We start from the raw sequence: 87,055 nt of genomic DNA on the forward strand, positions 1-87,055 counted from the left end.
TTGCGGTCATCGCCCTCAACGAATCGCTTCATGAGTCACCCGGTATCAGCGTGTTGATTCAGTTTAGGCGATCAACGCGTTTTCACACGGTCTCGACCAAAAACCGCTACAGCGGTACGCAAGATTGGGTAGCGCTTTCACTAAAAATTTATGCGTAGTACGCGTACTGGTTCGGTAAAATTCTGTATAAGCGCGTTTGTGTTTACCTGCCTCGCAACCAATCTGCGATTGCCCTCGATATCGGAAGGTCTACCTGATTTTCAAGCCAGAGCCATTGGCCAAAGGGATTCACCTCAAGAAACACAATGCGGCCATCGGGTTGAACGATAAAATCATAAGCACCGTACTCGATTCCGAGTTCGTGAGACATTTTGAATATCTTCTCGCAAGTAATTTCAGGAATTCTTGCTTTCTCGTATCTATTATCGAACAGGCCGGCTCGCCAGTCTTGTCTGGCTGCTTTAGTGTCAGCCGCACATATTTTGGCTCCGTAAACATCCCCTCCTACTACCGTAACGCGGAGTTCATACGCTTTTTCGATGTACTCTTGATAAAGCGAAGGACAACTCGAAATTGAGTCCCTCATACTGGACAATTCATCAGAAGTGAGAATTTGCGCGTAAGCAAGCTTTCCATCAGGGTTGGCGTACGGAGTAAATGTCTTAAACAATAGATCAGATGGACTAAGTGACTTTTTAAATTCCAACAACTCTTCTAAATCGGATGTAACCAGCGTACGAGGAATAGAAAATCCAATTGATTCGGCAATTTTTAATTGGAGTAGCTTATTTGATGCTTTTCTAGCTGCTGTTCGATTATTAAGCCAGCGAGCGCCTACGTAGTGATCCTCCAAATATTCCAACGCTTGGCCCCATTCGCGCTGCCGAAAATAATAATCATATAGATCAACCGCGCTACTGTTTGGAAAGCCGGTATGTGGTTTAAGTCTCCACCATACGGACGTGACATCCCCATCAACTGGCACGGAAGTCCCTATAGACAATGTCATTTCTGCATTCAAAGAAAATTTTGCTTTAGCCGCAGATGATCCGAAAGGGTCCAGAACCACAAAATCAACTGATTCGCTCGATAGGTGCGTCAAAACACTCGATACGTGAGGGTCATTTTTTGATCCGATTATTAAAATCATTTAATATCGCTCACATTTATAACTTGGGCGAGCTGGTCAACCAAGCGTCTTTTAATGATTCGGATCAACGTCGTTGTCACCATCCAGCCCAGTAACGGGAAATTGCGTGACAGTGTGTGTAATACTCAATAGATGCTGATTGCTTCCCTCGGGAAGTGAAGGAGGAGATACCGCAACGCGACCAGCTAGCGGTTTGACCGTAACCTCTGCGTCTTCATCCATAACTAGCGTCACAACGACTTTCTTTCCCATACATTCCTCCGATGAAATGAAGCAAGTATGCCGCGCTTAATGAACAACTGGACAGGCTATGACGCATCTACTCGCGCGTACGCAATATAACCGCGTACGCCGTCGTTGAACATCGTCCCATCGCGACTTAAATTGCGGCCGTCAGCGTGGTTGTCATGAGCCGGAGGTGCTGGCAAATGGACTGCCTTCGGTAAAGGCGCTCAACCTCGCTACCAGATAATGCACAGCAGTGTCACGAACGTCTGTTGACTACCGCACAGTTCTTTGGGAACGTCAGAGTGCGCGATCGAGCAACTGTAGTTGGCCGATCGCGCTCTGATGTTAAAAATAGCCGGTGACATTCGTCGAGCCGGCTGCATCCGGCAGAAGTCGCCAACGGATTCAACCGGTCGATGCAACACACTAGAATCTCCGTGAGCAGTGGAGGTGTTGCAATGAAACAAAGATCGAGTATCTACTATACTGAGAGCCAGAAGGCATTGATGTAGGACCGCCGGCGTAAAGGCGAAACGATTCATCAGATTGTCAAATTGGTCGATCGGAACACTCTTCAATACAGCGGATAGTCGCGGAGGATCGACGAAGGCCGACGTTTGGATACGCTAAGCTCCGCGCTTGCAATGTAGCGAATTGATGCGGTCGCAGCATTGCTGTTTCTACCTGAACGACGATCGAGCAATCCGGGGAGTCCACGGATGACTCATTAACCTAGGATGCAAACAACGTTCCATTTGTCTGCCGGGTATTGACTTGCGTAATACTGTTTGGCGTTTTGGCACTCGTCAGCAGTCTCAAAACGGTATATAGAAATTTGCGGTCCGCCGATTTGCCGCGGCATTGCAGTTAATACATTGCGACCGGTTCCCGGTACAGGCGTAGCAAGCGCATGGTTACCTAGAAAGCCAGGTGCAATACCGGCAGAAAACGCCACCACCGCCACTGCATTACGGAACATTATCGCCTCCAATGTTTATTCAATCTAAACATCCATGCAGCGCTCTCTGTCCTCCAATAAGCGCTTGCATTCGTCGTATCACTGCGGAGGGCTGGGAAGCGGCGTACAGTTGTTTCGGCTAGCCGCTAATGGATTCATGGTAACAAGCTCCTCGCCCAAGCCCAGCGGCCTCGCGCAAAAAAGGGTGAAAACCTTCTGATTCGGTGGAACAAAGCCTGCACAGTCGAGATTTACTGGCTTGCCAGACTTGCCCCTGAACTGACAGTGAGATTCGCACCGATACCATCTGCTTTGATCTCGATTCATCGAGTCCGACTTTATAGTAAGAGCACCAAATGAGCCGTAGAACGTGGCACTTGTCCTGCAATCAATAAACGCATTCTGCGCCACTGCACATGGGGGCCGAAAAACTACATGACAAACGATAAGGCATAGACATACCCATCGCACCGTTGGCCGTGCGGGGAGTAACGTTTTGCCGGAAAAAGTCATCAAGGCACTCTCATAAATGGCGAACGTCTGGCAGAAAAATCGGAATCCAAAAAGGGCGGACTTGCTGACAAGTGTAAGTGCATTATGTTTCTACCGTCTTTCGAATGAAGGGCCTCCACATAAATATGACATCACAAATGGCTTACACAATGTGCGGTAGCGCACACGCTCCTTGTGCATTCGGCAGTTCCCAAAGTGAACCAGCCATTCGAGCAACGGGTTTCGACGCTGGGCCAACGGCGATTATTGGCCGACTACAGTCCGATGCCGATTACATAGTTGCTCGGCAGATAATCGACTCGCGTCAGACCGGAGTCGCCCCCTGATCGCCCCTTCCAATTTATCAACAACGGCCATTCAAACCGCGGCCAACTCAGGAAGCACTTCCCCTCCACAGCAGTTCATCCATGGAGCCCATTAGTGCTTTGCCGGGCAATTGCCTGCGTGTGAGAGCCTTCGATTCGAGGGCCAGCAGTATCACTGCCGATATCGCTTTCATGATCCGCTTCGCGGCGCTTGCAAAAAGCCCATAGCGGCCATGCCAATCCCCATGTAAGCCGCAGCGACGCGCAATCTACACGCCAACCAGCGCTGGCAACTCCAATTCATCCGATGCACGCCCGTACCGGCGGTTCACTTGCGGTAAAGGCATCACGTTGGCTGGATGCGTCGCACTGTCGACGCGCCCCTGAAAGCGAGACGGATAGCGGGCTTTTTTCCTGTCGAGGATCGCCTGACTCAAAAACTCAGCGCTATACGCCTTCAGTAAGTGCGCATGATGCGCCTGGACGTACGCGGCGATCTGCTCATGTTCGTCGTGAATCGTTGCCAGCGACGTCAGCGTGCGCTCATCCCAACGGAAGCGCAGGCCGAGTTCTTCAAAAGCGGCGTTGTAGGCACAAAGTTGCGCCTCGACTTCAGCATCATGAGCGCTGTCGCACGTATGAAATTGAGAGGTGTTCATCGTCGTCTCCTTCCGGCAAATGGCACGATCAAGAATAGAAGGGAGATTAGATAAACAATAATTAAAGTTTTTTGGAAAAATGATAAATCTTTACTTATATATGTAATCTTCCGTCTCGCAATTTCAATGCGAAAAACCCTCGTTTTCGCGGCGCGCTACCCAGCAGTTGAGCATCAGGAGAAGTCCGACTACGTCCAGGGATCATAAAACACGGGCGCAGAGGCTCGCCGTCGGAAGCGGCGGACTCTTGTATTACGGATACCTAATGCAAACCATAAAATATTTTAACTTTCACTTATCGTCGTTCTCGCGCAGCATCCCCTCACACCCGCTGAACGTCCAATAGATTTCAGCCCCACTGTTGTTCGTTCGACGAGTAAGAGCTTTCGTTAGTGCGCTTTTCTCTGGCCGACCATTGGCGCTTCCTTGCTCGCAGACAAACCAGCGACGAAGCGATTCGATCACGTAAGTCCAACGCGCCGTTCGAGCGCGACGGAAAGTACAGGAGACGGAGACATGGGACATTCCAATGTGGCGGAGACTGGCCGGCCAGCGTTCTGGCATCAACGGTGGATACAACTCGCGATCGGCGTGGTGTGCATGGGACTGGTCGCGAACCTGCAATACGCGTGGACGTTATTCGTCGTTCCAATAGACAACGCTCATCACTGGGGACAAGCGGCGATTCAGACCGCATTCACCATCTTCGTCGTCACCGAAACCTGGCTCGTTCCCGTAGAAGGCTGGCTCGTCGACAAGTTCGGACCGCGCCCGGTGGTGATCGGCGGTGCGCTCTGCGCGGCTATCGGCTGGATGATTAACGCTCATGCAGGCAGTCTTACTGAACTCTACATCGCGGCAGTCATTGCCGGTATCGGCGCGGGATGTGTGTACGGCACCTGCGTCGGGATGGCACTCAAATGGTTCCCGGACAAACGCGGTCTCGCAGCGGGGTTGACGGCGGCGGGCTTCGGCGCCGGCGCGGCGGTAACTGTGATTCCCATCGCCAACATGATCCAGCGTTCGGGCTACGAGTACACGTTCATGTTCTTCGGCATTTTCCAAGGCGTCTGCATCCTGCTGCTCGCCACGTTGCTGGTACGGCCTAAACCGCCTGCCTACGCGGTCGCGCCTAAACGTATTGTTGCAAGCAAGGTCGACTACACGTCCCGCGAGATGGTCCGTTCGCCGCTGTTCTGGGTGCTCTATCTGATGTTCGTATTCGTCGCGGCCGGCGGCATCATTGCAACCGCTCAGCTAGGACCGATCGCGAAGGAATACGGCTTCGCCAGAATGCCGGTCAACCTGCTGGGCATCACGCTGCCGCTCCTCACGATGACGCTGTCCATCGACAATCTGTGCAACGGTTTCACTCGCCCTCTGTGCGGCTTTCTATCGGACCGCATTGGCCGTGAAAACACCATGTTCATGATCTTTCTCGGCGAAGGCGTCGCGCTGCTCGGACTGATGCAGTTCGGCCATAACCCGTACGCGTTCATGTTCTTCGCCGCCGCCATCTTCCTTTGTTGGGGCGAAATCTTCTCGATCTTCCCGGCGACCTGTGCGGACACTTTCGGCAGCAAATACGCCGCAGCGAATGCGGGGACGCTCTACACCGCGAAAGGGACTGCCGCGATGCTGGTGCCGGTTGCATCGGTGCTGTCCGCGAACGGTGGCTGGAACACCGTATTTATCTCAGCGGCCGTGATATCGATCGCGGCCGCCGTCTCCGCGAAATTCATTCTCGCCCCTATGAGAAAGCGCTGGATCGAAAACTCAGGCGCGTCAGCCGGCGTAGCTATCGCCGAGGCACGGTTGCAACCGTCGTCCGGCGGCTCGTCTGAATGAATGCCCCCGTGAGCCCGCCGCTCACGATCCAACTCATCACGCCCCGCTACCCAGGAGAGATGTCATGGCAGAAGCCGACCAGCTCACAACAGGCACTACGTCACAACAACAGGCGAGTGAAACGACCGATGGATTCCATCTCGTCATCGACGCGCTGAAACTGAACGACATCAATACCATCTTCGGACTGGTGGGCATTCCCATCACCGACCTCGCGCGGCTTGCACAAGCGGAGGGGATGCGTTTCATCGGCTTCCGTCATGAACAGCACGCAGGCAACGCGGCGGCAATTTCCGGCTACATCACGCAGAAGCCGGGCATCTGTCTGACCGTGTCGGCACCGGGCTTTCTCAACGGCTTGACAGCCCTCGCGAACGCGACCACGAACTGTTTCCCGATGATCCTGATCAGCGGGTCGAGCGAACGCGAAATCGTCGATCTGCAGCAGGGAGATTACGAAGAAATGGATCAATTGAACGCCGCCAGGCCTTACGCCAAGGCAGCGTACCGCGTGCTCCATGCGGAGGACATCGGCATCGGCGTGGCACGTGCGATCCGTGCAGCGGTCTCTGGCCGGCCGGGTGGCGTCTATCTGGACCTGCCGGCCAGGCTGCTCGCGCAAACGCTGGACACCGTCAAGGCGCAGCAGTCGCTGGTGAAAGTGGTCGACGCCGCGCCGCGTCAATTGCCCGCGCCGGAATCGGTCAAGCGTGCGCTTGACGTGCTGAAAAGCGCAAAACGTCCGCTGATTCTGCTAGGCAAGGGGGCCGCGTATGCCCAGGCTGACGCGGAAATCCGCGCCTTCGTCGAGCAAAGCGGCATTCCGTATCTGCCGATGTCGATGGCCAAGGGCTTGTTGCCCGACACGCACGAGCAATCCGCATCGGCAGCGCGTTCGTTTGTGCTGCAGGAAGCCGACGTTGTCGTTCTGATTGGCGCGCGTCTGAACTGGCTGCTGTCGCATGGCAAGGGCAACACGTGGGGCACGGCGCCGAAAAAGTTCGTGCAGGTCGATATCTCTCCGACTGAAATCGACAGCAATGTCGCGATTGCGGCGCCGGTAATCGGTGACATCGGCTCGTGCGTGGCGGCGCTGCGCGCCGGCCTCGATGAGAACTTCCCCAGGCCGGAGGGCGAATGGACCGGTGCGATCGCCGAGCGCAAGAGCCGGAATCTCGCGAAGATGGCCGCGATGCTCGACAAGAACCCATCTCCGATGAATTTCCACAGTGCTTTGCGTGCGATTCGTGACGTGCTGAAGACCCGCCCGGACATCAACGTCGTCAACGAAGGCGCCAATACGCTCGACTACGCGCGCAGCATTATCGACATGGCCGAACCGCGCAAGCGCTTTGATTCCGGCACGTGGGGAATCATGGGTATCGGGATGGGCTTCGCCATCGGCGCGGCGGTAACGACAGGCAAGCCGGTGGTCGCGATCGAAGGCGACAGCGCTTTCGGATTCAGCGGCATGGAACTCGAAACGATCTGTCGTTACGAGTTGCCGGTTTGCACGATCGTATTCAACAACAACGGTGTTTATCGCGGCACCGACGTGAACCCGACGGGCGGTAAGGACGTTGCGCCTACTGTGTTCGTGAAGGGTGCGCGCTACGACAGGATGATCGAGGCATTCGGCGGCATCGGCTACCACGCGAGCACGCCGGAAGAACTGACGAAGGCACTCGTCGAGGCAATCGCATCGGGCAAACCTAGCTTGATCAATGCAGTAATCGACGAAGCGGCCGGCACCGAAAGCGGCCGCCTGACGAATCTGAATCCGCAAAGCGCGGCAATGAAAAAGTAATTGTATTAACCAAGGAGATACCAACATGACCAAACCTCTCGAAGGCATCAAGATCATCGACTTCACTCATGTTCAGGCCGGTCCCGCGTGCACCCAGTTGCTCGCCTGGTTCGGTGCTGACGTGATCAAGGTCGAAAGGCCAGGGTCGGGCGACGTCACGCGCAGCCAATTGCGCGACATCCCGGATGCCGACGCACTGTACTTCACGATGCTCAACAGCAATAAGAAGTCGCTGACACTCGACACGAAGAAGCCAGAAGGCAAGGAAGTGCTCGAAAAACTGATCCGCGAATCCGATGTTCTGGTCGAGAATTTCGGACCGGGCGCGTTGGACCGGATGGGTTTTTCGTGGGAACGTCTAAACGAACTCAACCCCAAGATGATCGTCGCCTCGGTGAAGGGTTTCAGCGACGGTCACCACTACGACGACCTCAAGGTCTACGAAAACGTTGCGCAATGCGCAGGGGGAGCGGCCTCCACCACCGGCTTCTGGGACGGCCCGCCGACCATCAGCGCCGCGGCGCTTGGCGACAGCAACACAGGCATGCATCTCGCGATCGGCATTCTGACTGCACTGCTCGGGCGCGACAAAACAGGCAAGGGCCAGAAGGTCGCTGTATCGATGCAGGACAGCGTGCTGAACCTGTGCCGTGTGAAGCTCCGCGATCAGCAGCGACTGGAGCGAGTGGGATATCTCGAAGAATATCCGCAATATCCGCACGGTGAGTTCGGCGATGTAGTGCCGCGCGGCGGTAATGCGGGCGGCGGTGGGCAGCCGGGCTGGGTGCTCAAATGCAAGGGCTGGGAAACGGATTCGAATGCCTACATCTATTTCACGATCCAGGGCCATGCATGGGAGCCGATCTGCAAAGCGCTCGGTAAGACCGAGTGGATCGATGACCCGGCCTATAAAACCGCTGAGGCGCGTCAACCGCATATCTTTGAGATCTTCAAAACCATCGAAGCGTGGCTCGCCGACAAGACCAAATTCGAAGCGGTCGACATCTTGCGCAAATTCGACATTCCGTGTGCGCCAGTGCTGACGATGAAGGAACTGGCCAACGATCCTTCATTGCGGGCGAGCGGTACGATCGTCGAAGTACCGCACAAGAAACGCGGCTCGTATCTGACCGTCGGCAGCCCGATCAAATTCTCGGACATGAAGCCGGAGGTCACGGCATCTCCTCTGCTCGGGGAGCATACCGACGAAGTGCTGGCGGGCCTTGGTTACAGCAACCAGGAGATCTTCAATCTGCGCGAAGTCAAAGCGGTTTGACGGCGCCACGCAGGCCGGTGAATCTGGCTCTGACGTGAAGATGAAGCGCCTCTGACGGCGCCGCATTTTGTCCAAATCCGCATTTTTCCCTGGAGGAGCGCCGTGCAAACTCCCATCGACTTCCAGCAACTTGCCAACGCAATCGGCGACGCGATCATCATCTCCGATGCCGGCGGCAGCATCACCTTCTGGAACCCCGCAGCCGAACGGATGTTCGGCTTTACGCAAAGCGAGGCGCTCGGCAATTCACTGGACCTGATCATTCCGGAACGCTTGCGCGGCCGACACTGGGACGGCTATCACAAGACCATGGCAACGGGCGAAACCCGTTACGGCAATGATGTTCTGCGTGTCCCCGCCGTGCATAAAGACGGACGGTCAATGTCGATCGCCTTTACAGTTGCATTGCTGCATTCGCCGCAAAACGAACTCAACGGTATCGTCGCAGTGATTCGCGATGAAACCGCCCGTTTCAAAGAGGATCGCTTGTTGCGCCAGCGTCTTGCGGAGCTGGAAGCGTCCGCTGGCGCGTGAGCGGTGGGATGACAGCGCAGTCCCCGTTGCCGTCTACGGCCGGGGCGGCAGCATTGGGCTACGCTGCTGCATTTTTACGGATCGTCGGCGATCGTGGGAAGGTCGTCGAATGACCGGTGATGGCCGCGGGCACGGTCCTATACTGACTCGTTAAGCGTTTCGCCACCCATCAACTTACGTGCGGCTCAGAGTCCGTCGGGATCGCCGCCGTTTGGTCACACGCAACGGCGTTTCATTCCGGTGCAGCCGAATAAGGGTGGGCCGCGATACGCGTCGGCGGCTCAGCCAGAAGTTCCAGAATCTCGTCCCGGAGTTCGTCAGCTAGCGGGCTATTCTCATAGTGATCCTTTGCCTCTTCAGACGTGAATACCTCGATGTTCCAAAGCACATCAGGGTCGTCATCCTCACGCAGGATGATAAAGCGATTAGATGCACCTGACTTCGCCATGCCGGCGGTAGCAAGTTCGAACAGCTTGTCCCCGCTTCCGGGCTTGGCGCGCATTCTGATGATGTAGGCTGGCTGGTTCTGCTGGCGCATTGTCGCTCTCACTCTTTGCAACGTTCTGAAGGGTGTCGATGTTACGTCATCTTGGGGCTTTGAGGCCGGTGCCAAACGGCTTCCGCGAAATGATCGGCTGACCGCGCCGACGACCCTCCGCGGCGCAGCACGGACATCCCGCCATACATCAACCAGGCTTACCACCAAGACCAAGGAAAGGAAACGGAGGCGCAGGTTGAAAATATCGGGAGACTTCACCGTTGAAAGTGTTTCTCTGATCCTTACCGAGGTCGAGACGTTTGACCGGCGCGCCGGGAGCGAAGTCGACCTTCTTGAGGTCCACCCAGAATGTGTTGGGCGTCAGCGCCGATTCGAAGAAGTAGAGCATGCGCTTATGATCAACAACGGTACGCCAACGGGTAGACGAAATGTTAGGCTCGTCCGGCGTGGTAATGCCGTACGGCACGGACACGTTGCGGATTACGCTGAAAACACTGGCAAGTGCAACAACGGGGTCTTCGCTCTTCGGAATTGCGTTGATATAGAACGAAGCACGCGCGAAGCGGTCGGCCGATCGATTCGTGCCGGGCAACCATACGGTGCCGCCAATCTGTTTCCAGTACGCGTTCAGCGCGAGTTGCTCGTCGAAGGTCGGTGAGTTAGTCATGACCTGGTACTGCCGCCCGTGGTGAATGACCTGCCTGCCACCCACGTACTCGACGATTGCGCTGTCGCCCGTCGCATCCGACATCGACAGATGCAGCGTGGCGAGGCGTTCTTCACCGGGGACGTTGTCCGTGACGATGGTGAACGGCTCCTTCTCCAGCGCGGCCACCGCTTCCGAAACGGTCGCGAAGTTGTCGAGCACGTACTGCGCCCACGCCGCGATGGTGAGTCCGGGTCGGGAGTCTTTGTTGAACGCCGGGTATTGCGATTCGACGAGCCACAGCAGTTCGGCTGCGAGGCCCTTTTCATTCACGCCGTCGGTGGTAGAGACGTCGTAGCCGGTGGCGACGACGCTTCCATATTTTGCGGTCCATTTCAGGGAGTTCGGACCGGCCTCTCCGTTGCGAGCAATACCGCGGGGGAGGATGTAAAGGTTGGTGGCAATGTCGAGCTTCCAGTCCATCGATCGGGCGGTGATGACGTCGTTGTCGGCGCCAAGATAGACAACCCTCGTGCAGGCAAGCGATGCAACCGGAGTAACAACCTGCGTCGCTGCGGCGACAAGAACGGTTAGAACAGAACAAAAAGAGTGGCGCACGCAAACTCCTAACTCTGGTCAGGGATTCGGGGTCTCGCAAACGCTGCGCGCGCACATCGCGCGGCCCGTGGGCATTGGCTAGCAGGCGGGCACATCAGCAATCCATTTTACGGGTTTTACGGCGACGCTAGGGGGCTGGAAGGGTCTCGCAGACATTCGAAGCAACGACCTCGACCGTCCTTTCATTGGGGCCTTGTCTGGCGAGCAAGGGTCACCTCCCGCGCCGTCTCGACTCGCTGCGATCATCTTGATCTCCACCTGAATTACTTCTATTCCGTTTAGCACTCTCGAACGACCGCTTACATTGCTTTATCGAGCTGCAGCTCCTGGCTGATCAGAGGCCTCTCCTCCCATCCGTCTTCACCTGAACTTCAGCAGAGTCCGCCGTCCGAACGTCACTAAGAAGCCGTTCACGACCACCGATCCTTCAGACCGTTGCCTCCCTACCCCCTCGCTTATAATCCCCGCATTGATAGTGAATTCACCAGCGGAGAACCCCAATTTATGAGCCAGCCACGCGGGCGATATCCGGGATCTCGGGACAAGGGCCTGCACCAATCGCGGCCGGCCCCAAAACAGACCTCCCATCGACAGAACAAGCCGTACGCAAAATCGCCACCCGCACGAGATGCGGGCCAGACCGCATCCATTTTCAAAACACGTTCATTCAAATGGCTGGTTGATGCAGTAGGCGCCGAGAACATCGCATTAGGACTCGATTCCAACCTCTCGCGCGTGGCGGAATTGATCAACGGCGAGAGATTCACACCTGAGACGGCCTTCCACATTGAAACGACGCTCGGACTGCCCGAAGGGTTTTTCGATCAGCCCAACCCTGCCCTCCCGTCGGCGACCATCACTCGTCTGAAGGCGCCGCTTGACTTTATCCACGCCAATATCGAACCCGAATTGACGGACGAGCAGGTACCTTCAACGCTGGCGAACAACCGTACGTCCACTGACCGTTTGCTCCGGGAATCAGAAATGCCAAAGAAAATTGACAGCGGCTCGCCAAAGTCCGTCGTGAAGAACAGTCCTGCACAGGCAAAGTCAGCCGCTGCGCCTTCCGAGAAAGCAGCATCAGCGAAAGCCAAAGCACCCATCAAACGCGGGGCTCAACAATCCCTGCCGTTGAACGACGAGGCGGCCGTGCAGAACATCCGTCGCGCCAACCTGCACGTACTTACATCGCGTAAGGGATCGAAGGTGCGCCTGGCTGCGGTAGTGGATATCAGCGCCTCCAACCTCGACAACCGTCTGTATGGTCAGAAGCGTATGGACGACGCCGAAGCGCACCGTTTCACAGAACGCCTCGGACTGCCATCGGTCTGGCTGGATATCCCGCGCGAGGTAACGGACATTCCCGAATCGGTGTCGGCTTTGCTCGATCCGCAATCGGGTCGACCGGCACCCGATCAGCAGCCGCGATCAGTCGCGACCACGCCGGAAACAGGAGTGGCGAGAAAGTCCGCGAGTAAGAAAGTGAAAGCCGCGAGCAGTCGACATGTTCAACCGTCCGCGGTAGAGCAAAGCACCAGCGCCGCTGTGACGAAGGACGCAGTAGAGGCACTGGATACAGCATCGACGTCTGCGCCCACTCTTGCGGTCAAGCAAGCTGCCGACAAAGATGTCTCGCTACCCGTTTCTCACCTGCAGCCTGCGCCGGTTCCCTTTACCGCGGCCGTCGCGGAGCCCAGTCGCTCTGCTACTGTCACGAGCCTCTACGATCTCGTCGGCATCGAGCCAATCGCAGAGGCGCTGATCAAAACCCTCGCAGGCAAAGCACGAACCGGCCGGCTGGACGAAATGAAGGCGTTGGAACTGTTACGTCAGATCGTGTCGCTTTGATCTGACTGGCCAGCCCGTGAGGCACGGGTGGCTCAGATCCGCGATCCGGCAAATCCGCATGCTCAGCGACATACGCGAGGCTCGCGCACAGCCGGATCGCAAGCCACTCCGCTCATCCTCTGCAACGAGACGTTTATACATGCTTCCCGCGCGCCGCAAGATTCCTGAACAACGCGCGCGTGCCGAACACCCAGGGCGGCACTTCCGTGCACAACCCGACGCGATTGACCAACGCGCCTAACGTACCGGTCGAGATGGTCACCGTATCGCCGAGTTCGTGAGTGAACCCGGCACCCGCGCCATGCCTGTCCTTAACTGGGGAGAACATCGTGCCGAGAAACAGCATGAACCCATCCGGGTACTGATGATGCGCGCCGTGCGTCTGGCTGACGAGATCGAGTGGGTCGCGGCTGATCGCCTTCATATGGCTGACACCTTGCAGTTCGAAGCCGTCTGTCCCTTCGATATGCAGACTCACCGACGCCGAGCGCACCGTGTCGATTGTGAAGCTCTCGTCGAACAGTCGAACGAACGGACCGATCGCACATGACGCGTTGTTATCCTTGCATTTGCCGAGCAGCAGCGCGGAGCGGCCCTCGATGTCGCGCAGATTCACGTCGTTGCCGAGCGTTGCGCCCACTGTTTCGCCACGCGCATTCACCGCGAGAACCACTTCGGGCTCCGGATTATTCCAGCTGGACGCGGGCAGCAAACCCACTTCGTCGCCCGATGCAACGGAGGACATGGGCTGCGCCTTGGTAAACACTTCGGCATCGGGGCCAATGCCGACCTCCAGATATTGCGACCAGAGACCGCGTTCAGTCAGTTCGGCTTTCAGACGCATTGCAGCGTCGGAGCCGGGCACGATCTGCGAAAGGTCCGAGCCGATGGTCTGCTGGATCGTCGCGCGTACTTCGTTTGCACGGCTCGCATCGCCGCCTGCCTGCTCCTCGATCACCCGTTCGATCAGGCTGACCGCAAAGGTGACACCGCACGCCTTGATGGCCTGAACGTCGCACGGTGCGAGTAGTTTCACCTGAGGCGTCTGCGGCGCAAACTGCTGCGCCATGATTTCCACTACATCGCCAACGTCCTCGCCCTCGCTTGCGCGCACGACGTTCAGCAGATCGGCGCGATCAAAAAGATCCGCCGTAGTAGGTGCAATGCCTGTGATATCGATCATCTTCCCGTTGCGCACCACGACGACGCACGGCCCCTCGAACGAAGTCGTTTTACGCCACACACGCCCGACCAGCAGCGCGCTCTCCAGGTCTGCAGGAAGATAAGACCGCGCAGTTGCGATATCCATTACTCGACTCTCCAAAACAGGTGTCGGAGCGCTGCGAACGCGCCCGAATCTAAAAATCAGACGATCAGTTTCCGTTTCTGGGCATGACGGTCTTGTTGATCACGCTCATCTGACTGTCGACATTCGCGGGCGTGACGAGAAGAACCGGGATCGACAGGTTCTTCTGACTCAACGACGAGTCGTATAACGCATTCGCCGCCTCCTGTCCCATCAGAAACGGCTGCTGCATGCCGGAAGCAAGCAGTTGGCCTTTCTTCAGCATGTCGATAAATTCAGGAATGCCATCGAATGCGACGAGCGCAACGTCCTTGTCGCGATGACCAATACGGATCGCGCGCGCAGCGCCGAGTGTAGGCGTGTCGGTCTCGACGAAAACCGCATGCATATCCGGATGCGCGGTCATCATGTCCTGCACAAAGCTGAACGTCTCGTCAGGCGTGTACTTCTGCATCTGATTCAGAGCCATCTCGTGAATGCCCGCCTCGCTCATCGCGCGGCGAAAGCCAGCGGTGCGCAGCTTGCCGTTTTCCCGTCCGAGCGAAATGGTGACGATGCCGTAGCCGCCCTTCTGCCAGCCACGTTGCACCATCACGCGCGCGAGTTCCTTGCCGACTGCGTAGGCGCCCTTCTCGTCGTCGGAGCCTACGTAGGTCCGGTAGTCGCCCGAGGTCGTGCCGATGCCGGCGATGCTGACCGGAATGCCATGCTGCTTCGCGAGCGCCAGCACGCTCGGCGCGGTGCTCGAGTCGGTCGGCGACAGCACGATGCCCGCCACGCCCTGCGCAATCGCGTCCTGAGCGTTCTTCAGTTGCGTCGCGGCGTCGTTGTGCGAGTCCATGTAATTGACGGTGCCGCCGTGCGCCTTCACGCCCGCCGCAACGCCATCGCCGACGACATGCCAGAACGGCAGATCTAGCGCCGGCGCGATATAGACGTATTGTTTACCCGCTGCCTGGGCGCTCGCGTTTTGCGCGGGAAACCAAGCGATCATTGCGCCAAAGGCAATTCCTTGCAGCAGATGCCTGACGGTTTTCAGTTTCGTGTTCATGCGCTCCTCCAGATCTTTTTGTTCACGTGGTGATGCTTAACGTTTGGTACCGCTCGTCAGCCGCTCGATCAGTACTGCAACGAGAATGATGGTTCCGATCGCCGTCCCTTGCCAGTACGGGCCGACGCCCAGGAGGTTCAGACCGTTACGGATCAGAACCATGATGAAAACGCCGAACAGACTTCCCAGCATCGAACCGCGTCCGCCAAACAGACTCGCACCGCCAATCACCACGGCGGCAATCGCGTCGAGTTCAAGGCCATTTCCCGCGAGCGGATCGATCGACATGAGCCGCGAACTGAGAAACACCGACGCGAGCCCTGCCGATGCACCGGACACCGCGTAAGCGAGGTTGGAGTAGCGAGTGGTCCGCAGACCGGCGGCCACGGCCGCGTCGCGATTCGATCCGATCGCGTAGATCGTGCGGCCGCCTTTAGTGCGCTGGAGATACCACCACGCAATCGCAAACAGCGTCAGCAGGAACAGAAAATTGACCGGTATGCCGAAGGCTTCCGCGACGCTCAATTCGGAGAGCGCATCGGGCAAGCCTGAGATCGAGTTGCCATTGCTGATCAGATAGGCGACCGACCGGCAGATCGACATCGTGCCAAGCGTCACGATGAAGGGCGCAATCCGGCCGAAGTTCACCAGAAAACCATTGAGCAGACCCAGACACGCGCCTGCGCCAATCGCGACCGGCACGCCGAGATATAACGGAAGCCCGGCTCGGGTGGCGAGAATCCCGAAGATGATCCCGGCAACGCCCGTCACCGCGCCCACTGAAAGATCAATGCCGGCAACGAGGATCACAAAGGTTTGTCCGATCGCGACGATCCCCACCACGACCGACTGATCGAGCAGGTTATAAATGTTGCCCGAGGTCAGAAAACGCGGGCTGGCGACCGACATGATGATGAAAATGACCAGCGCCACGCCGATAATCCGCACGTCGGACGGCAGACGTAGCGGCGCTCGCGTCGATGAAACCTTCGCGGAACTCTGGTCGAGTGCCGCCGTGGCGGTCTTTGCGTCACGCATGTCGACTTCCCCTGCTCAATTTCAGATGATGGATATCCGCTGCCTGCATCGCCGACATCAGGTGTTGTTCCAGCATGGCTTCCGAATGCGTGCTGTCGACCGGAAACGTCATGCCGAGCCAGCCGAACGAATGGCCGGATTCGTTGGCCAGTTCGAACAGGATCGACCGGCGCGCTTCGTCGTTTCTGAACTCCGCGCTGCGCAAGCCGGTCAGCGCACAGGGAATGGCGGTCTCCCCGATGTGCGGAAACTCGTTCCGTGATATCCCGACGGGAAGATCGCTGCGCTCCGAGAGGTCGAAGCAGAACACGCGGCCCGCCACCACGTCGATCCAGTAGGTCGTGCAGCCCAGTTGACCAGGCAGATCGGCAATCACCTTGCGCAACGCGCCGGAAGATGAACGCGGTGCGGCGAACATCGTGAGTGTCTGAGGATCGAACACATCGCTGCCGGCACTGGCGATCGAACGTCCATCGCTGAGAACGAGTACTTCGTCCGACATGCCGAGCAATTCCTCGAAGTCCGACGACACGATGACGATGCCCATGCCTGCTTCGGCGCACTGCCTGATCACCGAATAGATATGGCTGCGCGTGCCGATGTCGATGCCTCGGGTCGGCTCGTCCAGCAGTAGAATCTTCGGCTCGGTCAGAAGCCATCGGGCCAGCAACATCTTCTGCTGTTGTCCGCCGCTCAAACTGGTCACGGCGGTCCTGACCACATGCGCGGGCATGTCGAAATCCTGAATAAACCGCTTCACTGCACTGGCCGCAGCCGATCGCCACGTTCTGCCACCCGCCTGGCCCAGCATCGGCAGCATGAGATTCTCCTGGAGCGAGAGGTCAGGCACGATGCCCTGACTGCGTCGATCTTCGGTCAGCAACGCCATGCCCTTTGCTACAGCATCCCTCGGGTGACGCGGTACGAACTTCGTACCATCGACACGGATTTCCCCGCCCCTGATCTTTCTCAATCCAAATAGTGTTTCCAAAGTCTCGGTTCGGCCCGCGCCGACCAGGCCACCGAGCCCGAGAATCTTGCCCCGCTCCAAGGTAAACGAAACATCTTTCACACCAGCTTCCGCCGAGAGGTTCTGCGCTTCGAGCAACGCTGTTCCGTGACCACGCGTAGTGATCGCGGTGCCCTCCGCGCGAACACGCGGCTTCGCATACAAAGACGAAACGCGCCGTCCGACCATCCGCTCAACCAGATCGTTCGGGTTGGTCTGATGCACCGGCAGATCGCTCTCCACGGTCGACCCTTCACGCATGATGGTGAAGCAATCCGATATCTCGAACAGTTCTTCGAGACGGTGCGAGACGAACATCAACGCGCTGCCGTCATCGCGCAGCTTTCGCATGATGCGGAAAAGATGCTGCACTTCTCCAGGCGACAGCGATGCGGTCGGTTCATCGAAGATAAAGATTTTCGAGCGCTGCAGCGTGGCGCGAGCGATCTCCACCATCTGGCGATTGGCCATCGACAACGAACCCGCACGCTCGTCGAGCGCCAGATGCGTGACCTCCAGCGCCGCTAATGCTTTGGCGGCGTCCGCGCGCAACGACCGCCAGTTGATGCGCGCCGGCGATGCAAAGCGCGGCAACACCAGGTTTTCGAGCACGCTCAGATCGGGCGCAATACTGGTTTCCTGCAGCACGATGGACACGCCGCTTTCCATTGCATGCCGGGGCGAGGTGAATTCGGTCGCCTTGCCTTCGTAGACGAACTCGCCGCTCGTCTTCTGATAATGTCCGCTGATGATTTTCGACAGAGTCGACTTGCCCGCCCCGTTCACGCCGACCAGCGAGTGAATTTCACGAGCCCGCAGGCGCAGTCGCGCATTCGCCAGCGCCTGAACAGGCCCGAAGCGTTTTTCGACCTTCTCTGCAATCAGAATGTCCATGGGTGCATCGCCGGTCGGAATCAAATGCGGTACCAGGTTTCCGCCGAGCGCTGGAACAAGGCCTTCTTTTCGTCGGCGGTGAAGTCGGCCACGATCGTGCGATAGGCGTTCACCAGCGTGGCGTAGTCGGCGTACAGGCCGTCGAGCGGCCAGTTCGTGCCGAACATGCAGCGCTCGACACCGAAGAACTCGATACATTTTTCGATCCACGGCGTAATCGATCCAATCGACCAGTCGTGGTCCACCATCAATAGCCCTGAGAGCTTGCAGGCAATGTTCGGCGCCTGTGAGATCGCCTTCATGCCCTTGCACCACGCGTGGAAGTACTCCACGCTGCGCTGTTTCGGAAAGCCGCAATGGCCGAGGATAATCCGCACATCCGGGAATTGCTTTGCGAGCTTGAGTACTTTGTCGGTGTGCGCAATGTCCGCGTCCATGTCGAATACGAGATCGCGTTTGCGCAGCCCCTCGAACCCACGCAGAAATGCAGAGTCGTTCAGAATGTCCGGCCCATAAAACGTCAGCATCCGGACGCCGCGAAAATTCGTGTACTCGAGGTGGCGATCCAGTTGCTGTTCATTGTTCGCATCCATCAGTTCGCCGCGCGCGATGATCGCATTGGGGAACCCGTCCTTGTCGGCCACGCTTTGCAGCCACGCGGTTTCGCGAACCGGGTCGCCCTCGCCGTCGGCGGTTTCGATATGGACTGACTTGATCAGATTGACCGGTGCACCGGCGGCCTTGAGATCGGACACCACGTAATTGCGCTTGATCGCCGAATAGTCGCCCGAAGGATGGCCTTCGAACGGTTTGTCGGTCAGCCATGCGTAGTGAAGCTGGCTGAGATCCCAAAGATGGTGGTGAGCGTCGACAAAAGCGAAGTCGTCTGAAGCCATCACTGCCTCTACAAGTTGGATTGGAAAATCACACGGGTCCGGCGGTCGCCTAGCCGACGCTCAGGCGGCCAGCATCAGCTGGTTTTTGCCTTCCTGAACGATCTCGCCGTGCTGGTTGCGAACCTTGATGTCGAGCGTCACGATGCCCCGCGTGCCCGACTTCGTGAGCCGTTTGCCCGCGATGGTGATCTCGGCGTCGATCCGGTCGCCCACATACACCGGGCCGACAAAACGCCACGAGTCCCAGTTCAGCGCGGCAATCACGTCGAACTGGATCAACGACCGGTTCTTCAGACCGTCCACCAGTCCGAGCACCAGCAGGCCGTGCGCGAGCCGCCCGCGAAAGCCGAGATCCGTGGCGAATTTCTCGTCGGTGTGATGCGGCATGAAATCGCCCGTCAGTCCCGCGAAGCCCAGAATCTGTGCCTCTGACACTGTGATACCCGGTGTGATGAACGCGTCGCCCTCGTTCAGGTCCCCGAACTTGTTCAAGCTTGTCGTATGCATGGTTTTTCCAGAATGATCGGCCCGGTGGTTAGTCCGCGAGATTCCGGCCTCGCGTTTCCGGCCCGATAATGAGACCCACGGAAGTAATCACCGCCATGGCGATGGCGTAAATCGCCACCGGAATATAGGAACCGCCGCCCGCTTGCAGTAACGCCGTACAGATAAACGGCGCAATGCCCCCGGCGAATACCGCCGATACTTCCCGCACCGTAGAAATCGCCGTGAAGCGGGTACGTGCGCCGAATAGTTCGTTGAAGTAGGCGCCTTGAACAGACAGCATCGCGTAGTTCGAGAAGCCGATTGCAATCGCAATGGTCGCGATGATCAGCAGGCTGTTGCCCGAGTTCAACAACCAGAAATACGGAAACGTGCCGATACCGAACAGCAACGAGCCAAACAGATAAATCGGCTTACGTCCAACGCGATCCGACAGCCAGCCGAAAAAGGGAATCGTCACGATGCCGAGACTCGCGCCGATCAGCACGCCTGCCAAACCTATGTTGCGCGACACGGCGAGTTGTTTCGTGATGTACGCGAGCGTCCAGATCTGGAAGAAATAGCCTGACATGTTCTCCGCGAATCGCGCTGCGAAAGCAATCCAGAAACGCGGGCCGGCTTCGCGGAACATCTCCTTCAACGGTTCCTTCGTGACGTTCTTCTCTTTCTTGAGTTGCTCGAACACCGGCGATTCGTTGACCTGTCTGCGGATATAGGCACCGGCGGCAATGGCGAATACGCTCAGCAGAAACGGAATGCGCCATCCGTAGCCGAGAAAGTCGGCCTCACTCATCAGGTTGTTGACGATGAAGAACACGCCCGCCGAGAGCAAGGTGCCCAGACATACACCGAGCGTGGGGAGACTGGCGTAGAAGCCTCGCTTGCTCGCGGGCGCGCACTCGGCCGCCAGCGTGACCGCACCGCCGTACTCTGCACCAGCGGCAAGCCCCTGAAGAATACGCAATACGATCAGCCCGATCGGCGCAGCCATGCCGATGGACGCATAAGTCGGCATGAAGCCGATGGCCATCGTCGCAGTTCCCATCAGCACCAGCGTGATGACCAGCACTTTCTTGCGACCGTAAAGATCGCCGGCGCGGCCGAATACGACGCCCCCTATGGGCCGCGCGAGAAACCCGACGGCGTAGGTGCCGAAAGCCGCCAGCGTGCCCGCCGAAGACGACAGCGAGGGGAAAAACAGCTTGTTGAAAATCAGCGCAGCAGCGGTCGCATAGATGTAAAAGTCGTACCATTCGAGCGCCGTGCCGATCACCGCCGACACGGTCGCATTGCGCAAACTGCGCGCATCGACCTTCGGTACGGCCTGCGAATGAGCTTTTCCCGCAACGGGCGGCTCGACATCGAGCCGTGCATTGCCGGGCAGCGAAGTATTCCCCTGCGTCATAGTCTCCTCCTGACCCAAAGGTCGGACGTGCGCGGCTCTTGATGGCCGGCGTGTTATCGGGTGCTCGATTTCATCACTTCGCAACGCGAAGTGGGAATGGTTGTTTCACCTGACCGACTGCTGTTTAAAACCCGCATTCAACGCCGCTATGAGTTGACGATGCGACGTACCGTCCACCAGTGCCGCACGGATCGCAGACGACGCACGCGTCTGGAACGCGATATAGCCCGCATAGCGCGGCCGCACATACGCCTGTTCGATGGTCGCCAGCGTATCGCGGTAGAAGTTACCGGAGGCATCGTTCACGCCCGCGTGCGTCCATGCCGCGCGATGACTCGGCTGACCGTCATGCGCAGGAATGAAGTCGACCTGCGTGCTTTCCGACATCAGGAACCGCAGATGATCGAGCAATTCGCGCGATGGCTTCGAGCGTCGGCTCAGCGCAATGCCCGTGCCGCCGAGCGTCGAACCGTGACGGCCCGCGGGCCTCGCAACGGGCACGTCGACGAACCTCACCGGCGCGCGCTCGTCAGTTCGCGTCGCGTAATTGACGTAGCCATAAATCAGCGGACAGAAACGCACTTCGTCGTTACGGCTCATGAATTCGAGCATCTGGATCGGATTGAGCGCGTGAGTCGCCGGATTCATGCGGCCGACCAGCGTCGCCATGACGTCGAGCACCTCGAGCGCGGTCGCTTCATCGACGAAATGCGCGGCGCTGCGCTCCACTTCAGGCGGGCTGCCGAAAGCCGTCATCATCGAACAGAAACTCAGCATGGCGTGCGGACCGGCGATAGACAAACATACGCCGCCGTCGCTCGACAGATCCACCACATCGGTCCAACTTGCCGGTAATGCTCCGTCGATCAGATCGGCTCGTGCCGCGGCCACCTGAGTGGCGGCATCGAGCGGCAATGCCCACTGCCTGCCCTGCCACGCGTACGACTCATAACTCGCGCCAACCGATTGCGCGGCCCAGCTCTGCAACTCCTGCGCAGAAAACAGTTCCTCCAGCGGCCAGAGGCACCCGGCCTCGACCGCCTCGCCGACATGCGGATGATCCAGCACGACCAGATCGTATTGTTCGCACAACTCGCCAATGGGATGCGATTCGAAACCCTCCAGCGATTGCGTTTGCCACTGCAGGTTGAGATCCGCCGCCTCGGGCAATGCGGAAGCGGCATCGAGCGCGGCAAAGCCTCGCGGATGGTCCCATGTCAGACCGCGGATGCTGGACCGAGCCATTCAGGCCGCCGTCTCGTTGATGACCCGATCGCGCAGCAGCGCGTCGATCGCCGTCTCGTCGTAGCCCAGTTCCTGCAACACCGAGCGCGTATGCTCGCCCACCTGAGGCGCACCGATGCGCACGGAAGCCGGAGTTTTCGAGAACTTGTACGGGAAGCCCGGCGCCTTCACGCGCCCTTCGCTCGAATGATCGTATTCGACGAAAGTACCGTTGTGCTGGATCTGCGGGTCGTTGAGCAACTGCTCGTAGCCGTATACCGGACCGGCCCAGATACCGTTGGCGTCGAAGGCCGCAAGCCACTCGGCGGTGGTGCGGGTGGCCAGGCGCTCACGCGTGCGCGCATAGATCTCGTCGCGATGCGTCCACGGATCGGTCGTATCGTTCATACCAACAAAACTCGGCTCGCCGATCACTTCACCAAAGGTCTTCAACGAAGGCATCGCGACGATCACGAAGCCATCGACGGTGGCAAACGCACCGTACGGCGCGCGGATGTAGACGTGGGCGTGCGGCTCGGCCGACCGCTTCTGCGGCAGCCCGCCTTGCATGTACACGGACAGTTCCTGCATCTGCAAGGTCGTGATCGCATCCAGCATATTGACGGTCACGAGTTGGCCTTCGCCGGTTCGCTCGCGATGCAACAGCGCCGCGATCACCGCTTCGAATGCCGTCGACGCGGCGACCGCATCGACCAGATACTGACCGGCCGGAGACGGCGCATCACCTGCACGGCCGGTCGACAACATCGCCCCGGACATGCCCTGCAGCAGCAAGTCCTGCCCAGGACGGTGCGCATAAGGGCCGTCTTCGCCATAACCCGACATCGACACGTAGACGAGCGACGGGTTCAGCTTCGACAGCGACTCGTAGTCCACGCCCAGGCGCTTTGCCACGCCGGGCCGATAGTTCTGCACGAATACATCCGCCGACTTCACGAGATCGAACAATACGGCGCGCCCCGCGTCGTTCTTCAGATCGACGGCAAGCGAGCGCTTGTTGCGGTTCAGCGAAAGAAACGACGCGTTGATCCTGTTGCCCGTCGCGCCGCCCGCCGGCGTATGACGTTGCCACTCGCCGTCGAGCGGCTCGACCTTGATGACGTCTGCGCCGAGGTCTCCAAGACGTTGGGTAGCGAACGGACCGGCCATGGCAATCGTACAGTCGACCACCTTGTAACCGGAGAGGATTGATTTGGCAGCTTGTTGAGGCATGAGAGACAGGACCCTGAGTGATTGTTTGCGATAACATGTTAGCGCAAACAATCACTCAGGGTCAAAGGCTGGTTGCCAGGGGTTTTTACGGAGTTTGGCTAAACAGATCAGTCCGCCGGGATCGCGGAAATGCAGGGAAAACAGGCGCTTATTGCGTGGAATGGCACGCGCCGGGTGGCGCAGCCGCACAGAGAGGGATGCAAGTGCCCGGTTTCTGACCGGGCTCCCGTTTCATCAGAGTGTTCGTCAGGCGCTGCCGCGTCGCACGAGTTGATGCGTCAACACAATCTTGGTGGCGGCATCTTCGACTTCGTTGATGCGTGCGAGCAGCATCTGCGCGGCCGTCGCGCCCATTTCGTCGGGTTTGGTTCTGACCGTGGTCAGAGACGGCGTGATCATGGCCGCGAGTTCGTAATCGCCGAACCCGCAGATGGCAAGCTGCTCAGGCACCTTGATGCCGCGCCGGTTGCATTCGAGGATCGCGGCCAGCGCCATCGTGTCGGCGGAGAAAAAGATCGCGTCGGTCATGGGCGCGTCGCGCAGCACTTCATCGAGACCGCGCACGCCGTCGCTGGCGTTCATCGGCAATTGCAACTCCACGCGCAGAACAGCGGGCAGTTTCGCTTCTTTCACGGCTTTGCACAGACCGAGATAACGGCTCTGCGCACGCGAGTCCTGCGCGCTCGCGCCGCCGACGAAAGCAATCTGTTTCGCACCGCGTCCGCACAACAGTTTGCCCACGTCGTAACCGGCCGTGAAGTTCGAGAAACCGACGGCCATGTCGATGGGCTCGCCATCCGTGTCCCAGGTTTCGATCACTGCCACGCCGCTTTCCTGCAGCAGCGAACGGACCTTCGCGCTATGTTGAAGACCCGTGAGTATCACGCCCATCGGGCGGCGTTCGAGCAGGCTTTGAACAATCGCCTCTTCGCGTTCCTGCGAGTACTCGGTATTGCCGATGATCACCGAAATCTTATGCGGTTCGAGCGTATCGATCACACTCTTCACCTCGGCCGCGAACGCGGTGCTCGACAGCGTCGGAATAATGACGGCCACCACCCGGCTCGAAGCAGAAGCGAGACTGCGCGCCGCCTCGTTCGGGATATAGCGCAGCGCCTGAATCGCCTCTTCGACGCGGCGCCGCGTCTTGTCGGTAACCAGCGACGAATTGGAAACGACACGCGAAACAGTTTGCGCCGACACACCGGCGTACTCGGCCACGTCGAGCATCGTGACCGTGCCAGTGGAGCGGCTTTCTTTCTGGGGATTTTTTGTTTTCATAACGAGAGCTTGTTACGTGCTGCCCGTTAGTCTAACAAGACGGGACGCCTCGACTCAGCGGACTTCAACATGGCCTCGACGACCTGCACCGAGCGCATGCCGACCAGACCCGAACCGCAATTCTCGACCGGCTTGCCGAGACACAGATCGACGAATGCGTTGACCGGCTCCGCGCAGGTGTAAGCGCCCGATCCGGCTGCGATGTCCATCTCTTCATCGTCGCCGTCGACGCGGCGCAGCCATAAACGCTCACGCTCCACGTCGAGCAGCAGGCAACCCTCCGTCCCGAACAGGCGGATATCCACCTGGAACGGCGAGCCGGGCGGCAACGAGGCCGAGCCGGAGATCGAACCGGTCGCGCCCGACGCGAACTGCACCGCGAGCGCGTTGTACAGGTCGGTGCCGATATCGGACAGCCCGAGCGTCGCGAACACCTCGCGCGGCGCGAGGCCGGTCACGTAGAACATCCCGCCCAGCAGATGCACCAGTTGACCCCAGCCGTATCCGCCGCTGCCCTTCGTCGTCCATGTGGCCGATTCGGGACGGAACATTTCGTTTTCGGTGCCCTGAAGCTGTCCGCCGGACATCAGGTCTTCGATCGGTGTGGCCATTTGCGCGACCACGTGCCGGATCGTGCCGATGCGTCCGTCGCTCACCAGTTGATGCGCCCGTCGGAAATACGGCTGAAAATTCCAGCCATACGGCACGAGAATCTGCCTGTCGGCCTGCTTCGCCACGTCGATCAGTTCGTTCGCCTCCTGCGCCGACGTCGCCATCGGCTTCTCGACCATCACATGACAACCCCGGCGCAACGCCGCCTTCGCATGCTCCGCATGCATCCGGTGCGGCGACGCGACAATCACCGCGTCCAGTTCCGGCAAATCGAGCAACGCACGGTAGTCTTCGAAAGCATGCTCGAAGCCGAAGGCTTCTTTCACTTGCCGAAGCTCTGCCTCGCCGGGCCGCACCACCGCCGCCAGCTCGACATCCGGCCGCCCCTTGAGCACCGGCAGGTGATTGGCGACAGCCCACGAACCCGCGCCGATCAGCCCCACGCGAAGCTTCCTGCCAAGCGGTGCCGGATTATTCATGGCCGGCTCCCGGCGTGAACGGCGCACGGTCGATCAACGCACGGAACTTGTCCGGCACCGAGATCGCGGGGTCCTTGAAGTAGGCCTTGTAATCGACGCCCGCGACCAGCGCGATATTGCCCCACGGATCGAGTGCGCCCGAACGCACGATCACCTTCGCGCGCTGTGCGAGAGAACCCACGGTCTCTTCGTAAGTGACGGACGCGAAATCGCGCTCGTCGAACCACTTTCTGAGCGACGCGAACAGCGGCTTGTTGTGCTCCGCGACCTCGGCGGCGAACATCACCTTCTCGACGATCAGTTCGGGCGCGATCAACGCGTAAAGCTGTTCGAGTGTCGGCAGATTGGGACCGATCGCGAGATCGATGCGCCACGCGTCGCGCGGAATCGGGAAGCCGGCGTCGACGATCATCATGATCTGGCCGTGCCCCATCGACGCAATCGCTTCGGAAAGCTGCTGGTTGAGAATGCCGCTTCGTTTCATGTTCTGGCTCCTTCAGGGGTGAATGCAATCGCGCGATCCAGCTCGGCGTGCGACACGGGGTCCACGTATTCCTGAGCCACGCGCCCGTTTCGGAACAGCACGATCCTGTCGGCGAGGTTCGCCAGTTCGAGCGAGTCCGACGACGTGAAAATCACCGCCGACCCCGCATCGGCGATCTGCCGCAGAATGCGATAAATCTCCGCCTTTGCACCGATATCGACACCGCGAGTCGGATCGTCGAGCATCAGGATCTTCGGTCTCATCACGAGCCAGCGAGCCAGCAGCGTCTTCTGCTGATTGCCGCCCGACAGCGACGTGATGGGGTTCAGCAACGACGACGCGCGAACCGCGAGGCGCTTGATGTTCTCCAGAGCCGAGGCTTTGCAGACGGCCAGGCTGGTCGAGCGCATCGCCCGGTTGGTCGCCTCGGCATTGCCGAGCACGCTGGTGAGCGGCAGGATGCCGTCGAGCAGACGGTCGGCCGGCAGATAGCCGACACCGTGCCGGATCGCTCTGCGCGCCGACAAGCGCCCCAGGCGCCGGCCATTGATATCGATCGCGCCGCTCTTAGGCTGCTGCAAACCAAAAATATGCTGGAGCAGATCGGACGGACCAGCATCCGGCAAGCCGGCCAGCGCGACAATTTCCCCTTTACGCACCGTCAGCGACGCGCCTTGCAGCCGTTTGCCGACGAGGTCGGTCACTGCCAGCAGCGACTCGGCCTGCGCTGCCTGCGCAGTCTTCGCGGGGCGAACCGGAAAGAGTTCGGCCGGATTGCGTCCCAGCATCGCTTCCACCACGGTCTCGTGGCTGAAGTTGGCCGCCGGACCGCTCGCCACCAGCCGGCCATCGCGTATCACCGAAATGCGGTCGGCAATCGAGAAGATCTCGGCGAGTTTGTGCGACACGTAGATCACCGCCACGCCCGTCGCCTTGAGATGCTGGACGGTCTGCAGCAGGCGGGCCGCTTCGACCGCGTTCAGCGCGGAAGTGGGTTCGTCGAAAATGATGATGCGGGCTTTCCACGTCAGCACTTTCGCGATCGCGACGAGTTGCTTGTCCGACGTCGAGAGTTGCCCGACCCTCGCCTCCGGCGAAATCGTCGCCACCCGCAACTCGCCCAGCGCCCGGCTGGCCCGTTCAGCCATCTCTTTCTTCGAGGGCTTCGCGAGGCCGCTGTCTTCGATGCCGAGCGCGATGTTTTCGGCCACCGTCAGATTGTCGAACAGGTCGAGTTCCTGGTGGACCACGCCGATCCCTGCCCGAAGCGCATCGCGCGGGGTGGTCAGGTTGAGCGGCACGTCTGCTTCGCCCAGCATGCCGCCCTCGCTCGGCCGATGCACGCCGGCAATCAGCTTGATCAGAGTCGACTTGCCCGCGCCGTTCTCGCCGAGCAACGCATGGACTTCGCCCGCTGCAAAATCGATGCTGACATCGCGCAGCGCCCAGAAGCTGCCGAACGATTTGCCGAGCGCCTTAAGGCGAAGCGCGGGGGGTGTCATCGTGTTGTCCGCGCTCGCCGACGAGGGGCCGTTCACGTCACTCGGCTGCATGTTGATCCACGCTCGCCCGGTCGATCACCTGGACGCCCGTATCGGTGTGCGAGTCAGGCATCTTCGCGCCGGTGAAGATCTGGTTCAGCACGACCACGGCGTCATGACCCTGACGCTGCGGATTCTGTGAGATCGTCGCCGTCAATGCGCCGCCCTTGATCAGATCTTTGGTTTGCGGCAACAGGTCCGAGCCGACCACCGGAATCTTGCCGGCCAGGCCATTGCGTTGCAGATACTGGCCGATCGCCGGGAAGCTGCAGCAATCCAGCGAAACGATGCCGGTGACATCCTGATGCGCAAGCATCGCGTTTTCGATCGCAGCGTAGATCTGCTGCGGCTCGTTACTCGTATTCACCAGTCCGACGATGGCGATGTTCGGATATTTTGCGAGCGACTGGCGCAGCCCCTTCTCGCGATCCTTCGACCATTCGGCCGCTGCATCGACGGTGAACACCAGCACCTTGCCCTTCTGACCCATGTGCTTGACCAGCGTGTCGCCCATCACCACGCCCGAATAGGCGAGGTCCTGTCCGACGAAACTCAGCCGATGCGAGGCAGGATTGTCCGTATTGAACGTGACGACCGGGATGCCTGCAGCAATCGCCTTGTTGATCACAGGCGCAAGCGCATCGGTCGACGACGACGATACCGCGATGCCGTCCACGCCCTTGGTGATCCAGTTCTCCAGTTCCGCGACCTGCTTCTCGGCGCCGCCGCCGACCGGCCCCGTGAAGACCGCGTTGACGTTGAGTTCCTTCGCCGCCAACCCGACGCCCTTGCGCATCGGAGCCGCGACCGACAGCGCCGGATCGTGATATGAAACCACGAAGGTCGGCTTGGTTTTGGCCGCCGCCTGCGCCTTGATGGCGGGCGCAAGCTGGAAGTTCGCGTCGGGCGTCGCCGCGCTCGCGCCGGCCGACATCAGGGTCATCGCTGCTGAGAGCAGCACTGCGCACTTCGATACGAATGTCATGGTGTCTCCTCGTTGGATCAGGATTTCATTTCTTGGATGAAGTGACGCCGCCGATCAGAGCAGCGACCAATACGACGACGCCGATCAGCGTCGTTTGCCAGAAAGGTGTGACGCCGAGCAGGATCAGGCCGTCACGCACGACCCCGATCAGCAGCACGCCGAGCAGCGTTCCTACAACCGACCCTTCACCGCCGCCGAGCCGGGTTCCGCCGATGATCACGGCGGCGATGACGTCGAGTTCGAGGCCGGAGCCCGTGACGGCCTGGACGTTCTCGAGAAAGCCGAGGTTGATCGTGCCCGCGAAGGCCGCGAGCAGCCCGGCCAACGCGAAGGCCAGGATCTTGGTCCGCGCCACCGGCACGCCGACGATCTTCGCGGCGCGCGCATTGCCGCCCACCGCAAAAATGTGGAAACCGAAGGTGGTGCGGTGGAGCAGCGCGTAGCCGATTGCCGCAATGACGATCAGCACCAGCACCTGATTTGACAGATGACCGATCAGGCTGCCTTGCGCGAGCGCCTTGATGATCGGCGAGATCGACTGATCGGTCGGCAGCGACACCGACATGCCGTTGCTCATCACGAGCGTCGCGCCGCGGATCAGATACAGCGTGCCGAGCGTCGTGATGAACGACGGAATGCGTCCGACCACCGTGATGGCCCCGTTGAGCATGCCGAACACCACGCCCAGCAATAAGGTCACGACGATTGCCACCGGCTCGGGCACACCGTGGACGAGCATCATGCCGGCCGCCATGCCGGAGAAGCCGTACAGGGAGCCAACGGAAAGATCGACTTCGGAGATGATCAGCACATAGGTCGCGCCGATTGCCAGCACGCCCAGCAGGGAGATCTGCCTGAGCAGGTTGAGAATGTTAATGCTGGTCAGAAAGACGGGACTGGCGAACGCGAACAGCACGCACAGGCAGATCACTGCTGCCAGTACGCCCGCCTCCCGGGATGCCAGAAAGCTCCTGAACGCGCTCGATATGGGCGAGCGGGCTACTCCATTGCTGGTCGCGTACATCATGTCTCCTGTTTTTTTGGAATCTGTTTCCGGCGGACCGGTATGTCTGTCTATGTGCGCGCAGCACTGCGGCAGCAGGTCGTGCCAATGCCGTCATCTCCTGCCGACCACAAAAATGGCAGCGCAAACATTCAATACAAATGTTATCGCAAACAATTTGCCGTGGTCAACGGTTTGTTGAATTCTGGGCCGCGTGCGAAGGCGCCTGATGGGTTCGTTGGGCATGAACGTTTTTGAGCTGCCGGTAAGAGCCGGCGAAGGCTCCGCCCTCTCTCCCTCACTCATCAAAAAGCCTCCCACCAGGGAAAACCTTGCCTTTTTTCGCATCCCAACTTCGTTGACTAACTTTCGAGTCGAAACTAAACTCCTTCGAAACGAAAGTAACGCAACCGAAGAGCGGAGACATGCTGGCAAGCAAGAGTTCACTGAAAAGACGGCTGCAGATTGTCGAGATGGTGCGCAAGCGCGGCGAAGTGACCGTTGAAGAACTGAGCCAGGCGTTCGACGTGTCCAGCGTGACGATCCGTAGCGATCTGACGTATCTCGAAGAGCAGCGCTATCTGGTGCGCTCGTTCGGCAAGGCGCGTTACCTCGCGCAGCGTGCCGACGAAAGCGTGCTGACGCCGCTCTCCGATTTCGCAACGCGCAAGGCAGGAGAGATGTCGGTCGCGAGGCTCGCTTCGGATTCGGTCGGCGACTATGCGTCGGTGATGCTCGGCGCAGGCGACATCGTCCACAAGCTGCTGCCCCTGCTGTCGGATCGCGCCAACCTCGCGCTGCTGCTCAACGACATCGCGATGGCACAAACGGCTCAACGCTTCATCCATTGCGAGTTGCAATTGACAGGCGGGCATCTCGACCAGAACAACACCGTGCTGACCGGGCCGGACGCCGAACGCTCGGTCAAGACACGTTCGCTCGATCTTTGCATTCTTGAAGCGACCGGTCTCGACGTAGACGGCAACCTGCTCTGCGCGGACCCGGGCCTTGCGCGCGTCTTCCAGGTCGCAGTCGCCACCGCGACCCGCTGCATCGTGGTCGCGTGGCAACCGCGCCTGTCCGAACGCGACGGCCACGTGTTCTGCAATCTCGCGGACCTCGACGGCGTCGTGATCGATGACGGCATCGACCCACCGACCATGGACCTGTTTCCCAACAAGCAACTCGACTTGTATCGACGAGAAAACGGAATTCTCGAATTCCGTCGAGCCACGCATTAATCCAATCAAAGGAAGAGACATGACAAAGCGCACTTCATTCACGGCAATGCTGTCCGCCATCGCAGGCGCCACGTTGATCGCGGCTTCGCCCGCGGCTCATGCGGCCGACGTGAAAATCGGCGTGTCGCTGCTGACCCAGCAGCATCCGTTTTACGTCGCGCTGGCTGACGCGATGAAGCAGGAAGCGGCCAAGGATCACGCACAACTCGATATTTCGATCGCGAACCAGGATCTGAGCAAGCAGATTGCCGACGTCCAGGACTTCGTGACGCGCAAGGTCGATGTGATCGTGCTCTCGCCCGTCGATTCGAAGGGCGTCAAGGCCGCCGTGCTGACTGCCGAACACGCAGGCATCCCGGTGATCACCGTCGATATTCAGGCGCAAGGCGTTGAAGTCGCCTCACACATCGCGACGGACAACTACGCCGGCGGCCAGAGCGCGGGGCAGTTGATGTGCAAGGTGCTGGGCGGCAAGGGCAAGGTCGGCATCATCGACTATCCGACCATCCAGTCGGTGATCGATCGGGTGAACGGCTTCAAGAAGGCGCTCGGCGGCTGTCCGGGGGTGCAGGTCGTGGCGGTGCAGCCGGGCATCACGCGCGCAGACGCGCTGAGCGCCGCGCAGAACATGTTGCAGGCGCATCCCGATCTCGACGGCATTTTCGGTTTCGGAGACGATGCGGCGATGGCCGCGGCGGTAGCCGGCAAGTCGGCAGGCAATCACGTCAAGATCATCGGCTTCGACGGTATGCCCGAAGCACGCGCCGCCGTCGACAAGAATCCGAACTTCGTCGGTGTGATCCGTCAGTATCCGGAAAAGATGGGCGCGCTCGCGGTCGATACCGCAGTCAAGGTCGCCGGTAAGCAGACGGTCGCGAAGACGATTCCGGTGACGCCCGGCGTCTACCTGCATGAAAACGCCAAAGAAGCCGCAAAATGAGCGTTCGCGCTGACGCAAACCGGCCCGGTCCGGGCCGGCCATCATCGCCGAGCGGCGTGGCGGACGCGATCCCTGGCGCCGCTAGCCTGCGTCCCGAAGCGGTCGCACCGCTGCTCGAACTGCGCGGAATCGCGAAGTCGTTCGGGCCGGTCGAGGCGATCAAGGATGTGTCGCTCAAGCTCCGGCGCGGCCGCGTGCACACACTGCTCGGCGAGAACGGCGCGGGCAAGTCCACGCTGATGAAAATCCTCGCGGGTGTCTACCAGCCAACGCGCGGCGAATTGCTGCTCGACGGCCAACCCGTTGTGTTCAGCCGCCCCGCCGACGCACAGCACGCGGGCGTCTCGATCATCTATCAGGAACTCAGCCTCGCCGCGAACCTGAGCGTCGCGGAGAACATCTTCGCGGGGCATGAGCCGCGGCGTTTCGGCGTCGTCGATTTTCGGGAATTGACGCGCCGCACGCATGAACTGCTCGACGAACTCGGCATCCCGATCGACCCGGCTGCGTCCGTGTCGAAGCTGTCGATGGCGCAGCGGCAACTGGTCGAAATCGCCAAGGCGCTCAGCCGCGATGCCGATCTCGTGATCATGGACGAACCGACCTCGTCGCTATCCGATCGCGACGCCGATCTGCTGTTCGACATCGTGATGAAGCTGAAGGCGCGCGGCAAGGCGATCGTCTACATCTCGCACCGGATGGACGAAATCATGCGCATCTCCGACGATATTTCGGTCATGCGCGACGGTCGCTACATCGCCACCGAAAACAAAACCGACACGACCATCGGCGCGCTGATCACGTTGATGGTCGGCCGCGAAATGAGCGACGTCTATCCGCGCCGGGCCACGCCCTACCTGCGCGGCGGGAAAGCGCTGCTCGACGTGCGCGGACTGACGCTCGACACGAAATTCAACGACATCTCGTTCGACGTGCATCCGGGCGAAATAGTCGGCTTCTTCGGCCTGATCGGCGCGGGCCGCTCCGACGTGATGAACGCGCTGTTCGGCATCGGGCGTCCGTCTGGCGAGATCGTGATGGACGGCAAACGTCTGAAGTTGCGCTCGCCGGAAAACGCCATCTCCGCCGGCATCGCCTTCGTTACTGAAGACCGCAAACATCAAGGTCTCGTGTTGATGCACTCGATCGCGCAAAACGTGACGATGGCGAGTTTCGAGCGCAAAGGCTCGCGTTTCGGCATCCTGCGCAGCCGCTTCGAAAGCGACGAAACGGCCAGTGCGATCACGCAGATGAATATCAAGGCGCACGGTCCGTATCAACGCGTCGGAGACCTCAGCGGCGGCAATCAGCAAAAAGTCGTGTTCTCGAAATGGCTCGCGCTGAAGCCGAAACTGCTGATCCTCGACGAGCCGACACGCGGCGTCGATGTCGGCGCCAAATTCGAAATCTATCGTGTGATTCGTGAACTTGCCGCAGCGGGCACCGCCATCGTGCTGGTGTCGTCCGAATTGCCCGAGGCACTCGCGATGAGCGACCGCCTCGTGGTCATGCGCGAAAAGCGGATCGTCAAACAGTTCGACACGGCCGGGCTCACGCCCGAAACCGTCATGTCGTATGCAACGGGAGCCATGCAGTCATGAAATCCACTTCTCTTCAGGCGGACCCGCAAACCGGCAAGGATGGCGACGGCAAGCGAAGCCCGTCGGCGGGCCGCGGCGCGCTGTCGCGACTCCTGCGCCAATACGGCGGCATCGTCTGCGGTCTGATCGCGCTGTGCGTGCTGTTTGCGCTGCTATCGTCGAATTTCCTCGCGCTGAACAATCTGCTGAACATCGTGATGCAGGTGTCGATCATCGCGATTCTCGGCTTCGGCATGACCTACGTGCTGCTGCTCGGCGACATCGACCTGTCGGTCGGCGCGGTGATGGCGCTGGTCGGCGGAATCGCCGCGTTCGCCATGCAGCACGGCTTGCATCCGGCGCTCGCGGTGCTCGCTGCGATGCTTGCAGGTCTCGCGCTCGGCTGGATCAACGGCGCGTTGTCCGCGATGCTGACGATCCCGTCGTTCATCGTGACGGTCGCGACGATGGGCGTGTTCCGCGGCTTCGCATATATCACGTCGAACGGTCTGCCGATTTCCGTCGACGACGACCGCTTCGCCGCGCTCGGCAACGGCACACTGCTCGGCATCGCGTTTCCGATCTGGGTGCTCGCGGCGTTACTGCTGATCAATCACTTCGTTCTGTCGCGCACCGTGTTCGGACGCAAAGCCTATCTGGCAGGCGGCAACCGCGAAGCCGCGCTGTATTCGGGCATTAACGTCAGCCGCCTGCGGATCGGCATTTTCATGATTTCGGGGCTGATGGCGAGCATCGGCGGCGTGCTGATGACGTCCCGCCTCTACTCCGCGCAACCGAACGCCGGGATGGGCTACGAACTCGACGCGATTGCTGCGGCCGTGCTCGGCGGCACCAGCCTGAGCGGCGGCTACGGAACCATCATGGGCACGCTGATCGGTGCGTTGATCATCGGCGTGATCAATAACGGCATGAACCTGCTGAGCGTCCCCTATTTCTACCAACTCATCGTGAAAGGCGTCGTGATTCTCGTCGCCGTCTGCATCGATGTTCAAACGAAGAAGCGCCATGCCTGATCTGAAAAAAACTTCCGCTAGAACGGACGGTGCCATCCTGACAATGGGCGAGATTCTCGTCGAAATCATGGCGACCGAACGTGGCCAGTCGTTTCGCCAGCCAGGCACGCTGATCGGGCCGTATGCGAGCGGCGCGCCGGCCATTTTCATCGACCAGGTCGCGCACATGGGCAGCCGCTGCGCGATGATCGGCTGTGTCGGTGCCGACGATTTCGGCACGCTGAACGTCGAACGCCTGCGCCACGATGGTGTCGACGTGTCCGGCATTGCCGTGATCAAGGACGCGACGACCGGCAGCGCGTTCGTCACCTATCGGGAAGACGGTGAACGCGACTTCATCTTCAACATCACGAACAGCGCGTCGGCACGCTTTTCGGTGGCGAATATCCGCGACGAACAGTTGAAAGACTGCAGCCATTTTCATGTGATGGGCTCGTCGCTGTTCTCGTTCAGGATCATCGAAGCGATGAAAAAGATGATCGAGACGGTCAAGGGACAAGGCGGGACAGTCAGCTTCGACCCGAACATCCGCAAGGAAATGCTAAGGATTCCCGAGATGCGCGAGGCACTCGATTTCATCCTCGACTACACCGACGTGTTCCTGCCGAGCGGCCACGAAGTGACGCTGCTGGCAAGCGCGAGTTCGGAGCGCGCGGCGATCGACGAATTGCTAGAGCGCGGCGTGCGGGAAGTCGTCGTCAAGCGCGGCAAGGACGGTTGCAGCTATTACGACGGCACACGCGAGATTCACCTGCCCGCATTCGTAGTCGACGAAATCGATCCGACCGGCGCGGGCGACTGCTTCGGCGCGACCTATATCGCGTGCTGGTCGCAGGGAATGAGCATCGAACAGTCGTTGCGCTACGCGTGCGCGAGCGGCGCGCGTGCAGTCACCGTGCGCGGCCCGATGGAAGGCACCGCGACGCTGGCGGAACTCGATGAATTCATCGCGAAAACGGAGATTCACCATGTCTGACATCGTCTCCCGTCTGTCGAACGGACATCCGGCCGCTGCATCGTTGAAGGGCATTTATTCGATCTGTTCTGCGCACCCCTGGGTGCTCGCGGCCGCGATGGAACAGGCACGCGAGGACGGCACGCCGCTGCTCGTCGAATCGACGTCGAACCAGGTTGACCAGTTCGGCGGCTATACCGGCATGAAGCCCGCGGACTTCGTTCGCTTTGTCCACAGCATCGCCGACGACACCGGCTTTGCGCGCGAGCACCTGATTCTCGGCGGCGATCACCTCGGCCCTAACGCGTGGCGCCACCTTCCTGCCGACGAAGCGATGACGCGCGCCGATACGTTGATCGACGCGTACGTGTCCGCCGGTTTCACGAAGATTCACCTCGATACCAGCATGGCCTGCGGCGGCGATCCAGAGCGGCTGTCCGACAGCGTGGTCGCCGAACGGGCGTCGCGTTTGTGTGCGGTCGCCGAGGCCGCCGCAGCGCGGTTGGGCAATGGCCGCCCGCCGGTCTACGTGGTCGGCACCGAAGTACCGGTGCCGGGCGGTGCAAGCGAAACGCTCAATACCGTCGATGTGACCAGCCGCCTCGCGGCGCTCGAAACGGTCGCGGTACACCGCGACGCGTGGCGCGCGCGCCAGCTCGACGACGCATGGCAACGCGTGATTGCGCTAGTGGTGCAGCCAGGCGTCGAGTTCGATCATACGAAGGTGATCGACTACCGGCCGGAACTCGCGACCGGTTTGTCGGAGGCGCTGAAGGACCTGCCCGGCATGGTCTTCGAAGCGCATTCGACCGATTACCAGAAACCCGAAGCGCTCGATGCTCTGGTACGCGACGGCTTCGCGATCCTGAAAGTGGGCCCGGGCGTCACCTTCGCGCTGCGCGAGGCGCTGTATGCGCTCGCCGATATCGAAGCCGCGCTGTTGCCCGATCTGCTACCCGACAGCGAGCGCTCGGGGCTGCGTGACGTGGTTGAAGCGGTGATGCTGCGTCGTCCGGGAAACTGGGAAAAGTACTATCACGGCGACGCGCGTACGACGCGCCTGCTGCGCACGTATAGCTATAGCGATCGCGTGCGCTACTACTGGGCCGATCCTGAAATCGATGCAGCCGCGCACAAGCTGCTGAGCAATCTGGCCAGCGTAACGATCCCTGAAAACCTGCTGAGCCAGTTCCTGCCGACCCAGTATTGGGAAGTGCGGCGCGGTGCTATCGACGGCTCGCCCGAGAGCATTGTGCGCAGCAAGGTGCGCGAAGTGATCCGCGCTTATGCGAAGGCTTGCGGCGTAAAGCCGGTGTGACATCGCGGGATAGCGGCACCGTCTTCGATCACCGCGAGAGGGTTTGTTTTGTCCTTTGGACGGTGCAACCACTGCACCGTCCGAACGGTGGCGGACCCTCCCTTACTTCTGCGGAACGGGTGTGTGGCGAAGCGGCGGAAAGCGCGGTCGGCCAATGACAGTTAGTTGCATATCAGCATGCTTCGCCCCGATCGTATGAATCCCTTCGAAGCCGGCGGACTACTGCTCAACTGAAGCCATCGCCAACCCCGGCGCTCCAATCCGCCCGCTCAGGCTCTTCAATCCAAACGTCGCTGCAAGCGTCAATGCGGCGCACGCCACCATGAAGTAGCCCGGCGCAGCGGCATCGCCCGTGCGTGCAATCAGCCATGTACCGACAAGCGGTGCGGTCCCGCTAAAGATCGTGAAGCTCAGATTGAATGCCAGCGCTACACCGCTAAAGCGCACGCGCGTCGGAAACATATCGGCGATGATGCAAGCAAAAGTGCCGTTGATTAAAGCCGCGCCCAGCCCACCGAGAAACATCAACGCAATCAGATCGATCCGGTGGCCGGCAGCCGCGTGATAAAACGGCATGGTCAGCACAATCAGCAACAACGCACCGGCGCGCATCAGATGACGCCGCGCCACGCTGTCCCCGAGCCGTCCAACCAGCAGAATTCCGATTGACGCCGTCGCCAGCGCAACGTTCTGACCCAGCGCGACCTGCCGCGGATCGTAGTGCAACACCTTGTCGAGATAGGCCGGCATGTGGGCGAACAGCAAGCCGTTATAAGCCGCCGTTGCAGCCGTCGTCAAAACGCCGATCAACACCGGACGCCAATAGTCGCGCATCAGTTCGGCAAAGGGATGCTTCGCGGCCATGCCTTTCATCTGCGCGAATTCCGGCGTCTCTTCGAGCTTTCGACGCAACCAGAACCCCAGCAAGCCGATCATCCCGCCGAAGATAAACGCAATCCGCCAACCGTAGGCGGCTACATCGTCGGGGGTGAGAAGCGCGTGGACGCCGAGGTTCACAGCCGCTGCCAGCAGCACGCCAGAGTTCACGCAAAAGAACACGATCCCGCAGACAAAGCCGGCCCGGCGCGGCACGGTTTCGACCACGTAGGTAATCGAGCCCGGCAATTCGCCGCCGAGACAGAAGCCCTGAATCAGCCGCAGCAGCACCATCGCCACGGTCGCCGCAATGCCCCAACTGGCGTAGGTGGGAACGAGGCCCATGCCGATCGTCGACAGCGACACGACGATCACCGAGACGATGAACACGCGCCGCCGTCCGTAGCGATCGCCGAACCAGCTCAGCACGGCGCCGCCAATCGGCCGCGACAGATAACCGATAGCGAACACGGCGAACGACAGCAACAACGCCATGGTCGGATCGAGCATCGAAAAAAACGCGCGCCCGATGAACTGCGCAAACACGCCGTAGACGACAAAGTCGTAAAACTCCAGCGCGCCGCCCAGACTCGCGAGAATGATCAGCCGCCACTGGCTCGCGCTCAGGCGGTCGAAAGGGACGCTGCGCGCCGGGGTGGTTTCGAGGGTTGGCATCATGTCTCCTGACGCATGGCTTATAGGAGCGGCCCGGCGCGCACGCCATGCAGTGCGGCGGCTGGTACAGGTTTAACTAGCCGGTTGCAGCGATACCGTATCGGGTCACTACGCTTCGAGCGGCACGCGCACGATCTGCGAAATATCCTCGTCGCCCAGCCCCTGCTCCACCGCTCGCGCGAGCCACAGCCGCACCAGCGACGCAACCGGCAGACTCACGCGCGAGTCATCCGCGAGCGCTTCGACTGCGTCGAGATCCTTGAGCATCGTGCGGATGGTCCCGGATGCGCGAACGGGCGCCTCAATCATTCTCGGCATCAGCGTTTGCAGCAGCACCGAGTCGGCCCATCCGCCCTGCAATGCGGCAGGTATCCGCGTAACGTCGATGCCCGCGTGTTGCGCAAGGCGTGTCGCCTCGGCGAGAGCCGCGATGGTCGTCATCACGATGGTCTGATTGGCGAGCTTGGTGGCCTGTCCCGCGCCGCTGTCGCCCATCCGGGTCACACGAGCTGCGTACGCGGCGATCACCGGTGTCGCTGCGTCGAACGCGTTTGCCGAGCCGCCCGCCATCACCGCCAGCGTGCCGGCGGCTGCGCCCGCCGTGCCGCCGGAAACCGGCGCGTCGATCCAGTGGCCGCCTGTGCGCGCGTGCCAGCGTTGGGCCAACGCTATCGTCTGCGACGGCGACAGTGTGGAATGGTCGACCAGCGTGGTGCCGTCGCGTGCGCCGGTGGCGAGTCCGTCAGCGCCGAACACGACGGCTTCGACCGCGTCGGCGTTGGCGAGACATAGCATCACCATGTCGGCGGCCCTGGCGACTTCGGCGGGTGTGCGGCAGGCGACGCACCGTGGCGCAGCCCCGACGTCGGCTGACGATTCCTCCGCCAGCGCCGTCGCCTTCTCATGCGAGCGATTCCACACACGCACGCTGTGCCCCGCGTCGATGAGACGGCGTGTCATCGGCAGCCCCATCAGACCGAGACCGCAAAAGCCGATCGGGCGCGCGCTCACGCGGCGGCTCCGTCGTCGCCGTGAGTCGGCGCATCGTAGGGCCAGTCGAGCGCACCGGAATGCGTGACTGCGCCGAGATGCGCGGGCCGCACCAGCGCTTCGTATTTCTCCAGCACGCCCGCGAGTCGACGCTTCGGGCGCGCGGGCAACTCCGCGCGGCGTTGCGCGAGCTGCTCGTCGGAGAGATCGACACGCAAGCTGCCGCTGCGCGCATCGATGTGAACCAGATCGCCGTCGCGCAGCAACGCAATCGGTCCGCCCATCGCGGCTTCCGGTCCCACATATCCGATGCACATGCCGCGCGTCGCGCCGGAAAACCGGCCGTCGGTCAGCAGCGCGACTTTCTCGCCCATGCCCTGCCCATAGATCGCCGCCGTCACGCTGAGCATCTCGCGCATGCCGGGGCCACCTTTCGGCCCTTCGTTGCGAATCACGAGCACTTCGCCCTCGCGATAGTCGCGGGCCGCGACCACCGCCATGCAGTCTTCTTCGCATTCGAAGATCCGCGCCTTGCCCGAGAAGGTCAGCCATTTGAGTCCGGCGATTTTCAGACACGCGCCATCCGGTGCGAGATTGCCGCGCAGGATCACGAGGCCGCCGTTCTCGCCGAGCGGTTCGTCGCACGACCGCACCACGGTCCCGTCCGGGCCGGCGTAGTCACGCAACGCCTGCTCCAGTGTGACGCCTTCGAGAGTGGGAACGTCGCCGTGCAGAAAGCCGCCTGCCAGCAACGCATTGAGCACCGCCGGCACACCGCCCGCGTGATGCAGGTCCTGCGCGAGATAGCGGCCACCAGGCTGCAGATCGCCGATCAATGGAATGCGTGCGAACACGCGCTGCACATCGTCGAGCGTGAAGCGGATGCCGGCTTCATGGGCGATCGCCGGAATGTGCAGCGCGGCGTTGGTCGAACCGCCGGTCGCAGCGACTGCCGCACAGGCGTTTTCCAGGCCTTTGAGCGTCACCAGATCGCGTGGCAGCGGGCCACCCTCCTTCAGCGTGCGCATCACCGTTTCGCCCGCGCGCCGCGCAATCGCGATCCGCTCGCTATAAACGGCCGGCACCATCGCCGAGCCAAGCGGCGCCAGGCCGAGCGTCTCGGCGACCATCGCCATGGTATTCGCGGTGAACTGCCCGGGACACGAACCGGCCGTGGGTGTGCACTGCTTTTCGATTGCATCGAGTTGCGCGCGGGTGATGTCGCCGCGTTGCGCGGTGCCGACCGCTTCGATGGTGGTGAGGATGGTCGCCTGACGTTGCAGCCCCGTGCCCGCGCCGCCCGGAATCTGCCCCGGCGCAACGCCCGGCAGCATCGCGCCGCCGAACAGAAACACGCCGGGCACGTTGACGCGAACCATGCCCATCAGGATGCCGGGCAAGGTCTTGTCGCAACCCGCGACACCGACCAGCGCATCGTACGCATGCGCGCGCACGAACAACTCGACGCTGTCCGCGACGACCTCACGCGACACGAGGCTCATGCGCATCCCCGCATGATTCATCGAGGTGCCGTCGGATACCGAGATGGCGGAGCCGCGAATCGGCACGCCGCCGCCCGCAGCGACGCCGAGCCGCGCATTGTCGGACACCTGGTTCAACGACATCGAACATGGCGTGTTCTCGCCGAACGTATCGACGATCGCCACAAACGGCTTCTGCATCGACTCGTCGTCGAGCCCGGTCGCGCGCAGAAACGCACGGTGCGGCGCGCGCGTCACGCCATCGGTCACCATGCGGGAACGGTGTTTATGGAGATTGGTCATGGATGGGGTTTTCGTTTTCATTTAAGGGGACTCGCTCGCGGCCGAGGTCGCTGTGGCGACGGCTGGCGAGGACTCGCGGCAAGCTCTGCTCGTCATGCGCGCGGGCTGCATTTATCCGCCGTTCAGCAGCAGGCCGTTTTCCGCCGCGATCACCTGGCCGGTGATAGCCGGCGCCTGGGTCGCGAGAAACCATGCAAGCGCAGCGATTTCGGCGGGCTGCGACACACGTTTGAGCGGCGCCTGTTCGGTCATCCGGGACAGCACGCCGTCGTAGACGTCGGCGTCGAGCACGCGCAGCAGCAGGCCGTCGTCGACGAGGCCGGGTGCGATTGCATTGACGCGAATGCGCGGCGCGAGATTGCGCGCGAGCGACAACGTCAGCGTATTCACCGCGCCTTTCGACGCCGCATAGGCAATCGACGACCCGGTTCCGTTCAGCCCCGCCAGCGACGACACATTGACGACGCTGGTGCTGAGCGCGGCGCTCGCCGATTCGCGCAACAGCGGGACGGCCGCGCGCGTCATCTGGTAAAGCCCGATCAGATTCACGCGATAAACACGCTCGAATTCGCTGTCGTCGATCTGGTCGAACGCGTTGTGCGGGATCACGCGCGTGGTGCCGGCGCAATTGATCAACGTATCGATTCTCTGCCAGCGACTCGCGACCGCATCGACCGCGCGGAGGCAGTCGGCGTCGTTGCCCACGTCGGCGTCGAACACCAGGGTCTGCGCGCCCGCGTCGCGACATGCGGCCTCGACGCCCGCCGCCGCATCACGTGTGCTGTCGTCGAAATTGCCGATTGCGACCGACCACCCCGCCTGCGCGAAGCGCAACGCGCAAGCCGCGCCGATGCCGGAAGCCGCCCCCGTGATCACGCAGACAGGCGTGCTCGATTGTGTCATTTGAACGTCCCTTCAGAGCGTTGAGAAGTGCGATGAAACGGAATAACCATCACGATCGCTGCGCCGATCAGCAGCGCGGCGGCGATCGCCAGCATGCCGGGAAGCAGCTTGCCGCCGCTCAGATCCGCCAGCCAGCCGACGATGAACGGACTGACGAAGCCCGCCAGATTGCCGGTGCAATTGATGACCGCAAGACCCGCAGCGGCACCCGCGCCGCCGAGCAGCGCAGTGGGAATGCCCCAGAACACGGGCGCGATCGAGTTGATACCGATGGCCGCGACCACCAGTGCGAGCACCGCGACGGCCACGTTGGCGGCAAACAGCACCGACGCGAGCAGGCCGAGCGCGCCGATCACGCAACAGAGCGCGACATGCACGCGCCGCTCGTTGCGGCGGTCGGCATGGCGCGCGATCCAGATCATCGCGACGACGCTGATCAGCGACGGCACGGCCGACAGCAAGCCGATATTGCCGATGCTCGCCACGCCGCTCGTCTTGATGATGGTGGGCACCCAGAAGGCCAGCCCGTAGTTGCCCATCGCGATGCAGAAATACAGCAGGCCCAGCAACCAGACCTTGGGATTCGCGAATGCGCCGCGCGCGGTGGTTTCGCTGCGGGTCGCCGCGTCGCGCGCGAGGTCGGCGGCAATGCGGGATTTCTCTTCCGCGTTCAGCCAGCGGACGTCGGCTATGTTGTCGGTCAGCACGAAGAAGGCCGCGACCCCGACGACCAGAGAACCAAGCCCTTCGATCAGAAACAGCCAGCGCCAGCCCGCGATCCCGTAGACACCGGCGAAATGCGCCATCAACCAGCCCGACAGCGGTCCGCCAATCGCGCCCGACACGGGGATCGCGGTCATGAACAGCGCAATGATTTGCGAGCGACGCTGCGCCGGAAACCAGTTCGACAGATACAGCACGACGCCGGGAAAGAACCCGGCTTCAGCGACACCCAGCAGAAAGCGCAGCACGTAAAACGACGTGGCGCCGCTGACGAACACCGTGAGACTCGACACGATGGCCCAGCTGACCATGATCCGCGCGATCCAGCGACGCGCGCCGACCCGATGGAGGATCAGATTGCTGGGTACCTCGAAGATGAAATAGCCGAGGAAAAAAATCCCGGCGCCCGCACCGTAGACCGTCTCGCTCAGCGACAGGTCGCTCAGCATTTGCAGCTTCGCGAAACTGACGTTCACGCGGTCGATATACGCGACCACGAACGCCAGAAAAAGGAAAGGCACGATGCGCCGCGTGAGCTTTGTGTAAAGCGCGGCGTGCGCCGGCCCGTCGAGTTCATGACCGAAGGCAACGCCGTTGCCGTATGAATCAGCGTTCATCTCTGTGTCCTGTTCGTGCCGCTGGCACGAAGTCTCCTGAGCATCTCGCGTTGCACCGGAGCCGATGCAGCGGACGCTATCTTGTGGGTATGCAAAGCCTGCGCCGCCTGGTTCCGGCGGCGGCCGGATTGGGCGGCGCTTGAGCGGCTTACCATCCCGGCGATTAAAGATTAACGACGTGGCGGTCATTGCCGCAAATCACGAATTCGGCGAAAGTTATAACTCCACGGTTATGTCATCCGCCGATTTTGGGGAAAACCCTGTGATGTCTAGTAACGATCCGATTGAGCGCTTCTTCCGCAACGGACTGAAATTGCCGCATCTGCGGATACTCGTGAGCCTCGCGGATCTCGGCCAGGTCACGCGGGTAGCGGCGGCCTTTCACGTCACACAGCCGGCCATTTCGAAGCAGATCGCGGAGATCGAAGACGCGCTCGGCGTGACGGTGGTCAGCCGGGTCGGCAACGCGCTCGAGTTGACCGGCATCGGTCAGGTGATCGTGTCGTGCGGAAGAGAAGTGTTGCGCCAGATCGAACTGGCACGGCGCGACGTGAGCGCGCTCGCGTCCGGTACGGCGGGACATGTCCGGGTCGGCGCGGTCGTCACGATTCCCGAGCCGCTGATTGCGCACTCGGTGCAACTGTTTATCCGGCGCGCACCGTCCGCGTCGCTATCGTTTGCCGAAACCACGCTCGACCGTCTGATGCGGATGATGGACGACGGCGACCTCGACATCGCGCTCGGCCGCAACCGGATTACCGCCGGCAACGGGGTTCAGTCGACACTCACGCAGGAGGTCCTGCATCGCGAGCCGTTCGTGTTCGTGGCAGGCACCCATCATCCGTTGGGTGACCCGGATCGCCCGGCCACATGGGCCGATTTGAAGGGATGCCGCTGGATCACGCCGATGCAAAGTTCGCCTGCGTACGCCACGCTGGTCGAGACGCTTGCGTCGCACGATCTCTCGCCCGACCGGGGCGCGGTTGAATCGAGTTCGCTCGCGTTGAACGTCGCGCTGATTCGCAGCGGCGACTTCATTTCGATCCTGCCGATGTCGGTAGCACGGCCCCAGGTGATACGCGGCAACATGCGCGTGTTGCCGCTACCGCCGCTGCAACCGCTCGGCGAGGTTGTCGCCTATTGGCGCGCGGACTCGACCACCCCGGCGGCGGAACTGTTCAGTGCGTGTCTGAGAGAAGTGTCCAGCGACCTGCTCGGGGAGCAGGTGCCCGACGGGTACGGCGACGAGGGATATGCGTGAGCACGGCCACCAGGCCATATCGCAGGGGAGTCGATCCGCGCAGGCGTCAACTACGCGTGGCCTTTTAACGGTCCCGTGTGGAGCCGCCGTTCCGAAAGGCTAAGGTGCCAGGCCCAGCTCGGCATCAATAGCCGCCACCAGGCGAGGATCGTCAGACACGATATCGGGCGAAAAGCGACCGACAACCCGACCATCACGGCTCACCAGAAATTTCTCGAAATTCCACAGCACATCAGGCGCCGTATTGGGTTCGATACCGTAACTTTTCAGTCTTTCGCGGAACGGGCCGTCACCTGTCGCGGCAGGCTGACTGTTCGTCAGCGAGCTGTACAACGGATGCTGGTCACCACCGACCATGGAAATCTTCGAGAACAGAGGGAAGGTCACGTCGTAGCTCGCGCTACAGAACGCCCGGATTTCTTCGTCGCTGCCCGGCTCCTGTTCCTTGAAATTGTTGGCCGGAAAGCCGAGCACCTCAAGACCTTGTGAACGCTTGTCCTGATAGAGCTTCTCCAGCCCTTCGTACCGCGGCGTCAGCCCGCACCTGGAAGCAACGTTCACTACCAGCAGTACCTTTCCCTCAAACTGTTTTAACGTCAGTGCAGTACCTTCGATCGACGTCAAAGGTATGTCGTACAGGTTTTGACTCATAGCTCACATTCTCGGTTGATCAAGGGGAACATCTTCATTGACGCTTCGCGCAAATCGACGGGATGATGAAGTCGGCATGTCACGTCAACACTACTTCGATCGAAACGCCCTCACGATACCTCGCTTTCCAAAAACCGGCAGAACTCGCGATCAGATCGACGTATCGCGTCAATTTCTCTCCGGTACGTACGATCGCCGCCTGTTCAATTGGCAACCCGCTCGAAAAATGTACGACTTCAGGGAAGCCTGTTGTGATTGACCTGCTCGACCGCGATGCGCAATCTCGCCCCCCTAAAGAAAACTTCATTTTTCGGCTAGATAGATCCGCCTGCTACTTCGCTACGCTATGGCTTGCCGTCTCGCAGCGGGCCGGTTGACCGAAACGTCGTGCGTATCGGCACATTGATGAGCCGCGCGTAAAGATGGATACGACGCGTGCCCGATGCCGATCCGCACGAACGAACGACGCGCCTGAAAGATGATGGATCCTGGGCCACAACGCCCGGACCTTCGCATATCTCCTCACATTGCCCTCACGCCCGCGCTCAAGCCGCGTGACGGGCTTCAGCGACCGCCGTCCATCCGTCCTGGTCAAGGACAGGATGCACTCTCGCCACGCGACGGGGCGGCTCAATATCCAGACACATGAAAAGGAATGTCAGACAATGAATATGCGCACGACAATTATTTCGATGTCGATTTTGCTGGGCATCCAGGCGCTCGCGGTATCCGCACCCGCATCGGCTGCGACCAGCGCGCCGGCTGCAGCAGTCACCCAGCAGCACGCTGTGCCGGTCACCATCCGTAACGTCGTGATTGGCGAAGGCGCACCGAAGATCATCGTTCCAACCACGGCTTCGACGGCAGACGAAGTGCTAGCTCAGGCTCGGGCGATTGGCAGCAATCCCGCTGTCGATATCATCGAATATCGCATTGATTACCTGAATTTCGACACCGATGCCGCGCAAGTGGCCGCACTGGGAAAGCAGGTCCTCGCCGCGGCCAACGGCAAGCCGCTTATCCTGACCTTCCGCACCAAATCGGAAGGCGGCTCGAAGGAAATCACCGATAAGGAATACGGAGACCTGTACCTGGCTCTGATCAAGGCGCACTTCATCGATATTCTCGACGTGGAAATGTTCCGCCAACCCTCCGTCGTGCGCGAAGTAGTCGACGCCGCGCACGCGGCTGGAATCAAGGTCGTGATGTCCAGCCACGACTTCAGGAAGACACCTTCGACAGAGGAGATCGTGTCCCGCCTGCGCAAGCAGGACAAGATGGGCGCGGACATCCTGAAGATCGCGGTGATGCCGCATAACGTTGCCGATGTGCTCAAGCTGCTCACCGCAACGGAGCAGATTCGGGACCGCTATTCCCGCAAGCCGTTATTGACGATGTCGATGGGCGGATTGGGTGCGGTATCGCGCTTCTCCGGCCAGGTGTTCGGCTCCGATCTGACCTTCGGCATGATCGGCGAAGCCTCGGCGCCGGGCCAGGTGGATGCCAAAGCGCTGCGTCAGGTACTCGACACCATCAACGGCGCGGTCAGCGGCAAGTAACCACGTGGCGAACCGCTCGGGGTCGGCAGCCGCCGGCTCTGGCCCGATGAGATATCTGCTTCGGCCACGCATATCTACTGCACACTGGATCAGCAGAACCGGCCGCCAGGTTTCAGCGGCGGCCAATCGCTTCTTCCGCGTACTGTCCGTCGATATGCGATCGTCACAGATGGACGCGTCCCACTCTGACCATTTGCGGCAATGCCAATGGATTACTGGTTGTAGTGCTCGTGATGTGCTGCGTGATGTTGAACAATTGTCCGCGCAGCCGGATATCCTGCGACGATGCCCCTACGAGGATTTCAAAGGGCGCTGCGTCTGAGACCCATGCGGTGCGGCTGGTATCGTAGTACGCCAGCGACCGCTGATTCAGATACACGGTGACGCGTTGCGTTTCCCCGGGCTGAAGAAATACTTTTGCAAAACCTTTGAGTTCTTTAATAGGGCGAGGCACCGGAGCACCCTGCTCGCCAACATAAACCTGGGCTGCCTCGGACCCGGCAACCTGGCCTGTATTGGTCACGTTGAACGACACCGCAATACGGTTATCGGCTGATGCGACTTGCGGGGAGATTCTCAGCCCCGAGTAAGAAAACGTCGTGTAGGACAACCCGAAACCGAATGGAAAGAGTGGCGTGCGGTTGTTCTTCTCGAATCCACGATAGCCAACGAAAATGTCCTCGGTGTAGGTCATCGCATCGAAGTCGAGAGAATTTGAGTACTGCGGGTAGTTCGGATAAGTCGGGTTGTCAGTGATACTGCGCTCGATAGTGATAGGCAACTTACCGGAGGGGTTCACGTCGCCAAAGAGAATTTCGGCCAACGCCTGTCCTCCGTTCTCTCCTGGGTACCACGCATGAAGTGCGCCGCCGACCTGCCCTATCCACGAATGCATGTCGAGACCTGTGCCACCGTGCACTACCGCAATAGTCTTCGGATTGACGTTAGAAAGGTTGGATATCAACTCGTCCTGAAACTCTGGAAGCGTGAACGGATGGTCAAAACCCTCACCTTCATATTCGTAGCTGTTTCCGACAGCGACAATAACCGCGTCATAGCTGTTTAGGTTGGGAGGGGGCACGAGAGACGCCCAACTCAATTGCGCTCCGAGGAACCCTCCAAATACGCCAACGTACCCAGACCGTGGAGAGTAATCGAATTGCACCGTGTACTTCTGGCCCGCTTGCAGCAAGACCCGAGCGCTCGACGGAATGGTGGGCGGAATAGAATTGCCAGGCAGTGGATTGCCGTCTCCATTGGAGAGAACTAGCTGCCCATTGACGTAAAGACGAACTGCGCCATCTGCTCTTGCCTTGAAAACGTGCGCTCCCGTGACTGTCGGTGTTACGACACCGATCCAACGCGCAGACGAGGGGGTTGACGTGCTTCCTCCGCTGCCATACGTGGTGGCGGGTCCGGTAGCAGTCCCCGTTGCACTGCCTGTCACGCTGCCCGTACCTGTGCCGCTTCCTGGCCCGGTCGTGGTAGTACTTCCGCTGCCTGTCGATGCACCGGCCGTCACCAGATTGATGTTCGGTTCGATGCGAGTCAGCACGGGACTTCCGCTCCAGGTCGCATTGCTGAAATACTGCGCCTGAACGCCTGCTGTCCCACTGGTGGTAGTCCATACGCTGCGCGACGGGTCCAGCGTCATGGCATCGATCAGGTCGACCCGCGCACCGCCGGCAATCTGTTGCAGACCGCTCAGCTCGCTGATATAGACAGGCGAGATAATGTTTGCACTGCCATATCCAGTAGGCGGTTGACCCGTCGCCAGCTCGCCAATCACGGCAACACTTTTGACGCTGCTGCGGCTGAGAGGCAGCAGGTTTCCGGAGTTCTTGAGTAACACGATTCCTTCTCGCGCCACGTCGAGCGCAGCGCGTTCGGCAAACGGAGGATGCGACACGTTTGTCGCTGCGGGCACGCCATTGTTGAACCCGTAGGCAACCACGCGACCGAGGATGCGGCTTACCTTGTCATCGATAAGGCTTTGCGTTATCTGGCCGCTCGAGATATAGGGACTCAATGCCTCTGGCGCGAAAAGCGATGCTGACGGACGCTCCATGTCCACGCCGGCAAGCGCGGCGGGCAGCGTGTGTTTCAATGCGGCGTAGTCGGACTCGACGAATCCTCTAAAGCCCCATTCGTTTTTGAGCACCTGTTGAATGACGTGGCTATTCTCGCAGACCGGATCGGCACCGTTAAGCCCCTGGAACCCGCACATCACGACGGCTACGTTCGCATTTTTCACGGACGATTCGAATGGGACCAGATAGATTTCGCGCAGCGCGCGCTCACTGACGGTCTCCATCAAGCTGAAGCGGTTGACCTCCTGTTCATTGGCGAGATAGTGCTTAGCGTCTGCCCAGACTCCTTGCGACTGAATGCCGTTGATTTCCGCTGCGGCCAGCACTGCGCCGAGATAAGGATCCTCTCCCGAGACATACTCGAACGAACGGCCCGCATAAGGTGTGCGATACATATCCATGCCAGGACCGGCTATTTGCTGGAAGCCGCTCAAGCGCGTCTCCAGCCCGAGCGCGACGCCCACTTCCTTAGCGCGATCAGAGTTAAACGTCGATGCAAGCGCAGGACCAGCCGGATAGGCAACCCCCGGCGGCGTCGCTAACCGCACGCCAAGTCCCGCGTCACTCGCCTTGATTTGCGGCAGGCCCAAACTCGGTACGGGCTTCACATCCCAGGCGCCAGTACCGCTGATGTAGTCCACTTTCTGCGCCGATGACATCTGGCTGAGTAGCGACTGGACAATGACACTCACTTGAGCTTCGGTCGATGGCGTAAGTGGCGGCGCGGAGTAAGCAACGACAACACCAGCACCAAGAAGGATCGCGACTGCATATCGAATACTCATGGCGCCACCCGCTTCGGTTGCGGTCGCTTCAGATCATCGACGTGTCGAGATCGTGTCGACCAATGTCCAACTGACAATAGTCCCAAACGCAGAAATGGAAAGATTCGTAACACATGGTTACACAGACGAACTATCATTTTCTTGTACGTCTGTAACACTCCGAACTAATGCATTCGACGGAATTAAATTCAGCAGATAAAGAACTCCGAAGGAATGCTATGTTTAGTTAATTGTGTTTGTTTTTTTATAACCATCAAGTGCAGTGAGGTGGCAGATATGATTGCCAATCGTCTCCTGAAAATATTGAGTTGTGGCTCGGCAGGTGTGATGGTTGCAGTGGGCAGCGCAGTGTTTGTCACAGGCTGCGACGGAAGCGGAAGTTCCACGCCACAAGCGGTTGCGAACACGAGTGCTCAGTCCGCGCAGGCGACCTCCGACGACGGCGCCGCGGAGACGCCCTCCCAGGCTCAATTGACGTCACCCGTGAGCCAAGCCCCGGTAGCTCGTCAAACTCAGGTCATCGTTCCCGTGCAGAATCAGATGCCGCCGCGACGGCAGGTGCAAAATTAAAAGGTGCTGCATCGAGCTATCCGAAACTTTATCGGCAATCTTCTCCTCGGCAGAAGGCGGTTCGTCATTCCATGCTCCGAATGGAAGCGGTTCTCGTATTGCATGCAGATCGCCCTTTTCGTTTCATGATGAAATGGATCACGGATACTACTTAGGATGACGTGGCAACGATAAAGTCTGAGAATTAGTCTTCAATTAAATAAGCCACTGAGAATTAATCCTGTTCGCGGCAGCAGACATCTTCCCTACTCCGCTATCGCCGAGATGATCTGGTAAGTCTGGACCGATCAAGTATCTCCGCATGAGACAAAACTCGCGACTCACCCGATTTCCGTAACGAAGCTCTCGCAACTGCGCAGGAAGGCAAGATCGCGCTGGACTTGCATATCAATCTTCCGCCTCCACGCGACGCCGACAGCGCCTCCTTCATTCGCACAAAAGATGGGCTGCTCGCGCATCTTGGCGTGACGCCGAACGGTACGCGGCCGGTACCCAAGACGCCCAAGCGAAGGTCCCCGCATAGCAGCCTGTACGGTGCTCGTAGCGCGTGCCTGCTCTCCAGCGTCGCCGCGGTATCGTCGAAGTCGCAGATTTCCTCGTCGATCAGTTGCCCCGCTGCATCACACAAACCCGCTTGCGGCTTCACTCACGAAAGCGCCCCCTCTACCGCCTGTTGCGCGTCCCGGAAACGGGTCGGCGGCACCTCGTGATATCGCCGCCACACGCGTCGGAAATCGCGCACCGACGCGAAGCCCGACTGTTCCGCCACCTGCTCGATCGTCAGATTCGGGCTGCCCAGCAACTGCTGCGCGCGGGCGACACGCAGGCTCTGCTGATAGGAAAGTATCGAAATGCCCGCATGCTCGCTGAAGAGGCGGCTCAGATGCCGCGAACTGACATAGGCGGCATCGGCGAGTTCGGCCACGCTCCAGGTTCGCGTCAGGTCTCGCGCGATGATGTCCTGCGCGCGATGCACCGCCGGATGCATGTGATTGCGATGCGCGAGCCACGGCGACAACTGCGTCTCGTTGCCTGCGCGCCGCTGATAAACAACCTGACGGCGCGCAACCTCGGCGGCGACTTCCGCGCTGGCGTAATGCTCGATCAGATGCAGCGCCAGATCGATTCCCGCCGTGATACCGGCGCTCGTCAGCACAGCGTCGTCGTCGACGAACAGACAGTCGTCCTGCACGCGCGCCGATGGCTCCTCGCGCCGCAGCGAATCGACCAGCGCGAAGTGCGTCGTGCAGCGGCGCCCGGCAAGATGGCCCGCACGCGCGAGCAGAAACGCCCCCGAGCAGATGCTGGCCATCCGCGTGTCCTCGCGCGGAGCCGTGCGCAGCCAGTGTGTGACCGCATCGAACGGAGCGCTGATGCCCGGCTCCGGCGATTCCGTCGTGCCGACCACCATCACGAGACTGCGCGGGGGCAAAACAGCGGGCAGCGCTTCGAGCCCGTCGATGAACGTGCCGATCGACGTCGCGACCCGCGCGAGCGGACCGCAGTGATGAAGCTCGAACGGCGCGCCGCAATCGACGGCCATCCGCAGCGCTTCAGCCGGCCCAGCGTAGTCGAGCATCAGCACGGGCGGCGTCAGCACAAACCACACGGAGATCGACGCTTTCATGCCGACCGCTGCGCTTGCCACGTGTCCAGAACATTCGCGACGCTGGCGATGCGCGCAAAGCGATCCTGCAGCACCAGTTCCGTATGCGCCTTGATCTCGGCGGGCGAATATTCGCGGCCGGTGCCGGCGTGAATCATCGGGAACGTCAGTGTGGCATCGGTGATGTAGTCGACCGAGTAGCCGATGTCGGAGGCAACACGCGTCGTGGTTTCGCAGCACTGTTCGGTGCGGATGCCCGTGATCACGAGATGATCGATCTGCTGACGGCGAAGCCACAGGTCGAGCCCGGTATCGGTGAATGCGTTGTGCGTATGCTTTTCGAAGACGACGTCGGCACCGTCGGGCAGCCAGTCCAGCGGCCTCACGAAGCCGGAGTCCTTTTTGAACGGGCCGGCCTTACCGACATGAAATACGTGGACGACCGCGACGCCCGCCTCTCGCGCGCCACGTTCGAGCTCCAGCACAGCGGCTTTGAAAGCGGGCAGATCGACATCCGACCAGTTGGGCATCTGGCGAAACGATTCCTGCACGTCGATAACGATGAGAGCGGACCGGCGCGGTGTAGCTTCGGACATTTTTGACCTCCTCCATGTAAGAAGCTTTGATCTTATCGGCCCTACAGTATCAGTACCAGAGCATTTACGGTCACGTTGAGGACAAAATCGGCCAGGCGGTGTGGCGTGGTTTAGAGCAGCGTGTGTGAATGCCGATGACGGGCGTCGGCTGCACATCGCGCCTGGCTCGATGCTGGCCGCGTCCCGCCATTCACACGGTCGGACATTCAGGACCGCGCCGCCGCATCGAACCGCGCAGGGCGAAACGGATCCAGCTGCGCAGCGCGGCCTTCGCCAAGAATCTCGGGCGCCAGCGCTTCGGCAATCGCCGGTGCCAGCGTCGCGGCGTTATGCGAGAAGGCGACGAACGCGCCCGGCACGGCGTCGATCGCACCCGCGACCGCGTAATGATCGCTTGGAACCGGACGTAAGCCGACTCCCGTATCGATCAGACTCAGCGCGGGCTGCCGGGCCAATATCGCGGACGCACGGCCTAGCACGTCGGCGACGACCCCCTCGTCGATCGACCAGTGGTTCGGACCGTCTTCGCGCACGGCCTCGTCGGCCCACTCGGCATCCAGGACGAGCGCGCCGTCCGCGCGCGTGCGGATGGCCACATCGGGGCCGCGCAGAACCGACTTCGGCCCGGCACTCGTGCTTCGCGCGTGCACGAGCAGCGCGCGGTTCGTCGCGGCTGGAATCGTTACGCCGACTTCAGCGAGCACGTCGGGTGTCGCTACGGCCGCCGCGATCACAACGGCATCGGCTTCCAGCAACGAGCCGTCCGGCAAACGCAAACCGTTCGCGCGGCCGCCGAGGAGCGAAACACGCGCATCGCCGTCGATCTCGACGAGCTTCGCCCCCGTCGCCGACAACGATGCTTCCAGCGCGGCGAGCCATGCTGGAAGATCGATCCAGCCTTCGGCCGCCGCATGCAATACGCGCGCGTCGCCCAATGCATCGAGCGACAGCGCAGGTTCGATGGCGACGGCCTCGCTGGCATCGAGCCATTTCGTATCGTAATGAAGCTTCTGCAGATGCTCGTGCACGCCCGGCAGCGACCCCGGCGCACCGCGCACTTTCCAGTTGAGCGACCCGTCAAAGCGCAGCCACGGCACCTGATGTTCGGCGGCAAAGTAGCCGAATTGCCGGACGTAGCGTTGAATCCCGCGCACACGATTCGTGAAGCGATTGGCCGGCCGCTGACGTTTTATTTCGGTTTGCGCGGCGTCGAACGCGAGCGCCGGATCGTCGCGCTTGCCGGGCAGGTTGAATTGAGCGCGGACCTTCTGGACCGCTATCCGCATCAGCTGTCGGGCGGCCAGAAACAACGAGTCTGCATTGCGCGTGCGTTTGCGGCAGAGCCGAAGGTGCTGGTCTGCGATGAACCGACGTCGGCGCTGGACCCGCTGATTGCGCAAAGCGTGCTGCGCCTCTTTTCGACTTTGCAACGGACGTCGGGCATCGCGATGCTGTTCATCACGCACGATCCGCAAACCGTGCAGGCAATGGCGGATGCGGTGCTGTCGATTGAAGGCGGACGGGCGGTTTATGCGAAATTGCGGAAGGAGAAGTTGGAGAGTGCGGTGTAGCTTTCGACGCTGCGGATGTGAGCAGCTCGCCGCGCATTGCTTGCAATGCAAGCGTCCAAAGCACGGCTCATGGAATCCCTCTGATCAACTGACTCTCCCGCGGCGATTTTCCCCGGATCAATGGGAATAAAAATAGGCAATAGAGTTAGAGCCAACGTATATTCGGCTTAGAACCGGCCGAGTGCCAATATACACAAAAGATGCGCTTCGCTCGGCTGCCTAGAGTGCCTCAGGCTGAAATGCACGCGCGCTACTGACCGCGCCGCCGAAATAACACTATTAAATCCCCATGCAGAGTACTGACGGCATATCACCTGAACGGGAGAATGTCGTACACTCGCTTTAATTAAATACTTCAGGCTAAGTTCTTACCTACTCTTACTGTCTGAGAGAGGCTTGCCTGATTTGCAGATCACGCTGCGGTTCCCGCTCACAGTAAAACAAATGAAAGCGAGGGTATAGCTATGGGGAACGGAATGGACTTGCGTCGAGAGGTGCGTACCCCGATGTTGTTCCCTCCGCTACTTCTGAATAAAGATGGCCGGGGCCTCGCCCGTGTGGCGGATCTGAGTCCACATGGCGCACTTCTTTATGCAAGGAGCGGCGTTTTTTCGCATGGCGAGACGGTATCAGGGTGGTTGCATTCGCCTCCAATCGACGACGATGAGATAGTCCTTGCCGTCGGTGTCAACGTTCGCTGGGTCTCGGTAGATCGGGAAAGAGGATGGACTCGTGTGGGCTGCGAGTTGCATCGCCTGGATCAACGCTCGCTAACCGGACTCTGGCGGCTGATCGAGAAGGCTTCACCCTAGTTGACTGGCAACCTCGTATTCGCCCCGTAACCAGTTGCATTTTTTCTGCTGCGGTTTCGAACCGCACAGATCAGTAACGATCTGGCTAGCGGCGTCGAGCGCCTGAACGCGGCAGATTACGCCCCGATGCCGATTCATTCGGCTCTCGACTCGCGTGCGACCCACGACAGACCTTCAGCGTTCTCATAACCGTACAGTCACGAACTGGTCCGGCGAAACCGCAGTGATCTGCAATGTGGGAGGACGCTAGAATCCGTCGCTACTACCGGCTTATAGCAGGCGGTTCATTTGTTTCTCCAAAATGGCGTTCGTAATAGATTAGATCATGCCAGGCGCCATGGAGGTACATGCTCCTCCTGGCCTTTCCAAAAGCCGCGAACTCGTTTCGCTCCAATACGCGCATCGATGCGAAGTTCTGTGGCCGGACAATTGCCTCTACCCGCGACAACTTTAATTCGCTCGCAGCGATCTCCATCGCCAGCTTCACCGCTTGAGATGCGTAGCCTAGTCCTGCAAAGCGCTTGCCGATGCGGTATCCAAGCGTTGCTTTGTTGAAATAAGGCCTCGTCACGGTAGTGAGGTTCACTCTACCGATAATCGTGCCCTCCAGGCGGATGAAGTATTGGTAAGCTCGATCGCCTTCCGCATCTGCCATAGCTGATCCAATCGCTTCGCGCACAGCGGTGGCGTCGTAGTACTCGTTGGGACGAGCATTTATCCATTCTTCGAAGTAAGAGCGATTCTCCATCTCGAACGCGAGTAGCTCATGCGCATCGCTCAATGCTGGATGGCAGATTTGTATCATTGGCACGTGAGAGTTGTAGTGTCTCGTTGATTGTATCGCCGGTTGAATTCCGAACACGAACGGCAAGCGAAAAAGGACATCGGCCTATAGATTCGGAGCGGCTTTTGAGGCGTAGAAGCCCTTAGAGGCACTCCTCCGCATCGCGCTAACAGATCTTGCAGACAAAGAATCACTTACTGTGAAAACCTGATCATGCTGGAGCGAGTCAACGTAACGTTTTTGCTCACGCCGGCTGGAGCATTGGCGAGAATCCACGCGGTCGAGAGTTCGCCGAACGGGTCTTTGCTCGACATGCCGTCAACTGGGACCACTACCTTGAAGCCGCGCACCGCCGCTTCGCTGGCGGTGTACAACACTGCGCCATGTGCCATCGTGCCGGTAACGATCACGGTTTGAATACCCTTGTTCTTCAGAGCCGTTTCAAGCTCGGTGTTGAAGAACTTGTCCACGCCGGATTGCACGACCGTCTCACCACCATTGGCTGCGATAACTGGCGGCACCGCCGCCAGTGTGCCAGTGCTGGTCAGGCTGTAGACGATCATCAGGTTCGCCTCGCGCGACTTACTCAACAGATTGGCGATATACGGCAGTGAGGCGTCACAGGTGGGACGCTCTTTGCTGTTGCAGGTGCTGGTGTCGAAATCGAGCAGCAATAGCGCGGTATGACCTGGATCGGTAACGGTGACAGTCTTCAACTCTGGAGGCGGGGGCATCGGGACTGACTTCCACGACGCGATGATGTCGGCTTGTGCCACACCGCAAAAGGGTAAAGCAAGCAGCAGTGCACACAGTGCTCTTCGAACGTTATGCATAAACTCTCCGATATAACCTGCGTGATGTGGGCATCCACGGCACGTCGGCTTCAGGGCGCGCGGCCGTCGTGCCGTCGTGCCGTCGTGGCCGAATAATTCTATCGTACGCATTAGTTTGGGGTATTTAGATTACACACGACTAGGTTCAGCTTATTGACCTATTGACATGGACCCGCCGGTCGCTGATGACCAACTGTCTGACGATCTGAACGTTAGGTGTTCAGCATTTTTTTCTCTATGGGGCAAGCGCCGCAGGCGGCTGTCCACACCCTTGCGTTGTGGACAGCTCAGTTGTGCACATGGGGAACTTCAACCGTTAGTCGTCGGGACAACTGTTCGAATTGGTCCTGAACGAGAGAGTTACCGGCCCCCAAATAAACGACAAGATCCGCATCCTGCCGCGCTAGTGATTAGCAGAATAGATGCGAAATTTAACGCGCTCTGTTCAATCGATGCGCGCCACGCACAATGGGTCGACGAAGCGCTGGTGCGGATCGACGAAGAGGTGTTCCACCCTGCGTGGGACGGGTTCATCCAACTGTCGGAGATTCGCAATTGAGCGCCGACCCCAGCAGCCTGAAACTCATGGTGGATTCTTCCTCCAAAATTCCGTGCGATGCTGGACACAAGCGAATCCGTCCGAAAGCGAGAGTAGACCGCGTCGAATTCCGCGATACGCCCATGAATCTGGGCTCGCAGCAGGTGGCCTATTGGATCGGCTGTCTCGATCTCCCACCTTGTCCCCGTCGCTTCGAAACTGAATATAGCCATCTGATTCACGACGTCGAAAAAATCGACGCAACCGAGGAAGTTATTTCAGGAGATACAGCAGCAAGCGCTGGCCACTGATACAGGGCCACAGCGCCACGCATTGGCGCCTGCCTCGTCGCACAGACTGTGCGCCCCCGGAACCAGAAAGTAATCGAGACCACGAGCGTGCCAGCTGCAAGCGTCGCATCGGGCAGGCGGGCGACACCGCGCATAGTATCTGTCATGAGATAGCATGTAACCGCATCTGCATCGCCTGGAGCAGCCTTAGTGAAGTCCTTGTAGATCAGCGAGACATTTGCGAGTTTCCACGTCCTCACGCGCGCCACCAGGTACGGAAGCGGCGACACTTCAATTCCATGAACTTCGGCCGCCGGGAATGCTCGCGCCAAGGCTACGACCAGGGTTCCCCACCCACTCCCGAGGTCGTATATCTTTGCGCGATCCTTTAGCCCGGCTCGTCGCAGCAGGGCGATCACATCCGCGGCTTCACTAGCGCTCGACGGCAATGATGGCACGCCTGTATAGGCTTGAAACACCAACAGCGAAGCCGCTGAAATCACTACAAAAAGGACGGCGAACAGAGAGAGCCATGTCGACATGTTAGATGTTCCAAAACTCGTCACCGACAGCGCATCGTCGGAACAAAAGAATGCAAATCGCGATGTCGGCTAGCCGGATTGGCGTCTATCAACGACAAAATAATCACTGTTTGGCGACACCCGCGCGGGGACGGCCCTTGACCGGGCGTCGTCGGAAATCGCGCCTGCCTTGGCTTCGCCGACCCGCATAGTTGAAGGAACGGTCACGCCGTTCCTGGCAGCAGTGACTTCCGCCAGGATCGACAACGCTATTTCGGGAGGCGTTCGGCTTCCGATATAGAGGCCCGCAGGCCCTCGCCGGCGTGCAAGCTGGGGCTCAGTTACGTCAAACTCCTTCAGCCTTTCACGGCGAGCCGCGTTGTTGCGGCGCGAACCAAGTGCCCCTACGTAAAACGCCGGTGTCTTTAGCGCCTCCATCAACGCGAGATCATCAAGCTTGGGATCGTGCGTGAGTGTCATCACGGCCGAGCGCGTGTCGAGCCTCATACTCTGAACTGTATCGTCGGGCATGGTGTGAACGAGCGTGGTTCCGGGTACATCCCACGTAGACGTATATTCCATACGCGGGTCGCACACGGTAATCTGGTAATCGAGGCCGGTCGCGATCTGGCAAAGATAGCGTGACAGCTGACCGGCCCCGATCACCAGCATCCGGTGCCGTGGCCCATGCACAGTCGACAGATGGTGTCCATCAAAAGAAAGACTATCCTTTGCCGTCGCAGTTCGAAGCTTTACGACGCCCGTAGTCATCGATAAGGTGCGCAGCAGAAGTTGCCCGTTCTGGATCGCAGTCCGCACGTTTTCGATCTTGCTGTTGGAACCCAACGGCTCCAGCACGAGTTCTATGGTCCCACCACACGGCAGGCCAAACCGATGGGCTTCCTCAGCGCTAAGCCCGTAACGGACCAGTTCTGGAGCTTTCCATTGCGACGCGTCAGATGCAGCGAGGCGCACGATGAGGTCGTCCTCGATGCAGCCTCCTGACACAGAACCGACAACGATGCCATCGTCACGCACAGCAAGCATGGCGCCCTCGGGACGAGGCGACGAACCCCACGTTTTCACTACGGTGACGAGCATCACGCGGTGGCCCGTTTTCAGCCACCGGGCGGCGGCCTCAAGCACCTCCAGATCGACTGTCTGCATCATTCACGCCTCTACGGTTCTTGATACGGCTCGTCGATCGCGATGCGACGCGATGCCGACGCCGCGCTCCGATGGCCTATTCACACCGAGACTCAGACGGATGTGGCAGGAATGCCATCCATCAACTTGTCCAGGGTAATCGGCAAGCTGCGGATCCGCTTTCCCGTCGCATGAAAAACGGCATTCGCGACCGCTGCTGCCAGCCCCGTCACGCCAATCTCCCCGATACCGCGTGCACCGAATTCACTCAGGTGATAGTCCGGGTAATCGAGCAGGATTACATCGATTTCAGGCTGGTCCGCATGGCCCGGCACGACGTACTCGGCATAGTTGTTATTGGCCGGCAACCCGCTGCGCGGATCAAATTCCGCAGCCTCGAACATCGCCATGCCGATACCCATCACGATGCCGCCTTCGACCTGATTGCGCGCCGCCAATGGATTCACAACCTTGCCCACATCGATCGCACTCACCACCCGCGCGACCCGCAGGCGGGAGATGCCCGGGTCCCAGCGCACCTCGACGAAATGCACGCCGAAGGAGCGAAACGAATATTTCGACATGTCCGCGCCGTCACTGTGGAAATATCCCTCCGCCCGCGCAAGCCGCTGGCTCGTGAGAATATCGGCGAACGTCACTGATTTTCCGTTCGCGGACAATGTTCCGTTGCTGACCTGCAGCGCATCCGGCTTTGTTCCCGCGAATGCAGCAGAGTCGGCAGTCGCGTACTGCCTGATGCGTTTGAGCGCTTCGCGCGTGGCGCCAGCAATTGCCGACATTGCACTCGCAATCGCCCACGAACCGCCCGACACCGGCCCAGCAGGAAACGAAGAACTGCCAAGCTCCACTTCCACTTTGTCGAGCGGCAATCCCGTCAACTCGCTGACGGTTTGCGCAACGATCGTGTACGTACCTGTGCCGATATCCTGAAGCCCACATTGCGCAAGCGCCGTGCCGTCCGAGCGGAGTGTCACGCGCGCTTCGGTCGCCACCCCACTTCGCCTCCGTACAAGTCTTTGTGCGCAACCGTACAAGTTCCCACAATTTCGACTGCGTACGCTTCGTGACAAGCGGTGCAGCACGGCGTACATGGGGTCGCCGTCCACGCGCGCCGCACTGGACAGGAGTTCCCGGATGCTGACCACGATCATCGCAACAATGCGCCGGTGGCGCGAACTGGCCGCCGCTGCGGCGTGCCTGCTGGCCATCGTCTTGCCGGAACATGCGCATGCAGCCTCAGCTACCGTACCCGCCGAATGCAAAGCGCTGCAGGCGAAATATCCGCAGTTCAAGGGCAAGACGCTGACCAATGCGATCAACCCGCACACGCCCGGCTACGAAGCGCTGGACCCGAACGATCCGAGCAAATACGTCGGTTTCGATATCGACCTCGGTGAAACGATCGGCTCGTGCCTCGGCTTTACGATGGCGTACAAGCCGGTGACTTTCGCCGCGCTGCTCACGACGCTGCAAAGCGGGCAAGCCGACATCGTGATCTCCGATATCTATGCAACCGAAGACCGCGCGAAGGCTGCCGACTTCATCACCTACTCGAAGGTGTTCGACGGCGTGCTCGTCGCAAAGGGCAACCCGAAGAAGATCAGCGGGATCAATGCATCGCTGTGCGGCACAACGGCGGCCGAAAACACCGGCTACGTGGAGGTGCCGCTGATCCAGGCGCTCGCGCCAAGCTGCAAGGCACAGGGTAAGCCGGAAGCTACCGTGCAGCTATACGACAACAACGCGAACTGCATTCAGGCGATTCTCGCGGGCCGCGCCGACACCTACATCAACGACGTGAACACGGTCGATCAGGCGGTGAAGGCGTATCCGGACAAGCTCGAGAAGGCTACCGCGGTGACGCTGCCGTACTTCGTCGGCATCGGAGTGCCGAAGGATAAGCCCGAGTTTCGCGCCGCCGTCATGGCCGCACTGGTCGCGATCCAGAAAGCCGGCACTGAGAAGGAATTGCTGAAGAAGTGGTCGCTTGGCGTCGAGAACGAGGCGACACCGCAGCTGATCGTCTCGAAGTAATCAGTATCGGAACGCGCGCCTGCGATGGAACTCTTCCTGCATTACCTGACCATGCCCTATCTGCTGAAGGGTATTGGTTTCACGATTTCGGTGACGTTATTGGGACTGGCCGGCGGCCTCGTGGTCGGGCTGGTGCTCGCGGCGATGCAGTTGTCGCGCGTCGGCCCGCTCGCCGCCGTCGCGCGCGCCTACACGGTGATCTTTCGCGGCACCCCGCTGATCCTGCAACTCGTATTCGCATACGACGCGCTGCCGCACATCGGGCTGAAGCTGTCGGCGATCGGCGCGGCGGGTCTCGCGCTGGCTGCGAACGAAGGGCCGTTCATCGCCGAAATCCTGCGGGCGGGCGTACTCGGTGTGGAGCGTGGCCAGGTGCTCGCGGGTCAGGCGCTCGGCATGGGGCCGCTCGTGCTGATGCGCCGGATCATCGCCCCGCAGGCGATCCGTTCGATCGTGCCCGCACTCGGCAACGAGTCGGTGAGCGCGCTGAAGAATTCGTCACTGGCGTCAGTGATCGCGGTCGACGAACTGACGCTGCGCAGCACACAACTCGCATCGTCGACTTTCGATTTCTTCTCGATCTTCTTCTCGTCCGGGCTGATGTATCTGGTGCTGACCGGCCTGATCGCGGCACTGCAGCTCGCCGCCGAGCGGGCGCTCGATCTCGATCGCAGTGCTGCGGCCAGTCCGGCTCGCGGTGGTCGCTCGCGCTGGTCGCCGTGGCGGCGCGGTGCAGTCGTGCCGGTGAGCGGCGCACCGGAGCCGGCTGCCACACAGGCTGAGATCGCCGCGACGCTCGACACGCACGAGCCGCCGCCACGGCATCTCGTGCGCAGCGAAGAAGATCGCGCGGCGCGCTACGAGTCGTTCGCGACGCAACGCGCGGCAGTACAGGTGACGGGCCTTGCGAAACGCTACGGCGCGCAAACCGTGCTCGCCGGTTTCGATCTGTCGGTGCGTGCGGGCGAAGTGGTCGTCGTGCTGGGTCCGAGTGGCTCGGGCAAAAGTACGCTGCTGCGCTGTATCAACCATCTCGAGTCATGGGACGAAGGCAGGATTCGCATCGACGACAAGCGCATCGGTTATCGCGTCGACGGCAATCCGATGACTCCAGGCGAGCTTGCCGCCGAACGCGCGAGCGCGGGTGTCGGCATGGTGTTCCAGCATTTCAACCTGTTCGCGCATCTGAGCGCGCTGGAGAACGTCGCGGGACCGCTGCGCTGGGTGCATGGCGTCGCGCCCGCCGAAGCGGAACGCCGCGCACGCGAACTGCTGGCGCGCGTCGGTTTGAGCCATCGCGCGGAGGCATTGCCTCGCCATCTGTCGGGCGGGCAGCAGCAGCGTGTCGCGATTGCGCGCGCGCTCGCACCGAACCCGCGCGTGCTGTTGCTCGACGAACCGACGTCCGCGCTCGATCCCGAACTGGTCGGCGAAGTGCTCGACGTGATACAGCGGCTCGCGGTCGAAGACGGCCTGACGATGATCATCTCCACGCATCAACTGCGCTTCGCCGATCAGGTCGCCGATCGCGTCGTCTTCATGAGCGGCGGCAAGGTGGTCGAAGAAGGCCCCGCGCACGCGATGCTCACAGCACCGAAGCACCCGTTGACGCGGCGATTCCTGTCGGTGATGGGCGCCGACAATCGACTCGAACTCGCGTCATAGCACGAACTCAACACTGAAAAGGTGCACATCACATGAAGCATCACACGCTTGCCGTGTCGCCGGATACGGTGCACTGGGGCTATTTCAGCAAGGCCGTTGTCCCGGCGCTGACGCTGCGCTCGGGCGATCGCGCAACCATCGAAACGCTCACGCATCACGCGAACGACGACCACGAGCGGATGATCGCAGGCGACCCCGGCGCGGAAAGTGTGTTCCATTGGACCCGCGAACATAAGGCGGTGCCCCGCCGTGGCGCGGGACCGGACACCGGTCCGTTCAAGCTCGGCTCGGGCGAAGGCGTGGGCGTGCATCTGCTGACCGGGCCGGTCGCGATCGAAGGCGCCGAACCAGGAGACGTGCTCGAAGTGCGGATTCTCGACGTACGCCCCCGTCCGAGTTGCAACGCGTGCTACCGTGGCCGCTGCTTCGGCTCGAATGTGGCTGCATCGTGGGGCTTCCAGTATCACGATCTGATCGAGGAACCGAAGCCGCGCGAAGTCGTGACTATTTTCGAACTGGACACCAGCGGCGAGCCGTATGCGCGCGCGGTGTACAACTATGTCTGGACGCCGCAGACCGATCCGGATGGCGTCGTGCATCCGACGATCGACTATCCTGGCGTGCGCGTCGACCATACGCTCGTGAAAAAGCGCGAATCGGTCTTGCCCAACGTGAAGGTGCCCGCGCGCCTGCACTTTGGCACGATGGGCGTCGCGCCGGCCGAGTCCGAGTTCGTCAGCTCGATTCCGCCAAGCTACACGGGCGGCAATATCGACGACTGGCGCGTCGGCAAGGGCGCGCGCATGTATTACCCGGTGGCCGTGGCAGGCGCGTATTTCTCAGTCGGCGATCCGCACGCTGCTCAAGGCGACAGCGAACTGGGCGGCACGGCGATCGAAACCTCGCTGACCGGCGATTTCGAGTTCGTTCTGCACAAAGCCGCCGATCTGGGCGGCACGATTCTGGAAGGTCTCACGCATCCAATGCTCGAAACCGACGAGCAATGGTCGATGTACGGCTTCACGTTCCCCAACTACCTCGCCGAGCTGGGACCGAACGCACAACTCGAGGTCGCGCAGCATGCCAGTCTCGACAAGGCAATGCGCGACGCCTTTCGCAAGCTGCGCCGCTTCCTGATGACGGTCCACAAATTGAGCGAAGACGAGGCGATTGCACTCATGTCGGTCGCCGCGGACTTCGGCGTGACGCAGGTCGTGGACGGCAACTGGGGCGTGCATGGATCGATCCGCAAGGCGATGTTCGGCGGATAAGCGCCGTGTACGTTGTGCGGCACGCAACACGCGGCGCAGCCGCAGCGCGCCGCGATGGTGCGCGCGCGCCTCGACAACGTGCAGGGCCGTCACCCACCTTCCGGTGTGCAGTGCGAGATGCGCCGCCACACGAATACGAATGCAATGACGCGATGGTGGCGCAAAGCTTGCTTTGAGCTTACCCCGACGATACAGAACGCATGCGCACAGGCGCGTGCGATATCACGGGGACCGGGTTGGACCAGCCACGCTTTACGACCGAGTCGTATCCAGAAGCCGAACAGCATCGCGCGTGGCGCGAAGCGTTGGCGCGTCTTGGCCTCGCGACAGCGGCGACGACGCGCAACCGGCATGGTCTGCGTGGCACGCTGAAAACGCAGACTTCGATTGGCGGCTACGAGTTCACGCTCGTGACGTCCATTGCGCAAACCATCGAACTGAACGCGCATGCATGCGACAGTCTCTTTGTGATGCTCAATCTCGAAGGCGTAGCTGGGTTGCAGACGGATCGCGGCACGCTGTCGCTTGCGGTTCACGATCTCGTCTATCTGCCGTCGCGCGAACGTGTGTCGGTCAGCTTCGAGACAGATTTTCGCGCGTTCGTCGTGCGGGTGCCGCGTGCGGCGGCCGGCGCTCGCCTGCTCGCGCCCGCATCGGTGCGATTCGGACGCATCGCGGGCGACAGCGGGATCGGGCATGTCTTCGCTGGCTTTCTCACATCGATCGCCGGGAGTTTAGATACGCTTTCCATGAGCGAATTGCGTCCGCTCGAACTCGCGCTCGCGGAGTTTCTGCTGGCGAGTCATTCTTCGCATCAGGGCGATGAAAGTTTGCGTGCGCTGACGCCCGCGCAATCGGCAATCTTCGTACGCGTCTGTCGACAGATCGATTCGCGTCTCGGCGCATCCGATCTCAGCCTGGCGACGATCGCGCGCGAAGAGCGCGTGTCCGTGCGCTACCTGCAGAAACTGTTCGAGACCGTGGGGTAAAACTTTTCTTCCTATATCCGGCTGCGACGACTCGAGCGCTGCCGGGCGGAACTGGTGGATCCGCTGTACGAAAAGATGTCGATCTCCAACATCTGCTTTCGCTGGGGGTTCAACGATCCCGCGCATTTCAGCCGTGCATTCCGCGAGCAGTATCAGATGACACCGCGCGCGTTCCGCCATGAAGCAAGCCTCGAACTCGCGCGCAATCTCGTCCGCAAGGTATCGCGTGGATCGCCGCTCAACGCGCAAAGCTTGCTGACGCCTCATGCGCGTAGCGCGGAGGTCCTGCCCAAAGCGGTGACGTCCGGCGCGCCGTATGCGGACGACGAAACCGGTGCGCCCGACGCTGCGCGACCCCGCACGCGCAGCGAATCGGCGCGTGGACGGCCACGTCATCACCTGCTACGCGTCAACGCGAATACCGTGCACTGGGGCTACTTTTCGCACGATCTGAAACCCGTGCTCGAAGTTGAAAGCGGTGACACGGTGACGATCGAAACGCTCACGCAACATGCAGCGGACGACTGGTCGCGGATGATTGCCGGCGATCCGGGTGCGGAGAGCGTCTTTCACTGGACCGCCGATCGCAAGAATGTCAATCGTCGCGGTGCCGGTCCGATCGACGCATCGATCTACGGACGCGGCGCGGGCGAAGGTTTCGGCGTGCATATCTGCACCGGCCCGATAGCCGTGCGGGGCGCAGAACCGGGCGATGTGCTCGAAGTCCGCATTCTCGACGTGTATCCGCGGCGCTGTGCGAATCCACATTTCGCGGGCAAGGTGTTCGGTAGCAACGCCGCAGCGTGGTGGGGCTTTCACTATCGGGAACTGTTGACGGAACCGAAGCCTCGTGAGGTCGTCACGATCTACGAACTCGACGAGGAGGACCGTTCACGCACTTTCGCACGTGCGGTCTATAACTACCGCTGGGTGCCGCAGCGCGATCCGTTCGGTGTCGTGCACGAGACGATCGACTACCCGGGCGTGCCCGTCGACCACGCGACGGTGAACAAACAGTTCGGCATTCTGAAGGACGTGCGCATCCCAGTGCGCCCGCATTTCGGGCTGATCGCGGTCGCGCCGCAGCAGAATGGACTGATCGATTCGATTCCGCCATCGGCGTTCGGCGGCAACCTGGACAACTGGCGCGTCGCGCGCGGGGCAAGCGTGTTTCTGCCGGTGGGCGTGGCGGGCGCGCTGCTATCGGTCGGCGATCCGCACGCGTCGCAAGGCGATTCGGAGTTGTGTGGAACAGCCATCGAATGTTCGTTGACTGGCGACTTCCAGCTGATTCTCCACAAAAAGGATGCACTCGAAGGTAAGCCGTATGCAGATCTCTCCTTCCCGCTTGTCGAAACGGCCGACGAGTGGGTGCTGCACGGATTCAGCCACGAGAACTACCTCGCGGAGTTCGGGGCGCAGGCCCAAAGCAAGGTCTACGAAAAGTCGACGCTCGATCAGGCGATGCGCGACGCGTTCATCAAGACGCGCCGCTTTCTGATGACCACCAAAGGCCTTACCGAAGACGAAGCGATCTCGCTGATTTCGGTGGCCATCGACTTCGGCGTCACGCAGGTGGTGGACGGCAACTGGGGAGTGCATGCAATCGTGCGCAAGGAGCTTTTCGAATAGCACCCGCGCGACCCGCAATTGCGATATCCAGATTGCCGCTAGCCCTATCCTCGCAATGCGATCAACTCAAGTGGCGTCCACACGACGGCGGGCGATAAAGTCGATTTCGACGAGAGCGTCGTAAGCCAGGCCGGTTACGCCGACGCAGGTACGCGCGGGCAGTCGGCCCGGCGCGAAATAGCGTTGATATGCCGCATTGAAGGCGGCATAGTCTTCGCTGAAACGCGTGAGATAAGCCCGCGCGACCAAGACGTCGCCGAAATCGAGGCCGAGTCCCGCGAGAACGGTCTGCAGGTTGGCCATGACATTGGCCGTCTGGGCTTCGATCCCTTCGGGCAACACGCCCGGCGCGCCGGGACTGTCGGGCATCTGCCCCGTCACGAACACAAAACCGTCGGCTTCCGTCGCGTGGCTGAACGGTGCAACCGGCGTGGGACCACCGGCGATCATGTGAAAAGCAATAGATGAATTGGACATCGACAAGCTCCAGAGGGGAAGAGGTCTACCCTTTGCAAGCTCTATGCCAATTCCGTCGAGAGGATGAACGGTTGTATAAGCTCTCGGCGATTACAGACTACCCGTCATCCAATTTATCACGAGGGCCCACGTGCGCTTCATAGCCGAGCGCCATTTGATCGGATTGGGGAGCAGCCCGTCCCGTCGCATCCAACGCCCGGCTCCTGGCCGAGTCTGGGCCGTTGGCGAATGCTCCATATCGACCCACTAGCGACGGTGGCCTTTGCCGAAAACGGACATCCCACACTGAAACCGCGCGAAAGCTTCAACAATATCCAGTTCGAAGGGCAGTTTCCCAATCAGGCCGCCCGTTCAGTGCGGCTACATTCGCAGCCTCATTCCAGTCATATTCGACGGCACGAAACACGACGTCCCATCCCGGCCCCTTCCTCGTGACGAGGGCATAACGAGCGTGTGGGGACCCCATCTCCATACGATGTGGAAACGGGAGACTGTCCTCGTACGCTTGCAGCCCAACGCTGCCGGGATTTACGATCAGGCGCCCGTCATCGAGTCTCATCGATCTTTGCAGATGCGTGTGCCCACAGAGAATCAGTGTTGCGTTGGTGTCGCCAGCGCGGCTTTCGACCTCATCTACCGTTGCCACCCGGCAACCGTTTTCTGTCACAGTATCGAGGAAGTAGCTCAAATCGCTTTCCGGCGTGCCGTGCACAAGCAACACGTCGTCGCCAAGTTTCAGTGTTGTGGGCAAGTCGCGTATCCAGGCCAGTTGATCGTCCCGCAGAGAGCGGCGGGCAAAGCTGTCCGACAAGCCCATTCGAGACGGATCGCTGGAAAGGAGTTGTCTTTCATGGTTCCCCCTGATCGTGGGCAGCCCAAGAAGCTTCAACCGATCGGCCGTTTGACATGGATAGAGGGCGCCGGAAAAAATATCGCCGAGATTGACGATCACGTCAGCTCCCTCCCGATGGGCGTCATCCAACACAGCATCTAATGCCGCCAGGTTGCCGTGAATGTCGGAAAGGGCTGCGATTTTCATAGGGCTGAACGATTCATTGAGTCCGTGATCAATGCATTGTCGGCGATTCAGGATGACGTGTCGACTGGCTGGAACTGGCCGAACCCGGAAATCCGCTCCGCTTGATGCCGTATGGATCGAGTTGCCTTGCGAACTTCCGCACGCGACCCGTCGTCATAGAGAAGGATAGTCGCCGTTGTCAGCAATGCACGCCGATGCCGTATCGGTGCGCAAGCAGTTCGCCATCCCGAGCGGCTCTCGCATCCAGCGTTTGCTTCAGTCTGATCAAGTTACGTCCGCAGGTCGCCAAGGCATTCCGCTACGCGATAGATCGCCGCTTCAAGCGTATCGGCCTCGACGACCGCGCACCATCTGCCATCACACACCCGAGGATGCGCGGCCAAAGGAGTCAGCAGGTGATCCGACGTGAGCAGAAGCGCGCGCTCCCAAGCTCGTAGACACTCAACAGTTAGCGCCTTTGGGAACGTCCCTTTTTCCCACTGCATTAGCGTGGGACGAGATGCATCACACGCCCGCGCGACTGCCGATACCGAACGACGTAGCTCCTCGCGCAATCGACTCGCATGAAGACCAGGGGAAATGCCACGCCCCCTCCAAACGAAGGACACCGTCGAAATTGAGGCACAGCTTGGGACCAACCCGCCACCGAAGTCGGACCGCAGTCGCTCGCAGAGAATGTTGTGGCTGTATCGAACCGGCTGGTCGCGCAACGTCAGGCGGCACGGTGCCTGTCCGCCGATAAAGTCAGCCAGTTCTCTGGCCGTCTGCTGGGACTTGTAGGCGTACCACTACAAGGTACAGACCGACTTCAGCCGTCCTGGCAAGCCCACCGACAACAGCTTGATCCAACTGTTCAATCTCTCGTTGCGCGACGAATGCCTGAACACTGGCTCGAGTCTCTGACGGAGGCGAAACGCAAGATCGACGCATGACGGCGGAACTGCAATGAAAGCCGGCCTCACATCGCACTCAATGACCTGACACCGGGCGAATTCGCCCGGTAGCACAGCCTTCGGTCTATAACCGAAGGCTCATGAAGGACACGACACTAACATTGCAATAGGCTTGGGAAACTGAAGCGAATCAGCCCCAAACGGCCTAGCCGCCCCCAAGCTGTCCAACTTTGCGGGATCAGTTCATCCCGGCCAAGGAAAACGGGGGCCACTTCTAGCGGAGAACCCCCTTGCGATTAGCGCGACATCATGTTCATCGCGACGTTATGCATCACCCACAGCGTCCCGCCGATCAGAATCACCGCAGTCAATACCGTAAAGCCGAATGCCGTAACGTTCCATCGCTGTGCGGACGAACTATTCATGTGCAGGAAGAACACCAGGTGTACGACGATCTGAACGAGCGCGAGGCCGGCGATCGCGAGCAGCGCATGATTGCCAGTCAGCACGCCGTTCGTCGCGAGGACGAACGCGGCGGCCGTCAGGATCACCGACAGCACGAAACCGACGATATAGCTGCCGACACTGCCGTGGCTCTCGCCTGCATGAGAAGCAAGGTGTTGTGCCATTTAGATCACACTCGCAAGATAGACAAAGGTGAACACGCAGATCCAGATGACGTCCAGAAAATGCCAGAACATGCTCAGGCAGGTTAGACGTCGCAGCTCGCGCTCGCCGAGCGCCGGCGCGCGGATGGCCTGCACGGCCAACACCACCATCCAGATCAGGCCGAAAGTCACGTGCAGCCCGTGTGTCGCGACCAGCGTAAAGAACGACGACAGAAATGCACTGCGGCCAGGGCCCGCGCCTTCTCCGATCAGATGCGCGAACTCGCGCAGTTCCATCACGAGAAACGACGCTCCCAGCAGGAACGTCACGAGCAGCCAACCGAGCAACGCGCCCTTCTTGCCCTTGTGCGCGCCGAGCATCGCAAAGCCATACGTGATGCTGCTCAACAGCAGCGCCGCGGTTTCGAGCGCGACGCCGGGGATATCGAACAGATCCTTCCCGGTGGGACCGCCCGCAAACTGATGGCTCATCACCGCGAACACCGCGAACAGCGACGCGAACACAATGCAATCGGTCATCAGGTAGACCCAGAAACCGAACACCGACTGCGAGGGGACGTGGTCCGCGTCATGATGATGCGGATCGGCAACTAAAGTAGTTTGTAGCATCACGCGTTCTCCAGTTCGGTCTCGGTGCGTGCGGCATGCCGCTCTTCGATCTGCCGGACCTCATCGGCCGAAATGTAGTAGCCGTCGTTCTCGCGGAAGCTATACCCGATCAGCGTCGCGAATACCCCTACAATGCCGACGATCGCGAGCCACCAGATATGCCACACCGCTGCGAACCCGAGCACCAGGCTGAACACTGCAATAAAGAAGCCCGCGCTGGTATTCGACGGCATATGGATGTCGCGGTACACCGACGCCTTCTGCCGATGCGTGCCGCGCTCCTTCATGTCGGCGAACGCGTCGAGTGTATGCACCTGCGGAATGATCGCGAAGTTGTACGGCGGCGGCGGCGAGCTTGTCGCCCATTCGAGGGTGCGGCCGTCCCACGGATCGCCGCTGAAGTCGCGATTTCCCGGCTTGTTGCGATCGCGGATACTAACGATCAGTTGCAGCACCTGGAACGCGACGCCGATTGCGATCAGCGCGGCACCGAGCGCGGCGACGATCATGAAGGGCTGCCATGCGGGATTGTCATAGTGATTCAGACGACGCGTCGCCCCCATGAAGCCCAGCACATACAGCGGCATGAACGCAAAGTAGAAGCCGACGAACCAGAACCAGAACGCACGCTTGCCGAGCTTTTCGTTGAGCTTGAAACCGAATACTTTCGGGAACCAGAAGACGAAACCGGCCAGATAACCGAACACCACGCCGCCGATGATCACGTTATGGAAGTGAGCAACGAGGAACAGCGAGTTGTGCAGTACGAAGTCCGCACCGGGAATCGCCATCATCACGCCGGTCATGCCGCCGATCACGAAGGTGACCATGAAGCCGATCGTCCACAAGACAGGCGCGGTGAATTGCAGACGGCCCTTGTAGATCGTGAACAGCCAGTTGAACACCTTCACACCAGTCGGGATGGCGATCACCATCGTCGCTATACCGAAGAACGCATTGACGTCGGCGCCCGAGCCCATCGTGAAGAAGTGGTGCAGCCAGACCAGCAGCGACAGAACCATGATCGCGCACGACGCATAGACCATCGTCTTGTAGCCGAACAACGGCTTCTTCGCGAACGTCGCTACCACTTCCGAATAGATGCCGAACGCGGGCAGCACGAGGATGTACACCTCGGGGTGGCCCCAGGCCCAGATCAGGTTCAGGTACAGCATCGCGTTGCCGCCAGCGTCATTCGTGAAGAAGTGCATGCCGAGGTAACGGTCGAGACCGAGCAGCGCCAGCGTCAGCGCGAGGATCGGGAACGTGGCCATGATCAGCACGTTCGAGCACAGCGCGGTCCACGTGAACACGGGTAGCTTCATCCACGTCATGCCCGGCGCGCGCAGCTTGACGATGGTGACGAAGAAGTTGATGCCGGTGAGCAGCGTGCCGACCCCCGAGAGCTGCAGACTCCACAGGTAGTAGTCCATGCCGACGCCCGGACTGAACTGCAACTCCGACAGCGGCGGATACGCGAGCCAGCCGACCTGCGCGAATTCGCCGATCACAAGCGAGATGTTGATCAGGACCGCGCTGATCGCCGTCATCCAGAAACTCAAAGAATTGAGGAACGGGAATGCGACGTCGCGCGTGCCGATCTGCAACGGCACTATCAGATTGAACAGACCGACCATGAACGCCATCGCCATGAAGAAGATCATGATGACGCCGTGCGCCGTGAAGATCTGGTCATAGTGATGCGGCGGCAGATAGCCGGGCGAGTCCATCGCCAGCGCGAGCTGCGTGCGCATCATCACCGCGTCGGCGAACCCGCGCACCAGCATGATGAGCGCCACCACGATGTACATGACGCCGATGCGCTTGTGATCGACTGATGTGAGCCATTCGGTCCACAGGTAACGCCATTTGCCGAAATAGGTAATCAGACCCAGTACCGACAAGCCGACCACGGCGATCACTGCCGCCGTGATCATGATGATCGGCTCGTGATACGGAATCGAGTCGAGTGAAAGTTTTCCGAACATACCTTACCCCTTCACTGCGCAAATGGCGTCTTTGGGATCCATGACGTGGCCATTGTTGTAGCGAGCGATGATGTTATGAAACAGCTTCGGGTCGACCGACGAGAAATAGCCGACCGTCGCCTTCTCTTCCGGCTCCGACACGACGCTATAGCGATTCATGTCGAGGTTGTCCTTCGATGCGCGAACCTGCGCTACCCAGGCGGCGAAATCGGCCGGTGACTTCGCCAGCGCGCGGAACTTCATGTCGGAAAAGCCCTTGCCGCTGAAATTCGCCGACATGCCGGCAAAGTCGCCGGGCTCGTTTGCGTCCAGATGCAGACGCGTTTGCATCCCTGCCATCGCGTAGACCTGCGTGCCGAGTTGCGGAATGAAGAACGAATTCATCACAGAGTCCGACGTGATCGTGAAATTGACCGGCGTGTCGACCGGGAACGCGAGCTGGTTGACGGTCGCAATGCCCAGGTCCGGGTAAATGAACAGCCATTTCCAATCGAGCGCCACGACCTCGACGTTGATCGGTTTCACTTCGGATGCGAGCGGCTTGTACGGATCCAGCTCGTGTGTCGTTTTCCACGTCAGAATCGCGAGGAACAGAATGATCAGGCTCGGAATCGTCCAGATCACCACTTCGATGAGGGTCGAGTGCGCCCATTTAGGCCGGTACTCGGCCTCTGTATTGCTCGCCCGGTAACGCCACGCAAACAGCAACGTGAGCAGGATCACCGGAATCACCACGATCAGCATCGCCCACGTGGACGTTGCGATCAACTGCTTCTCGGCCATGCCTATACTGCCCTTCGGATCGAGCAGTTCCAGCTTGCACCCCGATAACATCATCAACGGTGCGAAGCGAATCAGGCTCGATGCCCTATGAAGGATCCGCTTCTTCATTTCCCTGGCCTCCACATCGCTCTCCTTCTTTAGATCAGGTGGTCAAACCCCAACAACGACCGAATCTTAGGGGCTCGGCTAAGGAATCGACTTTGCGGATAATCAAGGAATCAGGGTCAAGCGAATCGGCTGCGACATTGCGCCGCAGCACACTTGATAAATGCTCAGGAAATCAGCAAGGCCCAGAGCGGGCCGAGCCGGACAGCGATATGGAGAAGTGGCGACGCACAGGAACAACAGTTAAATACTGTTTCGCAGTGTCAGGGAAACAATGCGTGCGCTTCGTTTGCGCAGGCGCAAACTCTCGCGAAAATGGCTCTTTCGTTGTAGGGCGTTACGGCAGTATCGTGCGCATTTCATTTACAACGAGAACGCGACCGGGCATCGACCGTCGATCCATCCAGATGTCCGCTCCGATTGCGGCGCCCGTTCGGGCCGCGCTGCCGCTCCGCGCGGCGCTGCGGAGAAACTCCTGCGGGACCACGGCGGCGGCTCGCTGCGTTGGCGATCCATGAACACCACCACGCTCGATGCCCGCAGCGGCACGCCACTGTCCCAATACGTCGCGCTGACCAAGCCGCGTGTCACCTGCCTCGCGGTGTTCTGCGCTGTGATCGGCATGTTCCTCGCGACGCCCGGCTTGGTGCCATGGCCAGTTCTGCTCGGTGGCACCGTAGGCATCTGGCTGCTGTCGGCCGCGGCATTCGCGCTGAACTGCCTGATCGAACAGAAGATCGACGCGAAGATGGCGCGCACCGCACGGCGTCCCTCGGCGCGCGGCGAAATCTCGCGGCTGCGCATCCTGACGTTCGCGTTCGTGCTTGGCGCGCTCGGTGTCTGGACCCTCTGCACGTTCACCAATGCATTGACGATGTGGCTCACGCTTGCCACCTTCATCGGCTATGCGGTGATCTACACGATCTTCCTGAAACCGGCGACGCCGCAGAACATCGTGATAGGCGGCGCCTCGGGCGCGATGCCGCCGGCGCTCGGCTGGGCCGCCGTCACCGGTCACGTGCCCGGCGACGCGTGGATCCTCGTGCTGATCATTTTCGTGTGGACGCCCCCGCATTTCTGGGCGCTGGCGCTGTACCGGCGCAAGGAATACGCGAAATCCGGGCTGCCGATGCTGCCGAATACGCACGGCGAGGCGTACACGCGTCTGCACATTCTGCTGTATTCAATCGTGCTGTTCCCCGTTACGCTGCTGCCGTTCATCTCGGGGATGAGCGACGTGCTGTATCTGGTAGTCGCGGTGTCGCTCGGCGCGGTGTTCGTCGGCTATGCGTGGAAGCTCTACACGCGCTATTCCGATGCGTTCGCGCGCAAGGCGTTCCAGCATTCGATCATCTACCTCGCGCTGCTGTTTGCCGCGCTGCTGGTCGACCACTACGCGCGAATCAGGATCGCAGACTGGCTGGTGTAGGCGGAGTAAGCGCGATCGCACCCGTAGTGCGGACGCAAAAGAGCTTTGCCGTAGTAAGGCTCAAGGGGCACTCGATATTGATATGCGAAGTATTGCTTATGCTGCAAGGTAATAGAATTGATCGGCGGCGGACGAGCGGTTTTTTCGGGGGCGCACTGCATCTGCCCTCTGGCGATCATATGCATCAGTTCGATGCGGACCAGCAAGATCCGCGCACAGCGGAACCTCTTGAAGCCCAACATGGGCCGCGTGCGTCGCTTGATTGCCCGATGGTCCTGTTCGACTACGTTGTTGAGATATCTGACGGGCGGACATTGATGGGCTTCACGATCGGCACTGATTGCTTCGGGAGCCGCGAGATTGGCACCGCTTTTGTCGATGGTTACCGTTTCGGACACTCGATTATGAGTGATCGCCTTCTCAAAGTAACGCCGGGTCGCAGGCCTGTCCCGATGGGCGCGCAGCAGAAAGTCACGGTATTACCGTCCTTGTCGACGACACGGAAAAGATGCGGCCATTCCCCCTTGACGCGGATGTACGTCTCGTCCATGCGCCAGTTCTTGCCAACCAGTCGTTTGCGTAGGCGAAACGCTTTCTCCAGTACCGGCAGCAGCTTGATGGCCAGCGGTGGGCGGTCGAATGATCGACCGAAACCTCGCGCTTCGCCATCATCTCCTTCAGATCATGCAGGCTCAGCAGATAGGTAAACTATCAGCGCACGCAAGTCAGGATCACATCGAGCGGAGATAGAACGCACTGGCAGCGACGATACCTAGCCGGAACCCGATGGCAAACCCTGTCGTCCGCGCGATCGGGTTTGCCGTGAAAACACGACTCACCATACGACTATAAAGATAATCCTGAACCGATCGACACAACTTTGCTTGCCGTTTAGACGCAACTTTACTTGCGTGAGCGCACGAAAATCCATCGCAAGTTCTCAAAATTCCGCGCTATTAGGATAAGTATTCTTGGCAATATAGCTGTTATTTTTGCTCAAACCACATGTGGAAGCGATCATGCAGCGAGATTTTCCGATAATTCGACACCTCTTATCACTTGGTTCAACGGAAATTGAACTTCGACCGAGTCGTACGGGGAAATGAAACTTGTGCGCGATGTTGCTGAAAAAATAGCCCCTACCTTTTTTGTTAGCGTATGCAAAAATTAATCTGCGTCGCACGCATTCACCTGTCAATCGTAAGACGTCACCGGGAAGCTTCCGTGAAGACCTGGCAGCGATTTTCATACGACATCAGCCGGACCCTGTCTGGACCGGCAGCGGTGAGGTCTCTCCTTTTCGCATCGCAAGGAATCCCGGTGAATCCCGGCATTATTGCCGCTCCGCGAGGCGTTCCTGACCAAGTCGAACGCACTACACCTCCAGCGTAAGGCTCCGTGGAATGACGCCGCCCATTTTGAAAACGTGGCTTGCAGAGCCCGGTCACCCTGAATTGCTGACCGCCGAGCAGATAAATGAGAAACGGAAACACTCATCTTCCGACACTTCGCAGCAAGTAAGCGACTAGAAGCATGACGGCTGCATCTACAGTGCAAAAATAAACAACCACGAGTACTTCCCGGCTTATCAATTCGATTCGTGTTGTGAGCCGGCTACTCGTCGTTCGCGAGATTCTTGCTGAGCTCGCTCCGCTCGCCGATTCCGGAAAGATTGTCGCATGGTTTCACTTCCCAAATGGCTGGATCAGCGATGATGAAGGACTTCCGGTTTCGCCAAAGGATGCGCTGAACCGCCCTGGCGACGTTACTACCGCGGCGAGGCGGAATCGAACCACCTACATAGCGTGAGAAGTAATCGAATCGCCGGTCAATCTCACGCCAGACGAATACAGAGTCACGCGGCCCGACGGCTTGGAGAGAAAAATGTGATGTCCCACGGCCGCGCGCTGAAATCCGATATCAGCGATGCCTGTTGAGAAAATCGAAACAGTCGCGCGCAATACCGGGGCAGCGATAATGGCCGATTATCACCGCTCCTCTCTCACATCTGTCATAAGCCGAGTGGTCGACCTCTTCCGATCGCCTTCGTGGTAACGGATGGCCGCTTATGCACGTGGCGAATGAGTCATATCGACCCGTTACCGCCAGTTGTTCGACCACGGTCGTAGGGGCCGATGACGGACTGAGCGAGTCATTCGAACACCGTCACGAGCAAGTGCTATCGCCGAGCGTAATTGCAGGTCCGCATCCATCTTAAAAATTCTGGAAACTGCCTATTGGCGCCATCGGCGCCAGAGTCTCGAAGCCGCCTGACGACCCGCACAGAGAAAACCTCGGGATGGGGAAAAAGGTCTCGCCGTTCACCCGCACCTCCATCGGAATGGCGTCGAGATCCGCGAACTCTCTTTTGCGAAGATCGTCGTTCTGACGCCCGATGAGGGAGCGCGTGACAACCTCAAGGTGCGCTTGCGCGGATCCGTTGCGAACGGGCTTGTTCCGGAGGCACGAGTCCGGGCGACTCAACTGGTGTTCGGTCCTTATTCGCCTTTCCCCGTTGCGTTCCGGGTAATGGGACCCGACGTCGACCAGGTGGGTGTCATCGCCAAACAGGTGGCCGGGATCATGCGCGCCAATCCGCACATGCGCCAGGTCAACGAGGACTGGAGTGAACGCGCACCGACCATTCATTTCGTACTCGATCAAGACCGCCTCCGTGCCATCGGCCTTACCTCCGCCGATGCCGCGCAGCAACTGCAGTTTCTGCTGACGGGGATTCCCGTGACCCAGTTCCGCGAGGACATTCGCACCGTCGACGTCGTTGCGCGCAGCGCCGGTCCTGAACGCCTCGATCCATCTCGCGTGGGCGATCTGAACCTGACCGGCAATGACAGACACCTTATCCCGCTCTCCCAGATCGGTCATATGGAAACGCGCTACGAGGATCCCATTCTGAAGCGCAGAGATCGAACGCCCACGATCACCGTAAGAGGCGATATCGACGAATCGCTTCAGCCGCCAGATGTCTCCCATGAAATAGAACGGTCGATTGCGCCGCTCATTGCGTCCTTGCCGCCTGGCTACCGTATCGAGACGGCGGGTTCCATTGAAGAAGCTGGCAAGGCGAATGCCGCACTCGCGCCCATCTTTCCGGTGATGATCTTGCTGACGCTCGCGGTCATCATCATCCAGGTGCGTTCGTTCTCCGCGATGGCAATGGTGTTTCTCACCGCTCCATTGGGAATCATCGGCACTGTGCCGACCTTGCTGCTGTTTCATCAGCCGTTTGGCTTCAACGCGATTCTGGGACTCATCGGATTGTCGGGCATCCTGATGCGCAACACGCTGATCCTGATCGGGCAGATCCATACCAACGAAGAAGCCGGTCTCGATCCTTTTCATGCGGTAGTCGAAGCAACCGTTCAGCGAGCGCGGCCCGTCGTGCTAACCGCGATGGCGGCAGTGCTGGCGTTCATTCCGTTGACCTTTTCGGTGTTCTGGGGATCGATGGCTTTCACATTGATCGGAGGGACTGCTGTTGGCACGGTGATTACGCTGCTGTTCCTGCCTGCTCTGTACGCCATCTGGTATCGGATAAAGCCAACTCCGCGCGAGGCGTCGCCCTCGCTCGCACAAGCGCATCGTCTCACCACCATCTCCGGATGAGGATATTTGAAATGAAACACAGTCATGCGGCAGGCTTTCTGAAGGCGCTTTTCACTCTGGTCATATCCGTCGCTTGTGCGGCATGCGCCGGCGTTCACTCGCCAGCGTCATTGAGCGGTGATTCGGCGAGCTTTAGCAATCGCCTTCCCGCGGATAGCGGTGAGGCACTTGAACAGCGCAATCGCGACATCGTGCAATCGGTGACGGGTCGAGCTATGTAAGGCTCGAAACATGAAGGCCCTCTGTCCGGGCCGTAGTACAGCAGATGATCGTCTTTTTCCCGGTGGAATCTCCTCCCCCTGTCACCGGGTCTATCTGGGTCTGCCCCCAAGACCCAAGATCTTTTTGCTTCACCCAACGAATCCGAGTGATCATCCGCGATTGTTGTCCGTCTTCAGGGCGTTTAATGATCCAGAAGCCTTGCTGCTCAAACGCGATTTCGATGTCAGCGGTGTCAGGGCAGGCGAGGAATTGCGGTCGTATCGATAGTAGAAGCTTTGGTCGACGATGGTCATTTTGTGCAAACCACGCGAACGTGCGGATCGAAGGTGTCGGCTAGATGAGCCAAGGAATTCCGAGAGATGGATAACGTCCGTTTCGATATGTCGCCGGGCCGGGCAATGGAACAATCCTGCACGCGAGGCATTCTACGAACGACCGCTCCTGGAGGTTCTCAGTGCCGCTCGCGGTAACTGTTCGCTGAGACGCCGTTTCCGGCGATGGGCCGAATCGTTCGAACCCAGGACGGTATTACCGCGCTTCCGACAACCCGCGGCGCATTTCCACTGAAAACAGGAATGCTAATTATATTTCCTGAACCAATACTCGCAGGTGCAAAAATCGACATCGACGCGCGGTACAGCGCGACCAAGCTTGCCTGGGCCACCGAAGGCAGCGAAATCCGCACAGCGAGCAATGCCTTACATCTATTCGCTGACCGGATCGGGCCGTGAAGGCCCAATGCGTCAACTTTCTGCAGTCGCCTCCTTGGAACTTGGCTTCAAACCTTTAACCGCCGCGATCAAGGCTTTTGCAGTGCTCGCGGCCCTATAGCCCAAAATGCCCCATGTGTTGTTGGCGATATCCATGGACCAAGTATAGCTGCGGTTGCCACGTGTCCAGTAGTTCTTATATTTTTCCGACCCCGGGCAGAAGTCGACGTCGTACCCGTGTTCAAACGCCCATTTGATGGCGGCTTCCCATGCAATTGAACCGGGCTTGTATTGACTATACTTCGCGTCGAATCCGGATATAACACCGGTAGCAAGTGGATTGCCGTGGCTCATCATGCAAGCGGAGATCACGACATCATTAAACTTCACCACGTGAATGCGTGCGGGCGCACTATCCCCCCCAAATGTGAGAGTGGCTACTAGGAAATTCTCATAATTCTCTGAGAAAAGCCAAGCGCCTTTCTTATTAACTTTCTCGGCCCATTCACGTTTGACTGCAAGCATCCAGTGAATAACTTCAGCAATTCCTTTACGATCCTTTGGGTCGATCATTAAAACTTCAAGTTTGCCCTCTTTAGCGAGGCGTCGCTCTAATTGACCGGGCCTTTTGTTGAACAACGGGCCCAACGACTTGGTATAGGAAGCCCAATCGCTGTATTCATGTAAATTCGCGATCCAGCAAACATCCTTTTGTGCACCAAGAATATGTTTCTCCCGTTGCACAAGACGATGAATTGCAGATTCTTCGTTCATGTACGGTAGGCGTATTAAATCTGCTTGACACCCCGCGCGTGCAGCTTTCCAAGCGCGTTCTACTAGCATTGAAGCATCGCGGCGGTCTTCCATCAACGGGCCAGTGTATTCAGCAGAATCTGAACCTAGCGGGACGAGGTATCTCCAAAGTGCGCGACGATGCGTAACTAGAGGCCACACAAGGCACAGTTCACCGTTCTCATGCATCACTATGCAGTGTAGAGCGCGTTCGCGAGGCTTAGCCACATGAAGCCAAGCTAGCAGAGAAACATCGTAGCGCTGAAAATACCGCCCATTCGCTTTCAGCCACAATGATTCCCACTCAGCCCTGAGTGCAGTGAAGGCCGCTTCATCTCGGATGATATCCAGCCGAATATCACTGTCGCTCATAGTGCCCTCTCTTTGCCCGCCTGCATCTTTAATGCGGCTGGTTTCTCTGCGCCCTCAACCGTCTTGACCGTCTTGTTACCTAGATCGACAAGGAGGTCAAAGTTGGACTGCCGAGTTTCAGCAACCTGTTCTGGGGCGGCATGATGAGACTCCTCTATCGGCTCCCGCGAAAGCTTGATGGTGGCGGCCTTCCGCTCTTGGCCAGAGTCCGTTCCATTCCGGCCACAGAGCACGAAATTCGACAAGGTCACTGATTATGTCAAGACGTGAACTCGGTTCATCCATACGTTCCTCCGGTACGCCGCAGGTAGGTAAGCTGCATCAAAATCGTCATCGGTAGCAAGCGCGCGGCTTCGGGTAGTAAAGAGCGGCCCATTTGGTCAAAAACATTTGAATTCTGAGTGGGTGGAATGTTAAGGCAGGTGAAAGGCTTCATTCCAGTGCGGACTTTCGTGCTTTGTGCGAAAACGCACACAGCAATTAAAACCAGATAACAGGCTATTGATGCATGTGGACAAGAGCCACGAATTGGGTCCACCGGTGGCCAAAAGGCCGAAACCGCAACGAGCATAATTGAGGGACAGACGTCTGCTATCTGAGCGGATCTGACGTTTGAGCGTCCGCTTGAGTAATTGGGCGAACGGCTGGAACTGGCCGATTGATCTATCCCCCTCGTGCGCATCGAGCTGGAGTTGAGCAATCGCGATGTCGGCCCCGACCGACGAAGGCTTCGACCTGGCAATCCGAATAGGGGATCTGGGCGATGCCGATCTGATTGCGAAACCGTCGACCGTGCATCGGCATCGAGCGAATGACTGCAGAGCCTACAAACCCGCATTGGTGTCCACGTGTTCCACGAGAAAATCCAGAAACGCACGCACGCGCAACGGCATATAGCCACCCTGGCCGACATAGACCGCATGAATATCCTCAACGTCGCCAGGATTGCAGTCTTCAAGAACCGGCAGCAGCGAGCCGTCAGTAATATCGCGCTGTACCTGAAACGCCGCCACACGAGCCAGGCCCAGACCAGCCAGAGCCAGCCGACGTAAAGCTTCGCCATCACTGGCGTGCGCGTTACCGGACACGGGCACCTGGATGTCCTTTCCCTCATGCCTCAGCGGCCATCCCGAACTGGCTCGCACATAGTTTGCGCCAAGGCGATTGTGCGCGAGCAATTGTTCCGGTGTAACAGGCATACCGTGACGCTCGAAGTAGCCCGGTGCACCGACGATCAGCATGCGAGTGCCGCCCAGCTTGCGCGCGACGAGGTTCGAACTCTTGAGCGGACCGGCGCGAACGGCGACATCGGTACGCTGCTCGATGATGTCGATCACTTCGTCGGTCAGCACGATGTCGAGCGTCACGTCGGGATGCAACTCCAGGAATTTTGGCGTCAGCGGCAACAGGAAGTGATGGCCGAAAGGCACATTGGCATTCACGCGCAGGCGGCCGTGAGGGGCAGTGTGATCGCTCGCACAGCGCTCGGCTTCTTCCAGATCGGACAGGATACGCACGCCGCGTTCATAGAATGCGCAGCCCTCGGGCGTCAGTTGCAACTGGCGGGTGGAGCGGTTCACGAGGCGCGTGCCCAGGCGTTGCTCCAGACGCGCGATTAGTTTGCTGACCGCGGAAGGCGTCATCCCGCAAGCCCGTGCGGCGGCGGAGAAGCCTCCCGATTCGATGACCCGTACGAACACTTCCAGTTCGCCAGATCGGTTGATTTCCAGACGAGCCATTGCATTCCCTCAGTGAATTGAATTCACAGATCCTTGTCCTCTCGCTAGTCTATGCCAGTCTGTTCTTTGAATTCATCATTAACCGACACATGGCTATTGAATTCACTGACATGACGATACTCATAAAATCGCCCGCCAAGGCTTCGGCTGCGCTGGTCGTCGCACTGGCAACGGGCTGTGCCACGATCACCGCCCCTGCGGTGGCGCAACCATCGACTTGGGTTGCGACCTGGCAAGCCAGCCCGCAGCCTGTCTGGGGATCGGACTTCCTGTTTCCTACCAATATCCCGGAGGTATTGCGGGATCAGACTTTGCGCCAGGTGGCTCGCATCAGCGTGGGCGGTCAACGCTTGCGCATCGTGCTCAGCAACGCCTATGGCAGTCAGCCGGTGGCCGTCGGTCGGGCCACGGTTGCGTGGGCCGGGAAGCAGGATGCAGTAACGGACGGCAGCGTGCGGACGGTGACGTTCGGCGGCCGGGAGACGGCGAGCATTGCGCCAGGCGCGTCGTTAGTCAGCGATCCGGTGGCGCTGCCAGTGTCAGCGTTGGCGCAGGTGATGGTGAGCCTCTATTTCCCGGATACAACCCCGATGACTACGTTCCACTGGGACGGCCGGCAGACCGCCTTGATCGTGCCGGGAGATCAGAGTTCAGCCTTGGCGCTGACGAAGACAGGCGGAGTTATGCAGAGCACCACGGCTCGGCCACTACTGACGGGAATCGACGTCGAGACGGAAAGTGCTGCGCGGGCCGTGATTGTGATCGGCGATTCGATTACGGACGGCGCAGCGGCTAGCCTGAACCAGGATAGTCGCTGGCCAGATTTCCTTGCCGCTCGTCTGGCGCCCTACGGTGTCGCTGTTGTCAACGCCGGCATCTCCGGTGCTCGCCTGCTTTCCGACGGTATGGGCGTCAACGCTCTGGCGCGGCTGAACCGGGACGTCCTGACGCAACCTGGGGCCAGCAGTGTCATCGTCATGTTGGGAATCAACGATATTGCGTGGCCTGGCACCGCGTTCGCGCGCACGGCCCGCCGGCCTGCGCTGGATGATCTGACCGCGGGGTATCGCCAGTTGATTGAGCAGGCGCATCGACGTGGCCTTCGTGTGATCGGCGCAACGCTCACACCGTTCGAAGGAGCACTGCCTGGCACCCCGCTGGACAACTACTACGACACCGATAAGGACGCACTACGCCAGCGCGTAAACGACTGGATTCGCCATAGCGGAGTATTCGATGCGGTGATCGATTTTGATGCGGCGTTGCGCGATCCCGTTCATCCGGCGCGACTGGCCGAGCGTTACGATTCCGGCGACCACCTGCATCCCGGCGATGCAGGCAACCGGAAGATGGCTGAGTTTGTCGATTTGGGCGCTTTGGTGCCACGATGAGTCGCCCGCTGCGGACTTAAGCCGTGCTAAAGCGTTCCGCAAGTTCGTCAGCGGCGTGCGCAAATCGCTCAACCAGGAAGTCGATCAACAGCCGCACTCGGGGCACCGTGTACCGCGTACGATGTAGAACCGCATAGACGCCCTGTTCGGGAAGAATAAAGTTGGGCAGTAGAACCTTGAGCGATCCGTCGCGCAAGTCGGCAGCAGCGTCCCAAATCGTCTTGCGCGTAATCCCGTGCCCGGCCAGCGCCCAGCGACGTACAAGCGCGCCATCGTTGGTTTCCCAGGCGCGGTCCATTGCGACCGAATATGTCCACCGCTGCTCGCCGCGCGCGAAATGAAACTCGTTGAGTGGCCCATTGTTGGTGACGAGCACGATGATTCGTGCCCCGCAAGATCGTCGGGTGTGCCCGGCTCACCGTTGCGCGCAAGGTAGTCTGGCGATGCGCACAGGACGCGCCAATTCGGCGCAAGCTGGCGTGCGATCAGGCCGGACGACGTGTCCGGGACGCCGAAGCGGATCGCCAGGTCAATATCGTCTTGAACCAGGTTGGACAGGGAGTCGGTCAAGGTCAGTGCTATCCGGACCTGTGGATGTGTACGCGTGAACTCATCCAGCCAGTCGCCAAGCAGGTTGCGCCCGAAGTCAGTAGACGCCGAAATCCGCAGTTTCCCCTGCACGGACGTTCGACCGATCTCGAGTGCAACTTCGGCATCGGCAAGTGCCTGCAATGCGATCTGGCAATGCTGGAGGTAGACGCGGCCCTCGTCGGTTAGACGCAATTGCCGCGTTGTGCGGTCAAATAGTCTGGTCCGCAGCACGGCTTCCAGTTTGCCCAGTCGCGCACTTGCCGCAGCGGGCGACAGGCCGAGCTTGCGCCCCGCGGCAGAAAGGCTGCCGAGCGTCGAGGCTTCCACAAAGAGCTGCAAGTCACCGAGTCGATCCGTTGCCATATTTAATCTGGATTTGAATATATTTCAAAAATAAGGCCAATTATCAAATCTAGCAGATTCCCGCATCCTACGAGCCTCTGAGATCGTTCTTTGAGGTCATAGTGAATCCTGTCGATACCCGTCCTGCTGTAGCCCGCGCGCCTCTCGAACCCACCGATGCCTTACCTCTGGCTGGCTTGCTCGCATTAACGGCAGCAAGTGCTATTGCCACGGCCAACGAAAGCGTGCCTGCCGGCTTACTTCCGCAACTTGCTGAGGGTTTTGGCGTAACTGAGGCGTGGGCTGGGCAGCTCGTGACGGCGTGTGCGCTCGGCTCCGGCCTCGCCGCGATCCCGCTCAGTGCAGCTTTGCGCGGCTGGCCACGGAGGCGCGTGCTGATGCTCGTGCTTGCTGGATTTTCCGTTTGCAATGCAGTCACTGCTGTATCGACTTCGTTCGCGCTGACATTGGTAGTGCGCTTTGCCGTCGGGCTTGCGACCGGTCTTGCATGGAGTCTGCTCGCGACCTACGCGCGCCGCATGGTCGCGCCGAAACAACAAGGGCGAGCGCTGGCGATTGCCATGATGGGAATACCTGTCGCGCTCTCGTTGGGTGTGCCACTGAGTGCGTTTCTCGGGCCGCTGCTTGGCTGGCGCTTCATCTTCGCTGGCATGACCGCAGGGAGTGTCGTGCTGATGGCGTGGTCGCGCCGGATTCTGCCTGATTTTAGCGGGCAGAACTATCGGCAACCTCTACAGCTTCGCCGGACGCTGGGCATCCCAGGCGTGCGTCCTGTCCTGTTCGTGCTCATGACGTGGATAGTGCCGCATTACATCCTCTTCACGTACATCGCGCCGTTTCTCGCGTCCCGCTTACCGGGCGCCCGACTCGACACGATGCTGCTGCTTTTCGGCGTTGCCTCCTTGATCGGTATCGGAGTTGTCGGTGCGCTTGTCGACCGGTGGTTGCGCGCGCTGGTGCTCCTCGGGCTCGGCACTTTTGCCGCAGTTGCATTTACGTTCGGCCTTTGTGGAAATTCCGCCGTCGCGATCAGCCTCGGTGTCGCCGCATGGGGATTTTGCTTCGGCGGCCAGCCGACTCTGCTGCAGACCGCACTCGCCGACGCAGCCGGGGATTCGGCCGATGTCGCGCAAGCGATGCTCGTTACCGTATTCAATCTGAGCTACGCGGGTAGCGGTGCCCTCGGCGGGGTATTACTCGCCACTGCTGGCATAAGCGTGATTCCATGGGTTACGTTCGGCGTGTTGCTGCTCGGCCTCGCGATTGCATGGAGCGCAAAGACACACGGGTTTGTGGCGAGACCCAAGCGACTCAAACCCTGACACCTCCTGATTGGCGTACCAACTGGGCCACTTCTCCGATATGTTCCTTTACGCAATGCTCGCCTCGCGCGGACCACTGTTCACCTGACATCGGGCCGCTTAATACGCCGATAAAACTCACTCCAGCGGCCCGCGCTGCATCGGCATCGACGCAATGGTCACCAACATACATAGCCGATGCTGCTGGCACGCGCAGATGGGTCAATGCCAGGGCAATCGCGTCGGGGTGTGGTTTGTGGCGCTGCACGTCCTCGCCCCCGACGATCACATCGACAAGCGGCCGCAACCGCGCGGCATCCAGGATCGACTCGATGCGATAGCGGAATTTATTCGACACGATCGCTACTTTTATGCCGTGGCCCCGCAATTGCTCGAACAGTCCAGGAACTTCACGATAGATCTTTGTCGATGGCACCATGACTTCATCGGCACGCTTGACAAATAGACGTGCAAATTCTTCAGCACGCTCTATTTCTGCGTTTGCTGTCAACGTCTGAAACATCCCCTGCAAGGATAGGCCAATGACCGAGTGGATACTCGAACGCTCGACTTCCGTGACGCCCATCATTCGAAACGCGTAGTGAGTACATTCCACGATTCCCACAGATGAGTCGGCCAACGTCATATCGAAGTCAAACATGACGGCTTTGAATTGTTGGCTCTCCATTCAGAGGCTCCTGTTTTTTTAGGTTGAACAGCTACCCATCAGACAGAATTTCGTGCGTAACGTTATCGACCACGACGGGGCTTTCAAAATAAGAGACCGAAGGATCGGCACCATACGTTTCCCGCGCCCGTGCCTTCCAGCTTTCCGTATACATCGCATCGGCTTCCGCTCGGGAGTTCCATAGGTAGACGCCACCACCTGCGGTTCCGTCCTCCGAAATAACATAGTACTTACGCAAAAGACCTGTTACATCCTGATACTTCGGGGCTGCCTTGAGGAAGAGGCTTCGTGCTTCATCCCGGGTAATGGGCGTAGGGAACTGAAACGAAGTAATAACCGTGATCATCGGAACACTCCTTTCGAGGTGAAGGCGCAGAAAATCCTGCTGCGCATGTCTACAATCCAGGATGTACGCCGGTGAATACTCCCGCGATGCTCAAACGAATTTGCGTTTCCATGACGATCTCCTTCCAGTTGGAGGGAGATCCAGTGCGCCGTCAGACAGAGGGCGCCGCACGACCCAGCCTGTGTGAAAACACATCAATCGCCTAAACTCAATCAACGCACTGAGACCGGGTAACTCATGAAGCGATTCGTTGAAGGCGATGACCGCAA

Annotated in this window: 67 protein-coding genes and 6 pseudogenes; 24 read left to right on the plus strand and 49 right to left on the minus strand. The window is 59.9% G+C overall.

Annotation, left to right across the window (positions count from 1 at the left end):
- Positions 1-202 precede the first annotated feature (202 nt).
- The 4 genes from ABH945_RS34725 to ABH945_RS34740 all read right to left on the minus strand — a co-directional run bounded on the left by ABH945_RS34725 (position 203) and on the right by ABH945_RS34740 (position 3,813).
- Positions 203-1,150: a hypothetical protein gene (locus tag ABH945_RS34725; protein ID WP_429253666.1), complete on the minus strand. Its 948-nt coding sequence runs from the start codon at positions 1,148-1,150 to the stop codon at positions 203-205.
- Between the two features lie 51 nt (positions 1,151-1,201).
- The gene (locus ABH945_RS34730) at positions 1,202-1,402 is read right to left on the minus strand and encodes a hypothetical protein (RefSeq protein WP_429253667.1); all 201 of its coding nucleotides are present in this window, start codon (positions 1,400-1,402) and stop codon (positions 1,202-1,204) included.
- A gap of 703 nt (positions 1,403-2,105) precedes the next feature.
- Positions 2,106-2,357, minus strand: a complete 252-nt coding sequence (locus ABH945_RS34735; RefSeq protein ID WP_429253668.1) for a hypothetical protein — start codon at positions 2,355-2,357, stop codon at positions 2,106-2,108.
- Between the two features lie 1,066 nt (positions 2,358-3,423).
- Entirely contained in the window at positions 3,424-3,813 is a 390-nt protein-coding gene (locus ABH945_RS34740; RefSeq protein ID WP_429253669.1) for a hypothetical protein, read from the minus strand.
- A gap of 516 nt (positions 3,814-4,329) precedes the next feature.
- Between ABH945_RS34740 and oxlT the strand changes: the two genes are divergently transcribed.
- The 4 genes from oxlT to ABH945_RS34760 all read left to right on the plus strand — a co-directional run bounded on the left by oxlT (position 4,330) and on the right by ABH945_RS34760 (position 9,278).
- Positions 4,330-5,661, plus strand: coding sequence for an oxalate/formate MFS antiporter (gene oxlT / locus ABH945_RS34745; protein ID WP_429253670.1), 1,332 nt, complete (start codon positions 4,330-4,332; stop codon positions 5,659-5,661).
- A gap of 64 nt (positions 5,662-5,725) precedes the next feature.
- Entirely contained in the window at positions 5,726-7,468 is a 1,743-nt protein-coding gene (gene oxc, locus ABH945_RS34750; protein ID WP_429253671.1) for an oxalyl-CoA decarboxylase, read from the plus strand.
- 25 nt (positions 7,469-7,493) lie between these two features.
- Positions 7,494-8,744 carry a formyl-CoA transferase gene (gene frc / locus ABH945_RS34755; protein WP_074772141.1) on the plus strand — a complete coding sequence of 417 codons (1,251 nt, stop codon included), beginning with the start codon at positions 7,494-7,496 and terminating at the stop codon, positions 8,742-8,744.
- Positions 8,745-8,846: 102 nt separating this feature from the next.
- Positions 8,847-9,278, plus strand: a complete 432-nt coding sequence (locus ABH945_RS34760; protein ID WP_429253672.1) for a PAS domain-containing protein — start codon at positions 8,847-8,849, stop codon at positions 9,276-9,278.
- A gap of 232 nt (positions 9,279-9,510) precedes the next feature.
- Here ABH945_RS34760 and ABH945_RS34765 read toward each other — a convergent pair whose 3' ends face one another.
- Both ABH945_RS34765 and ABH945_RS34770 read right to left on the minus strand, forming a co-directional pair.
- Entirely contained in the window at positions 9,511-9,816 is a 306-nt protein-coding gene (locus ABH945_RS34765; protein WP_429253673.1) for a putative quinol monooxygenase, read from the minus strand.
- Between the two features lie 148 nt (positions 9,817-9,964).
- Positions 9,965-11,041 carry a linear amide C-N hydrolase gene (locus tag ABH945_RS34770; RefSeq protein WP_429253674.1) on the minus strand — a complete coding sequence of 359 codons (1,077 nt, stop codon included), beginning with the start codon at positions 11,039-11,041 and terminating at the stop codon, positions 9,965-9,967.
- Positions 11,042-11,545: 504 nt separating this feature from the next.
- Between ABH945_RS34770 and ABH945_RS34775 the strand changes: the two genes are divergently transcribed.
- A complete protein-coding gene (locus ABH945_RS34775) occupies positions 11,546-12,889 on the plus strand; it encodes a hypothetical protein (protein WP_429253675.1) in 1,344 nt (447 codons plus the stop codon).
- A gap of 133 nt (positions 12,890-13,022) precedes the next feature.
- Here the strand turns inward: ABH945_RS34775 and ABH945_RS34780 are convergent, their stop codons facing one another.
- From ABH945_RS34780 to ABH945_RS34850, 15 genes are all read right to left on the minus strand, one after another.
- Positions 13,023-14,198, minus strand: a complete 1,176-nt coding sequence (locus tag ABH945_RS34780) for a fumarylacetoacetate hydrolase family protein (RefSeq protein WP_429253676.1) — start codon at positions 14,196-14,198, stop codon at positions 13,023-13,025.
- A gap of 64 nt (positions 14,199-14,262) precedes the next feature.
- A complete protein-coding gene (locus ABH945_RS34785; RefSeq protein ID WP_429253677.1) occupies positions 14,263-15,246 on the minus strand; it encodes a substrate-binding domain-containing protein in 984 nt (327 codons plus the stop codon).
- 36 nt (positions 15,247-15,282) lie between these two features.
- Positions 15,283-16,284: an ABC transporter permease gene (locus tag ABH945_RS34790; RefSeq protein WP_429253678.1), complete on the minus strand. Its 1,002-nt coding sequence runs from the start codon at positions 16,282-16,284 to the stop codon at positions 15,283-15,285.
- Positions 16,277-18,187 carry a sugar ABC transporter ATP-binding protein gene (locus ABH945_RS34795; RefSeq protein ID WP_429253679.1) on the minus strand — a complete coding sequence of 637 codons (1,911 nt, stop codon included), beginning with the start codon at positions 18,185-18,187 and terminating at the stop codon, positions 16,277-16,279. The genes ABH945_RS34790 and ABH945_RS34795 overlap by 8 nt, the downstream gene beginning before the upstream one ends.
- Positions 18,188-18,207: 20 nt before the next feature.
- Positions 18,208-19,083: an amidohydrolase family protein gene (locus ABH945_RS34800; protein ID WP_429253680.1), complete on the minus strand. Its 876-nt coding sequence runs from the start codon at positions 19,081-19,083 to the stop codon at positions 18,208-18,210.
- 60 nt (positions 19,084-19,143) lie between these two features.
- Positions 19,144-19,590 carry a MaoC family dehydratase gene (locus ABH945_RS34805; protein ID WP_074771260.1) on the minus strand — a complete coding sequence of 149 codons (447 nt, stop codon included), beginning with the start codon at positions 19,588-19,590 and terminating at the stop codon, positions 19,144-19,146.
- A gap of 28 nt (positions 19,591-19,618) precedes the next feature.
- Positions 19,619-20,992 carry an MFS transporter gene (locus ABH945_RS34810; protein WP_429253681.1) on the minus strand — a complete coding sequence of 458 codons (1,374 nt, stop codon included), beginning with the start codon at positions 20,990-20,992 and terminating at the stop codon, positions 19,619-19,621.
- Between the two features lie 105 nt (positions 20,993-21,097).
- Complete coding sequence (locus ABH945_RS34815; protein WP_429253682.1) at positions 21,098-22,237, minus strand: carbohydrate ABC transporter substrate-binding protein; 1,140 nt, start codon at positions 22,235-22,237, stop codon at positions 21,098-21,100.
- Entirely contained in the window at positions 22,238-23,449 is a 1,212-nt protein-coding gene (locus tag ABH945_RS34820) for a CaiB/BaiF CoA transferase family protein (RefSeq protein ID WP_074771257.1), read from the minus strand.
- Between the two features lie 246 nt (positions 23,450-23,695).
- Positions 23,696-24,730: a LacI family DNA-binding transcriptional regulator gene (locus ABH945_RS34825; protein ID WP_429253683.1), complete on the minus strand. Its 1,035-nt coding sequence runs from the start codon at positions 24,728-24,730 to the stop codon at positions 23,696-23,698.
- Positions 24,731-24,756: 26 nt separating this feature from the next.
- A complete protein-coding gene (locus ABH945_RS34830) occupies positions 24,757-25,821 on the minus strand; it encodes a Gfo/Idh/MocA family protein (RefSeq protein ID WP_074771255.1) in 1,065 nt (354 codons plus the stop codon).
- Positions 25,814-26,305, minus strand: a complete 492-nt coding sequence (gene rbsD, locus ABH945_RS34835; RefSeq protein WP_074771254.1) for a D-ribose pyranase — start codon at positions 26,303-26,305, stop codon at positions 25,814-25,816. Before rbsD ends, ABH945_RS34830 begins: the two co-directional genes overlap by 8 nt.
- On the minus strand, positions 26,302-27,858 hold the full coding sequence (locus ABH945_RS34840) for a sugar ABC transporter ATP-binding protein (protein ID WP_429253684.1): 1,557 nt from the start codon (positions 27,856-27,858) through the stop codon (positions 26,302-26,304). The genes rbsD and ABH945_RS34840 overlap by 4 nt, the downstream gene beginning before the upstream one ends.
- Complete coding sequence (locus tag ABH945_RS34845) at positions 27,845-28,831, minus strand: sugar ABC transporter substrate-binding protein (RefSeq protein WP_074773047.1); 987 nt, start codon at positions 28,829-28,831, stop codon at positions 27,845-27,847. Before ABH945_RS34845 ends, ABH945_RS34840 begins: the two co-directional genes overlap by 14 nt.
- Positions 28,832-28,856: 25 nt before the next feature.
- The gene (locus tag ABH945_RS34850; protein WP_074773044.1) at positions 28,857-29,858 is read right to left on the minus strand and encodes an ABC transporter permease; all 1,002 of its coding nucleotides are present in this window, start codon (positions 29,856-29,858) and stop codon (positions 28,857-28,859) included.
- A 401-nt stretch (positions 29,859-30,259) separates the two neighbouring features.
- Between ABH945_RS34850 and ABH945_RS34855 the strand changes: the two genes are divergently transcribed.
- From ABH945_RS34855 to ABH945_RS34880, 6 genes are read left to right on the plus strand one after another with little or no spacing between them, the layout of a single operon-like run.
- Positions 30,260-31,075, plus strand: coding sequence for a DeoR/GlpR family DNA-binding transcription regulator (locus ABH945_RS34855; RefSeq protein WP_429253685.1), 816 nt, complete (start codon positions 30,260-30,262; stop codon positions 31,073-31,075).
- A gap of 19 nt (positions 31,076-31,094) precedes the next feature.
- On the plus strand, positions 31,095-32,015 hold the full coding sequence (locus ABH945_RS34860; RefSeq protein ID WP_429253686.1) for a substrate-binding domain-containing protein: 921 nt from the start codon (positions 31,095-31,097) through the stop codon (positions 32,013-32,015).
- Positions 32,012-33,616, plus strand: coding sequence for a sugar ABC transporter ATP-binding protein (locus ABH945_RS34865; protein WP_429253687.1), 1,605 nt, complete (start codon positions 32,012-32,014; stop codon positions 33,614-33,616). Before ABH945_RS34860 ends, ABH945_RS34865 begins: the two co-directional genes overlap by 4 nt.
- The gene (locus ABH945_RS34870; protein WP_429253688.1) at positions 33,613-34,629 is read left to right on the plus strand and encodes an ABC transporter permease; all 1,017 of its coding nucleotides are present in this window, start codon (positions 33,613-33,615) and stop codon (positions 34,627-34,629) included. Before ABH945_RS34865 ends, ABH945_RS34870 begins: the two co-directional genes overlap by 4 nt.
- Entirely contained in the window at positions 34,622-35,605 is a 984-nt protein-coding gene (locus ABH945_RS34875) for a tagatose kinase (RefSeq protein ID WP_074773032.1), read from the plus strand. The genes ABH945_RS34870 and ABH945_RS34875 overlap by 8 nt, the downstream gene beginning before the upstream one ends.
- Positions 35,598-36,902 carry a D-tagatose-bisphosphate aldolase, class II, non-catalytic subunit gene (locus tag ABH945_RS34880; RefSeq protein ID WP_074773028.1) on the plus strand — a complete coding sequence of 435 codons (1,305 nt, stop codon included), beginning with the start codon at positions 35,598-35,600 and terminating at the stop codon, positions 36,900-36,902. The genes ABH945_RS34875 and ABH945_RS34880 overlap by 8 nt, the downstream gene beginning before the upstream one ends.
- A gap of 219 nt (positions 36,903-37,121) precedes the next feature.
- Here the strand turns inward: ABH945_RS34880 and ABH945_RS34885 are convergent, their stop codons facing one another.
- The 5 genes from ABH945_RS34885 to ABH945_RS34905 all read right to left on the minus strand — a co-directional run bounded on the left by ABH945_RS34885 (position 37,122) and on the right by ABH945_RS34905 (position 43,470).
- Positions 37,122-38,453 (minus strand): MFS transporter, encoded by a 1,332-nt coding sequence (locus tag ABH945_RS34885; RefSeq protein WP_429253712.1) that lies wholly within the window; start codon positions 38,451-38,453, stop codon positions 37,122-37,124.
- Between the two features lie 108 nt (positions 38,454-38,561).
- On the minus strand, positions 38,562-39,464 hold the full coding sequence (locus ABH945_RS34890; protein WP_429253689.1) for an NAD(P)-dependent oxidoreductase: 903 nt from the start codon (positions 39,462-39,464) through the stop codon (positions 38,562-38,564).
- The gene (gene ilvD, locus ABH945_RS34895; RefSeq protein ID WP_429253690.1) at positions 39,461-41,227 is read right to left on the minus strand and encodes a dihydroxy-acid dehydratase; all 1,767 of its coding nucleotides are present in this window, start codon (positions 41,225-41,227) and stop codon (positions 39,461-39,463) included. The genes ABH945_RS34890 and ilvD overlap by 4 nt, the downstream gene beginning before the upstream one ends.
- Before the next feature lie 111 nt (positions 41,228-41,338).
- Positions 41,339-42,130 carry an SDR family NAD(P)-dependent oxidoreductase gene (locus ABH945_RS34900; protein WP_429253691.1) on the minus strand — a complete coding sequence of 264 codons (792 nt, stop codon included), beginning with the start codon at positions 42,128-42,130 and terminating at the stop codon, positions 41,339-41,341.
- The gene (locus ABH945_RS34905; RefSeq protein ID WP_429253692.1) at positions 42,127-43,470 is read right to left on the minus strand and encodes an MFS transporter; all 1,344 of its coding nucleotides are present in this window, start codon (positions 43,468-43,470) and stop codon (positions 42,127-42,129) included. The genes ABH945_RS34900 and ABH945_RS34905 overlap by 4 nt, the downstream gene beginning before the upstream one ends.
- Before the next feature lie 265 nt (positions 43,471-43,735).
- Here ABH945_RS34905 and ABH945_RS34910 point away from each other — a divergent pair, with 265 nt between their 5' ends.
- Complete coding sequence (locus ABH945_RS34910) at positions 43,736-44,731, plus strand: LysR family transcriptional regulator (RefSeq protein ID WP_429253693.1); 996 nt, start codon at positions 43,736-43,738, stop codon at positions 44,729-44,731.
- A 99-nt stretch (positions 44,732-44,830) separates the two neighbouring features.
- Here the strand turns inward: ABH945_RS34910 and ABH945_RS34915 are convergent, their stop codons facing one another.
- Positions 44,831-45,382 (minus strand): glutathione peroxidase, encoded by a 552-nt coding sequence (locus ABH945_RS34915; RefSeq protein ID WP_429253694.1) that lies wholly within the window; start codon positions 45,380-45,382, stop codon positions 44,831-44,833.
- Between the two features lie 692 nt (positions 45,383-46,074).
- On the opposite strand from ABH945_RS34915, the gene aroD reads away from it, so the two are divergent.
- The gene (aroD, locus tag ABH945_RS34920) at positions 46,075-46,941 is read left to right on the plus strand and encodes a type I 3-dehydroquinate dehydratase (RefSeq protein ID WP_429253695.1); all 867 of its coding nucleotides are present in this window, start codon (positions 46,075-46,077) and stop codon (positions 46,939-46,941) included.
- Between the two features lie 163 nt (positions 46,942-47,104).
- Here aroD and ABH945_RS34925 read toward each other — a convergent pair whose 3' ends face one another.
- The 4 genes from ABH945_RS34925 to ABH945_RS34940 form a co-directional block, all read right to left on the minus strand.
- Positions 47,105-49,816 carry a glycoside hydrolase family 3 protein gene (locus tag ABH945_RS34925; protein ID WP_429253696.1) on the minus strand — a complete coding sequence of 904 codons (2,712 nt, stop codon included), beginning with the start codon at positions 49,814-49,816 and terminating at the stop codon, positions 47,105-47,107.
- A 1,216-nt stretch (positions 49,817-51,032) separates the two neighbouring features.
- Positions 51,033-52,013, minus strand: a complete 981-nt coding sequence (locus ABH945_RS34930) for a GlxA family transcriptional regulator (RefSeq protein ID WP_429253697.1) — start codon at positions 52,011-52,013, stop codon at positions 51,033-51,035.
- Positions 52,010-52,588, minus strand: coding sequence for a cysteine hydrolase family protein (locus ABH945_RS34935; protein WP_429253698.1), 579 nt, complete (start codon positions 52,586-52,588; stop codon positions 52,010-52,012). Before ABH945_RS34935 ends, ABH945_RS34930 begins: the two co-directional genes overlap by 4 nt.
- A gap of 206 nt (positions 52,589-52,794) precedes the next feature.
- Entirely contained in the window at positions 52,795-53,742 is a 948-nt protein-coding gene (locus ABH945_RS34940; protein WP_429253699.1) for an NAD(P)/FAD-dependent oxidoreductase, read from the minus strand.
- Between ABH945_RS34940 and ABH945_RS34945 the strand changes: the two genes are divergently transcribed.
- Both ABH945_RS34945 and ABH945_RS34950 read left to right on the plus strand, forming a co-directional pair.
- Positions 53,728-54,159, plus strand: a complete 432-nt coding sequence (locus tag ABH945_RS34945) for an ATP-binding cassette domain-containing protein (protein WP_429253700.1) — start codon at positions 53,728-53,730, stop codon at positions 54,157-54,159. The two genes, ABH945_RS34940 and ABH945_RS34945, sit on opposite strands and share 15 nt — an antisense overlap.
- A gap of 476 nt (positions 54,160-54,635) precedes the next feature.
- A complete protein-coding gene (locus ABH945_RS34950; protein WP_171910385.1) occupies positions 54,636-54,971 on the plus strand; it encodes a PilZ domain-containing protein in 336 nt (111 codons plus the stop codon).
- A 262-nt stretch (positions 54,972-55,233) separates the two neighbouring features.
- Here ABH945_RS34950 and ABH945_RS34955 read toward each other — a convergent pair whose 3' ends face one another.
- The 5 genes from ABH945_RS34955 to ABH945_RS34975 form a co-directional block, all read right to left on the minus strand.
- Positions 55,234-55,776, minus strand: a complete 543-nt coding sequence (locus tag ABH945_RS34955) for a GNAT family N-acetyltransferase (protein ID WP_429253713.1) — start codon at positions 55,774-55,776, stop codon at positions 55,234-55,236.
- Between the two features lie 173 nt (positions 55,777-55,949).
- Complete coding sequence (locus tag ABH945_RS34960; protein ID WP_216350641.1) at positions 55,950-56,489, minus strand: cysteine hydrolase family protein; 540 nt, start codon at positions 56,487-56,489, stop codon at positions 55,950-55,952.
- An 875-nt stretch (positions 56,490-57,364) separates the two neighbouring features.
- Positions 57,365-57,958, minus strand: coding sequence for an SAM-dependent methyltransferase (locus ABH945_RS34965; protein ID WP_429253701.1), 594 nt, complete (start codon positions 57,956-57,958; stop codon positions 57,365-57,367).
- A 69-nt stretch (positions 57,959-58,027) separates the two neighbouring features.
- Positions 58,028-59,104 carry an XdhC family protein gene (locus tag ABH945_RS34970; protein WP_429253714.1) on the minus strand — a complete coding sequence of 359 codons (1,077 nt, stop codon included), beginning with the start codon at positions 59,102-59,104 and terminating at the stop codon, positions 58,028-58,030.
- Between the two features lie 92 nt (positions 59,105-59,196).
- A complete protein-coding gene (locus ABH945_RS34975; protein ID WP_429253702.1) occupies positions 59,197-60,096 on the minus strand; it encodes a xanthine dehydrogenase family protein molybdopterin-binding subunit in 900 nt (299 codons plus the stop codon).
- Between the two features lie 142 nt (positions 60,097-60,238).
- Between ABH945_RS34975 and ABH945_RS34980 the strand changes: the two genes are divergently transcribed.
- The 4 genes and pseudogenes from ABH945_RS34980 to ABH945_RS34995 all read left to right on the plus strand — a co-directional run bounded on the left by ABH945_RS34980 (position 60,239) and on the right by ABH945_RS34995 (position 66,695).
- The gene (locus ABH945_RS34980; protein ID WP_429253703.1) at positions 60,239-61,138 is read left to right on the plus strand and encodes an ABC transporter substrate-binding protein; all 900 of its coding nucleotides are present in this window, start codon (positions 60,239-60,241) and stop codon (positions 61,136-61,138) included.
- A 24-nt stretch (positions 61,139-61,162) separates the two neighbouring features.
- A complete protein-coding gene (locus ABH945_RS34985; protein WP_429253704.1) occupies positions 61,163-62,803 on the plus strand; it encodes an amino acid ABC transporter permease/ATP-binding protein in 1,641 nt (546 codons plus the stop codon).
- A 35-nt stretch (positions 62,804-62,838) separates the two neighbouring features.
- A pseudogene (locus ABH945_RS34990) lies at positions 62,839-64,074 on the plus strand (acetamidase/formamidase family protein); the annotation flags it as partial.
- Between the two features lie 236 nt (positions 64,075-64,310).
- Positions 64,311-66,695 (plus strand): annotated as a pseudogene (locus ABH945_RS34995) (acetamidase/formamidase family protein).
- A gap of 66 nt (positions 66,696-66,761) precedes the next feature.
- On the opposite strand, the gene ABH945_RS35000 reads toward ABH945_RS34995, so the two are convergent.
- The gene (locus ABH945_RS35000) at positions 66,762-67,172 is read right to left on the minus strand and encodes a RidA family protein (protein ID WP_143026469.1); all 411 of its coding nucleotides are present in this window, start codon (positions 67,170-67,172) and stop codon (positions 66,762-66,764) included.
- Positions 67,173-67,476: 304 nt separating this feature from the next.
- Entirely contained in the window at positions 67,477-68,211 is a 735-nt protein-coding gene (locus tag ABH945_RS35005; protein WP_429253705.1) for a metallophosphoesterase family protein, read from the minus strand.
- A gap of 641 nt (positions 68,212-68,852) precedes the next feature.
- On the opposite strand from ABH945_RS35005, the pseudogene ABH945_RS35010 reads away from it, so the two are divergent.
- A pseudogene (locus ABH945_RS35010) lies at positions 68,853-69,215 on the plus strand (integrase core domain-containing protein); the annotation flags it as partial.
- A gap of 185 nt (positions 69,216-69,400) precedes the next feature.
- Here ABH945_RS35010 and cyoD read toward each other — a convergent pair.
- Genes cyoD through cyoA form a run of 4 tightly spaced genes read right to left on the minus strand, consistent with a single transcriptional unit; the run spans position 69,401 to position 73,221 of the window.
- Positions 69,401-69,733, minus strand: coding sequence for a cytochrome o ubiquinol oxidase subunit IV (gene cyoD, locus ABH945_RS35015; protein WP_074772949.1), 333 nt, complete (start codon positions 69,731-69,733; stop codon positions 69,401-69,403).
- On the minus strand, positions 69,734-70,342 hold the full coding sequence (cyoC, locus tag ABH945_RS35020; protein ID WP_074772946.1) for a cytochrome o ubiquinol oxidase subunit III: 609 nt from the start codon (positions 70,340-70,342) through the stop codon (positions 69,734-69,736). It lies immediately after the preceding gene.
- A complete protein-coding gene (gene cyoB, locus ABH945_RS35025; RefSeq protein WP_429253706.1) occupies positions 70,342-72,330 on the minus strand; it encodes a cytochrome o ubiquinol oxidase subunit I in 1,989 nt (662 codons plus the stop codon). The genes cyoC and cyoB overlap by 1 nt, the downstream gene beginning before the upstream one ends.
- Before the next feature lie 3 nt (positions 72,331-72,333).
- Positions 72,334-73,221, minus strand: coding sequence for a ubiquinol oxidase subunit II (gene cyoA, locus ABH945_RS35030; RefSeq protein WP_429253707.1), 888 nt, complete (start codon positions 73,219-73,221; stop codon positions 72,334-72,336).
- Between the two features lie 511 nt (positions 73,222-73,732).
- Between cyoA and cyoE the strand changes: the two genes are divergently transcribed.
- Positions 73,733-74,647: a heme o synthase gene (gene cyoE / locus ABH945_RS35035; protein ID WP_074772937.1), complete on the plus strand. Its 915-nt coding sequence runs from the start codon at positions 73,733-73,735 to the stop codon at positions 74,645-74,647.
- 96 nt (positions 74,648-74,743) lie between these two features.
- On the opposite strand, the pseudogene ABH945_RS35040 reads toward cyoE, so the two are convergent.
- A pseudogene (locus ABH945_RS35040) lies at positions 74,744-75,382 on the minus strand (IS6 family transposase).
- A 1,608-nt stretch (positions 75,383-76,990) separates the two neighbouring features.
- Between ABH945_RS35040 and ABH945_RS35045 the strand changes: the two are divergent.
- Positions 76,991-78,271, plus strand: a pseudogene (locus ABH945_RS35045) (efflux RND transporter permease subunit); the annotation flags it as partial.
- A 965-nt stretch (positions 78,272-79,236) separates the two neighbouring features.
- On the opposite strand, the gene ABH945_RS35050 reads toward ABH945_RS35045, so the two are convergent.
- Both ABH945_RS35050 and ABH945_RS35055 read right to left on the minus strand, forming a co-directional pair.
- Positions 79,237-80,367, minus strand: coding sequence for a GNAT family N-acetyltransferase (locus tag ABH945_RS35050; protein WP_429253708.1), 1,131 nt, complete (start codon positions 80,365-80,367; stop codon positions 79,237-79,239).
- An 824-nt stretch (positions 80,368-81,191) separates the two neighbouring features.
- Entirely contained in the window at positions 81,192-82,106 is a 915-nt protein-coding gene (locus tag ABH945_RS35055; RefSeq protein ID WP_429253709.1) for a LysR family transcriptional regulator, read from the minus strand.
- An 89-nt stretch (positions 82,107-82,195) separates the two neighbouring features.
- Here ABH945_RS35055 and ABH945_RS35060 point away from each other — a divergent pair, with 89 nt between their 5' ends.
- A complete protein-coding gene (locus ABH945_RS35060) occupies positions 82,196-83,497 on the plus strand; it encodes an SGNH/GDSL hydrolase family protein (protein ID WP_429253715.1) in 1,302 nt (433 codons plus the stop codon).
- 16 nt (positions 83,498-83,513) lie between these two features.
- On the opposite strand, the gene ABH945_RS35065 is transcribed toward ABH945_RS35060, so the two are convergent.
- Both ABH945_RS35065 and ABH945_RS35070 read right to left on the minus strand, forming a co-directional pair.
- A complete protein-coding gene (locus tag ABH945_RS35065) occupies positions 83,514-83,795 on the minus strand; it encodes a LysR substrate-binding domain-containing protein (RefSeq protein WP_429253710.1) in 282 nt (93 codons plus the stop codon).
- 11 nt (positions 83,796-83,806) lie between these two features.
- Positions 83,807-84,451 (minus strand): annotated as a pseudogene (locus ABH945_RS35070) (LysR family transcriptional regulator); the annotation flags it as partial.
- A gap of 176 nt (positions 84,452-84,627) precedes the next feature.
- On the opposite strand from ABH945_RS35070, the gene ABH945_RS35075 reads away from it, so the two are divergent.
- Entirely contained in the window at positions 84,628-85,773 is a 1,146-nt protein-coding gene (locus ABH945_RS35075) for an MFS transporter (RefSeq protein ID WP_429253716.1), read from the plus strand.
- Here ABH945_RS35075 and ABH945_RS35080 read toward each other — a convergent pair.
- Positions 85,763-86,440, minus strand: a complete 678-nt coding sequence (locus ABH945_RS35080) for an HAD family hydrolase (protein WP_074772919.1) — start codon at positions 86,438-86,440, stop codon at positions 85,763-85,765. The two genes, ABH945_RS35075 and ABH945_RS35080, sit on opposite strands and share 11 nt — an antisense overlap.
- Before the next feature lie 31 nt (positions 86,441-86,471).
- Complete coding sequence (locus ABH945_RS35085; RefSeq protein ID WP_429253711.1) at positions 86,472-86,786, minus strand: YdhR family protein; 315 nt, start codon at positions 86,784-86,786, stop codon at positions 86,472-86,474.
- Positions 86,787-87,055: the final 269 nt, after the last annotated feature.

It is taken from the genome of Paraburkholderia sp. GAS333, from assembly GCF_050435665.1.
GTDB classification, from domain to species: domain Bacteria; phylum Pseudomonadota; class Gammaproteobacteria; order Burkholderiales; family Burkholderiaceae; genus Paraburkholderia; species Paraburkholderia fungorum_A.

Bases quoted from the DNA above. Each gene is read 5' to 3' on its own strand.
- oxc (WP_429253671.1), top strand. From the start codon at position 5,726: ATGGCAGAAGCCGACCAGCTCACAACAGGCACTACGTCACAACAACAG.
- ABH945_RS34805 (WP_074771260.1), bottom strand. From the start codon at position 19,590: ATGCATACGACAAGCTTGAACAAGTTCGGGGACCTGAACGAGGGCGAC.
- ABH945_RS34965 (WP_429253701.1), bottom strand. From the start codon at position 57,958: ATGTCGACATGGCTCTCTCTGTTCGCCGTCCTTTTTGTAGTGATTTCA.
- ABH945_RS34860 (WP_429253686.1), top strand. From the start codon at position 31,095: ATGACAAAGCGCACTTCATTCACGGCAATGCTGTCCGCCATCGCAGGC.
- cyoA (WP_429253707.1), bottom strand. From the start codon at position 73,221: ATGAAGAAGCGGATCCTTCATAGGGCATCGAGCCTGATTCGCTTCGCA.
- ABH945_RS34790 (WP_429253678.1), bottom strand. From the start codon at position 16,284: ATGCGTGACGCAAAGACCGCCACGGCGGCACTCGACCAGAGTTCCGCG.
- ABH945_RS34880 (WP_074773028.1), top strand. From the start codon at position 35,598: ATGTCTGACATCGTCTCCCGTCTGTCGAACGGACATCCGGCCGCTGCA.
- ABH945_RS34870 (WP_429253688.1), top strand. From the start codon at position 33,613: ATGAAATCCACTTCTCTTCAGGCGGACCCGCAAACCGGCAAGGATGGC.
- ABH945_RS34950 (WP_171910385.1), top strand. From the start codon at position 54,636: ATGGACTTGCGTCGAGAGGTGCGTACCCCGATGTTGTTCCCTCCGCTA.
- ABH945_RS34925 (WP_429253696.1), bottom strand. From the start codon at position 49,816: ATGAGTATTCGATATGCAGTCGCGATCCTTCTTGGTGCTGGTGTTGTC.
- ABH945_RS34930 (WP_429253697.1), bottom strand. From the start codon at position 52,013: ATGAAAGCGTCGATCTCCGTGTGGTTTGTGCTGACGCCGCCCGTGCTG.
- ABH945_RS35005 (WP_429253705.1), bottom strand. From the start codon at position 68,211: ATGAAAATCGCAGCCCTTTCCGACATTCACGGCAACCTGGCGGCATTA.
- ABH945_RS35050 (WP_429253708.1), bottom strand. From the start codon at position 80,367: ATGAGCGACAGTGATATTCGGCTGGATATCATCCGAGATGAAGCGGCC.
- ABH945_RS34960 (WP_216350641.1), bottom strand. From the start codon at position 56,489: ATGCCCCCGCCTCCAGAGTTGAAGACTGTCACCGTTACCGATCCAGGT.
- ABH945_RS34825 (WP_429253683.1), bottom strand. From the start codon at position 24,730: ATGAAAACAAAAAATCCCCAGAAAGAAAGCCGCTCCACTGGCACGGTC.
- cyoD (WP_074772949.1), bottom strand. From the start codon at position 69,733: ATGGCACAACACCTTGCTTCTCATGCAGGCGAGAGCCACGGCAGTGTC.
- ABH945_RS34985 (WP_429253704.1), top strand. From the start codon at position 61,163: ATGGAACTCTTCCTGCATTACCTGACCATGCCCTATCTGCTGAAGGGT.
- ABH945_RS34725 (WP_429253666.1), bottom strand. From the start codon at position 1,150: ATGATTTTAATAATCGGATCAAAAAATGACCCTCACGTATCGAGTGTT.
- ABH945_RS34775 (WP_429253675.1), top strand. From the start codon at position 11,546: ATGAGCCAGCCACGCGGGCGATATCCGGGATCTCGGGACAAGGGCCTG.
- ABH945_RS34735 (WP_429253668.1), bottom strand. From the start codon at position 2,357: ATGTTCCGTAATGCAGTGGCGGTGGTGGCGTTTTCTGCCGGTATTGCA.
- ABH945_RS34795 (WP_429253679.1), bottom strand. From the start codon at position 18,187: ATGGACATTCTGATTGCAGAGAAGGTCGAAAAACGCTTCGGGCCTGTT.
- ABH945_RS34905 (WP_429253692.1), bottom strand. From the start codon at position 43,470: ATGAACGCTGATTCATACGGCAACGGCGTTGCCTTCGGTCATGAACTC.
- ABH945_RS34785 (WP_429253677.1), bottom strand. From the start codon at position 15,246: ATGAACACGAAACTGAAAACCGTCAGGCATCTGCTGCAAGGAATTGCC.
- cyoB (WP_429253706.1), bottom strand. From the start codon at position 72,330: ATGTTCGGAAAACTTTCACTCGACTCGATTCCGTATCACGAGCCGATC.
- ABH945_RS34765 (WP_429253673.1), bottom strand. From the start codon at position 9,816: ATGCGCCAGCAGAACCAGCCAGCCTACATCATCAGAATGCGCGCCAAG.
- ABH945_RS34865 (WP_429253687.1), top strand. From the start codon at position 32,012: ATGAGCGTTCGCGCTGACGCAAACCGGCCCGGTCCGGGCCGGCCATCA.
- ABH945_RS34915 (WP_429253694.1), bottom strand. From the start codon at position 45,382: ATGAGTCAAAACCTGTACGACATACCTTTGACGTCGATCGAAGGTACT.
- ABH945_RS34885 (WP_429253712.1), bottom strand. From the start codon at position 38,453: ATGCCAACCCTCGAAACCACCCCGGCGCGCAGCGTCCCTTTCGACCGC.
- ABH945_RS34800 (WP_429253680.1), bottom strand. From the start codon at position 19,083: ATGGCTTCAGACGACTTCGCTTTTGTCGACGCTCACCACCATCTTTGG.
- ABH945_RS34830 (WP_074771255.1), bottom strand. From the start codon at position 25,821: ATGAATAATCCGGCACCGCTTGGCAGGAAGCTTCGCGTGGGGCTGATC.
- ABH945_RS34820 (WP_074771257.1), bottom strand. From the start codon at position 23,449: ATGCCTCAACAAGCTGCCAAATCAATCCTCTCCGGTTACAAGGTGGTC.
- ABH945_RS34855 (WP_429253685.1), top strand. From the start codon at position 30,260: ATGCTGGCAAGCAAGAGTTCACTGAAAAGACGGCTGCAGATTGTCGAG.
- ABH945_RS34780 (WP_429253676.1), bottom strand. From the start codon at position 14,198: ATGGATATCGCAACTGCGCGGTCTTATCTTCCTGCAGACCTGGAGAGC.
- ABH945_RS34875 (WP_074773032.1), top strand. From the start codon at position 34,622: ATGCCTGATCTGAAAAAAACTTCCGCTAGAACGGACGGTGCCATCCTG.
- aroD (WP_429253695.1), top strand. From the start codon at position 46,075: ATGTCGATTTTGCTGGGCATCCAGGCGCTCGCGGTATCCGCACCCGCA.
- ABH945_RS34810 (WP_429253681.1), bottom strand. From the start codon at position 20,992: ATGACGCAGGGGAATACTTCGCTGCCCGGCAATGCACGGCTCGATGTC.
- ABH945_RS35055 (WP_429253709.1), bottom strand. From the start codon at position 82,106: ATGGCTCGTCTGGAAATCAACCGATCTGGCGAACTGGAAGTGTTCGTA.
- oxlT (WP_429253670.1), top strand. From the start codon at position 4,330: ATGGGACATTCCAATGTGGCGGAGACTGGCCGGCCAGCGTTCTGGCAT.
- ABH945_RS34815 (WP_429253682.1), bottom strand. From the start codon at position 22,237: ATGGCTCGGTCCAGCATCCGCGGTCTGACATGGGACCATCCGCGAGGC.
- cyoE (WP_074772937.1), top strand. From the start codon at position 73,733: ATGAACACCACCACGCTCGATGCCCGCAGCGGCACGCCACTGTCCCAA.
- ilvD (WP_429253690.1), bottom strand. From the start codon at position 41,227: ATGACCAATCTCCATAAACACCGTTCCCGCATGGTGACCGATGGCGTG.
- ABH945_RS34970 (WP_429253714.1), bottom strand. From the start codon at position 59,104: ATGCAGACAGTCGATCTGGAGGTGCTTGAGGCCGCCGCCCGGTGGCTG.
- ABH945_RS34900 (WP_429253691.1), bottom strand. From the start codon at position 42,130: ATGACACAATCGAGCACGCCTGTCTGCGTGATCACGGGGGCGGCTTCC.
- ABH945_RS35060 (WP_429253715.1), top strand. From the start codon at position 82,196: ATGGCTATTGAATTCACTGACATGACGATACTCATAAAATCGCCCGCC.
- ABH945_RS34730 (WP_429253667.1), bottom strand. From the start codon at position 1,402: ATGGGAAAGAAAGTCGTTGTGACGCTAGTTATGGATGAAGACGCAGAG.
- ABH945_RS34850 (WP_074773044.1), bottom strand. From the start codon at position 29,858: ATGATGTACGCGACCAGCAATGGAGTAGCCCGCTCGCCCATATCGAGC.
- ABH945_RS34910 (WP_429253693.1), top strand. From the start codon at position 43,736: ATGTCTAGTAACGATCCGATTGAGCGCTTCTTCCGCAACGGACTGAAA.
- ABH945_RS34740 (WP_429253669.1), bottom strand. From the start codon at position 3,813: ATGAACACCTCTCAATTTCATACGTGCGACAGCGCTCATGATGCTGAA.
- ABH945_RS35080 (WP_074772919.1), bottom strand. From the start codon at position 86,440: ATGGAGAGCCAACAATTCAAAGCCGTCATGTTTGACTTCGATATGACG.
- ABH945_RS35065 (WP_429253710.1), bottom strand. From the start codon at position 83,795: ATGGACCGCGCCTGGGAAACCAACGATGGCGCGCTTGTACGTCGCTGG.
- ABH945_RS35085 (WP_429253711.1), bottom strand. From the start codon at position 86,786: ATGATCACGGTTATTACTTCGTTTCAGTTCCCTACGCCCATTACCCGG.
- ABH945_RS34935 (WP_429253698.1), bottom strand. From the start codon at position 52,588: ATGTCCGAAGCTACACCGCGCCGGTCCGCTCTCATCGTTATCGACGTG.
- ABH945_RS35000 (WP_143026469.1), bottom strand. From the start codon at position 67,172: ATGTCCAATTCATCTATTGCTTTTCACATGATCGCCGGTGGTCCCACG.
- ABH945_RS34845 (WP_074773047.1), bottom strand. From the start codon at position 28,831: ATGACATTCGTATCGAAGTGCGCAGTGCTGCTCTCAGCAGCGATGACC.
- rbsD (WP_074771254.1), bottom strand. From the start codon at position 26,305: ATGAAACGAAGCGGCATTCTCAACCAGCAGCTTTCCGAAGCGATTGCG.
- frc (WP_074772141.1), top strand. From the start codon at position 7,494: ATGACCAAACCTCTCGAAGGCATCAAGATCATCGACTTCACTCATGTT.
- ABH945_RS34955 (WP_429253713.1), bottom strand. From the start codon at position 55,776: ATGATACAAATCTGCCATCCAGCATTGAGCGATGCGCATGAGCTACTC.
- cyoC (WP_074772946.1), bottom strand. From the start codon at position 70,342: ATGCTACAAACTACTTTAGTTGCCGATCCGCATCATCATGACGCGGAC.
- ABH945_RS34840 (WP_429253684.1), bottom strand. From the start codon at position 27,858: ATGCAGCCGAGTGACGTGAACGGCCCCTCGTCGGCGAGCGCGGACAAC.
- ABH945_RS34980 (WP_429253703.1), top strand. From the start codon at position 60,239: ATGCTGACCACGATCATCGCAACAATGCGCCGGTGGCGCGAACTGGCC.